At 64.2% G+C, this 113697-nt stretch carries 105 protein-coding genes and 1 tRNA gene (1 of these 106 only partly in view); 55 read left to right on the top strand and 51 right to left on the bottom strand.

Annotation, left to right across the window (positions count from 1 at the left end):
- Positions 1–1058, bottom strand: partial view of an Rne/Rng family ribonuclease gene (locus JQ587_RS30195; RefSeq protein WP_212427772.1) — the beginning only. Its footprint begins 2044 nt before the window's first position; 1058 of the gene's 3102 nt are visible here — the first part of the coding sequence; its start codon is at positions 1056–1058; the stop codon falls past the left edge of the window.
- Positions 1059–1763: 705 nt separating this feature from the next.
- Between JQ587_RS30195 and JQ587_RS30190 the strand changes: the two genes are divergently transcribed.
- The 6 genes from JQ587_RS30190 to JQ587_RS30165 all read left to right on the top strand — a co-directional run bounded on the left by JQ587_RS30190 (position 1764) and on the right by JQ587_RS30165 (position 9907).
- Entirely contained in the window at positions 1764–3062 is a 1299-nt protein-coding gene (locus JQ587_RS30190; protein ID WP_212427771.1) for an N-acetylmuramoyl-L-alanine amidase, read from the top strand.
- Positions 3063–3300: 238 nt separating this feature from the next.
- The gene (locus tag JQ587_RS30185) at positions 3301–5808 is read left to right on the top strand and encodes a penicillin-binding protein 1A (protein ID WP_212427770.1); all 2508 of its coding nucleotides are present in this window, start codon (positions 3301–3303) and stop codon (positions 5806–5808) included.
- Between the two features lie 113 nt (positions 5809–5921).
- Positions 5922–7053 (top strand): peptide chain release factor 2 gene (prfB, locus tag JQ587_RS30180; protein ID WP_212299637.1). Its coding sequence is split into 2 segments (ribosomal slippage): positions 5922–5990 and positions 5992–7053, totalling 1131 coding nucleotides; the frame shifts between segments, so codons are not numbered across the junction.
- 2 nt (positions 7054–7055) lie between these two features.
- The gene (locus JQ587_RS30175; RefSeq protein WP_212299638.1) at positions 7056–7937 is read left to right on the top strand and encodes an NAD(P)-dependent oxidoreductase; all 882 of its coding nucleotides are present in this window, start codon (positions 7056–7058) and stop codon (positions 7935–7937) included.
- 28 nt (positions 7938–7965) lie between these two features.
- Complete coding sequence (locus JQ587_RS30170) at positions 7966–8844, top strand: DMT family transporter (RefSeq protein WP_212427769.1); 879 nt, start codon at positions 7966–7968, stop codon at positions 8842–8844.
- A gap of 73 nt (positions 8845–8917) precedes the next feature.
- On the top strand, positions 8918–9907 hold the full coding sequence (locus tag JQ587_RS30165; RefSeq protein ID WP_212427768.1) for a DMT family transporter: 990 nt from the start codon (positions 8918–8920) through the stop codon (positions 9905–9907).
- Here JQ587_RS30165 and JQ587_RS30160 read toward each other — a convergent pair.
- From JQ587_RS30160 to JQ587_RS30140, 5 genes are read right to left on the bottom strand one after another with little or no spacing between them, the layout of a single operon-like run.
- A complete protein-coding gene (locus tag JQ587_RS30160) occupies positions 9853–11160 on the bottom strand; it encodes an O-antigen ligase family protein (protein WP_212427767.1) in 1308 nt (435 codons plus the stop codon). The genes JQ587_RS30165 and JQ587_RS30160 overlap by 55 nt on opposite strands.
- Positions 11161–11165: 5 nt before the next feature.
- Positions 11166–12545 (bottom strand): glycosyltransferase family 4 protein, encoded by a 1380-nt coding sequence (locus JQ587_RS30155; RefSeq protein ID WP_212427766.1) that lies wholly within the window; start codon positions 12543–12545, stop codon positions 11166–11168.
- Positions 12542–13282, bottom strand: a complete 741-nt coding sequence (locus JQ587_RS30150) for an ABC transporter ATP-binding protein (RefSeq protein WP_212299643.1) — start codon at positions 13280–13282, stop codon at positions 12542–12544. The genes JQ587_RS30155 and JQ587_RS30150 overlap by 4 nt, the downstream gene beginning before the upstream one ends.
- 3 nt (positions 13283–13285) lie before the next feature.
- Entirely contained in the window at positions 13286–15214 is a 1929-nt protein-coding gene (locus JQ587_RS30145) for a glycosyltransferase (protein WP_212427765.1), read from the bottom strand.
- Positions 15215–15221: 7 nt separating this feature from the next.
- The gene (locus tag JQ587_RS30140) at positions 15222–15386 is read right to left on the bottom strand and encodes a hypothetical protein (RefSeq protein WP_212299645.1); all 165 of its coding nucleotides are present in this window, start codon (positions 15384–15386) and stop codon (positions 15222–15224) included.
- A 127-nt stretch (positions 15387–15513) separates the two neighbouring features.
- Between JQ587_RS30140 and JQ587_RS30135 the strand changes: the two genes are divergently transcribed.
- Positions 15514–16401, top strand: coding sequence for a DUF6502 family protein (locus tag JQ587_RS30135; RefSeq protein WP_212299646.1), 888 nt, complete (start codon positions 15514–15516; stop codon positions 16399–16401).
- The gene (locus tag JQ587_RS30130) at positions 16398–17585 is read left to right on the top strand and encodes a DUF5666 domain-containing protein (protein WP_212427764.1); all 1188 of its coding nucleotides are present in this window, start codon (positions 16398–16400) and stop codon (positions 17583–17585) included. Before JQ587_RS30135 ends, JQ587_RS30130 begins: the two co-directional genes overlap by 4 nt.
- Positions 17586–17593: 8 nt before the next feature.
- Here JQ587_RS30130 and JQ587_RS30125 read toward each other — a convergent pair whose 3' ends face one another.
- From JQ587_RS30125 to JQ587_RS30100, 6 genes are read right to left on the bottom strand one after another with little or no spacing between them, the layout of a single operon-like run.
- Positions 17594–18316, bottom strand: a complete 723-nt coding sequence (locus JQ587_RS30125) for an amino acid ABC transporter ATP-binding protein (protein WP_212427763.1) — start codon at positions 18314–18316, stop codon at positions 17594–17596.
- 8 nt (positions 18317–18324) lie between these two features.
- A complete protein-coding gene (locus tag JQ587_RS30120; RefSeq protein WP_212427762.1) occupies positions 18325–19029 on the bottom strand; it encodes an amino acid ABC transporter permease in 705 nt (234 codons plus the stop codon).
- Positions 19029–19727 (bottom strand): amino acid ABC transporter permease, encoded by a 699-nt coding sequence (locus JQ587_RS30115; RefSeq protein ID WP_212299650.1) that lies wholly within the window; start codon positions 19725–19727, stop codon positions 19029–19031. The genes JQ587_RS30120 and JQ587_RS30115 overlap by 1 nt, the downstream gene beginning before the upstream one ends.
- A 48-nt stretch (positions 19728–19775) precedes the next feature.
- The gene (locus JQ587_RS30110; protein ID WP_212299651.1) at positions 19776–20591 is read right to left on the bottom strand and encodes an ABC transporter substrate-binding protein; all 816 of its coding nucleotides are present in this window, start codon (positions 20589–20591) and stop codon (positions 19776–19778) included.
- Positions 20592–20617: 26 nt separating this feature from the next.
- Positions 20618–21835, bottom strand: coding sequence for an aspartate transaminase (locus JQ587_RS30105; protein WP_212427761.1), 1218 nt, complete (start codon positions 21833–21835; stop codon positions 20618–20620).
- Positions 21832–22506: an RraA family protein gene (locus JQ587_RS30100; RefSeq protein WP_212427760.1), complete on the bottom strand. Its 675-nt coding sequence runs from the start codon at positions 22504–22506 to the stop codon at positions 21832–21834. The genes JQ587_RS30105 and JQ587_RS30100 overlap by 4 nt, the downstream gene beginning before the upstream one ends.
- Positions 22507–22635: 129 nt before the next feature.
- Here JQ587_RS30100 and JQ587_RS30095 point away from each other — a divergent pair, with 129 nt between their 5' ends.
- Entirely contained in the window at positions 22636–23562 is a 927-nt protein-coding gene (locus tag JQ587_RS30095; RefSeq protein ID WP_212427759.1) for a LysR family transcriptional regulator, read from the top strand.
- Here JQ587_RS30095 and JQ587_RS30090 read toward each other — a convergent pair whose 3' ends face one another.
- Complete coding sequence (locus JQ587_RS30090; protein ID WP_212427758.1) at positions 23563–24930, bottom strand: M23 family metallopeptidase; 1368 nt, start codon at positions 24928–24930, stop codon at positions 23563–23565.
- 111 nt (positions 24931–25041) lie between these two features.
- A complete protein-coding gene (locus tag JQ587_RS30085; protein WP_212427757.1) occupies positions 25042–25743 on the bottom strand; it encodes a peroxiredoxin in 702 nt (233 codons plus the stop codon).
- Positions 25744–25947: 204 nt separating this feature from the next.
- On the opposite strand from JQ587_RS30085, the gene JQ587_RS30080 reads away from it, so the two are divergent.
- Positions 25948–29754, top strand: a complete 3807-nt coding sequence (locus JQ587_RS30080) for a YhdP family protein (RefSeq protein WP_212427792.1) — start codon at positions 25948–25950, stop codon at positions 29752–29754.
- 230 nt (positions 29755–29984) lie between these two features.
- Here the strand turns inward: JQ587_RS30080 and JQ587_RS30075 are convergent, their stop codons facing one another.
- The 3 genes from JQ587_RS30075 to tyrS all read right to left on the bottom strand — a co-directional run bounded on the left by JQ587_RS30075 (position 29985) and on the right by tyrS (position 33209).
- Positions 29985–30422 carry a DoxX family protein gene (locus JQ587_RS30075; protein ID WP_212299657.1) on the bottom strand — a complete coding sequence of 146 codons (438 nt, stop codon included), beginning with the start codon at positions 30420–30422 and terminating at the stop codon, positions 29985–29987.
- Between the two features lie 220 nt (positions 30423–30642).
- On the bottom strand, positions 30643–31899 hold the full coding sequence (locus tag JQ587_RS30070) for an MFS transporter (protein WP_212427756.1): 1257 nt from the start codon (positions 31897–31899) through the stop codon (positions 30643–30645).
- A gap of 56 nt (positions 31900–31955) precedes the next feature.
- On the bottom strand, positions 31956–33209 hold the full coding sequence (gene tyrS, locus JQ587_RS30065) for a tyrosine--tRNA ligase (RefSeq protein ID WP_212427755.1): 1254 nt from the start codon (positions 33207–33209) through the stop codon (positions 31956–31958).
- A gap of 165 nt (positions 33210–33374) precedes the next feature.
- Between tyrS and JQ587_RS30060 the strand changes: the two genes are divergently transcribed.
- Together JQ587_RS30060 and JQ587_RS30055 are read left to right on the top strand one after the other, a co-directional pair.
- Positions 33375–34478, top strand: coding sequence for an anhydro-N-acetylmuramic acid kinase (locus JQ587_RS30060; protein ID WP_212427754.1), 1104 nt, complete (start codon positions 33375–33377; stop codon positions 34476–34478).
- A gap of 111 nt (positions 34479–34589) precedes the next feature.
- A complete protein-coding gene (locus JQ587_RS30055) occupies positions 34590–35285 on the top strand; it encodes a glutathione S-transferase family protein (RefSeq protein ID WP_212427753.1) in 696 nt (231 codons plus the stop codon).
- Between the two features lie 126 nt (positions 35286–35411).
- On the opposite strand, the gene JQ587_RS30050 is transcribed toward JQ587_RS30055, so the two are convergent.
- From JQ587_RS30050 to JQ587_RS30040, 3 genes are all read right to left on the bottom strand, one after another.
- Complete coding sequence (locus tag JQ587_RS30050) at positions 35412–35924, bottom strand: DUF1697 domain-containing protein (RefSeq protein ID WP_212427752.1); 513 nt, start codon at positions 35922–35924, stop codon at positions 35412–35414.
- Between the two features lie 7 nt (positions 35925–35931).
- Positions 35932–36579, bottom strand: coding sequence for an alpha/beta hydrolase (locus JQ587_RS30045; RefSeq protein WP_014495555.1), 648 nt, complete (start codon positions 36577–36579; stop codon positions 35932–35934).
- 350 nt (positions 36580–36929) lie between these two features.
- The gene (locus tag JQ587_RS30040) at positions 36930–37751 is read right to left on the bottom strand and encodes a LytTR family DNA-binding domain-containing protein (protein ID WP_249154598.1); all 822 of its coding nucleotides are present in this window, start codon (positions 37749–37751) and stop codon (positions 36930–36932) included.
- 173 nt (positions 37752–37924) lie between these two features.
- Here JQ587_RS30040 and JQ587_RS30035 point away from each other — a divergent pair, with 173 nt between their 5' ends.
- The 9 genes from JQ587_RS30035 to JQ587_RS29995 all read left to right on the top strand — a co-directional run bounded on the left by JQ587_RS30035 (position 37925) and on the right by JQ587_RS29995 (position 46684).
- Complete coding sequence (locus tag JQ587_RS30035; RefSeq protein ID WP_212427750.1) at positions 37925–39115, top strand: acyltransferase family protein; 1191 nt, start codon at positions 37925–37927, stop codon at positions 39113–39115.
- A 45-nt stretch (positions 39116–39160) separates the two neighbouring features.
- A complete protein-coding gene (locus JQ587_RS30030) occupies positions 39161–40300 on the top strand; it encodes a cysteine desulfurase family protein (RefSeq protein ID WP_212427749.1) in 1140 nt (379 codons plus the stop codon).
- 113 nt (positions 40301–40413) lie between these two features.
- A complete protein-coding gene (gene sufB / locus JQ587_RS30025; protein WP_212427748.1) occupies positions 40414–41910 on the top strand; it encodes a Fe-S cluster assembly protein SufB in 1497 nt (498 codons plus the stop codon).
- A 61-nt stretch (positions 41911–41971) separates the two neighbouring features.
- Positions 41972–42724 (top strand): Fe-S cluster assembly ATPase SufC, encoded by a 753-nt coding sequence (sufC, locus tag JQ587_RS30020; RefSeq protein WP_212299667.1) that lies wholly within the window; start codon positions 41972–41974, stop codon positions 42722–42724.
- 11 nt (positions 42725–42735) lie between these two features.
- Complete coding sequence (gene sufD / locus JQ587_RS30015; RefSeq protein ID WP_212427747.1) at positions 42736–44040, top strand: Fe-S cluster assembly protein SufD; 1305 nt, start codon at positions 42736–42738, stop codon at positions 44038–44040.
- Positions 44037–45284, top strand: coding sequence for a cysteine desulfurase (locus JQ587_RS30010; RefSeq protein WP_212427746.1), 1248 nt, complete (start codon positions 44037–44039; stop codon positions 45282–45284). Before sufD ends, JQ587_RS30010 begins: the two co-directional genes overlap by 4 nt.
- Positions 45281–45652, top strand: a complete 372-nt coding sequence (locus tag JQ587_RS30005; RefSeq protein WP_212427745.1) for an SUF system Fe-S cluster assembly protein — start codon at positions 45281–45283, stop codon at positions 45650–45652. The genes JQ587_RS30010 and JQ587_RS30005 overlap by 4 nt, the downstream gene beginning before the upstream one ends.
- 49 nt (positions 45653–45701) lie before the next feature.
- Complete coding sequence (locus JQ587_RS30000; RefSeq protein ID WP_212427744.1) at positions 45702–46100, top strand: HesB/IscA family protein; 399 nt, start codon at positions 45702–45704, stop codon at positions 46098–46100.
- Positions 46101–46267: 167 nt separating this feature from the next.
- Positions 46268–46684 (top strand): TfoX/Sxy family protein, encoded by a 417-nt coding sequence (locus JQ587_RS29995; protein ID WP_212299671.1) that lies wholly within the window; start codon positions 46268–46270, stop codon positions 46682–46684.
- Between the two features lie 86 nt (positions 46685–46770).
- Here the strand turns inward: JQ587_RS29995 and fabA are convergent, their stop codons facing one another.
- From fabA to JQ587_RS29975, 4 genes are all read right to left on the bottom strand, one after another.
- A complete protein-coding gene (gene fabA, locus JQ587_RS29990; protein ID WP_212427743.1) occupies positions 46771–47301 on the bottom strand; it encodes a bifunctional 3-hydroxydecanoyl-ACP dehydratase/trans-2-decenoyl-ACP isomerase in 531 nt (176 codons plus the stop codon).
- Between the two features lie 94 nt (positions 47302–47395).
- A complete protein-coding gene (locus JQ587_RS29985; protein ID WP_212427742.1) occupies positions 47396–48463 on the bottom strand; it encodes a GGDEF domain-containing protein in 1068 nt (355 codons plus the stop codon).
- Positions 48464–48591: 128 nt separating this feature from the next.
- On the bottom strand, positions 48592–50127 hold the full coding sequence (locus tag JQ587_RS29980) for a DEAD/DEAH box helicase (RefSeq protein ID WP_212299674.1): 1536 nt from the start codon (positions 50125–50127) through the stop codon (positions 48592–48594).
- Positions 50128–50408: 281 nt separating this feature from the next.
- The gene (locus JQ587_RS29975) at positions 50409–51371 is read right to left on the bottom strand and encodes a helix-turn-helix transcriptional regulator (protein WP_212427741.1); all 963 of its coding nucleotides are present in this window, start codon (positions 51369–51371) and stop codon (positions 50409–50411) included.
- Between the two features lie 192 nt (positions 51372–51563).
- Here JQ587_RS29975 and JQ587_RS29970 point away from each other — a divergent pair, with 192 nt between their 5' ends.
- The 3 genes from JQ587_RS29970 to JQ587_RS29960 all read left to right on the top strand — a co-directional run bounded on the left by JQ587_RS29970 (position 51564) and on the right by JQ587_RS29960 (position 55355).
- A complete protein-coding gene (locus tag JQ587_RS29970) occupies positions 51564–53087 on the top strand; it encodes a caspase family protein (protein WP_212427740.1) in 1524 nt (507 codons plus the stop codon).
- Positions 53088–53148: 61 nt separating this feature from the next.
- The gene (locus JQ587_RS29965; protein WP_212427739.1) at positions 53149–54405 is read left to right on the top strand and encodes an FAD-dependent oxidoreductase; all 1257 of its coding nucleotides are present in this window, start codon (positions 53149–53151) and stop codon (positions 54403–54405) included.
- Positions 54406–54584: 179 nt separating this feature from the next.
- Positions 54585–55355 carry an outer membrane protein gene (locus tag JQ587_RS29960; protein WP_212427738.1) on the top strand — a complete coding sequence of 257 codons (771 nt, stop codon included), beginning with the start codon at positions 54585–54587 and terminating at the stop codon, positions 55353–55355.
- Positions 55356–55449: 94 nt separating this feature from the next.
- Here the strand turns inward: JQ587_RS29960 and JQ587_RS29955 are convergent, their stop codons facing one another.
- The 4 genes from JQ587_RS29955 to parE form a co-directional block, all read right to left on the bottom strand.
- Positions 55450–56220 carry an SDR family NAD(P)-dependent oxidoreductase gene (locus tag JQ587_RS29955; protein WP_212427737.1) on the bottom strand — a complete coding sequence of 257 codons (771 nt, stop codon included), beginning with the start codon at positions 56218–56220 and terminating at the stop codon, positions 55450–55452.
- Positions 56221–56241: 21 nt separating this feature from the next.
- Positions 56242–56427, bottom strand: coding sequence for a hypothetical protein (locus JQ587_RS29950; protein ID WP_007591540.1), 186 nt, complete (start codon positions 56425–56427; stop codon positions 56242–56244).
- Between the two features lie 263 nt (positions 56428–56690).
- A complete protein-coding gene (locus JQ587_RS29945; protein ID WP_212299680.1) occupies positions 56691–57479 on the bottom strand; it encodes an outer membrane protein in 789 nt (262 codons plus the stop codon).
- Between the two features lie 422 nt (positions 57480–57901).
- Entirely contained in the window at positions 57902–59950 is a 2049-nt protein-coding gene (gene parE / locus JQ587_RS29940) for a DNA topoisomerase IV subunit B (RefSeq protein WP_212427736.1), read from the bottom strand.
- A 274-nt stretch (positions 59951–60224) separates the two neighbouring features.
- Here parE and JQ587_RS29935 point away from each other — a divergent pair, with 274 nt between their 5' ends.
- The 3 genes from JQ587_RS29935 (at position 60225) to argC (ending at position 62729) form a co-directional block, all read left to right on the top strand.
- Positions 60225–60755 (top strand): DedA family protein, encoded by a 531-nt coding sequence (locus JQ587_RS29935; RefSeq protein WP_212299682.1) that lies wholly within the window; start codon positions 60225–60227, stop codon positions 60753–60755.
- 325 nt (positions 60756–61080) lie between these two features.
- A complete protein-coding gene (locus JQ587_RS29930) occupies positions 61081–61749 on the top strand; it encodes an FMN-binding negative transcriptional regulator (RefSeq protein WP_212427735.1) in 669 nt (222 codons plus the stop codon).
- Positions 61746–62729, top strand: coding sequence for an N-acetyl-gamma-glutamyl-phosphate reductase (gene argC, locus JQ587_RS29925; RefSeq protein ID WP_212299684.1), 984 nt, complete (start codon positions 61746–61748; stop codon positions 62727–62729). Before JQ587_RS29930 ends, argC begins: the two co-directional genes overlap by 4 nt.
- Positions 62730–62822: 93 nt before the next feature.
- Here argC and JQ587_RS29920 read toward each other — a convergent pair whose 3' ends face one another.
- The 3 genes from JQ587_RS29920 to JQ587_RS29910 all read right to left on the bottom strand — a co-directional run bounded on the left by JQ587_RS29920 (position 62823) and on the right by JQ587_RS29910 (position 65628).
- The gene (locus tag JQ587_RS29920; protein ID WP_212299685.1) at positions 62823–63170 is read right to left on the bottom strand and encodes a hypothetical protein; all 348 of its coding nucleotides are present in this window, start codon (positions 63168–63170) and stop codon (positions 62823–62825) included.
- 83 nt (positions 63171–63253) lie between these two features.
- On the bottom strand, positions 63254–63652 hold the full coding sequence (locus JQ587_RS29915) for an MAPEG family protein (protein ID WP_212299686.1): 399 nt from the start codon (positions 63650–63652) through the stop codon (positions 63254–63256).
- A gap of 134 nt (positions 63653–63786) precedes the next feature.
- Positions 63787–65628, bottom strand: a complete 1842-nt coding sequence (locus JQ587_RS29910; RefSeq protein WP_433995252.1) for a PHA/PHB synthase family protein — start codon at positions 65626–65628, stop codon at positions 63787–63789.
- A 252-nt stretch (positions 65629–65880) separates the two neighbouring features.
- On the opposite strand from JQ587_RS29910, the gene JQ587_RS29905 reads away from it, so the two are divergent.
- The 5 genes from JQ587_RS29905 (at position 65881) to JQ587_RS29885 (ending at position 70994) form a co-directional block, all read left to right on the top strand.
- Entirely contained in the window at positions 65881–66156 is a 276-nt protein-coding gene (locus JQ587_RS29905) for a hypothetical protein (protein ID WP_212299687.1), read from the top strand.
- Positions 66157–66426: 270 nt separating this feature from the next.
- On the top strand, positions 66427–67647 hold the full coding sequence (locus JQ587_RS29900) for an LL-diaminopimelate aminotransferase (protein WP_212299688.1): 1221 nt from the start codon (positions 66427–66429) through the stop codon (positions 67645–67647).
- A gap of 29 nt (positions 67648–67676) precedes the next feature.
- Positions 67677–68993, top strand: coding sequence for a homoserine dehydrogenase (locus JQ587_RS29895; protein ID WP_212299689.1), 1317 nt, complete (start codon positions 67677–67679; stop codon positions 68991–68993).
- 137 nt (positions 68994–69130) lie between these two features.
- Complete coding sequence (gene glpX, locus JQ587_RS29890; protein WP_212299690.1) at positions 69131–70132, top strand: class II fructose-bisphosphatase; 1002 nt, start codon at positions 69131–69133, stop codon at positions 70130–70132.
- A gap of 142 nt (positions 70133–70274) precedes the next feature.
- On the top strand, positions 70275–70994 hold the full coding sequence (locus JQ587_RS29885; protein WP_212299691.1) for a haloacid dehalogenase type II: 720 nt from the start codon (positions 70275–70277) through the stop codon (positions 70992–70994).
- A gap of 10 nt (positions 70995–71004) precedes the next feature.
- Here the strand turns inward: JQ587_RS29885 and JQ587_RS29880 are convergent, their stop codons facing one another.
- Complete coding sequence (locus JQ587_RS29880) at positions 71005–71670, bottom strand: GntR family transcriptional regulator (RefSeq protein ID WP_212299692.1); 666 nt, start codon at positions 71668–71670, stop codon at positions 71005–71007.
- A gap of 117 nt (positions 71671–71787) precedes the next feature.
- Between JQ587_RS29880 and JQ587_RS29875 the strand changes: the two genes are divergently transcribed.
- The 7 genes from JQ587_RS29875 to JQ587_RS29845 all read left to right on the top strand — a co-directional run bounded on the left by JQ587_RS29875 (position 71788) and on the right by JQ587_RS29845 (position 79264).
- On the top strand, positions 71788–72582 hold the full coding sequence (locus tag JQ587_RS29875; protein ID WP_212427734.1) for an enoyl-CoA hydratase/isomerase family protein: 795 nt from the start codon (positions 71788–71790) through the stop codon (positions 72580–72582).
- Between the two features lie 9 nt (positions 72583–72591).
- Positions 72592–73851 (top strand): CaiB/BaiF CoA transferase family protein, encoded by a 1260-nt coding sequence (locus JQ587_RS29870; protein ID WP_212427733.1) that lies wholly within the window; start codon positions 72592–72594, stop codon positions 73849–73851.
- Between the two features lie 49 nt (positions 73852–73900).
- Positions 73901–74893: a Bug family tripartite tricarboxylate transporter substrate binding protein gene (locus tag JQ587_RS29865; protein WP_212427732.1), complete on the top strand. Its 993-nt coding sequence runs from the start codon at positions 73901–73903 to the stop codon at positions 74891–74893.
- Positions 74894–75119: 226 nt separating this feature from the next.
- Positions 75120–75602: a tripartite tricarboxylate transporter TctB family protein gene (locus JQ587_RS29860; protein WP_212427731.1), complete on the top strand. Its 483-nt coding sequence runs from the start codon at positions 75120–75122 to the stop codon at positions 75600–75602.
- 11 nt (positions 75603–75613) lie between these two features.
- Positions 75614–77152 carry a tripartite tricarboxylate transporter permease gene (locus tag JQ587_RS29855; protein ID WP_212427730.1) on the top strand — a complete coding sequence of 513 codons (1539 nt, stop codon included), beginning with the start codon at positions 75614–75616 and terminating at the stop codon, positions 77150–77152.
- Positions 77149–78156, top strand: a complete 1008-nt coding sequence (locus JQ587_RS29850; RefSeq protein WP_212427729.1) for a 4-hydroxythreonine-4-phosphate dehydrogenase PdxA — start codon at positions 77149–77151, stop codon at positions 78154–78156. Before JQ587_RS29855 ends, JQ587_RS29850 begins: the two co-directional genes overlap by 4 nt.
- A gap of 94 nt (positions 78157–78250) precedes the next feature.
- Positions 78251–79264 carry a L,D-transpeptidase family protein gene (locus JQ587_RS29845; RefSeq protein ID WP_212427728.1) on the top strand — a complete coding sequence of 338 codons (1014 nt, stop codon included), beginning with the start codon at positions 78251–78253 and terminating at the stop codon, positions 79262–79264.
- A 57-nt stretch (positions 79265–79321) separates the two neighbouring features.
- Here the strand turns inward: JQ587_RS29845 and JQ587_RS29840 are convergent, their stop codons facing one another.
- On the bottom strand, positions 79322–80296 hold the full coding sequence (locus JQ587_RS29840) for a formylglycine-generating enzyme family protein (RefSeq protein WP_212427727.1): 975 nt from the start codon (positions 80294–80296) through the stop codon (positions 79322–79324).
- A 449-nt stretch (positions 80297–80745) separates the two neighbouring features.
- On the opposite strand from JQ587_RS29840, the gene JQ587_RS29835 reads away from it, so the two are divergent.
- Positions 80746–81732: a helix-turn-helix domain-containing protein gene (locus JQ587_RS29835; RefSeq protein ID WP_212427726.1), complete on the top strand. Its 987-nt coding sequence runs from the start codon at positions 80746–80748 to the stop codon at positions 81730–81732.
- A 331-nt stretch (positions 81733–82063) separates the two neighbouring features.
- Positions 82064–86929: an autotransporter domain-containing protein gene (locus JQ587_RS29830; protein WP_212427725.1), complete on the top strand. Its 4866-nt coding sequence runs from the start codon at positions 82064–82066 to the stop codon at positions 86927–86929.
- Between the two features lie 31 nt (positions 86930–86960).
- Here the strand turns inward: JQ587_RS29830 and JQ587_RS29825 are convergent, their stop codons facing one another.
- The 3 genes from JQ587_RS29825 to JQ587_RS29815 all read right to left on the bottom strand — a co-directional run bounded on the left by JQ587_RS29825 (position 86961) and on the right by JQ587_RS29815 (position 89622).
- Positions 86961–87443 (bottom strand): bleomycin resistance protein, encoded by a 483-nt coding sequence (locus JQ587_RS29825; protein WP_212427724.1) that lies wholly within the window; start codon positions 87441–87443, stop codon positions 86961–86963.
- A 20-nt stretch (positions 87444–87463) separates the two neighbouring features.
- On the bottom strand, positions 87464–88180 hold the full coding sequence (locus tag JQ587_RS29820) for a hypothetical protein (RefSeq protein WP_212427723.1): 717 nt from the start codon (positions 88178–88180) through the stop codon (positions 87464–87466).
- 365 nt (positions 88181–88545) lie between these two features.
- Positions 88546–89622: a methyl-accepting chemotaxis protein gene (locus tag JQ587_RS29815; RefSeq protein WP_212427722.1), complete on the bottom strand. Its 1077-nt coding sequence runs from the start codon at positions 89620–89622 to the stop codon at positions 88546–88548.
- Positions 89623–89900: 278 nt separating this feature from the next.
- Here JQ587_RS29815 and recJ point away from each other — a divergent pair, with 278 nt between their 5' ends.
- The 3 genes from recJ (at position 89901) to JQ587_RS29800 (ending at position 93476) form a co-directional block, all read left to right on the top strand.
- Positions 89901–91742, top strand: coding sequence for a single-stranded-DNA-specific exonuclease RecJ (gene recJ / locus JQ587_RS29810; protein ID WP_212427721.1), 1842 nt, complete (start codon positions 89901–89903; stop codon positions 91740–91742).
- A gap of 36 nt (positions 91743–91778) precedes the next feature.
- Complete coding sequence (locus tag JQ587_RS29805; protein ID WP_212427720.1) at positions 91779–92588, top strand: SDR family NAD(P)-dependent oxidoreductase; 810 nt, start codon at positions 91779–91781, stop codon at positions 92586–92588.
- 96 nt (positions 92589–92684) lie between these two features.
- The gene (locus JQ587_RS29800) at positions 92685–93476 is read left to right on the top strand and encodes an aldolase (protein ID WP_212299708.1); all 792 of its coding nucleotides are present in this window, start codon (positions 92685–92687) and stop codon (positions 93474–93476) included.
- 9 nt (positions 93477–93485) lie between these two features.
- Here JQ587_RS29800 and JQ587_RS29795 read toward each other — a convergent pair whose 3' ends face one another.
- The gene (locus JQ587_RS29795; protein ID WP_212427719.1) at positions 93486–94718 is read right to left on the bottom strand and encodes a lytic murein transglycosylase; all 1233 of its coding nucleotides are present in this window, start codon (positions 94716–94718) and stop codon (positions 93486–93488) included.
- 126 nt (positions 94719–94844) lie between these two features.
- Here JQ587_RS29795 and JQ587_RS29790 point away from each other — a divergent pair, with 126 nt between their 5' ends.
- From JQ587_RS29790 to JQ587_RS29780, 3 genes are all read left to right on the top strand, one after another.
- Positions 94845–95099 (top strand): hypothetical protein, encoded by a 255-nt coding sequence (locus JQ587_RS29790; protein ID WP_212299710.1) that lies wholly within the window; start codon positions 94845–94847, stop codon positions 95097–95099.
- A gap of 60 nt (positions 95100–95159) precedes the next feature.
- Positions 95160–95411: a hypothetical protein gene (locus tag JQ587_RS29785; RefSeq protein WP_212299711.1), complete on the top strand. Its 252-nt coding sequence runs from the start codon at positions 95160–95162 to the stop codon at positions 95409–95411.
- 85 nt (positions 95412–95496) lie between these two features.
- Positions 95497–95682, top strand: coding sequence for a hypothetical protein (locus JQ587_RS29780; protein ID WP_212299712.1), 186 nt, complete (start codon positions 95497–95499; stop codon positions 95680–95682).
- A 6-nt stretch (positions 95683–95688) separates the two neighbouring features.
- Here the strand turns inward: JQ587_RS29780 and JQ587_RS29775 are convergent, their stop codons facing one another.
- On the bottom strand, positions 95689–96213 hold the full coding sequence (locus JQ587_RS29775) for a MarR family winged helix-turn-helix transcriptional regulator (protein ID WP_212427791.1): 525 nt from the start codon (positions 96211–96213) through the stop codon (positions 95689–95691).
- A gap of 54 nt (positions 96214–96267) precedes the next feature.
- Between JQ587_RS29775 and JQ587_RS29770 the strand changes: the two genes are divergently transcribed.
- Entirely contained in the window at positions 96268–96747 is a 480-nt protein-coding gene (locus JQ587_RS29770) for a carboxymuconolactone decarboxylase family protein (RefSeq protein ID WP_212427718.1), read from the top strand.
- Between the two features lie 22 nt (positions 96748–96769).
- The gene (locus JQ587_RS29765) at positions 96770–97267 is read left to right on the top strand and encodes a cupin domain-containing protein (protein ID WP_212427717.1); all 498 of its coding nucleotides are present in this window, start codon (positions 96770–96772) and stop codon (positions 97265–97267) included.
- A 12-nt stretch (positions 97268–97279) separates the two neighbouring features.
- Here JQ587_RS29765 and JQ587_RS29760 read toward each other — a convergent pair whose 3' ends face one another.
- Together JQ587_RS29760 and efp are read right to left on the bottom strand one after the other, a co-directional pair.
- On the bottom strand, positions 97280–98905 hold the full coding sequence (locus tag JQ587_RS29760; RefSeq protein WP_212427716.1) for a M23 family peptidase: 1626 nt from the start codon (positions 98903–98905) through the stop codon (positions 97280–97282).
- 17 nt (positions 98906–98922) lie between these two features.
- Complete coding sequence (gene efp, locus JQ587_RS29755; RefSeq protein WP_212299716.1) at positions 98923–99489, bottom strand: elongation factor P; 567 nt, start codon at positions 99487–99489, stop codon at positions 98923–98925.
- A 162-nt stretch (positions 99490–99651) separates the two neighbouring features.
- Here efp and epmA point away from each other — a divergent pair, with 162 nt between their 5' ends.
- The 3 genes from epmA to JQ587_RS29740 are packed head-to-tail and all read left to right on the top strand — an operon-like array spanning position 99652 to position 102088.
- On the top strand, positions 99652–100704 hold the full coding sequence (gene epmA / locus JQ587_RS29750) for an EF-P lysine aminoacylase EpmA (RefSeq protein ID WP_212427715.1): 1053 nt from the start codon (positions 99652–99654) through the stop codon (positions 100702–100704).
- Positions 100701–101795, top strand: a complete 1095-nt coding sequence (locus JQ587_RS29745; RefSeq protein WP_212427714.1) for a lysine-2,3-aminomutase-like protein — start codon at positions 100701–100703, stop codon at positions 101793–101795. The genes epmA and JQ587_RS29745 overlap by 4 nt, the downstream gene beginning before the upstream one ends.
- A gap of 41 nt (positions 101796–101836) precedes the next feature.
- Positions 101837–102088, top strand: coding sequence for a hypothetical protein (locus tag JQ587_RS29740; RefSeq protein WP_212427713.1), 252 nt, complete (start codon positions 101837–101839; stop codon positions 102086–102088).
- Between the two features lie 58 nt (positions 102089–102146).
- Here JQ587_RS29740 and JQ587_RS29735 read toward each other — a convergent pair whose 3' ends face one another.
- The 7 genes from JQ587_RS29735 to JQ587_RS29705 form a co-directional block, all read right to left on the bottom strand.
- Entirely contained in the window at positions 102147–103232 is a 1086-nt protein-coding gene (locus JQ587_RS29735) for a 3-deoxy-7-phosphoheptulonate synthase (protein WP_212427712.1), read from the bottom strand.
- Positions 103233–103467: 235 nt separating this feature from the next.
- A complete protein-coding gene (locus JQ587_RS29730; protein ID WP_212427711.1) occupies positions 103468–104046 on the bottom strand; it encodes an HdeD family acid-resistance protein in 579 nt (192 codons plus the stop codon).
- 69 nt (positions 104047–104115) lie between these two features.
- Complete coding sequence (locus tag JQ587_RS29725) at positions 104116–105156, bottom strand: PrsW family glutamic-type intramembrane protease (RefSeq protein ID WP_212427710.1); 1041 nt, start codon at positions 105154–105156, stop codon at positions 104116–104118.
- Positions 105157–105772: 616 nt separating this feature from the next.
- Positions 105773–106030, bottom strand: a complete 258-nt coding sequence (locus tag JQ587_RS29720) for a hypothetical protein (RefSeq protein WP_212299723.1) — start codon at positions 106028–106030, stop codon at positions 105773–105775.
- Positions 106031–106145: 115 nt separating this feature from the next.
- Positions 106146–106772 (bottom strand): PilZ domain-containing protein, encoded by a 627-nt coding sequence (locus JQ587_RS29715; protein WP_212427709.1) that lies wholly within the window; start codon positions 106770–106772, stop codon positions 106146–106148.
- Between the two features lie 272 nt (positions 106773–107044).
- Entirely contained in the window at positions 107045–107653 is a 609-nt protein-coding gene (locus JQ587_RS29710) for a hypothetical protein (RefSeq protein WP_249154593.1), read from the bottom strand.
- 148 nt (positions 107654–107801) lie between these two features.
- Positions 107802–107876, bottom strand: a tRNA-Glu gene (locus tag JQ587_RS29705).
- Positions 107877–108103: 227 nt separating this feature from the next.
- On the opposite strand from JQ587_RS29705, the gene JQ587_RS29700 reads away from it, so the two are divergent.
- Both JQ587_RS29700 and JQ587_RS29695 read left to right on the top strand, forming a co-directional pair.
- Positions 108104–108358, top strand: a complete 255-nt coding sequence (locus JQ587_RS29700; protein ID WP_212299801.1) for a PilZ domain-containing protein — start codon at positions 108104–108106, stop codon at positions 108356–108358.
- A 45-nt stretch (positions 108359–108403) separates the two neighbouring features.
- Positions 108404–108643 carry a hypothetical protein gene (locus JQ587_RS29695; RefSeq protein ID WP_212427708.1) on the top strand — a complete coding sequence of 80 codons (240 nt, stop codon included), beginning with the start codon at positions 108404–108406 and terminating at the stop codon, positions 108641–108643.
- Positions 108644–108769: 126 nt separating this feature from the next.
- Here the strand turns inward: JQ587_RS29695 and JQ587_RS29690 are convergent, their stop codons facing one another.
- The 4 genes from JQ587_RS29690 to JQ587_RS29675 all read right to left on the bottom strand — a co-directional run bounded on the left by JQ587_RS29690 (position 108770) and on the right by JQ587_RS29675 (position 112454).
- A complete protein-coding gene (locus JQ587_RS29690; protein WP_212427707.1) occupies positions 108770–109408 on the bottom strand; it encodes a glutathione S-transferase family protein in 639 nt (212 codons plus the stop codon).
- 350 nt (positions 109409–109758) lie between these two features.
- On the bottom strand, positions 109759–110211 hold the full coding sequence (locus JQ587_RS29685) for a VOC family protein (RefSeq protein WP_212299804.1): 453 nt from the start codon (positions 110209–110211) through the stop codon (positions 109759–109761).
- 308 nt (positions 110212–110519) lie between these two features.
- Positions 110520–111395: an MBL fold metallo-hydrolase gene (locus JQ587_RS29680; RefSeq protein WP_212427706.1), complete on the bottom strand. Its 876-nt coding sequence runs from the start codon at positions 111393–111395 to the stop codon at positions 110520–110522.
- 78 nt (positions 111396–111473) lie between these two features.
- Positions 111474–112454 (bottom strand): Bug family tripartite tricarboxylate transporter substrate binding protein, encoded by a 981-nt coding sequence (locus tag JQ587_RS29675; RefSeq protein ID WP_212427705.1) that lies wholly within the window; start codon positions 112452–112454, stop codon positions 111474–111476.
- Between the two features lie 105 nt (positions 112455–112559).
- On the opposite strand from JQ587_RS29675, the gene JQ587_RS29670 reads away from it, so the two are divergent.
- The gene (locus JQ587_RS29670; RefSeq protein ID WP_212427704.1) at positions 112560–113477 is read left to right on the top strand and encodes a LysR family transcriptional regulator; all 918 of its coding nucleotides are present in this window, start codon (positions 112560–112562) and stop codon (positions 113475–113477) included.
- Positions 113478–113697 lie beyond the last annotated feature (220 nt).

The raw sequence follows: 113697 nt of genomic DNA, 5'->3' as shown, positions 1-113697 counted from the left end.
TCCTTGACCACCTGCACCAGCATCACCTGGCGGCGCTTGATGACTTCCTGGATCTTGTACTGGCGGCGGGGGCGGAAGGTGCGCTCCGGCACTTCTTCTAGCACGTCGTCACCGCCGACGGATTCGACGACTTCCTCTTCGGCTTCCTCGCCGTCGTCCTCGTCCTCGTCGTCGTCACCGGCGGCGTCCGCAGCCTCGCCATGCGGCGCTTCGCTGATCTCGCCGGCGGCGTAAACGGCATCGGCCGGCTCGGTGACTGATGTCACGGCTTCGGCAAGGGCCTCGCTGTGCGTTTCGAAGGCGGGAGCTTCCTGCGGCTCGGCCACGGTCTCGGCGGCAACGACCGGCTCGGCGCCGATGGCTGCGACAGGCGCGGGCGTCTCGTCGGCATGATGATCATGGTCGTGATGATCGTGCTCACCATCGTGACCGTGGTCGTCATTGTCGTGGTGGTGATCGTCATCATGGGCATGATGATGGTCGTCATGGCCATGATCGTCGTGATCATGCTCGTGATGATCATGACCTTCGTGCTCGCCGTGATGCTCTGCGTCGGCGTGCAGGTGCTCGCCCTCATGCGAAGCGCCCTCGGCGTGCTCAGGCAGCGGCTGGCCCTCGACCGGCTGCGCCGCCGGATCGGCGCCGGCGTCCAGACCCTCGACGATGTCGCTGCGGACGCGCTCGCCGTGACCGCGACGGCGGGCGTTGCGGTGGCGCGAGCGGCGGCGGCCGTGGGAGCGATTCTCGCTCTCTTCCTCGGCTTCACGATGGGCCTGCTCCTCGGCCTCGATCAGCGCCTGCCGGTCGGCGACCGGGATCTGATAATAGTCGGGATGGATTTCGCTGAAGGCGAGGAAGCCGTGGCGGTTGCCGCCATATTCAACGAAGGCGGCCTGGAGCGAGGGTTCGACCCTGGTGACCTTGGCGAGATAGATGTTCCCGCGCAGTTGCTTGCGTTGCGCGGTCTCGAAGTCAAACTCTTCGACGCGATTGCCGCGGACCACGACGACCCGGGTCTCTTCCGGGTGGGTGGCATCGATCAACATCTTGTTGGGCATGTCTTAACTCTTGGCGGCGGCGGGCGCGATCGACCGTGGGCGCGAAGAGCGCTGCCGGGTGACGCGACGGTCCACCTGATTCGGGGGTGAGGGGAAGGCCGAAACGCCGTCTCTCGCGCCTTGCCGAACCGAAAGCTTCAGGACCCAAGCGGCGCGCGGGAGTGTCACTCCGCAGCGTCGCGAAAGGTCCTTCAGAATTCGTCGGCACAGTCTGGCGCATCAAGCGTCGGCCCGTATGAAACATTGGGCGGCGGGGCCGCCCCTCAATCAGTTGCTGCTGGCCAGGCATGGCGCGAGCGCGCTCGCCTTGGTGATTGCGAACCGCTCCCTTGGGATCAAGGGACCGGGTAACGGGTTAAGTCGCTGTCAGAACCGCCCCGGAAACGCAGTGGTAACCGGAAACCGTCCGCCGCCGGGGCTTGCCCCGTTCCGCCTCGCTGCCGCGCACCGCGCTGGTCTTAGAGGGGAACGAAAAACGCTGGAATTCCCAAACCTTGGGCGTTCCGGCGCTGCACCGGGAGGCTGAACGCGACACAACCGGAAATATCGGCCGTCAGCATTCCGTACATACGAGGAATGGGGCATCCGTGCAAGGGAGCGTCGCACGCCGGTCACAGTCGAAGAGTTTCGCGCTTCCGTCATTAAGGATCGATTAACCCTGTGGTTCTATTGCGTTAAAGAGGGCTGCTCGGAGGCACGGAGTCGGTGGCGAGCCGCACAAATCAACGGGTTTTGCTGGGGGTTGCGCTGCTATGCGCCGCAGCACTGCCGTGCGCCGATTCCTCGCGTCTGAATGCGGCTGAGAGCCCATCGCAACCCTCTGTTGCGACAGCGAATTTTCCCGTTGCCACGGCCGCGCGCCTGGCCGGTGACGGCAAGCAGACCCGCTTCATTCTCGACCTCGACCAGACCGTCAGCTTCCGCACCGCAACGCTCGCCGATCCCTATCGGGTCGTGATCGATGTTCCCCAGGTCAATTTTCAGCTGGCGCCGGGCACGGGGGCCGGGCGGGGGCTGGTCAAGGCCTTCCGCTATGGGCTCGTGATGCCGGGCGGCTCTCGAATCGTGTTCGACCTGACCGGGCCCGCCAAGATCACCAATTCCTACGTTCTCGATGCGGCCAACGGCCAGCCGGCCCGGCTGGTGCTCGAGTTGGAGGAGGTCGATCGCGCAGCCTTCGTGCAAACGCCGGCTCCGGAGAATCGCCCTGAGTTGCGCCCGACGGTTGCTGCCGCGCCGCCGGTAACTATTCCTGCCGGGCCCGAAGCGGCCCCGCAGAAGCCGGGGACGCCGTCCGACGGGCGGCCGGTCGTCGTGATCGATCCTGGCCATGGCGGCATCGATAACGGCACCCAGTCGAGCGGCGAGAGCGAGAAGAACCTGGTGCTGACGTTTGGCCTCGCGTTGCGCGACCGGCTCGAAAAGGCCGGCAAATATCGCGTGGTGATGACGCGGGACGACGACACTTTCATTCCGCTCAATGACCGTCCCAAGGTCGCCCGCAATCTGAACGCCGCGCTGTTCGTCTCGATCCACGCCGATGCGCTGCCGAAGGCCGAGGGCGATGCGCAGGGGGCCACGATCTACACGCTCTCGGACAAGGCGTCCGACGCTGAGGCCCAGCGCCTGGCCGACGCCGAAAACCGGGCGGACGCGATTGCCGGCTTCAATCTCGCGGAAGAGCCGACCGACGTCGCCGACATTCTGATCGACCTCACACAGCGGGAAACCCGCACCTTTTCAAACCGTTTCGCCCATTTGCTGATGGGCGAAATGAAGTCGACGGTGCGGATGCACAAGCACCCCCTTAAATCGGCCGGGTTCCGGGTGCTGAAGGCTCCCGACGTGCCTTCGGTGCTGGTCGAGATCGGCTATGTCTCCAACAAGGGCGACCTCGAGCACCTCGTATCGGAGGGCTGGCGCTCCAAGGCTGTCGGCTCGATGGCCCAGGCGATCGACACATTCCTGGCCAAGCGGATGGCGACGGCGGGGGCTGGCAATTGAGAAGGGAATGCCGGGTCAGCTGTTAAGCCCTAGTTTGGCCACAGCGGGCGCCCTATAAAAACGACGCAGGGGGTTCCGGAATCGACGAGAATCCCGTTCGGCAAGCGTCATTCGGTCCGGCATTGATGGTATTGAGTAGGCCGGCGAATTCGCGACGTGAGGACGGCGCCTCTTTTGTGGTTTGGGCGCCTTGAGGCTGATCTTGGGCTGATCCAGGGATTGAACGGATAAATATATAATGCGCTTGCTTGTGCGGTTCATGGGCTTCCTGTTCGCCGCGGGAACGGTGGTGTTCCTTGTCGGTGTCGGTGCCGTGGCAGGCCTGATCTGGCATTTCTCCAAGGACTTGCCCGATTACTCTCAGCTTCAGGATTACGAGCCGCCGGTGATGACCCGCGTGCACGCGGTCGACGGCTCGCTGCTCGGCGAATACGCCAAGGAGCGCCGGCTTTACTTGCCGATCCAGGCCGTGCCGAAGCTCGTGATCAACGCCTTCCTCGCCGCCGAAGACAAGAATTTCTATGAGCACGGCGGCATCGACTACACCGGCATGGCCCGTGCGGGTCTGCTGTACTTGCAGAACTACGGCTCCAACCGCCGTCCGCAGGGTGCGTCGACGATCACCCAGCAGGTCGCCAAGAACTTCCTTCTGACCAACGAAGTTTCGTTCGCGCGCAAGATCAAGGAAGCCTTGCTCGCGATGCGGATCGAGAAGACCTATTCGAAGGACAAGATCCTCGAGCTGTATCTGAACGAGATCTATCTCGGCCTCGGCGCCTACGGCATCGCTGCCGCCTCGCTGGTCTATTTCGACAAGTCGGTGAACGAGCTCACCGTGGCGGAAGCCGCCTACCTCGCGGCGCTGCCGAAAATGCCGGCGACGCTGCACCCGGTTCGCAACCGGGACCGCGCCATCGAGCGCCGTAACTACGTGATCGACCGTCTCCAGGAGAACGGCTGGATCAAGCAAGCCGACGCCGACAAGGCGCGCAAGGAGCCGCTGGCCGTCACCAACCGTTCCAACGGCGCCCACACCTTCGCCGGCGAATATTTCGCCGAGGAGGTCCGCCGCGACATCTTCGAGCGCTATGGCGAGAAGAAGCTGTACGAGGGCGGTCTGTCGGTCCGCACCACGCTCGATCCGAAGATCCAGGTCATGGCGCGCAAGACCATGGTATCCGGTCTCGTCAATTATGACGAGCAGCAGGGCTACCGCGGCGCCATTAGCAAGCTCGATATTTCAGGCGACTGGGGCGTGAAGCTCGCCGAGATCAAGTCGCTGTCCGACATTTCGCCGTGGCGCATGGCCGTGGTGCTGGAGACCAGCGACCAGTCGGCCCGCATCGGCTTCCAACCGAACCGCGAGCTCGGCGGGGCCGTCAGCAAGCAGCGCGAGACCGGCCTCATCACGGTCGACGGCGTGCGCTGGGCGAGGGCGGCGCAGGGGAACGCCAAAGGCAAGACGCCGAATTCGGTGGCGCAGGTGCTGCAGCCCGGTGACGTGATCTATGCCGATCCGCTCTACAGCAAGGAAGGACAACCGGTCGAAGGTCAGTACCGTCTGCGCCAGATCCCCGAAGTGTCGGGTGCGATGGTGGTGATGGACCCCTGGACCGGCCGCGTGCTCGCGATGGTCGGCGGCTTCTCGTTCGACCAGAGCCAGTTCAACCGCGCCACGCAGGCCTACCGGCAGCCGGGTTCGTCGTTCAAGCCGATCGTCTATTCGGCCGCGCTCGACAACGGTTATACGCCATCGACCGTCGTGCTCGACGCCCCGATCGAAATCGACCAGGGGCAGGGCGCCGGTGTCTGGCGGCCTGAAAACTTTTCGGCGAACAAATATCAGGGACCGGTGACGCTGCGGAACGCGCTGCGGCAGTCGCTGAACACCGTGACGGTGCGTCTTGCGCAGGACATCGGCATGCCCCTGATCGGCGAATATGCACGCCGCTTCGGCGTCTATGACGAACTGCCGAATTTTCTCTCCTACGCGCTCGGCGCCGGCGAGACCACGGCGATGCGCATGGTCACGGCCTATTCGATGCTCGCCAATGGCGGCCGCCGCGTGAAGCCGACCTTGATCGACCGAATCCAGGACCGCTACGGACACACCATCTTCAAGCACGACCAGCGCGAATGCCGCGGCTGCGACGCACCCGGCGGCTGGAAGAACCAGGCCGAGCCGCAACTGATCGACCGCCGCGAGCAGGTGCTGGATTCCATGACCGCCTATCAGATCACCGAGCTGATGGAAGGCGTGGTCCAGGCCGGTACCGCGACCGTGGTGAGGGAAGTCGGCAAGCCGATCGCCGGCAAGACCGGCACGACCAACGAGGCCAAGGACGCCTGGTTCGTCGGCTTCTCGCCCGACGTCGCGGTCGCCATCTACATGGGCTACGACAAGCCGCGTCCGCTCGGCAAAGGCAACGCGGCGACCGGCGGCCATCTGGCCGCGCCGATCGCGCGCGACTTCTTGAAGCTCGCGCTCGCCGACAAGCCCGCCGTTCCCTTCAAGGTGCCCGCCGGCATCAAGCTGATCCGCGTCGTTGCAAAGACCGGCATGCGCGCCGGTCCGGGCGAGACCGTTGGAACCATCCTCGAAGCCTTCAAGCCGGGTACGGCGCCGCCGGACAATTACTCGGTCATCGGCGTCGCCGACGCCGACGGACGCGGCGGGCCGGGAGCGCCGCAACAGCAGCCGGATTCCGGCTTCTTCATGCGGCCGGGCACCGGCGGACTGTACTAAGGCCTAGGACAAGACAGACGTTCTTTGCGGTGGCGGTTGCGCTTTGCAGCCGCCGCCGCTACATCCCGGTCTCACTTGTACGCGGAACGAATTCCGCGAGATCAGAGAACGACATGCGCGCCGAAATCGAACGGTTGGTAGAAGAGATCAAGCAGTCAGTCGGGCTGCTGAGGAGGCATCTTTGACGTCGAGAAATCGACGGCGCGCCTCGCTGAGCTGAACAAGCTCGCAGAAGATCCCAACCTCTGGAACGATCCCCAGAAAGCCCAGAAGCTGATGCAGGAGCGCACCTCGCTTGAGGACTCGCTCTCGGGCATCGGCAAGGTCGAGCAGGAGCTCGAAGACGATATCGGCATGATCGAGCTCGGCGAAGCCGAGGGCGACACCGGTGTCGTGGCCGAAGCTGAAGCTGCGCTCAAGAACCTCAAGAAGGAAGTGGCTCGGCGCGAACTCGAGGCGCTGTTGTCGGGCGAGGCCGACCGCTTCGACTCCTATCTCGAGGTCCATGCCGGCGCCGGCGGCACCGAGAGCCAGGACTGGGCGCAGATGCTCCTGCGCATGTACACACGCTGGGCCGAGACGCACGGCTTCAAGGTCGAGTTCCTCGAAGAGTCCGAGGGCGAAGAGGCCGGCATCAAGTCCGCAACCATCCAGGTTTCCGGCCACAACGCCTATGGCTGGCTCAAGACCGAAGCGGGCGTGCATCGCCTCGTGCGCATCTCGCCATTCGATTCCAACGCGCGGCGGCACACCTCGTTTTCGAGCGTGCAGGTGTTCCCGGTCATCGACGACAGCATCAAGATCGACATCAAGGAATCCGACGTCCGCACCGACACCATGCGTTCGGGCGGCGCCGGCGGCCAGCACGTCAACAAGACCGAATCCGCGGTGCGCCTGACACATATCCCGACCGGCGTCGCGGTGGTCTGTCAGGCCGGCCGTTCCCAGCACAAGAACCGGGCGCAGGCCTGGGACATGCTGCGCGCACGCCTGTACGAGATCGAGCTGAAGAAGCGCGAGGAGAAGGCCGCCGCCGACCAGGCCGCCAAGACCGATATCGGCTGGGGCCACCAGATCCGCTCCTACGTGCTGCAGCCCTATCAGATGGTGAAAGACCTGCGCACGGGCGTGCAGACCTCCGATACCTCGGGAGTGCTCAACGGCGAGCTTGATGACTTCATGGCCGCGACGCTGGCGCAGCGCGCCTTCGGCACCACTGGTGCCGACATCGAGGACGTAGACTAGCCATGACCCGCGTTGCCTTCATCGGGTTGGGACGGATGGGCCATGGCATGGCCGGCCGTTATCTCGATGCCGGTTTTACTGTGGCGCTGTGGAATCGCAGCAAGGCGAAAGCTGAAGACCTGATTGCGCGCGGCGCGAAATGGGCGACCTCGCCCGAGGACGCCGCGATCGATGCCGATGCGGTCGTGACCATGGTCGCCGACGACGAAGCTTCGCGCGCTGTCTGGCTCGGACCGAACGGCGCGGCCAAGACGATGAAGGCCGGCACCATCGCCATCGAGTGCTCCACCGTTTCCTACGACCATGCGCGCGAGATGGGCCGCGAGCTCAATGCGCGTGGCCTGATCTATATCGATTGCCCCGTGACGGGATTGCCGGATGCGGCTGCGGCGGGAAAGCTGACGCTGCTCGCCGGCGCCGACCCGGCCGATCTCGAACGCGCGCGCCCGTTCCTCGAGCCGATCGGCTCGACCATCCGCCATTTCGGCGCGGTCGGCTCCGGTACGGTCTACAAGCTCATCAACAACCTCCTGGGGGCGATCCAGATCGCGGGCCTCGCCGAGGGCCTTGCCATCGCCGAGCAGGCCGGGCTCGACATGAAGCTCGTGCTGGAGTCGATCCAGGCCGGTGTTGCCGCGAGCCCGCAGGTCACGCGCCACTCCAAGCGCATGGTCGCCCGCGATTTCAGCGGCGCGACCTTTACGGCCGCACTCCGGCACAAGGATGCCGCCTACGCCGTGAGGCTTGCGGAGAGCCTGCTCGCCGACAAGCCGCTGGTTGCGCGCGCCGCCGTCGAGTCCTATGCGCAGGCGAAGGCCGCGATGCCCGACGACGACGAAGGCAAGATGATCGAGCTGGTGTCGCGGCCGAAGAAGCCATCGTAACTGGAATTCGACTTAACTGGAATTCAACATGGGGCAGCCTCGATCGGACCGCGGTCTCGGCATTGCCCTCGTCACCGCTGCGGCGATTGCCTGGAGCACGGCGCCGTTCTTCACGCGGCTCCTGCCGTTTGATCCCTGGACCATTCTGTTCTGGCGCGGCCTGTTCGGCGGCAGCCTGATCTCAGGCCTTCTCGTCCTGATGCAGGGGCCGGGCGTGCTCAGGCAATTGGTGGTGCCGGGACGTGGCGGCTTACTGGTCGCGTCATTGTCCGCCATCGGCATGATCTCGTTCATTCCCGCGCTTCAGATGACTGATGTCATGAACGTCGCGGTGCTGATCGCGACCCAGCCGTTTGTCGCGGCGGTGCTGGCATGGCTGTGGCTCGGCGAAGCCGCGACATGGCGCACTCTGATCGCGAGCCTCGTCGCGCTTGCCGGCGTGGTCATCACCGTCGGCGGGATTAGAGCGGGCGCCGATATCGGCGGCGTGGCGCTGAGCTGCCTGATGGTGCTTGCCATCTCGGCGATGACGGTCGTCGTTCGACGCCATCGCGAGACGTCGATGGTGGCGGCAGCCGCACTGTCGAATTTCATCGGCAGCCTGGTCAGCCTGCCGCTCGCCCACGACATCACCCATGTCGGCGGCTACAATCTGGCAATCCTTGCGATGTTCGGCTGCCTCCAGGTCGCGCTCGGCCTGACCTTCTACATGCTCGGTTCGCGGCTGCTGCCGTCAGGGCAGGCGTCGCTCATCGCCACGCTGGAGACGCCGCTGATGGCGTTCTGGATCTGGGTCGGCTTTGGTGAGGTGCCGGCCGTGCATGCGCTGATTGGCGGGACGCTGGTGATCGGGGCGGTGATCGCGGATATCGCGGGGGATGCGCATTCGCGCCGATCGCCTGAGTGACTTTATCGGAAACCGGGTGGCAAGATCAGCCGCGCCGTCCTAGGCGACAGGCTAGGCCGCAGAGGCGAGACGCATGCCCCCGAACGACAACCGGATCGACGCGCGAGATTGGTCGCTGCTCGCATTGCTCTCGATGCTCTGGGGCGGCTCGTTCTTCTTCAACGGCGCCGCGCTGCGCGAGTTGCCGCCGCTGACGCTGGTGTTCCTGCGCGTTGTCCTTGGCGCGGCCATGCTGCTGCCGCTTCTGCGCATGCAGGGGATCAGCTTTCCCAGGGGTATGAGCGGCTGGAAGCCGTTCCTCGTGATCGGACTCCTCAACAACGTCATCCCGTTCTCGCTGATCGTAATCGGCCAGATTTTTATCCCGAGCGGCCTGGCGTCGGTCCTCAACGCGACCACGCCGCTGTTCACCGTGCTGGTGATGGCAGCGGCACGTGAAGAGGCGTTGCAGGCGCGGCGGGTGGCTGGCGTCGCGCTTGGCCTTGCCGGCGTGATCATCCTGCGCGGATGGGGCATCGAGACGCGGACCGGGCAGGGGCTCGGCATCCTGCTCTGTTTTGGCGGCGCGCTCAGCTATGGCTTTGCGGCGCTCGCCGCGCGGCGGCTCCTTAAAGACTCGCCGCCGCTTGGCACGGCGACATTTCAACTGATGGCCTCCACGTTGATGATGGCTCTCGTCGCCGGCGTAGTGGAGCAGCCGTGGCGGCTACCGATGCCGGGCCTGGCGACCTGGCTTGCGGTGCTCGGCCTCGCCGCGCTCTCGACGGCGCTCGCCTATTTCGTCTTCTTTCAGATTCTGCAGCGCTCGGGCGCGACCAACGTCATGCTGGTGACGCTGCTCATTCCCGTCACCGCTATCCTGCTCGGATGGCTGGTGCTGGGCGAGCCGATCTCCATGCGCGAGATCGCCGGCGCGATCGTCATCGGTAGCGCTTTGATTGTGATCGACGGACGTGCCCTGAGAATATTGCAGCGCGTCGGTAAAGTTCCGGTTCTCGCCCGACGATGTCACGAAGCAGGCGGCAAGCCTGAAGAATTTCCACACCACGAGCGCAGCCAGTAGTCGGGAGCGGCTTGCCCTTTCAGGACCATGCCGCCGGCCACGCCGACGCCGAGCACATAGATCCAGCCCTCGTGGAAATCGACAAGGTGCGAGTTCAGGAGTGAGCTCACGATGTTCTGCACGACCACGACGAGGCCGATCCAGGCGGCAAGACCATCGCCCGTGAACAGGCGAAGATGCGCGATCCATAGGGCGTAAAGCAGGACGACGCCCAGCAGTCCCCATTGCACGGCGACGTGCAGGGTCTGGTTGTGCGGATTGCTGATGATCTCGGCATCGAGGTCGCTCTCGGTCGAGGCGGCGCGCTCGAACTGCCGCTTGATCGAGCCCGTGCCGTGGCCGAACAGCGGGGCCTCTGCAAAGGCGGCTGCAGCCTTGCGCCAATAGGTCAGGCGCTGTGCGGTCGAGGCGTGGCTGATGTCCTCGCGTCCGTGCCGATATTCCACGGCGATGTCGGCAATGCGCTGGCGCAGATAGGGCGATGCGGTCCAGGCCAGTGCGCTTGCCGCGACAGCACTTGCGAACAACAGCAACGCCGCGCGCCGACTGAGGTGCCGCCAGGCAAACAGCATCAGCAGAACGCCGATGCAGAGCAGCGCCGTCCTGGCCGAGGCGACGAACACCATGTTGGTCACGAACAGCAGGATCAGCGCGAGGCAGGCCGCCGTCGCGATCATGCTACCGCCGCGCAAGAAGTTCAGCACCGGTAGCGCGAGCGCGATGGCGCACAGCGTGAACTCCTGGCTCTGGTCGATGTAGTTCTTGACGGGAACGCCGGCAGACGCCGTTGCGGTCAGCTTCAGGGCGGGATTGAGCAGCACGATCCAGGAGTACACCGCAAGCAGCGCACAGGAGACCAGAAAGGCTGCGCAAACCGTGAAGCCGCGCTCGGACCGGCTGAAGTGATAGAGTAGCGGCGGGATCAGCACGAGCTTTGCGACCGGCTTGATCGCATGCAGCCGGTCGGTCCAATCGCCGTCCGACCACAGCGTGCCCAGAAGCGCGAGCAGCAGGACGACGAAGGGCAGGGCGTAAGCGGGCTGTGCGAGGCGGCGTGTATAGTCTCGCCAGTCGATGATCGGCGTCATCACGAGCAGCCAGAGCCCGACGAAGATCGACGGGACCGTGGTCGACCACGGCAGCGACGCCGCGATCAGTGCGGCGAGCACATCAGCGGCGCGCATCAGCGTGGCCGAGCCCTGCCGGGCCGGCGCCGCGGCGAGGCTCGCGCACGGAGCGGATTCGGCGATCATGCTCACTATTGCGCCGCGACCAGGCGCTCCGGCGGCAGATACTGCCCGAGGAAATCGCGGGCCTGGGTCTGGTAGCCGAAACGCTCGGCAAGCTCGGGGCGCCGGGCCCGGATCTTGCCGCGGGACTCCTCTTGCCGCGCCAGCACGCGGGTGACTGAGGCGACGATCGACTCTGGCGCGAACGGATCGAAATAGTCTGCAAGCTCGCCCGCGACCTCACGGAACACGGCGATGTCCGAGCACAGCACCGGCGTATTGGCGGCGAGCGCTTCGATGATCGGGATGCCAAAGCCCTCGGCGAGGCTCGGCATGATCAGGCCGTGTGCCTCCGCGATCAGCGCGGCCTTCTCCTGCTCGTCGACATAGCCGGCGAAACGGACGTTCTTCGGAAGATTGCGCATCTGGCTGATCTGGCCAGCATATCCGATCACGACGAGATCGGCCTGAGGGATGTTGCGGAAGGCGCGGATGACGGTGGCGACGTTCTTGCGCGGCTCGTTCGACACGATGATGACGAAGTTCGGCCGCCCCGGACGCCCCGACGGGGCTGGGAGGTGCAGGACATCCGGGGCGTCGAACCGGGTGCGGGGATACACGACCCGCGCCGGTACGTGAGCAAATTGCGGCAACAGGTCCCTGAACCGCATCATGCTATAGTGTGAAACAAAGGCGAGCTCGTCAGCCTGGCGCAGACTGGTGCGGATTCGCGCCAGGAACTGCCGCGTGGCAATGTCGCTGAGCTTGAGGTCGGTGAGCGGCAGCAAATCGTGCACCACGCAGATCACCTTGGCGTCCGGCCTGCGCTTGATCGCAACCCGTGTCGGGGTATCCACCACGATGACGTCGTAGTCGCGTGCGTCGATCCGCGGCGGCGGCAGTAGAAAGAAGGCCGAGGAGTCCTGATAGTTGAAGAATCCAGGCTCGAGCTGAAAGGCGCGGAACAGTTCGAGATGGCTCAGGTCCGGCGGAATGTATTCGAGGGCGGCGGTCCGGTTCTCGATCAGCCGTGCGCCTGGGCTACGCAGGCCGATCGCGCCCAGGAGGCAGAGGAGGTTGTCCCGCGACAGCAACATGCCGCCCCTGTGACGGAGCCAATCGAACTTGCGGCTTGTGCCGCTGAGCGTCATCGGTCCACTCATATTGACTTCGTCCAGGAAGCGATAAAGCGCGAGCAACTCGATGTTGCGCGCCTGCGCCGGAAACAACCTCGTGCGCCGCTCGCGCCGGCACAGCTTGCGGTAACGCTTCGAGGTCTCCACGAGCAACGTGAGGTCGTGGCCTTCCGAGGCGAGCGAGCGCGTCAATTCCCGGGTGAAGTGGAAGATGCCGCGCTTGTGGTTGGGTTGTCCGAGTGACTCGGACACGACGAGGATGTTCTGCTTCATGCGCGTTTCTCGCGGAGCTCGAAGGAAAGAGCCGACGGTTGCTCGACGGTGACGGTCGAGGCGATGCGGCCGTGATCCAGATTGATGATGCTGGTGCAGGTGCGGCGCAGCAGTGGCTGGTCGTGCGAGGCGATGATCACGATCGCGGCCTGCGAGACCAGGTTCTGCAGCCGCTGCTCGGCCTTCGCGGCAAAGCGTTCGTCGACCACGCTCAGCCATTCGTCGAGCAGCAGGATGTCGGCGGGAAAGGCAGTTGCGGTGGCAAACAGCACGCGCATCAGCATACCCGAGGAGAACATCCGCAACGGCAGCCGCTGCATGCGCTCTTCGAGCTCGGTGAAGGCCCAGATCTCGTCGATCACGGCGCGCGTCGGCTTGCGGCCGCTGATCCGCAGCAGCAGGGCGATATTGTCGTCAGCGACGAAATCGAGGTTCACGCCGGCGTTGAGGCCGAGCAGGGGCACGACATTGCCCTTGATCGCGACGCGGCCGCTGCTCGGCGGATAGACGCCGGCGATCAGCCGCAGCAGCGTCGACTTGCCGGAGCCATTGGGGCCGGCAAGCCCGATGCGCGCACCGGCCTCGGCTTCGATCGTGACATGATCGACAGCGCGGACGATCCGCATCTCGCCCTTCTCGCGGATGAGGTGGCCGATCAGGCGCCGCTTCAGCGAGAAGTCGTAGGCGCCGTAGAGCGGATAGTCGAGACAGACATTGCGCAGGCTGATCGAGGCCATCGGTCAGATCCAGAAGGCGGCTTTACGCAAGTGGACCAGGGTCAGCACGCTCGCACAGAGCAACAGCGCCAGCGCGACCAGGACATAGATGATGCTGGTCGCATCGACATGGCCGCCGGCCAGCGGCTCGCGCCACACCGCGAACAGATGCGTCAGCGGATTGAGCCGCATCACGGTCGAGCGATGATTGACCATGTCGGCGGACCAGATCACGGGCGAGGCGAGGAAGGCGAGCATCAAGGTGGACTCGATGATCGGCTTGAGGTCGCGATACCGGGTTGCCAGCGCGCCGAGCACGAGGCTCAGTGCGAAGGTGCAGATGACGAAAAGCGACAGGCCAGGCAGCGCTGTGAGCGCGCCGGAGAGATCGTGCGGCGTGAGCAGCAGCCAGAGTGCGAGCGGGACGCAGGCATTATGCAGCGCGAACAGCCCCTGGCGGAACGTGCATTGCAGCAGGAAGATCACCGGCGGCAGCGCCCGGTCGCGGATCAGGCTCGCGGAGTTCTGGAGCGCGGTGGTTGCGTCGAGCACGACGCTGTTGAGGAAGGTCCATGCCGTCATCGAGAGCGCCAGCATCGGTAGCCGCGCCAGCATGTCGGCATTCGACATTTGCCCGATCACCGAGCCGAGCACCGCGACCACGATCGCCATCTGCAGCGACATCCAGAAGGGGCCCAAGAGCGAGCGCACATAGCGGTGGCGCATATCGGACCAGGCGAGCGCGGCGGCGATCCGGATGCTGTCGAACCAGCTGGTCTCCTCCGGTTGATCATCCGCGGGCGCCAGCTTGTCGCAAGGCGCCGCGACCGCCGAGCGATAGACCGATTCCATGCCTTCCCTGAAAGCCGTGGCGGAGTAGCGGCTCACAGCGCGGGTCCGGGCGGATAGCCCCATGCGGCGGCGGCGCTCGGGATCGCTGATCAGAGCGTCGATGGCCGCGCCAAGCGCTTCAGCGTCGCCCGGCGGCACGGTGATCGCCTCCATGCCATGTCGGGCGACACGGGGCACCGCCGTGTCGAGGGCGGTGTTCACCACGGGCCGGCCGGCGGCCATGGCCTCGAGCTGGGAGAGGCCGAAGGTCTCGGCATTGGTGACGGATGGCATCACGAAGACGTCGGCAAGGCACATCAGCTTGATGCGCTCGCAGTCATTGACGGAGCCGAGCAGGCGGACGCGCTCACCGAGGCCAAGCTCGGCGATCAGCTGCTCGAGCCGGGCCCGCTCGGCGCCCTCGCCGATGATCCAGACCTCGAACTTGCGATTGACCGCCGCGCGGATCAGCACGTCATACCCCTTGTAGGGCACCAGCCGGCCGCAGGCGAGCACGAGGCGGCCGCGATCGTTGACGTGGTGGGGTTCGATCTTCGGCCAGTCATAGACACTGGTGTCGATGCCGAACGGAACGACATGGCATTTGTCTTCGAATTCGCGCAGCAACGGCGTCGCCTCGATCAGCACGCGGTCGGAGACGATGATCGCCTTGGCCCGACGCAGCGTCTGGCGCATCAGCGGCTCGACGAACCAGCGCAGGCCCGCATGGGTGACGATGTCGGCATGCCAGTGCACCACCAGCGGCCGGTTGCGGCCGAAGCCGAGGGCGAAAACGAGGTCGGCGAGCGGGAAGGGCGCATGCAGCGCCAGCAGATCGTGCTCGGCGATCTTCTGCCATAGCCGCCAAGGGTAGGCGGGCGCCGCCGGCAGCGACAGCACATTGCCGAACGAGCGGACGCGCTCGACCGGCACGTCGTTGACGATGATCTCGCCTTTCTCGGCCGATTGCGAGCAGGTCAGCACGGCCGAGGCGAAGGCGTCCTTCAGGCTGGCGCAGATGTCACGGATCACCGTCAGCGTCCCGCCGAACAGGTCGGGATAGTAGATCTTGAAGATGTGCAGCACCGACGGGCGGCGCGGGGGAGAACTGGTGTGATGCATGGTGGCGTCAGCCCGCGAGCAGCGCTGCAACGAACGGTGCTGATAGCACCGAGATGAAGATCACGCCGCGCAGCAGCGCCGGCAGCATCGGCTCGATCGTGGTGGCCCGGCTCCGATCGGGAAACGGCACAGCACGCGGTGAACTGGAAATGCGGACCAGGCGGTCGGCCATGGGTGTCGTGTCCCTCTACGTCGTGCCCTCAGTGGCGTCTCGTGTACGTGGGAAAATTTACCACGTCAATCTCAAAATGGAAAAATGTGGGATTGTGTCCCACGTATGGCGCGGGTACAATTCAGACATGAATGCCAAGTCCGGGCCCAAAGCGGCGGCGCCAGAGCCGAATGCCGCAGCAAAGCTGCACGCGCCGCTGGCGCGGCTGCTGCGCCCGCTCGTGCGGCTCTGTATCCGCAGCGGCATGACGTTTCCGGCGCTGGCGCAATTGCTCCGCGAGCTTTTCGTCAACGTCGCCGAGCATGATTTCGCGCTGGAGGGCAAAGAGCAGACCGACAGCCGCGTCAGCCTGCTCACCGGCATCCACCGCAAGGAGGTGGCGCGGTTGCGCGGCGCCGGCGCGCCGGTCCACGAGACGCCGGCGGCGCTGTCGCTGACGAGCGCGGTGATCGCGCGCTGGCTCGCCGCGCCTGAATTCACCGATGCGAGGGGCGAGCCGCTGGCATTGCCGCGCACCGCCGAGGGCGATGCGCCGTCATTCGAGCAACTCGTTGCCTCCGTCACCAAGGATGTGCGCCCGCGTGCGGTGCTCGACGAATGGATCGACCGCAAGCTCGTCACCATCAACGCGGCCGACGAGATCGAATTGGTCGAGGCGGCCTTCGTTCCGAGCGGCGCGGACGACAGCAAATGGCACTATCTCGGCCGCAATCTGCACGACCACATCGCGGCTGCCGCCGAGAACGTGTCGGGGCCGGCACCGCGCTTCCTCGAACGCGCGGTCCATTACAACAACATCTCGCCGAAGCTGGCCAAACGCCTCGAGGCGCGTTCGCGCGAGCTCGCGATGGACGCGCTGAAGACCGCCAATCGCGAGGCCAATCGCGCGCTCGCCAAGGACAAAGGCGGCGACGCCCGCTGGAATTTCGGCATCTACATCTACAGCGAAGACGCCGATGAGCAGAGCGAGAAGGATGCGAGTAAGGACGGCGGCAAGGAGGGCAGCTCCTCATGAGCCGGCCGCCGCTGATCTCACGCCGTTTGCTGCTGACCGGGTTCTGGCTCGCCGGAACCGCGATCGCGCGTGCGCAGGTCAAGCGCGGCACGGATCAGGGCATTGGCGGCACCGGAATCACCCGCGGTGACGATCACGGCATCGGCGGCACCGGCATCGTCGGCGTAATCCAGCGTTTCGGCAGCATCTACGTCAACGGCGAGCGCGTCACCTATGCGAGCGATGTGCCGGTGCGTATCGACGGCGAGGCGGCGAGCCCGAAGGCGCTGCGCATCGGCCAGCTCGCGCGCGTGGTCGCGACGCGGCAGGCCGACGGCACGCTCGTGACCCGCAACATCGCGATTGCGAGCGAGGTCTCCGGCCCGATCGAGCAGGTGAAGGGCAACGAGCTGACGGTACTCGGCCAGAAGATCGTGGCCGGCAGCAAGGACAGCAAGCTTCGCGCGGGCGCGCAGGTGGCCGTCTATGGATTGCGCCGGACCGACGGTGTGATCGTCGCGAGCCTGATCGAGCCGCGCAAGGACACCGCTGAGCGCGTCACGGGTCTGGTCGAGCGCGGGCCTGACGGCCTGCATATCGGCGGACTGAAGCTGAACGGCGTCGATCCCTTGCTGGTCGGCCAGCGCGTCCAGATCGAGGGCAGCACGAGCCAGGGCAGGATGCAGGCTGCACACACGCGCATCGACGATTTCTCGGATCTCGTTGGCGCGAGCCGCCTCTCGATCGAGGCCTATGTGCAGCGTGCGGGCTCCAGCCTGCAGCTGGGCTCGGGGCTTGTCGCGCGCGACAGTTCGCGCTTTGGGCCGGCGGCGGGCGAAGCGCGCATGGTCGTCAACGGTGTGTTCGATCGCTCGCGTGGCTTGCAAGTCGAGTCGACGCAGGCGATCAGCCCAGCGCCGGGCGCTCCGCAGCCCGGCGGCGGCAATCCCGGCCGGTCGCCCGGTGGTTCGATCATGCATCCGGATCGCGGCACGCCAAGCCCGGGCAACAGTCAGCCCGGCGCGCCGGGAGCGCCCGGATCCGGTCCCGCTGGCAGTCCCGGTCCCGCGCCGTCGGGGCCAAGCGGCCCGTCAGGTCCGGGCGGTTTTGGCGCGCCCGGTGGAGGTCCGATGGGGCCGGGTGGCGGAATGGGTGGTGGCGGTTTCGGCGGTCCTGGAGGCGGGATGGGCGGCGGCCGGCGCTAAATGACGCCTTAGTGCACTTTCGCGAGAAAGGAGCGCAACCGCTCGTGACCGGGACGATCAAGGACCTCGGCCGGCGGACCGCTCTCGACGATTTGACCCTTGTCCAGAAACCAGACGGTGTCTGCGACCTCACGGGCGAATCCGACCTCGTGCGTGACGACAACCATCGTCATGCCGTTCTGCGCAAGCGTCCTCATCACCCGCAGCACCTCGCCCACCATCTCCGGATCGAGCGCGCTGGTCGGCTCGTCGAACAGCATGACGTCCGGATCCATCGCCAGCGCGCGTGCAATCGCAACGCGTTGCCGCTGGCCGCCGGACAGGCGCGACGGCAGGGCGTCGGCCTTGTCTGCCAGCCCGACGCGGTCGAGCTCGGTCATCGCGCGCTCTCTAGCCAAAGGCTTGGACATTTTCCGCAGGCGCTCCAGCCCCAGCGTAATGTTGCCGAGCGCGGTGAGATGCGGAAACAGGTTGAACGCCTGGAACACGAATCCGACGCGCTGGCGCAAACGGTTGATATCGACGCCACGCCCGGCGAGATCGACACCCTCGAATAGCACTTTCCCGCCTTGAATCGCTTCGAGGCGCGTCACCGTGCGGATGAGCGTGGATTTGCCGGAGCCGGATGAACCCAGCAGCGTGACGACCTCGCCGCGCTTCACGTCGCCGGTCACGCCAGCCAGCACCTGCTGCTGACCAAACCATTTCTCCACGGCCTCGAAGCGGATCATTTCTGCCCTCACGCCGTCTGGACGCCGAGCCCACCACGCTCAGCTGCCAGCCGTCGCTCCAGCCAGCGCGCCGCCGATGTCAGGGTGAAGCAAAGCGTGAAATAGGTCAGCGCCAGCAGGCCGTAGACCTCGAACGGTTGCGTCATGAGCTGGTTGTTGACCTGGCTCGCCGCAAAGGTCACCTCGTTGGCGCTGATGACATAGCCGAGCGAGGTCTCCTTGATGGTGGAGACGAACTGGCTGACCAGGCTCGGCATCATGTTGTGCAGGACTTGCGGCAGGATGACCTTGAAGGTGGTCGGAAAATAGCCGAGGCCAAGGGCCTTTGCCGCCTCAGTCTGGCCTTTTGGCAGGCCTTCGATTCCGGCACGGATGATCTCCGACAGATAGCTCGCTTCGTAGACGACAAGCGCGAAGAGCAGCGTTTCGACGCCTCCGACCGTACGTCCGGTCAACAGCGGCAGCGCGAAATAGGTCCAGAAGATGAACATGATCAGCGGCAAGCCGCGCACAATGTAGACCACGGCGGTTGCCGGTCCGCGGAGCCAGCCATGCGAGCTGAGACGCGCCAGCGCGAGCGCGACTGCGACCGGAAAGCTGAGAGATAGTCCGACAACCGCGAGGAACAGCGTCATGGCGAGGCCGCCAACGGGGCCATGCGGGTATTGCCCGATCAGGAACAGAAGCCAGTTGTTCTCGAGGATCTCCAGCATCAGCGCAACTCGAGCTTCAGCCGCCGGTTGGCGAAGGCGCCGAGCGCCATGATCCCAAAGGAGATCGCAAGATAAATGATGGTCGCGACCGCAAACGCTTCGAACGTCTTGAACGTGTAGCTGTCGACCTCGCGCGTGCGATAGGTAAGCTCACCGACGCCGATCGCCATGGCGAGGCTGGTGTTCTTGAACAGGAGCAGGGTCTGGTTGATCAGCGGCGGAATCACGATGCGCAGCGCCTGCGGCAGGATCACGTAGCTCATCGCTTGGAGATAGTTGAACCCGATCGAGCGCGCCGCCTCATATTGCGTCTTCGGGATCGAACGAATTCCGCTGCGCAGATCCTCGGTGATATAGGCCGCGCTGGCGAGGCCGAGCGCCACCATGGCGAGCAGAAACTCGCTGTGGTGGCTGTTGACCCACATGCGGATGGCGCGCGGCAGAAGTTGCGGGACGCCGAAATACCAGACCAGGATCTGGACCAGCAGCGGAACGTTGCGATGATATTCGACGTAAGCCGCGACCAGCCATTCGAGCGGCCTGAACGGAAGCATACGGACCAGCGTCAGGATGATCCCGATCGTCATCCCGAGCAGCCAGGCCGCGACCGTCAGCGCGATCGTCGTCGCCAGTCCCCAGATGAACCAGTCCAGATATTGGCCGGTCAGGACTGCGGCCGGGTCGAAGACATAGCCCATCGTTAAGTCATGCTCTCCCGATGCTCGGTTTCGCGCGGCGGCGAGGGATCAGCCCTTGATCTCCTCGATCTTGAAATCGAGCTTCATGCCATAGACGGTATCGGGGCCAAACCATTTGGCAAAAATCTTGCCGGCCTCTCCGGACGCATCCAGCCCGGTCAGCACCTTGTTGACGTGGTCCTTGAAGGCGGCCTCACCCTTGCGGACGCCGAGTCCCCACGGCTCGACAAAGACCGACTTTTCGACGATCGACATCGGCGCGGAGGCCTGGGCCTGCTTGCGCAGCTTCACCAGGATCAGCTCCGAAGCACAGAAGCCGTCGACCTTTCCCTGAACGACCGCAAGGAAGGCCGAGGACGAATCCTGAAACGTCACGGTTTCTGCCGTTGGTATGACGCGCCTGACGCCCTGTTCCGAAGACGATCCCTTGAGCGCGCTGACCCGCTTGCCCGATAGCTGCTCCAAGGTGGCGATACCGGAATCGGCGGATACAAGCACCTTCTGCTCGCTGACGAAGTACGAGTAGCTGTAGTCGATCTGCTGCGCGCGCTCCTTGGTCCAGCCGAGATTGGCGGCGAGGATGTCGACCCGACCCTGCAACAGCTCGGGGATGCGGGCCTCGACCGCCATCGGCTTGAGCTCGAGCGCGACGCCGAGGGACTCTGCGACCTTGCGGCACATGTCGACGTCGTATCCGACGATCTCCCGCGTCTTCGGGTCCTGGAAGCTGAACGGCTCGGCCGTGCCGAGCGTCCCGCAGACCAGCTTGCCGCGGGCCTTCACGTCAGCGAGCTCGTCGGCCTTGGCCACGTTGACAACGCCGGCAAGGATCAGGAGTCCGGCGGCGACCTCTAGTAATCTCATGGCTCTTCTCCTTTGTCCTTCAGCGGTTAGCGCAACGCCGCACAGCATCGCGCGAGCCGAGTGCAGGCTTCCTCGATCTTGGGCAACGAAGTTGCGATCGACATGCGCAGATAGGATGGCATGCCGTAGGCCGTTCCATCGATCACTGCAACGCCGGCGGCATCGAGAAAGTGCATCACGACATCCAGATCCGACTTCAGGACCTTGCCCTCGGGCGTGGTCTTCCCGATCAGGCCGGCGCAAGACGGAAACACGTAGAAGGCACCATCGGGCGCAAGGCAAGACAGGCCGGGAATGTCGTTGAGCATGGCGACGGCACGATCGCGGCGACGGCGATACATCTCGCGGGCCTCCGCGACGAAGCCCTGATCGCCTTCGAGCGCGGCGGTCGCTGCGGCCTGGCTGATGGCCGACGTGCAGGACGTCGACTGCGACTGGATCGTGTTCATGGCTGCGATGAGTTGCGCGGGCCCGGCGCCATAGCCGAGGCGGAAGCCGGTCATGGCGTAGGTCTTGGAGACGCCGTTGACCAGCAAGGTCCGCTCCGTCAAGCGCGGCTCGATGGCGACGATGCACGGCGTTGCGCCACCGTCGAAACGGATGTGCTCGTAGATGTCATCGGTCATGACAGCGACATGGGGGTGGCGCAGCAGCACTTCGCTCAGCGCAGCCAACTCGGCGGCGGAATAGAACGCACCGGTGGGATTGCACGGGGAGTTCAGGATGAGCCAGCGCGTCTTGGCGGTGATCGCTTGGGCGAGGGCCTCGGCTGACAGCTTGAATCCGGAGTTCTCGCCGCAGCTCACGATCACAGGCGTCCCGTCACAGGCTTCGACCATGTCGGGATAGGAGACCCAATAGGGCGCGGGGATGATCACCTCATCGCCGGCGCCGAGGGTGGCGGCGAGCGCGTTGTAGATGACCTGCTTGGCGCCGCCGCCGACGGAGATCTCGTTCATGGCGTAGCGAGCGCCGTTCTCGCGCGAGAGCTTTGCGATGATCGCCTTGCGCAGCGCTGGCGTTCCATTGACCGGCGTGTAGCGCGTCTCTCCCGCTTCGAGCGCGGCAGCGGCCGCTGCGCGGATGTGCTTCGGGGTGTCCAGATCCGGCTCGCCGGCGGTGAGATCGATGACGTCACGTCCCTCGGCCTGGAGCTGGCGGACCAGGTCCCGTGCGACCATGCTCGGCGACGGCTTGATCCGTTGAACCCTCGGGGCGAGGGCGATGGCAGCCGTGCGGCTCATGAGGCGGCTCCCTGGGCGGGCGCGGGTCCGGTGCCGATGTAGGAGTTGTCGAGACGGCCCTCGCGGATGGCGGCCAGCGCGCCGGCTTCGCGCGCCTCCTGCTGTTTGACCCGCGCGAGCAGCTCTGCTGCAACCGATCGGTCGAAGGCGACAACGCCGTCTTCGTCGCCGAGGATGACGTCGCCCGGCATCACCACCATGCCATCGATCGAAACGGGCACGTTGATCTCGCCGGGACCTGATTTGTAGGGACCGCGATGCGTGACACCGCGTGCGAAGCAGGGAAAGCCGGCTTCCGCGAATGCGCCGAGGTCGCGGACGGCGCCGTCGATGACGAAGCCGGCGACCCCCATCGCCTTGGCGCGCGTCATCATGATCTCGCCGACCAGGGCCTGGTTGAGATCACCGCCGCCATCGACCACGAGCACGTCGCCCGGTCGCAGCAGCTCATAGGCCTTGTGCAGCATGAAATTGTCGCCGGCGCGCGTCTTGACGGTGATCGCGGTGCCGATCAGGCGGGCGCTGCCATGGAGCGGCCGAAGCGCGCGCGTGCCGTGCAGCCGATTCATGTTGTCAGAGACAATCGCGACTTGCGCGGCGGCAAAGTCGGCGATGGTCGCGGGCGGGACGGAGGGCGGCGAGGGAAGCAGTCGATGGCCGGGCAGGAGCATGAGCAAAACCGAAGGGCTGTGCGCGGGAGCGCAGATGTTCCGCGAAGCCTGCCCCGCGGTAGACTTGAAGAAAAGTGAATATTTTTCTAGGTATATGATCGCTTTTTTCGATTTATGGGTGTCGCGACCATGGTGAGCCTGACGTTGAAGCAGGTCGAAGCCTTCTACTGGATTGCCGAATTGGGCGGCGTGGTTGACGCCGCGGAGCGGCTGAACCTGGCGCAATCGACCATCTCCAAGCGCATCGCCGAGTTGGAAGCCGCGGTCGGGAGCGCGCTGTTCGATCGCAACGGTCGAACGATCAGCCTGACGCGCAGCGGTGAAAACCTGATCGAACTCGCAGCAGAGCTGTTGGAGCTCGAGGCGCGCATGCGTCAGGTCGCAGCGGGACCATTGGCGTTCAGTGGCGCGTTCCGGTTCGGCGTCACCGAGCTGGTAGCGCTGACCTGGCTGCCGAGGCTAATCGTGGCCATGAAGGAGGCCTATCCGGCGGTCATTCCGGAGCCCGAAGTCGAATCCAGCGTCGTGCTGCTCGATAAGCTCGCCGATCGTCGGCTGGATCTCGTCATTGGTCTTGATCCGCCGGCCAGTGCCGATTTCAACGCGCTGCCGCTCGACAGCGTCACGCTGCAATGGATGTCGGCGCCCGGCGTCGGCCCCAAGGCTGACGCGGCCGCGCTCGACGAGATCGCGCGATACCCGATCCTCACTCAGGGCGAAGGATCGGGCTTACAGAAGCTTGTTCTGGATTGGCTGGGCGCGAGCGGTATCAAGCTCAACCGCGTCGTCAAGTGCAACAGTCTCAGCGTGCTCTCGGCGCTGGCCGTGGCCGGGCTCGGCATCACCTTCCTGACCGAGCAGTATTTCCGGCATGAGATCGAGATCGGTCTCTTGCGCACGATTAGGACTTCGCCACCCATCCCGCAGATCAGGTACTTTGCCGTGACGCGGACCGACATCGTCGATCCGCTGGCCGGGCAGATCGCGCGGATTGCGCGTGAATGCTGCGATTTCTCGCTTCGAGGCCTGTCGGCGCGTCGCGTCCGACAGCGCTAGCTAACCCGCGCTGAGGCGTACGCCGGCGCGCAAGAACTTCTGCGGGTCGACGGCTTCGCCATCGATGCGGGTCTCATAGTGCAGATGCGGGCCGGTCGAACGTCCCGTCGATCCGACGAGGCCGATGACCTGGCCGATCTTCACGATCTCGCCGACCTTGACGTTGATCTCGGAGAGATGGCCGTAGCGGGTCGACAGCCCATTGCCGTGATCGACCTCGACCATGCGGCCGTAACCACCGGACCAGCCGGCCGAGACCACTTTGCCGTTGGCCGTGACGCGCGCGGGATCGCCCGTCGCGGCGCGGAAGTCGAGACCGGTATGCATCGCCGGCCGGCCGAGGAAGGGATCGCTGCGCACGCCGAAGCCCGAGGTGAATTCGACCTCGCCGATGACGGGCTTGCGATAGGGCACCTGCGCCAGGGTGCGGTTGAGCCGGTCCATCTCGGCGCGGGTGATATTGATACGATAGAGCTGCTTCTCGAACGAGCCTGCATTGGCGGTGAGCTTCACCGGCACGAACGGGCCGCCCATCGCGGCACGCGGCACGGCGGCTTCGAGACTGGCGATGTTCAGGCCGAGGTCGCTGACCACGCCGCGCATCCGCCGCATCCGCGAATCCATGCCTTCCTCGACGGCGTTGAGCGCCGCGACCTGGCGGCGCTCAACCTGGTCGAGCGAGGTCGTGAGCCGAACCAGGACATTGTCAAACCCCTGGTTCTTGGCGAATTGGTTGGCTGGCGGCGCCATCACCGCCGGCGCGCGCGATTCGAGCCGCGCTTCGCGATCGGGCGGCGCCACGAAAATCACGGTGTCGCTGATCGGCGACGGTTTGGGTGTGCCTTGCGTCGTCGTCTGGCTGGCGTCGCCGCGTTGCGGAGTCGCGCGTGGAATCGATCCGGTGACATCAGGCATGGCGCCGAGCGCCGTGGCCCGGGACTCCAGCGCCGTCTGGCGCTTCATGATCTGATCGAGCTTCTGGTCGAACTGCTCCTGGTCGAGCAGTTGGCGGCTGGTGGTGCGGTCGACCTTGGCGCGCAGTTCGGCGATGCGATCTTCATAGGCGTATTGCATCTCGGCCTGGCGGGCGATCAGCCGGGTCAGGACGTCGTCGCGGAAGGCGAAATAGGTGGCGGTCGCCGCCGACCACAGCCCGAGCAAGACGACGGTGCCGACGACGATCCAGAACACCACCGGTCCCAAGCGAACCTGCTTGCCGTGATGCAGGATGGTGTAGGCGTCATCGGTGTCGGCGAGCGGGATGGCGACTGCCGCCGCAGCAGTGGCGGGACGGCGATGAAAGGCACGCCCGTGGTCGTGGGGATGATGTTGGGGGGACTGCGAATATTGGGCAGAACTTTTCGACATCGGCACTCCCGCGCCGGTCGGAACGGTTCCTTGCGGCCTAATTGCCGCGGCAATCTGGGCTGGTCATGGTTAATTTTCCGGAAACGGGAGCGCTCGATTTTAACGCGCTGGTTAAAGACCTCTTGCCGCTGTCAGCACCTCATCGGCATGTCCGTCGACCCGGACATTGCGCCAGACCTTGGCCACTTTGCCGTCGGCGCCGATTAATACGGTGGTGCGAAGAACCCCGAGGAAGCTCTTGCCATACATGGACTTTTCGCCCCAGGCCCCATAGGCCTCCAGCATCTCGTGCTGCTCATCCGAGATCAGGGGGATACCGAGGCTGTGCTTGTCACGAAACTTCTCCTGGGCCTTTAACGGATCGGCCGAGATGCCCAGCACGGCGGTGCCGGCAGAGGCGAAAGCGTCGTTGAGCCGGGTGAAGTCGATCGCCTCGCGGGTGCAGCCCGGCGTGCCGGCGCGGGGATAGAAGAACAGCACCAGCTTCCGGCCGGCGTAATCCGCGGAGGTGACGACATTGCCGCCGTCGCGGGGCAGGCGGAACGCTGGGGCCTTCTGGCCCTCGACCAGAGCGGATTTGGCGCCGGAGGCCGCAGCGGCGGGCTTAGATGCCTTTTCAGAAGATTTTAACCGTTTCGATGCGGCCTTATGCGATGCTGCCTTTGGGCCCGCTTTGCCTGATTTGCTTGCCGACGCCGGCTGTGTTTTGGCGCCACGTGTTTGAGTCGCGGCCCGTGTTTTGAGGGGCTTGCTTTTTGCTGTTGAACTGCCGGAGGGCGTTTTGGACGATTTCTTTCGGGATTTCTTGGACATACGCCTTCCTTTCGTCGCTTTCGGCGGGTCAACCGAAGCGGTATTGCAGCTCTCGTCCGGCAAGCCGGATTCGCGCCCTCGGCTGGGCAAGTTTGGCGGCGCCGGAGTATGGTTACAAGGAATTCCACGCACCACCCCACTGCTCGTTGAACGCGCTCCCGGGGCGAAATGACGAACAGCAGGAACATTCGAGGCATGGCGGCAATGCCGGCGCGGGGAGCATCGATTCCCGTCGACGGCTGCGGTCCCGGCGGCGCTTCATCCTACGATGGGCGCCTGTATCGAGAGGCAATGGCTAGGAATACGTCGCCCCAGGATCACAATCGGGACTTCGATCGGCACGGCGGTCATGACGCGCAGCCGGAATGGGACGAGGCCGACTGGGATCAAGACCAGGAAGAGGAGGCGGGGCATCGCGCACGCCGCCTGTTGTCGCGTTCCAACTCGCGCTTCCGTGTCGGTGACGGCATCTCGGCGTTTCGGCGGGTGCTTCCGAGCGGTCGCTGGCTTCGCCGGATGTCCGTCGTCATCGGTGCCCTGATCGTCATCTTCGTCGGCTGCTTTGGCGCGCTGTGGTGGCGGCTGGGCGCCGGCCCCATCAATCTCGACATGGCAACACCCTGGCTCGCCGCCGCGATCGAGGACAATATCGGCCACGGCAACACCGTGGAGGTCGGCGGCACCCAGATCGAGCGCGCCGGGCGTATCAGGATCGCTGTGCGCATCCGCGACATCATTGTTCGCGACCATGACCATGCCATTGTCGCCAGCGCACCGAAGGCCGAGGTGCGGCTGTCGGGGGTCGCACTTCTCACCGGGCATCTGCGTGCCGAAAGCCTCAACCTCGTCGATGCCGAGCTTGCCATCCGGATTGCACCTGACGGGACTGTCACGGTGTCCGCCGGCGATACGGCGAAACCGCTGGCAACCGGCGTCGCATCCAAGAAGGAAGCAGGCCTGCCGCCGACATTCCCGCGGAACGGCGTGCCGCCGCCGCCTTTCGGGATGGCGCCTGCGACCCCGGACGCGTCTCAGGCAGCACCCCAAGCCGTCGCGCAGAGTGGAATCCTTCAGGGCCTCGACTGGCTCGATAGCCTGAGCATGACCGGCCTCGACGGCCAGAACCTCAACGAGATCGGTCTCAAGAACGGCAATCTGATCGTTGACGACCAGCAGCGCGGCAGCAAATGGGCGTTTGAGAACATCACGCTCAGCCTGCGCCGGCCGAGCCAGGGTGGCGTCACGCTCAGCCTCGGCGAGGAGGGAGCGCATCCGTGGTCGTTGCGCGCCACGATCGGGCCAGCCGAGAATGGCGTGCGTTCGGTCGATATCCGTGCCGACAAGGTCTCCACTTCCAACATCCTGCTCGCACTGCGCGTGAAGGATCTCACCTATACGGCCGATCTGCCTCTGACCGGCGAGCTCAAGGGCGAGCTTGGCCGCGACGGTGTTCCGACGTTCTTCCGGGGCAAGATCGCGGTCGGCGCGGGCAACATCATCGACACCGACACGCCTGATTATCCAATGGCGATCGACCAGGCCGAGATCAATGTCGAGTGGGATGCGGGACGGCGGGTGCTGGTCGCGCCTTTCAAGATCCTCTCGGGCGCGAACCGTCTGACGCTGCTGGCGCATCTCGAGCCTCCCAACGGTACCATCAACGACTGGCAACTCGGCTTCAGCGGCGGTTCGATCCTGCTGGGCGGCATCGACAACGAGCCGCCGCTCGTCTTCAACCGCATTGCGATCGGCTTCCGCTTCGACACCGACCACAAGCGCATGCTGCTGACGCAGGCCGATATCAGCAATGGCGAGATCGGCGTCGCCGGCACCGGCGCGATCGACTATTCCGGCGAGCCGCGCCTGACGCTCGGCTTTGCGGGAACGCCGATGTCGGCCTCCGCGCTGAAGCGGATGTGGCCGACACTGGTGGTGCCGGAGTTGCGCCAATGGGTGATCGAGCGGATCGAGCGCGGCACGCTCCAGCGCATCGAGGTCGGGATCAACTCGCCGACCAAGAACCTTCCGCGCAAGGGGCCGCCGATCCCCGATGACGGCCTGTCGGTCAACATCGTCGCGAGCGGCGTCGCGGTTCGCCCCGTGGACGGCATGCCGGTGGTGCACGACGCCGACCTCAAGGCGCACGTGACCGGACGCACCGCCACCGTGACTATCGGGCAGGGCATTGCCGACACGCCCGCGGGCCGCAAGATCACGATCTCCGACTTCACCTTCGAGGTGCCGGACATGGCGCCGAAGCCGTCGCCGTCGCGGACCCGCTTCCGCGTCGAGGGCCCGGTGCCGGCGGCGGCCGAGATGCTCTCCAATGATCGGCTCAGCGATCTGTCGTCGACCGTCGTCGATCCCAACACCAGCAAGGGCACGTTCACGGCCAACATCCAGCTCGGCCTGCCGGTCAAAGGCGAACTGACCAAGTCGGATACGGTCTACGCCGTCACCGCCGATCTCAACGGCTTTGCCGCCGACAAGCTGGTGATGAACCAGAAGCTCGAGGCCAACAATCTCAAGATCGTCGCCAACAACCAGGGCTATCAGGTCAAGGGCGACGTCAAGATCAACGGGCAGGCGGCCTCGCTCGACTATCGCAAGGCGACCGATGGCGACGCGGACGTCAAGCTGCAGACGACGCTGGATGATGCCGGCCGTGCACGACTGGGCTTCGATCTCAGTCCGGCCGTGAGCGGGTCGGTGCCGGTCAAGGTGTCCGGCAAGATTGCCGGCGGCCCCGAGCAGACGACGAAGCTCGGCATCGAGGCGGACCTGACCTCGGTCAAGCTCGACAACATCCTTCCCGGCTGGGTCAAGCTGCCGGGCAAGTCGAGCAAAGCGACGTTCAAGGTGGTGCCGACGGCGCAATCGACGCGGCTGGAGGACATCGTCATCGAAGGCGGCGGTGCCTCGATCAAAGGCTCGCTGGAAGTCGATCCGAACGGCGACCTCATGAATGCGAACTTCCCGACCTATTCGCCGTCCGACGGTGACAAGACGTCGTTGAAGGTGGAGCGCGGCCAGGACGGCGTGGTCCGCGGCACGATGCGCGGCGACGTGTTCGACGGCCGCGGTTTCCTGAAGTCGGCGATCTCAGGGAATTCCAAGGACGACAGCAAGAGCAAGCTCAAGAACGTCGATTTCGACATCGACGTGAAGCTCGGCACGGTCGCCGGATTCAATGGCGAGACGATGCGCAGCGTCGACGCCAAGATGTCGAAGCGCAGCGGGGCCATCAAGGCATTCTCGCTCAGCGGCAGGATCGGCCAGAACACCCCGGTGGCGGCCGATCTGCGCGGCGGTCGGGCGCAGGGCAGCCGCGAGGTGATCTACCTCCAGACCAATGATGCTGGATCGCTGCTGAAGTTCACCGACACCTATACCAAGGCGGTCGGCGGCCAGATGGTGGTGGCGATGGAGCCGCCGACGTCGGAGCCGAACACGGCGCGCGAAGGTCTCATCAACGTGCGCGACTTCACGGTGAAGGGCGAAGCGCAACTCGAGCGCGTTGCGGCCGGCGCGCCGAACGGCACGCCAGGCGGAACCGGTGTCTCCTTCAGCGCGTTGCGCGCGGAGTTCACCCGGCAGAACGGCGCGCTGACGATCCGCGACGGCGTAGTCAAGGGACCGATGATCGGCGCCACCATCGAGGGCTCGATCGACTATCCCGGCAATCAGGTGTGCATGAGCGGCACCTTCGTGCCGATGTACGGCGTCAACAACATCTTTGGCCAGATTCCGTTGTTCGGCATCTTTCTCGGCGGTGGCGACAAGGAAGGATTGATCGGCGTCACCTACGAGGTCGTCGGCACGCCGGCGGCGCCGGTGATGCGCGTCAATCCGATCTCGGCGATGGCGCCGGGCCTGTTCCGCAAGATCTTCGAGTTCAATACCGGCAAGCAGAACACGCCGATCGACGAGCTGCCGTCGTCGCAGTCCAGCGACAGCTCGACGGGATCGGCAAGGCCGCTTTCGAGCGGCTGCGGCCTCGCACGGCGTTAGCCGCGAAGCTACGATTGCACCGTGTTGGCGTGCGCCGGAAAATCGATCTTGGAATTTGTTGGGTGAGGGAGGCTGACGGGACCCGCAATGAACCGATTCGTTCACCGTCTCGTCATGTCCTTACTGCTCGTAGCGGCCCTCGTCCTGATCTGGAACGTGCTGGGCTCGCGCTAAATCGGCGCCGGCAAATCGCCGGCGCCGTCTCACGAAGGGTTGGTCCGTTGAGCGCGTCAGCGCCGTGCGAAGGCGCCGCCCGACGCCTCGCTTTCCTTGCCCAGCAGGGCGTCGACGCTGACCGAGCCGCCGCCTGCTGCCGAGATGTAGAGGCAGGCGAAGCAGAACAGGATCGCGGCGGTGCCGCCATTGAGCAGCGGCAGGAACACCGGCGTGCCGGTCTTGAGCATGTGGCCCATGAAGTAGGCGAAGGCCATCTCACCCGACAGGATGAAGGCCGTGAGGCGGGTGAACAGGCCGAGCATCAGCGCCGCACCGAGCACCAGCTCAAGCGTGCCGGCCGCATAGATCAGCGGCGGGATGTCCGCGAAGTAGGGGAGCACCGGGAACTTGAACAGCTTGGCTACGCCATACTGGAACAGCAGCAGGCCGGTGATGAAGCGAAACAGGCTCAAGAGAACCGGCTGAAAGCGAGTGAGATAAGGAAAGTTCATTGGTTTGTGCCCTCCATCCAATGCTGCGACTAGGACCGCATTCGGTTCCGCCCTGCAAGCTGCGCCAGGTCAATTTGCGCTGACATTTTTGTCATGTCGGACAAAACACCGCAGGCTGTGATTTCAGCCGCGTACCATTCGCATTTTCTGAGCGTATACGCGTCACGGCCGCCCGTAGTTCCCCGGTGACACGAATGAGATCAGGTTACCCCTGGGATACCTAGCGCCGTAAGGCGGGCACGATCAGGAACGGAATCATCCCGAGCACCACGCTCGCAAGCGCGAAAACGAGCAGTGCGTTGTAGCCGTGGGTCGCGTCATGGATCAGGCCGCCGCTCCAGGACCCGAACGCAGAGCCGAGGCCACTGCCGATCGAGATGGTGCCGTAGATGGTGCCGACCCGCTTGCCCCGAAAGATCTTCATGGCGGTTGCCGTGATCAGCGGCCCGCGCGAGCCCATCATGCTGCCGAAGCAGACGACGAAGCCGGTGAGCAGGATGAGGTTCGGGGAGTACTGCAACAGCCAGAGCAGGGCGATGCCGAGGATCGAGATCGCGTAGCTCAGCAGCACCGATGGCCTGCGTCCGATCAGCCCGTCGAGCGCCGAGACCCCTAACATGCCGAACACCAGAACCACGCCGGAAAAGCCCCAGGCGGTTGCGGCCTGGAGAGGCGGAAAGCCTGCATCGATCAGATAGGCGACGATCTGGGCCGCGATCGCATACATGCCGACGGCGGTGAAGAAGAAGGTCGAGAACAGCGCCCAGAAGGCGTGGTGGCGCATCGCGCTGAGAAGTGTCCAGCCGTCATCGATGAAATCCGGATCGGTCTTCTTCACCACGTGTGGCGAGCCTGCTGCAAAGAGCCGCCACGGCAGCAGCATGAGCGGCACCAGCAGGCCCAAAGCGGCGAAGCCGAACATCTGATAGGTCTGGCGCCAGCCGAGATGATCGATCAGAAGCTGCGAAGCCGGCAGCAGCGCCAGCACGCCGCCGCCCATCGCCGAGTAAACCACCGCCATTGCGGTCGGCAGCTTTGGGCCGAACCAGCGGCCGAGCAGGATCGAGTTCGGCACGTTGCCGATGAAGGCCACGCCGATGCCGACGCACAGCCCGATCGAAAGTTGAAATTGCCAGAGTGCTTTCGCATGGCCTGCGATCAGAAACGCCGAGCCGAGCAGCAACAGGCCGAGCGCATAGACGATGCGCGGTCCGGAATGATCGAACAGCCGTCCGACCAGCGGTGCGGTCAGCCCGCTGATCAACCACGTCAGCGAATAGATCGAGACGACTTGCGCGCGGTCCCAACCGAAGGTCTCAGCGATGGGCTTGAGGAAAACGGTGAAGCTTTCACTCAGGCCGCGGCCGAGCACTGCCAGCGTGAAGCACAGCGCGAGCACGACGAGCGCGGTGCGCACCGCGCCTTGCTGCGGGCTTTCGCGTTCCGTAGCCGTTTCCTTGGGCGTCTTCTGATCCATTGCCTGTCAGGGAGCGCGCTTCGGCACGCCCTGACAAGCATCAAAAGCTCATACGCCTATGCAGGCCGGATGAGGACGTGCTTCTTCTTGCCGAAGGACAGCTTGATCACACCTTCCGGCGTCAGATTGGCCGCCGACAGTGCCATCTTCTCGTCGGCAACCGGCTCGTCGTTGATGCGCAGGCCGCCGCCCTTGATCTGGCGGCGCGCCTCGCCATTGGAGGCGACGAGGCCCGCCTTGACGAAGGCGTTGAGCACGCCGAGCCCGGCCTCCAGCTCGCCGCGCGGAATTTCCACCGTCGGCAGGCTTTCGGCGAGCGCGCCTTCCTCGAAGGTGCGGCGCGCGGTTTCGGCCGCTTCGTTGGCTGCGTCGCGGCCATGCAGCAGCGCGGTCGCTTCCGTTGCGAGCACCTTCTTGGCCTCGTTGATCTCCGAGCCGCCGAGCGCCTCGAGCTTCTTGATCTCGTTCAGCGGCAGGGTCGTGAACAGCTTCAGGAATTTGCCGACGTCGGCGTCCTCGGTGTTGCGCCAGTACTGCCAGAAATCATAGGGCGAGAACTGGTCGGCATTGAGCCACACCGCGCCTTGCGCCGTCTTGCCCATCTTGGCGCCCGAGGCGGTCGTCAGCAGCGGCGTCGTCAGCGCGAACAGCTGATGCGTGCCCATGCGGCGGCCGAGATCGACACCCATGATGATGTTGCCCCACTGGTCCGAGCCGCCCATCTGCAAATGGCAGCCGGTCCGCTTGGCCAGTTCGACGAAGTCGTAGGCCTGGCAGATCATGTAGTTGAACTCGATGAAGCTCATCTCCTGCTCGCGCTCGAGGCGCAGGCGCACGGAGTCCATGGTCAGCATGCGGTTGACCGAGAAATGCCGGCCGACGTCGCGCAGCATCTCGATCCAGTTGAGCTTGGTCAGCCACTCCGCATTGTCCAGCATGACGGCGTCGCTCTTGCCGTCGCCATAGCGCAGCACTTTTGCGAACACGCCGCGGATCGAGGCCTTGTTTGCCTCGATCTCGGCGACGGTGCGGATCGCGCGCGTCTCGTCCTTGCCGGAGGGATCGCCGACCATGGTGGTGCCGCCGCCCATCAGCGTGATCGGCTTGTTGCCGGACTGCTGAAACCAGTGCAGCAGCATCATGGTCAGGTAGTTGCCGATGTGCAGCGAGGGAGCGGTACAGTCGTAGCCGACATAGGCGATCGCCTCGCCCTTGGCGGCGAGGGCGTCCAGCCCCTCGAAATCGGAGCATTGGTGGATGAATCCACGTTCCTGCAGGGTGTTGAGGAAATCCGATTTAAATGCAGTCATCTGTCGGCGTGCCTGACAATTCTTGGTTTACTGTTTTGGGAGCAATTTAAGGGTCTTTCGTGGGAACTCGATTGCTGCCCGCCACTTGGCGCTGTGGCATTATAAGATGTGCCCCTCTGGCACAAGATCGGCATGCCGGAGGTAGGGTTTTGAGGACGCTGATCCATGATGTTGACGGCACTCGGTTTGATGAGCGGCACCTCGCTGGACGGGGTGGACGTCGCGCTCATCGAAACCGACGGAAAGCAGGTGAAAGCGTTCGGACCGTCCGGTTACCGGCCCTACAGCCCGGCGGAGCGCAGTCTGCTGCGCCAGGCGTTGTCCGAGGCTGTGCATCTGTCGCAACGCGACGCCCGGCCGGGGATTTTGGCCGCGGCCGAGCGCGCGGTGACACTGGCGCATGCCGAGGCGGTCGCCGCTTTCGTCGCCCAGAACCGGATGAAGCCTGAGGAGATCGACATCGTCGGCTTTCACGGCCAGACCGTGCTGCACCGGCCTGAGCGGCGGCTGACGGTGCAGATCGGCGATGCGCCGGCGCTGGCCCGGGCCATCCATATCCCTGTCATGCACGATTTCCGCGCCGCCGACGTCGAGGCCGGCGGGCAGGGCGCGCCCCTCGTGCCGGTCTACCACCGCGCGCTCGCCAATTCGCTGGCGCGCGAAGGACCGATCGTCGTGGTCAACATCGGCGGCGTCTCCAACATCACCTATATCGACGGCAACGATACGCTGATCGCCTGCGATACCGGTCCGGGCAACGCGCTGCTCGACGATTTCATGTACCGCACCATGAACCAGGCGTTCGATACCGAAGGGAAATTCGCAGCCCTCGGCAAGGCCGACGAGGCCTGGATCGCAAAGGCGCTTGAGCTGCCGTTCTTCGCTCTTCCGCCGCCGAAATCGCTCGACCGCAACGACTTTGCGGCCTTGAGGCTTGGCGACGTCGCGCCGGCCGATGGCGCTGCGACGCTCACCGCCTTCACTGCGGCTGCGATCGCGCGCATCGTCCCCTTGCTGCCGCGACGGCCGCGAAGCTGGATCGTCTGCGGCGGCGGCGCGCGCAACCTCACCATGATGCGGATGCTGCGGGAGCGCGTCGGCTCGGCCACGGTCGAGGCCGCGGAAACGCTGGGTTGGGCCTCCGATGCGATCGAGGCGCAGGCCTTCGGCTTCCTTGCCGCCCGCGGCCTGAAGGGCCTGCCGCTGTCCTATCCGGCCACCACAGGCGTGCCGATGCCGATGACGGGCGGGGTGATCGCGAGGCCCTAAGAAGGACTGCCCAAAGGTCACGGTCGATTAATGCAACTGCATGGATCTTGACGGATGTATGCATGTGCATCTATGTTGGATGCAGCTGCATCAACCGCCGGGATCATGGCCATGACTGCTTCACTCGGAACGCCCGCTTCATTGAAACTGATCAGCCACAAGCTTTGCCCCTACGTGCAGCGCGCGGTGATCGCGCTGAAGGAGAAGGGCGTGCCGTTCGAGCGGATCGATATCGATCTCGCGAGCAAGCCCGATTGGTTCCTGAAACTGTCGCCGCTCGGCAAGGTGCCGGTGCTGGTGGTGACGACGGAGCAGGGCGAGGTCGCGTTGTTCGAGAGCAATGTGATCTGCGAGTACATCGAGGAGACGCAAGGCGGCGCGAAGCTGCATCCGGCGGATGCGTTGAAGCGCGCCGAGCACCGTGCCTGGATGGAGTTCGGCTCGGCGATCCTCGGCGATCTCTGGGGCTTGGAGACGACGACGGATCCGGTGACGTTCGAGAGCAAGCGCCAGGCGCTTGCGGCAAAATTCGCGCGCGTGGAAGCGGCGCTCGGCGCCAGGCCTTATTTCGCAGGCGAGACGTTCAGCCTGGTCGATGCGGTGTTTGCACCGGTCTTCCGCTATTTCGATCTGTTCGACGAGCTGACCGATCACGGCATTTTCCGCGATGTGCCGAAGGTCCGTGCCTGGCGCGCGGAGCTCGCGAAACGTCCGAGCGTCCGCACCGCGGTCGGCGCAGACTATGTGCAATTGCTGCGCGCCTTCCTCGTGCGGCACGACGCGCATTTGCTCAAGCTCGCGGCCTGACGGAATTCTTTTAGGGGGGAAAGCTTCCGGCGTCGCTCGAAGAGCGATGCGGAAGCGTGCCCACCGCGTCTGCTGCAATGGTGGAGAGATGGTGGGCACGCTGCGCTTTGCCCATCCTGCCAGCCACTAGAGTTCCGCGGCCATTTTCGCCAGCGTCGCGATCGTGTTTATGTTGCGCGCCGTGCCAAGCTTGGCAGCGGGAATCGCGAGTTTTGACGTTCCCATACCGTCGCCGTAATGCACGTAGATCTCGCGGCGGCCGAGTTTGACCTCTTCGTTCTTCTGACCGCGAATTCCGGCGAGCGTATCCGCAGGCGGCGCCTTGTCGAGGAAGATCGCGACCGTGCGGTTGGGCGCCATCTTGGGAAATGGATTGTCGGCGAAAACCCGCGCCATCTCCGCAGCGCTGCGCACGAGCACACCGACCGGCGCGCCGGCATAGGTGTGCAAACGCTTTTCCAGCGCGGCCTTGACTGCGGATTCCGATTTGCGGCTGGTGAAGACCACATTGCCGCTGGCGATGTAGGTGCGCACGGCGCCAAAGCCGAGCTCTTCGCACATCGCCTTGAGCTCGGTCATCGGCAGCTTGCCGGTGCCTCCGACATTGACCGCGCGCAGCAGGGCTACAAACGCGGCCATGTCATTCTTACCGCACGTTGGCCAGACGCATGTCGAGATAGGCCGTGATGGTCTCCATCAACGGCTCGAGCTTGGCGTCGAAGAAGTGGTTGGCGCCTGGAATGACCTGCTGGTCGATCACGATGCCCTTCTGCGTCTTCAGCTTCTCGACCAGCGTGTTGACGTCCTTCGGCGGCACCACCGCGTCCTTCTCGCCATGCACGATCAGGCCCGACGACGGGCAGGGCGCAAGGAACGAGAAGTCGTAGAGATTGGCCGGCGGCGCAATCGAGATGAAGCCTTCGACCTCGGGACGGCGCATCAAGAGCTGCATGCCGATCCAGGCACCGAAGGAGAAGCCGGCGACCCAGCAGGCGCGCGCTTCGGGATTGATGGTCTGTGCCCAGTCGAGGGCTGCCGCCGCGTCCGACAGTTCGCCGGTGCCGTGGTCGAATGAGCCCTGGCTGCGGCCGACGCCGCGGAAGTTGAAGCGCAGCACCGAGAAGCCGCGATGCGCAAAGGCGTAGTAGCACTGGTACACGATCTGATGGTTCATCGTGCCGTGAAACTGCGGATGCGGATGCAGGATCATCGCGATCGGCGCGTTCTTCTGCTTGGCCGGGTGATAGCGGCCTTCGAGACGGCCGGCGGGGCCGGTGAAAATGACTTCAGGCATCGATGATCTCTTGATTGATGTGCTGGAGAGCTGGTCCTTGGCAATCAATCGATTGTGGCCTCATCGGCAGGTGCCGACGAAAGCGCGAATGGAAGGATGAGAAGGCGTGCGCCTCGCGGTGATGCGCGATCGGCGCGCGGTGACTTGACGGCCGCGTTCTAACATAGGCTGCGGGGCAAAAAGCAAGCATCTTCGGCATCTATCAATGAGCTCAAGTGCTTAGCCGGCCATCCCGGTGTCACGCCAAGTGCGGCTGGAATTGAACGAGGTGTTGGCCAGCCTCGCATTTGAGGCGGCAACTGATTGGAATCACGGCCGTTTATCGACCGTCGGGCGCTCCCGCGAGCGATTCACGCCGGTGCTGTGCGGCCTCCGAGCGCGGCGACAGCGGGCCGATAGCGGCGGCTGCCGCCCAGCGTCTTGCCATTGTCGAATGTGAGCTCGAAATCCCCCGACGGCTTGAAGTCCACGCCGCTGACCCGGTCGAGATTGGCAAGTCTCGTCCGGTGAACGCGCACGATGGCGAAGCGGCCGAGCTCGCTTTCAGTCGCAGCGAGCGTCCCCCGGATCAGGTGCTGGGTGCCGTTGGCGAGGCTGTATTCGATGTAGTTGCCGGCAGAGGCGACCCACAGGATGTCGCGCGGCGCGACGCGAATGCGGCTGGTGCCATCCCGGAGCCAGATCAAATCGGGAGACGGTTGCTCCCGCAGGGCGGCTGGCATGGACAGGGCTTGTTGTGCGGCCCTGCGCAGCTCGCGACGGCTTTCGAGCAGCCAGAGCGTGGCCCCGATCAGCAATGCGGTCACCACATCCTTGCGGAACTCATAAAGGACTGACGCCAGCGAGAAATGGAAGTCGTAGGCACTGCCCGCGAGCCAGAGCATGAGTTTCCGCAAGCCCACCATGCCGGCAATGTGAAGGGCCGAGAAGCCGAGCAGGGCGGCCACACCCATCCCGGTCCGCGCCGCCAGGCCCGTCGTCTGGCGCATGTGCCGGACCGCCAGCATCAGGATCGGCACCAACGCCAGGATAACGATGATGCTCGTCATCTCCCAGAAGAGGCGTCGGCCGATATCGGCACTGTCGCCGCGCCAGGCAGCGTCCTGCGCGCCGGAGAGCGCGTTGACGATGCCGATGGCGAGCGCAATGGCGGCCATCGCCGCGAACATCATCCAATCGCCACTGATCCCGCGGGACCAACCGCTCGTCCCTGATGGCGACACCTCATCCCCTGGCGCTCGGTTCTGATCCCAAACCGTCTCGACGGGCTCCGTTTCGGGGGCATTTTGGCCGTCAGCCATGGCTCGAAAACCGCATTTGCCGAGCCGTCAAGGAGCAGAGAACCATGTCAACACCGCAGCAAGCATCAAACCCGGAACGACGCGTCGATTTGGACTGGGTGCGGATTTTAGCCTTTGGGCTCCTGATCTTCTACCACGTCGGCATGCTCTACGTGTCCTGGGGATTTCACATCAAGAGCGAGCACCGGCTCACCTGGCTCGAGCCCGTGATGCTGGTCCTCAATCCCTGGCGGCTGTCGCTGCTGTTCCTGGTCTCCGGGGTTGCCAGCCGTTTCATGCTGAGGAAGGTCCGCCTCGCCGCGTTCGTCCGCGCGCGGTCGATGCGGCTGCTGATCCCGCTGATCTTCGGCATGCTCGTGATCGTGCCGCCGCAATCCTATCTCCAGATCGTCGAGAGCCTCGGCTATCCGGCAGGTTTCGCCGACTACTATCTCCACCATTATCTGGCGTTCAGCGCGCAGTTTTGTCCGAACCCCTGCATCGTGCAGCCGACCTGGAACCATCTCTGGTTCGTGGTCTATCTCTGGGTCTATACGATGGCCCTGGCTGGCGTGCTGTCCCTGTGGCCGACGGCCGCAGATCGGATTGGTGACAAGTTGGCGGCCGCGCTTACAGGCCCGTGGCTGCTGCTTCCGTGCCTGCTGTTTGCCGCCTGGCGGCTGTTTCTGTCACCGATCTTTCCATCGACGCATGCGCTGTTCGGCGACTGGTACAACCACGCGGACTACGCGACCGCATTCCTGATCGGTTTCCTGCTCGCGCGCCAAGATCGTGTCTGGCATGACATCGAGCGGCAACGGTGGGTGGCGCTGGCGCTTGGTGCCGCTTGCTTCACCGCCTTCATCCTCATTTTTGCCGGCTGGTTCCCGCGGTCGCTGATGCTGCGATGGTTCGCCGGCTCGGTCTATGGCTGCTATCAGTGGATCGCGATGGTGGCCGTTCTCGGCTTTGCACGACGCCATTTGACGGCCGATGGTCCGGTGCGCCGCTATCTGACCGATGCGATCTTCCCCTATTACATCGTGCATCAGACCGCGATCATCGTGATCGCGCACGCGCTGCGGGACAGCGGACTGTCTGCTGGAAGCGAGGCCGCCATCGTGATCGCGGGCACCGCGCTCACCTGTCTGGTCAGTTACGAAGTCGCGCGGCGCATTGGCTGGCTGCGTCCGCTGTTCGGGCTGCGGATGGAACCCCGTTCAACCGCCGGAATCGCGCGGCAACAGCCAGCCTGATGCGCTTCCAATTGGCTTGATGGCAAAAGGTGCTAAGAGGGCGCCATGCCAAACCGCGTCTATCTCGACTGGAATGCGACCACGCCGCTGCGCCCCGAGGCGCGGGCGGCGATGGTCGCCGCCTATGAGCGGATTGGCAATCCGTCCTCGGTCCATGCCGAGGGGCGGGAAGCACGGCGGCTGGTCGAGGAGGCCCGTGCCACGCTGGCGGCCGCGGTGGGCGCGCTGCCCCGGAACGTCGTGTTCACGTCCGCCGGAACCGAAGCCAATGCGCTGGCGCTGTCACCCGGCCTGCGCGGGGGGGCGGGCGAGCCGGTGCAGCGGCTTCTGGTCTCCGCGATCGAACATGCCTCGGTGCTGGCGGGGGGCCGGTTGCCGGCAGAGCGCATCAGCCAGATCCGGGTCACGCGCTCCGGGATCGTCGATCTCGATCATCTCCGCGCTCTGCTCGCCGACGGCCCGCCGGCGCTGGTCTCGGTCATGGCGGCCAATAACGAGACCGGCACGCTCCAGCCGGTCGCGGAGGCGGCGCGGATCGTCCGCGAGGCCGGCGGCCTTCTGCACGTCGATGCGATCCAGGCGCTCGGCAAAATTGCGTTCAATATTAATGCGATAGGCGCGGACCTTGCGACCTTTTCTGCGCACAAGATCGGTGGTCCGAAGGGCGTCGGTGCGCTGATCGTGGCGGAGGGGCTTGCTGGGTTGGAACCGGTCCTGCGCGGTGGCGGGCAGGAGCTCGGCCGGCGGGCGGGAACCGAGAATGTCGCCGGTATCGCGGCCTTCGGCGCGGCGGTGAAAGCTGCGCTTCAGGCTCTGCCGGAGGATGCGAAGCGGATGACAACCCTTAGAGATCGCTTGGAAAACGGCCTTCGGGCGGTCGCCGGCGCGACGATCTTCGCGGATCAGGTTGCGCGGTTGCCAAATACCGTTCTCTTCACTGCGCCGGGTCTGAAGGCCGAGACCGCCGTGATCGGCTTCGACCTCGAAGGCATCGCGGTCTCCTCCGGTTCCGCCTGCTCCTCCGGGAAGGTTCAGCCCTCCCACGTGCTCTCGGCCATGGGATTCGATGGCACCGTTGCCCAGGGAGCGGTGCGTCTCAGTCTGGGCTGGTCCACGGAACCGGCGGACATCAATAGGGCGTTAGAGGCTTGGCGAAAGCTCGGTAATACCCTACTTAGAGCCTAAGCGACGAAACACGGCTTGAACTGTTCTAAGCCCGTGCTTTCCGCACAGAAACATCGTAATAGTCGTTCGAGTTTGATCCACCGCGGTCCTTGAAACCGCGAGCGGAGGATGGAATGCCAGCCGTACAAGAGACGGTCGAGCGCGTGAAGCGCATCGACGTCGACCAGTATCGTTATGGGTTTGAGACCCTGATCGACTCCGAGAAGGCTCCCAAGGGGCTGTCGGAAGAGATCGTAAAGTTCATCTCGCAGAAAAAGAACGAACCCGACTGGATGCTCCAGTGGCGGCTCGATGCCTATCGGCGCTGGCTGACCATGACCGAGCCGACCTGGGCGCGTGTCGACTATCCCAAGATCGACTTCCAGGATCTCTATTACTACGCCGCGCCGAAGCCGAAGAAGACGGTCACCTCGCTCGACGAGATCGATCCGGAGATCCTGAAGACCTACGAGAAGCTCGGCATTCCCTTGCGGGAAGTCGCCATGCTCGAAGGCGTCGAGCCCAAGCCGGGCGAGCAAGATCCCGCGCGTCGCAAGATCGCGGTCGATGCTGTCTTCGATTCGGTCTCCGTTGCGACCACTTTCAAGGCGGAGCTGAAGAAGGCCGGCGTGATCTTCATGCCGATCTCGGAAGCCATCCGCGAGCACCCTGAACTGGTGCAGAAATATCTTGGCTCGGTGGTTCCGACCTCGGACAATTTCTACGCCACGCTGAACTCGGCGGTGTTCTCCGACGGCTCGTTCGTCTACGTGCCGCCGGGCGTGCGCTGCCCGATGGAGCTGTCGACCTATTTCCGCATCAACGAGCGCAACACCGGCCAGTTCGAGCGCACGCTGATCATCGCGGACAAGGGTTCCTATGTCTCCTATCTCGAAGGCTGCACCGCTCCGCAGCGCGACGAGAACCAGCTGCATGCCGCCGTGGTCGAGCTCGTCGCGCATGACGACGCCGAGATTAAATATTCGACTGTGCAGAACTGGTACCCCGGCAATTCGGAAGGCAAGGGCGGCATCTACAATTTCGTCACCAAGCGTGGCGACTGCCGCGGCAACCATTCCAAGATCTCCTGGACCCAGGTCGAAACGGGTTCAGCGATCACCTGGAAGTATCCGAGCTGCATTCTCCGCGGCGACAATTCGCGCGGCGAGTTCTACTCGATCGCGATCTCGAACGGCTTCCAGCAGGTCGATTCCGGCACCAAGATGATCCATCTCGGCAAGAACACGTCGAGCCGAATCATCTCGAAGGGTATCGCCGCCGGCAAATCGCAGAACACCTATCGCGGTCTCGTCACCGCGCACCGGAAAGCGACCGGCGCGCGCAATTTCACCGCATGTGACTCGCTGTTGATCGGCGACAAATGCGGCGCGCACACCGTGCCGTACATCGAGGCCAAGAATTCGTCGGCGACGTTCGAGCACGAGGCGACGACGTCGAAGATCTCCGAGGACGTGCTGTTCTACTGCATCCAGCGCGGCCTCAGCCAGGAAGAGGCTGTCGGCCTCGTCGTCAACGGCTTCGTCAAGGATGTGCTGCAGCAACTGCCGATGGAATTCGCGGTGGAAGCGCAGAAGCTGATCTCGATCTCGCTTGAAGGGTCGGTTGGCTGATCGCCGACCCCAGCGGTGCGCCACGGCGCTCAAACATCAATTGAATAAACTGGATACCAAGATGGCTTTGCTTGAAGTGAAAGACCTCAAGGTTCGTGTCGAGGAGCGTGAGATCCTCCACGGGCTGACGCTGACCGTGAACGAGGGCGAGGTGCACGCGATCATGGGGCCGAACGGCTCCGGCAAATCGACGCTCTCCCATGTCATCGCCGGCAAGCCCGGTTATGAGGTCACCGACGGCCAGATCCTGTTCAAGGGCGAGGACCTTCTGGAAATGGATCCCAACGAGCGCGCCGCGAAGGGCGTGTTCCTGGCGTTCCAGTACCCGGTCGAGATTCCCGGCGTCGCCACCATGACCTTCCTGCGCACGGCGCTGAACGCACAGCGCAAGGCGCGCGGTGAGAGCGAATATTCGACGCCGGACTTTCTGAAGAAGGTCCGCGAGGTCTCGAAGTCGCTGAACATTCCGCAGGACATGCTCAAGCGCGGCGTCAATGTCGGCTTCTCCGGCGGCGAGAAGAAGCGCAACGAGGTGCTGCAGATGGCTCTGTTCGAGCCGAGCCTGTGCATCCTCGACGAGATGGATTCGGGCCTCGACATCGACGCGCTGCGCATCGCGGCCGACGGCGTCAACGCGCTTCGCTCGCCGGGCCGCGCGATGGTCGTGATCACCCATTATCAGCGGCTGCTGAACTACATCGTGCCCGACGTCGTGCACGTGATGTCGAAGGGCCGTGTGGTGAAGAGCGGCGGCAAGGAATTGGCGCTGGAGCTGGAAGCGTCCGGCTACGCCCAGTTCGAGGACGCCGCGTAAGGAATTTTGCGATGAACGTTGCTGTGGCTAAGACCGGGAACGGCCGCGCGGTGAGCGATCTGTTCGCCAGCGCCGAAGGCCGCCTGGCGGGTTCGCCGTCCGTAATCGCGGTCCGCCGCGAGGCGTTCGAGACCTATGAGCGTCTCGGCCTGCCGCACCGCCGGATCGAGGAATGGAAATACACCGACCTGCGCGCGCTGGTCGGCGAGGTGCCGCCGCTGGCAGCCGCGCCCGATGCGGCCGCGCTGAAGCGCGCTGCGGACGCCGTGAAGACACACGCGATCGTGGGCGCCCGCAAGCTGGTGCTGGTTGACGGTGTGTTCGCGGCTGATCTGTCCGATGTCAAGGCGCTTGCCTCCGAGGTGAGCTTCAAGACGTTGCGGGAAGCGCTGGAGAAAGATTCGGGTCTGCTGACGACCGCCGCCACCGACGCCGTGATCGCGCTGAACGCTGCCATGGCGACCGACGGTGTGGTGCTGTCGATTGCCGACGGCACGCAGCTGTCCGCGCCGATCCAGATCATCCACATTGCGACGGCGGCTTCCGCATCTGGCTTCACCCGCTCGCAAGTCGCGATCGGGAAGGGCGCGCGTGCCACCATCGTCGAGAGCTTCGTTGCGGCTGGCGCCAAGGCCTACCAGGTCAACGACGCCTTGACCGTCACGGTCGGCGACGATGCCGATGTCGCACATATCCGCCTGATGGACGACGCGCCTGACGCCGTGAACGTCTCGTCGCATTTCGTCACCATCGGCGCCAATGTGAAGTTCAACTTTTTCAACATGACCACGGGGGCCGCGGTCAGCCGCCTGCAGGGTTTCATCACGCTGGCGGGTGAGGGCAGTGAGCTCTCGGCCAATGGCGTCAACCTGCTGCAGAAGACCGAGCATGGCGACACCACGCTGGTGGTCGACCATGCCGTGCCGAACTGCGTCAGCCGCGAAGTCTTCCGTGCCGTGATCGACGATCGCGCCCACTCGGTGTTTCAGGGCCGCATCATCGTTCGTCCCGACGCGCAGAAAACCGACGGCAAGATGATGACCCGTGCGTTGCTGCTCTCGGACGAAGCCGAGGCCGACAACAAGCCGGAGCTCGAGATCTTCGCCGATGACGTCTCCTGCGGCCACGGCGCCACCGCCGGCGCCTTGGACGACAGCCTCTTGTTCTACCTGAAGGCCCGCGGCCTGCCGGAGAAGCAGGCCCAGGCGCTGCTGATCCAGGCGTTCGTTGGCGAGGCGATCGAGCAGATCGCCGATGATGGCCTTCGCGAGCACGTGATCGGCATTGCCGAGCGCTGGCTGGAGCGGCGGTCATGAGCACGCATCCCGCAGTCAAGAACGGCGTCTATGACGTCGCGCGCGTGCGCCAGGACTTTCCGGCGCTCGCCATGCAGGTCTATGGCAAGCCGCTGGTCTATCTCGACAACGCCGCCTCGGCGCAGAAGCCGAGCGCCGTGCTCGACCGCATGACGCAGGCCTATACGAGCGAATACGCCAACGTGCATCGCGGGCTGCACTACCTCGCCAATGCGGCGACGGAGGCTTACGAGGGCGGCCGCACCAAGGTGGCGCAGTTCATCAATGCTGCTCGAACCGAGGAAGTGATCTTCACCCGCAACGCCACGGAGGCGATCAACCTCGTCGCGTCGTCCTGGGGCGGGCCGAACATCAAAGAGGGCGACGAGATCGTCATCTCGATCATGGAGCACCACTCCAACATCGTGCCGTGGCATTTCCTCAGGGAACGCCAGGGTGCCGTGATCAAGTGGGCGCCGGTCGACGATGAGGGTAACTTCCTCATCGACGAGTTCGAGAAGCTGCTGACGCCGAAGACCAAGCTGGTCGCGATCACGCAGATGTCGAACGCGCTCGGCACCATCGTCCCAGTCAAGGACGTCGTGAAGATCGCCCACGCCCGCGGCATTCCCGTGCTGGTCGACGGCAGCCAGGGCGCGGTGCATCTGCCGGTCGACGTCCAGGACATCGGCTGCGACTTTTACGTCTTCACCGGCCACAAGGTATACGGTCCGACCGGCATCGGCGTGCTTTGGGCCAAGTACGACCACCTCGTCGCGATGCGCCCCTTTAACGGCGGCGGCGAGATGATCCGCGAGGTCTCGCGTGATGTCGTCACCTATGGCGATCCGCCGCACAAGTTCGAAGCGGGCACGCCCGCGATCGTCGAGGCCGTCGGTCTTGGCGCCGCCATCGATTACGTCAATTCGATCGGCAAGGAGCGCATCGCCGCGCACGAGAACGACCTCACCACCTATGCCCAGGAGAAGCTGCGCGAGATCAACTCGGTCAGGCTGATCGGCACCGCCCGCGGCAAGGGACCGGTGATCTCCTTCGAGCTCAAGGGCGCACACGCTCATGACGTCGCCACCGTGATCGACCGCCAGGGCATCGCAGTGCGCGCCGGCACCCATTGCGTGATGCCGCTTTTAGAGCGGTTCAACGTGACCGCCACCTGCCGCGCCTCGTTCGGCATGTATAATACGCGGGAAGAAGTCGATCATCTGGCACAGGCGCTGCTCAAGGCGCGGGATTTGTTCGCATGAGTGACACGGCCGAAATCAAAGCCAATCCGATGGAGACTCATTCGGCGCTGCCGCCGGAGGAGACCGAGCGTCTCACCGCCGAGATCATCGCCGGCCTCAAGACCGTTTTCGACCCGGAAATCCCCGCCGACATTTACGAGCTCGGCCTGATCTACAAAGTCGAGATCAAGGACGATCGTTCCGTCGACGTTCAGATGACGCTGACGACGCCGAACTGCCCGGCCGCCGGCGAGCTGCCGACCATGGTCGAGAACGCGGTCGCAAGCGTTCCCGGCGTCGGCGTGGTCGACGTCAAGGTCGTCTGGGAGCCGGCCTGGACGCCGGAGCGCATGAGCGACGAGGCTCGCCTCGTGCTCAACATGTGGTGACGCGTACCCCCGATATTGAATTCGCTTCGCAACGGACCACATCACTGACATGACACAGGCAACACCAGCATCCACTCCGAAGCCCCGGCGGCCCCGCCCGCAGGTGATGCGGCTGACGGATGCAGCGGCCCAGCGCATCAGCGAACTGACGAGCCGCGCCGATTCCGAGATCGTCGGCCTGCGCGTCGGCGTCAAGAACGGTGGCTGCGCCGGCCAGTCCTACACGGTCGAATACGCTCACGAGATCCGCCCGACCGACGAGATCGTCGAGGACAAGGGCGTCAAGATCCTGGTCGATCCCAAGGCCGTCCTGTTCCTGCTCGGCACCGAGATGGACTACAAGACCGACAAGATGCAGGCCCAATTCGTCTTCAACAATCCCAACCAGATCTCGGCCTGCGGCTGCGGCGAGTCGGTCGAGCTGCGTCCGGCCAAGATCGACGGGTAAGCCCGGCTCCGTCGTTTCACTCCGCTGTCGTCCTGGAGAATGCCAGGACCCATACCGCGTGATCTCTCGGCGATCCGAGATGTCAGTACCGACAGTCTTCGCTAAACTTCTCCCTGTGGTAATGGGTCCTGGCATTCGCCAGGACGACGTTGCGGAGAAAGTTGGCCATGGACCGCGAATTCCTGATCGACCTGTTCGCCGATTTCGGCCCCGTCGCCATTCGCAAGATGTTTTCCGGCTATGGCGTCTCCGCCGACGGCATCAACTTCGCGCTCGCCTTGCGCGCCGGCCTGTTCTTTCGCGCCGACGAGGTGACCATCCCGGACTTTGAAGCGGAAGGCTCAAAACCGTTCCAGTATTCGACCCGCGCCAAGACCGTGCTGGTGAACTCGTACTGGGAGCTGCCCGCACGCCTGTTCGACGATTCCGAGGAGCTGGCGCAATGGGCGAGGGCGGCACTCGCCGCTGCCCAGCGCGCCAAGGTGAAGAAGCGGCCGAAGGGGAAGAAGGCGAGCAAGCCTACGAAAAAGGCCGTACCGAAGAAGCGGTCGGCCAAGAAGGCAGCCAAGAAGATGGTGCTGTAGGGTGGGCAAAGCGGAGCGTGCCCACGATTAGGATTGTCATCGCGAGAGCGCGTGGGCACGGCGCGATGCGCCCACCCTACGAGTCCTTAATCTGCGGCCTTGGTCAGGCCAACGCGCATATCCTTCGCCACAAAGACAGACACGCCGTCGGCAACCACGCGCCCATCCGCGATCCCGAGCACGAGCTTGCCGCGGCGGACCATCCGCATCGCAACCTCGTAGCGCACGGATCGCGTCTCGGGCGTGATCGTCCCCGTGACCTCGACCTCGCCGACGCCGATGGCGCGGCCCTTGCCGGGCGAGCCTGACCAGCCGAGCCAGTAGCCGACCATCTGCCACATCGCATCCAGGCCGAGGCTTCCCGGCATCATCGCATAGCCGCGATAGTGGCAGTCGAAGAACCAGTGATCCGGCACAATGTCGAGCTCGCCGACGATATGGCCCTTGCCGAACTCGCCGCCGTCCAGGCTGATCTCGGTGATGCGGTCCATCATCAGCATCGGCGGCGCCGGCAATTGCGCGTTGCCCGGACCGAAATAGCCACCTTCGCTCGATCTCAGCAGCTCGTCCTTGGTGTAGGACGGTTGCGGCGTGTGAAAATCATGAGGATTGGGCACGATGACGAGTCCTCGCTGCGAATTGGCGAGGAAGATGTCGTTCGTCAGCTTGGAATGTCAAGCAGGGCCGGATCCCGCAGGCCCCTTACTCGCCTCAAGCCACCCGATTGTGTGTCTCGACCGCGTATTCCGGGTCGGCTTCGCAGATCACGCGGTTGCGGCCGTTGCGCTTGGCGGCGTAGAGGCAGGCATCCGCGCGCTCGATCAGTGCGTCGGTGTCGTCGCCTTGTTTCAGCAAGGAGACGCCAACGGAGATGGTGACGCGACCGAGGATCTCGCCGGTGGACTTCTTCTTCAATTCCTTCGCCATCACGGCGCGGCGGATATGGTCGGCGACGGTGAGGGCCTGGCGCAGCGCGGTGTTGGGCAGCACCACCGCGAATTCCTCGCCGCCATAGCGTGCCGTGATGTCCTGGCCCTTGATGGTCTGCTTCAGCGACAGGCCAACGAGCCGGAGCACCTGGTCGCCGGTGAGATGGCCGTAGGAATCGTTGAACGACTTGAAGTGGTCGATGTCGAGCAGCAACAGCGACAGCGGCTCACCACCGGCAAGTGCGCTCTGTACGGCCATGCCGATCATGCGGTCGAAATATTTGCGGTTGCCGAGACCAGTCAAAGGATCTGTCAGGCTCTCGGCACGGATTGCCTCGAGGCTCTGCTGGAGATTGCTGATCTCGTTCTTCGACAGTGTCAGCCGGTCTTCCAGCGTCTTGTTGATCTCGCGCATCTCACTGGTCGAGCGCAGCAGGGCTTCGACGATCGTCCTGACCTGCTCGGGGCTCTTGGCCGAGGTCAATTGCTCGCTCGCACCCGACAGACTGGCATCGTAGGCGCCGGTCATGCCGAGCGCATCGCTCAGCACAGTCATCACGTCGTCGATCTCGCCGATGACGCGTGCGCCGACCTTGTCGATGCGGTCGGTGGTTTTGATGTGAGACAGATAGGTATCGTAGATCTGTTCGAGATCGGCTTCGGTCAGCTTGCCGTTGCGCGCGAGCGTCTCGTTGATGATCTTGTTGAGCGGGGCGTTGTAGCCGGTCGCGTAGACGTACCAGATCTCGTAATTGCGGGGAATTGCGGTTTGCTTCAACGACCGGATCTGACCGAGCGCCACCTCGGCGAACGCCATCGTGCGTTCGTGTTCGTCGAGAACCTTGACCACAGAACATACCCCACAGCGGTCGGTGCGCGCGCGACCGCAGCAATGCTTAAATTATGTTCGTAGGCTAACGGACGATCATGAACGGTCGGTAAACGGCCGGCAGCTCAACTCAGGCGTGTATCGTGATGTCAGGCCCCGGCGGGGGAGCGGACCGGCCGCAACAAGAAGGCGGGGAGATGCGAGTGATCGCCGGGCTCGGTGTCGACCTCGCGCTGGCGGCGCGGTTCGGGGCGGCCAATCGACGGCACGTGCGAATTGTTGGCCTGCTGGCGCGCACCATGACGCGCCTCGGATTGCCTGGCTTCGCGCGGCGGCCTCGCCTCGCGCGCCGGCCGAGCTTCGCCGGTGGGCCGTGCCTCGGCTGCAGGCCTTGCGTCGGCCGAGAGGCTCGCTTCGGCGCGCGGCTCGTGGCTGCGCTCACGATCACGACCGCGCGGGCCGCGCTCGCGCTGTGGCTTGCCGCGTCCGCCGCGAGAACGCTCACGGCCGCGCGATTCGCGCGAACGGTCGCTCTGCTCACCCGAATCCGCATGCACTTCGTAGTCGCCTTCGGCGCGGGGGATGCTCTGGCCGATCAGCTTCTCGATCGCCACCATCGACTTCTGGTCGAGCGGCGTCACGATCGAGATCGCGGTGCCGGTGCGGCCGGCACGGCCGGTGCGGCCGACGCGATGGACGTAATCGTCGGGATGATGGGGGACGTCGAAATTGAAGACGTGGCTGACCTCGGGAATGTCGAGGCCGCGGGCGGCGACGTCGGAGGCGACGAGGAGGGGAAGCTCGCCCTTGCGGAATTGCTCGAGTGCGGCCATGCGGGCCGGCTGGTCCATGTCGCCATGCAGCGCGCCGACGCTGAAGCCGTGCTTCTGAAGCGATTTGTGAACGATCGCCACCTCGCGCTTGCGATTGCAGAAGATGATCGCGTTCTTGAGATCCTTGGCCTCGCGCAGCAGGCGGCGAAGCAGCTCGCGCTTTTCATGCGCCTCGCGTCCGGCGGGGACCTGCGACTGCGTGACGGTGACGGCGGTGGTGGCGGGCTTGGAGACTTCGACCTTCTGCGGATTGTGCAGGAAAGCTTCGGTGATGCGCCGGATTTCCGGCGGCATGGTCGCGGTGAAGAACAGGGTCTGCCGCGTGAAAGGAACGAGCTTGCAGATGCGCTCGATGTCGGGAATGAAGCCCATGTCCAGCATGCGGTCGGCTTCGTCGATGACGAGCAGTTCGACGCCGGTGAGCAGCAGGCCGCCGCGCTCGGTATGGTCGAGCAGACGGCCCGGGGTGGCGATCAGCACGTCGACGCCGCGCGTCAGCTTGGCATCCTGGTCGCCGAAGGAGACGCCGCCGATCAGGAGGGCGACGTTGAGCTTCTGGCCGGCGCCGTAGCGGTCGAAGTTTTCTTTCACCTGGGCTGCGAGCTCGCGGGTCGGCTCCAGGATCAGCGTGCGCGGCATTCGCGCGCGCGCTCTGCCCTTTTCGAGAATGGTGAGCATCGGCAGCACGAAAGCCGCGGTCTTGCCGGTGCCGGTCTGGGCGATGCCGAGCACGTCCTTGCGTGCGAGGACGTGGGGGATCGCCTGTTCCTGAATGGGGGTGGGATTGGTGTAACCGGTGGCCGCCACTGCGGCGAGGACTTTTTCGGACAGTCCGAGATTGGAAAAGGACATTGAGCCTCTGGTCGAAACCGCCGTTCGGAATCGAGAGTAAAAAGGCTGTCGCGTTCCACCCCGAAACGGCGCGCTCTCAAAGAAGCTGGGGGTGCTGACTCACGCGAACAAAGCGCCAAGCTCAGGAATCGCTCTTCGATACCGAGCCGCGTCGACCCGGAACATAGGGCGGAATCGGCCAAAGTCAATGCAGCAGGCACGGGAAGGTCCTTAAAACCCTAAGGTTTTTGCCCAAATAGCGGGCGTAGCTCGGCTTTTTGCCGCGGCAGCCGGCCCGAGGGTTAACGCCTCCCTGCTGCCTGGGCGCGGAAATCGCCGGGCGCCATGCCGTAGGCGGCGTTGAAGACCCGGTAGTAGGTCGCCAGGCTCTCGAAACCGCAGGCGGCGGCGATATCTGCGATCAGCCGCTCCGGCGCTTCACGCATCAAGCGGCGGCTTCTCTTCAACCGCTCTTCGGTCACGGTCTGGGAGAAGCTGCGGTCGGCGACCTCAAACAGCATGTGCAGGTGCCGCACGGAGACGCCGAGCAGGTCGGCCACCCGTGTCGGCGCCAGATCCGGATCCTCGAGATGTCGTGCGATCAGGCGCCGCGCCAGCGACAGGCGGGCGGTTCGCAGCGCGGCCTGTCCGCGCCGGCTGCCCGGCCTGACGATGCCACGTTCGATCAGCGCCAGATGTCCCAGCGCCTGCACCAGCGGCAGGGCGCCAGGCGACCCATCATTCGCGGCCGTCTCGCCGAGATCGGTAAAGCAAGCGTCGAGCAGCGGCGCCAGAGCAGGATCGATGAAGGGTTTGGGCGCCAGCTCGCGCATGCGCTTGTCCTGTGTCGCGAGGCCGCTGACGGGGATCTTCAGAATACGCAGGTGGAAGCCGGAGGCGCCCAGCGGCTTGGTGCGGTAGGGCAGGTCGGTGTGGCTGGTGGCGAAGCTGCCATTGGCAATCGCAAAATCGCTGGAGCGCATGCCGCCGAACCAGCCGCCGCCACCGAGTTGCTGGTAGACGCAGATGCTGTCACCGGGGGCGTCGCTGATGTCGGCCTGGCTGCGTTCGACGGCATAGGGCGAAGCCTTCAGCTCGACCAGGGCGCCATTGCCGACCTGGCTCAGCGAGAATTCACCGTGGAAGTCGCCGCGCCGTTCGCGCTCCAGTTCTGCGGTGACCCCGAACAGCCCCTTGGCGCGCACCTCGCGCCAAAAGTCGAAGCGGTCGTGCGGCTCGACCTCGTCGGTGCACCAGCGAACCACGGCAGCCCCTCGTCTCGAACGGAATTCCGCCAAAGAAAAAGCAGATTCCGGCGGAATCTGCCATAGGTCAGGTGATGGAACTGCTCGGGCGCGCCGGTTGAACCGCCGTTGCGGCTGGACCGACTATCACATCAACGGCGTAAGGTCCCGCATGGAGCCTGCGGGGAGCCGTTCAGAAGCGGGAACACTGAGATGACGCGTCGGGTTTTCAGAATTTTGGCGGCGCTTGGCCTGGCGGCGAGCCTCAGCGGCTTCGCAGGCCTTGCGCACGCCGAAAAGCGCGTCGCGCTCGTCGTCGGCAACAACGACTACAAGAACGTTCCAAAACTCCTCAAGGCCGTCAACGACGCCCGCACCATGGGAGACACGCTGAAGCAGCTCGGCTTCCAGGTGATGGTCGCCGAAAACCAGAACCGTCAGCAATTCGCCGAAACGCTGCTCGCCTTCGACCGGGCGATCGAGCCCGGCGATACCGCGTTCTTCTTCTACGCCGGCCACGGTTTTGAGATCGCGGGCCAGAACTATCTGCTGCCGACCGACGTGCCGGCCGCGACCGAAGGCCAGGAAGAGCTGGTGCGCGACGCCTCCATTCTCGCCGATCGCGTCGTCGAGCGTCTGCAGAACAAGAAGGCGCGCACCTCGATCCTGGTGTTCGACGCCTGCCGCAACAATCCGTTCGAACGATCAGGCACGCGCGCAGTCGCCGGTGGCGGCGGCCTTGCGCCGATGACGCAATTGCCCGAGGGCGTGTTCTCGGTGTTCTCGGCGGGGCCGCGCCAGACCGCGCTCGATCGCCTCTCCAATGACGATGCCAACCCGAACTCGGTGTTCACGCGCACCTTCGCCAGGGAGCTGCTCCAGCCCGGCGAGAACCTGGTTCAGGTCGCGCAGCACACGCGCCGTCTCGTCAGCGAGATGGCCGACACCGTCAGGCACAAGCAGGTGCCGGTATATTTCGACCAGATGGTCGACGACGTCTTCCTCAGTGGCGCTGCGAAGGACGCGGCAGCCGCCGCCGCGCGTCCGGCCGATCCTCCGCCGCAAAAGGTTGCGGCTTTGCCGCCGGTGTCGGTGCCGCGCGTACCGAAGGAGGAGACCACCAACGCGCCGATCGCGAGTTTCTCGCGCCACAATGGCGGCTGGAGCGTGACGTTCTCCTTCGCCGATCCCACGCTCGGCGTGTCCTGGCGCATGGCCGGCAGCGGCGATTTCCGCGAGACCGGCTTCATCGACACGCTCGACCCGCGCACGCGCAAGCGGATGCCGAACCCGTCGATCGAGCTGCCTCCGGATGCGCAGGCCGGCACCATCGAGGTGCGTTACGTCGATGCGTCCGGCGACATGCAGGGCCCGTTCCCGATCAAGTTCGATCCCGAAGCGGCGCTGATCCGCGATCAGCGCAAGATCCTTGATATGACCGCCACGAGCTGGCTGTCGTTCCGCCAGTTCAACGGGCTGCTGGTCTATTACTCGCATCTGGTGTCGTATCGTTGCGCGATCCGCGAGGTCAGGATCGGCATCGACACGGCGGTGCCGGACAAGGTGCTGAAGCTGCCGCCCTGCGATCTCCGCGATCCCTCTGCCATCACGGCCGGCATGCTGCTCTACGAGAAGCTGCCGCCGGCGACCCAGTTCATGTCCGTCGAATTGACCTATCGCGACGGCAGTGTGTCCGAGGTCAAGAGCTTCCGCACGGCCAACCGCAGCAACAATTGAACATGGTCCCGGCGCCCGCCGGCGCTACAATCGCCTGAGCGATGGCAGCGAAAGTCGGGTCATGGACACAGTCACCTCGGAACAGCCCGCATCGCGCGGCCGAAGAGTCCGCTGCTGTATCGTCGGCGGCGGGCCTGCGGGCATGATGCTCGGCTATCTCCTGGGACGCGCCGGCATCGATGTCGTGGTGCTGGAGAAGCACGCCGATTTCTTCCGCGATTTTCGCGGCGATACCGTGCATCCCTCGACGCTTCAGGTGATGGACGAGCTCGGCCTGATCGATGGTTTCCTCAAGCTCCCGCATCAGCGCCTGCAGACGATGGACGGCCTGATCGGTGGCTCCAAGGTGCGGATCGCCGATCTGCGCCGGTTGAACACGAAGTACCCGTTCATCGCCTTCATGCCGCAATGGGATTTTCTCAATTTCCTGCGCGAGTCCGGCAAGCGCTTCGCCTCGCTCGGGGTGCTGATGAATACGGAGGCGGTCGACCTGATCCACCACGGCGAAACGGTTGCCGGCGTGCGCGCGAGGACGCCAGACGGCATCGTCGACATCGAGGCCGATCTCACCATCGCCTGCGATGGCCGGCATTCGACCGTGCGCGAGCGCGCAGGCCTCAGCGTGGAGGAAATCGGCGCGCCGATGGACGTCCTGTGGTTCCGCGCCGGGCGAACTCCCGACGAGACCGAAAATTTGTTCGCCCGTGTCGAGCCCGGCAAGATGATGGTTACCTTCGATCGCGGCGACTATTGGCAATGCGCCTATGTCATCGCCAAGGGACAATACGAAGCGGTGAAGGCGAGGGGATTGCCGGCGCTGCTCGAGGATGTCGTGCGTATGGCGCCGGAGCTCAAGCGTGGCGTTGCCGATGTGAAGAGCTTCGACGACGTCAAATTGCTGACCGTCGCGATCAACCGTCTGGGCCGCTGGACGCGGCCCGGGCTGCTGTGCATCGGCGATGCCGCGCATGCGATGTCGCCGGTCGGTGGCGTCGGCGTCAATCTGGCCGTTCAGGATGCGGTCGCCGCAGCCAATCTGCTTGCGGACGCGCTGACGCGCGGCTGTCCGTCCGAGCATGAGCTCGATGCCGTACGCCGCCGCCGCGAGTTTCCGGTGAAGATGACGCAGGCGATGCAGGTGATCGTCCAGAACAACATCATCAGCGGCGCGCTGAAGGGCGGCGACCGGCCGCTCAAGGTGCCGCTGATCGTGCGTCTGATTACCGCACTGCCGTGGCTTCAGGGCATCCCGGCGCGCTTCATTGCGCTCGGCGTGCGACCCGAGCACGTGCATTCGAGAGCTGCGGCGGTCTCCTGATGCAGGGATTTGGTAGGGATAATGTCGCGTTAAATTGCAGCTTTCGCGTTGCGCGCGTGCAACAGCGCCGAGGGATTCAAAGCCGGCCAGACGGCAATCCGGCGCCTTAACTTTCTTGATTCAAATTTGAGTAAGAACTGCGTGTGAGCGTGCGCCCATCAAAGGACACGGGGTGTACCATGCTTAACAAATTGATTGCTGCCTTCGCCTGCACGACTGCTCTGGTTTCGACCGGCGCTGCTTCCGCCGCCGATCTCGCCGCGCGTCCGTACACCAAGGCGCCTGCTTATATCGAGCCGCTGTTCAACTGGACCGGTTTCTATGTCGGTGGCCACATCGGTGGCGCCTGGACCAACGAGCAGTTCATCAACAATGGCGTCGGCGCGCCGTTCGGCGATCTGACGCCGGGCCAGGGCTATCGTCAGCGCGGTGCCGGCATCATGGGCGGCGCCCAGATCGGCTACAACTGGCAGGCCAACAACTACGTGTTCGGCATGGAAGGCACGATCTCGGGCCTCGACAACAAGGGCTCGTTCACCAATACCGCCTTCGGTGCCGGTGACGACGTGTTCTCCTGGCGCGCCAACGTTCTGGCGACTGTCGTCGGTCGCGCCGGCTTCGCGGTTCAGAACAACCTGTTCTACGTCAAGGGTGGCTACGCCGGCGTCAACAACCGTCTCAGCGTCAGCGACACGGTCGCTCCGGCGACGGGGTCGGGCGGTCAGACCCACTGGGCCAACGGCTGGACCGTCGGCGCCGGCTGGGAATACGGCGTCACCCGCAACTGGATCGTCGGCCTCGAATACAATTACGCCGCCTTCGGCAGCCAGACCTACCAGCTCGGCGGCACCTCGGGCAATTACACGTTCGATGCCAAGCCGCGTGACATCCAGTGGGCTGTCGTCCGCGCCAGCTACAAGTTCGACGCGCCTGTGATCGCGCGCTACTGAGCAACAAACGACCAATCAAAGAAAAGATCACGATCAAATTAAAAGCCCCGGCTTCCACCGGGGCTTCTTTTTTGCGTGCAGCCGCGGCGACGGCCTACGCCATCACCGAGAACCCGCCGTCGACGGGGATCGCGGTGCCCGTGACGAAGTTCGAAGCGGGCGAGGCGAGGAATACGGCGATGCCGGCGAAGTCGTCGATGTCGCCCCAGCGCCCCGCAGGCGTACGCGCCAGCACGCGCTCGTGCAGGCCCGACACCTGCTTCCGCGCGCCGCGGGTGAGATCGGTGTCGATCCAGCCCGGCAGGATCGCATTGACCTGGATGTTGTCGGGCGCCCAGGCATTGGCGCATGCGCGCGTGTACTGCACGATGCCGCCCTTGCTCGCCGCATAGGCGGTCGCGAAGCTCGCGCCGAAGATCGACATCATCGAGCCGATATTGATCACCTTGCCGTTGCCTGACGCCTTCAGTGCCGGATAGGCGAGCTTCGAGCAGACAAAGGCGCTGGTCAGGTTGGTGTCGATGACCTTGTTCCACTCGTCGAGCTCGAGCTCGTGCGGCGGCTTGCGGATGCTCATGCCGGCATTGTTGATCAGGATGTCGATGCGGCCGAGCTCCTTCACCACGCGGTCGATCATGGCCCCGACCGCCGCCTTGTCGGTGACGTCGGTGGTGACGGCGATCGCCTTCACGCCGCGTGCTCTGAGATCGGCGACGGCTGCGGCCGACTTGGTTTCGTTGCGTCCGATCACGGCGATATCGGCGCCGGCGTCGGCAAGACCGTGCGCCAGCCCGAGGCCAATGCCGCCATTGCCTCCCGTGACGATCGCGACCTTGCCGCGGAGATCGAACCGGTTGGATGTCATGCTCTTACTTCCTGGTTTCTTCTATTGGTTGCTTTGCCAGATCAGCACCAGCCCGAAGCCTGCCATGGCGGCACCATAGCCGGCCCATTGCAACTGGTTGACCATGAAGCTCGATCGCGGCCAGGCGACGGTACCGGTGCCTTGTCCGATCCAGAGCAGCCCGACGGCGAGGGCAAACAGGCCTGCTACAAGCAGAAATCTGCGCATCCATTCCTCCCCATCGGTCTGATTCTGTCGCGACCCACGGCAGAACGATCGCCGCGGATCACGAAAACTTCCCGCCAGACTAGCCGTAGCTTCGGTTCAGACACAATGGCTGCGGACGCAGGGCGGTGGCGGGAGCCAACAACAGAGAGCTGAACAGATCTCGCCCGCTCGCCGCTGGATGCTAAGGCAAGCGTCAAGCTCACCCACGCAACAAAAAAAGCCCCGGCGACGCCGGGGCTTTGATGTCTCAGATCGAGATCAGCTCAGTACTTGGCGACGACCGGGCCGGTCCAGTTGAAGCGGTAGACCAGCGAGGTGCTGATGGTCTGGACGAACGGCTTGAAGGTGATGTCGCGGCCGTTCGAAACATTCGTGCCGTCGACCAGCTCCGAGATGTTCTTGTTGTTGTAGTAGGCTGCCCGATACTCGGTCTTCATGAACCAGCCGGGAGCGCTGATCCCGAAGATGTTCAGGTTGTTCTCAACGCCGCCACCGACGAACCAGCCACCACGATTAAAGGCGTCGGTATGCGCTCCGCCCGGCAGGGTCGTGATCGTGTTGAAGAGGGTGGTGCCCTTCCAATGAGAGTCGGAGTAGCCGGCGTTCACGTAGGAGAGGACGTTGGGGGCAACCAGATAACCCAAGCGCGCACCCGCGGCCCAGGAGTAGTCATTCTTGATGTTGCCCGCGAAGAACGGACCCTGATCCTGGATGGTGCCCTTCAGGCTGCCGAACTGGCCGTCGGCGAACACGCCGGCCACCCAAGTACCAGCGAACTGCCAGTCGTAGCCGGCACCGACGGTGCCGAACCAACCATCACCGCCCTGCTTCTGATTGAACGGGAGGAGGGGAGCACCGGTACCCGTCACCTGCACGCCGGTATTCGCGTCCCAGACACCACCGCCGCCGCCGCCGAAGATGTAGAAGCCGGTCCAGTTGGCAACCGGAGCAGCCATCGGGGCCTTGACGTAGGGACGGGCCGCAAGATCAGCGGCCGAAGCCGAGCCGGTCATCGCCGCAATCGCGGTCAGTGCGAGTGCAATCTTCTTCATAATAAAATCCCCAACCTTGGTCCGCGCGAGCGCACTGAAGTCCGTGTGATCTGATGTCCCGACTATAGACGGTTCTCGCCGAAATGCTGTTGCAGGGCAGGCACAGTCGCCGGAAAACGCCCGTCAGTCGGGTTTTGAGGGAGCGTCACCGAGATTCCGAAAAATTCCGTGATTTCAATGCACTAAGCCGGCTTGAGCGTGACCCGTCCGGGTTGGATTTCGTCAGTAAGTCGCCTGTGTCCGAAACGGAGGCAATCCTGCCTCAGCCCCTCGCTTGCCGCTCGGCCGCTCTGAGTCGTTGGCCGAGTCGCATGTTCGAGAGGTAAAATGATGGGATGAAGTGTCCGTAAGACGCTCAATCGTCCGTTTCAAACGAAAAAGCCCCGGCCTCGGCCGGGGCTCGTCGCCGGGAATCGCCAAGTTTAGACGTCGAGCAGCTCGTCGCTGGCAAATTCCGCCTTGTCCGAGATGAAAGCAAAGCGCGCCTCGGCCTTGGTGCCCATCAGGCGCTCCACCGAATCCGCGGTGGTGTCGCGATCGTCGGCGAGCAGCACCACCTTGAGCAGCGTCCGCTTGCTCGGATCCATGGTGGTTTCCTTGAGCTGCGCCGGCATCATCTCGCCGAGGCCTTTGAAGCGGTTCACCTCGACCTTGGCGTTGGCGTTGAACGCGCTCTTGATCAACTCTTCCTTGTGCTTGTCGTCGCGGGCGTAGACCGACTTCTGCCCGTGGGTCAGCTTGTAGAGCGGGGGCACCGCCAGGAAGAGATGCCCTTCGTCGATCAGCTTCGGCATCTGCCGGTAGAAGAAGGTGATCAGAAGCGAAGCGATGTGGGCGCCGTCGACGTCGGCGTCGGTCATGATGATGATGCGCTGATAGCGCAGGTCCTCTTCGCGATATTGCAGCAGCTGGCCACAGCCGATCGCCTGCACGAGGTCGGAGAGCTGGGCGTTCGCCGTCAGCTTGTCCTTGCCGGCGGAGGCGACGTTGAGGATTTTTCCGCGCAGCGGCAGCACGGCCTGGGTCTTGCGGTCGCGCGCCTGCTTGGCGCTGCCGCCGGCCGAGTCACCCTCGACGATGAAGAGCTCGGAGCCTTCGGTGCCGGCGTCGGTGCAATCGGCGAGCTTGCCGGGCAGGCGGAGCTTCTTGCCGGCCGTCTTGCGGGCCGTCTCCTTTTCCTGGCGGCGGCGCAGCCGTTCCTCGGCGCGGTCGATCACGAAATCGAGCAGCCGGTTGGCCATATTCGGATTGCCCGACAGCCAATGGTCGAACGGATCCTTCATCGCCTGCTCGACGATCCGCTGCGCCTCTGCGGTGGCGAGACGATCCTTGGTCTGGCCCTGGAATTCAGGCTCGCGCACGAACACCGAAAGCATCACCGCTGCGCCCACCATGACGTCTTCCGAGGTGATGGACGCGGCGCGCTTGCCCTGGCCGACGCGCTCGGCGTGATCCTTCAGGCCGCGCAACAGCGCGCTGCGCAGGCCGGATTCGTGCGTGCCGCCGTCGGGCGTCGGCACCGTGTTGGTGTAGGAGGAGAGGAAGCCGTCGGCATCCGCGGTCCAGGCCACCGCCCATTCGCAGGCGCCGTGAGCGCCGTTGCGGCCCGATTTGCCGGAGAAGATGTCGGGATGCACCAGCGTGTCGGCGTGGATCGCCGCCGCCAAATAATCCTTGAGGCCGCCCGGGAAGTGGAACGTCGCTTCCGCCGGCACGTCCTCGACGCCCTTGAGCAATTCGGGCGCGCAGTTCCAGCGGATCTCGACGCCGCCGAACAGATAGGCTTTCGAGCGCGTCATCTTGAACAGGCGCTGGGGCTTGAACGCGGCCTTGGCGCCGAAGATGTCGGTGTCCGGCTTGAAGCGCACGCGCGTGCCGCGGCGGTTGTTGACCTTGCCGAGGTCCTCGAGCTTGCCCTTGGGATGGCCGCGCTCGAACGTCATGCGATGCAGCTTCTGGCCGCGCGCGACCTCGACCTCGAGGCACGAGGAGAGGGCGTTCACCACGGAGATGCCGACGCCGTGCAGACCGCCCGAAGTCTCGTAGACCTTGCTGTCGAACTTGCCGCCCGAATGCAGCGTGCACATGATGACTTCGAGCGCCGACTTCTTCGGGAATTTCGGATGTGGATCGATGGGGATGCCGCGGCCGTTGTCGGTGACGGTGAGGAAGCCGTCGGCGGAGAGCTCGACGCCGATGAAAGTCGCATGCCCGGCCAGCGCTTCGTCCATCGAGTTGTCGATGACTTCGGCGAACAGGTGATGCAGCGCCTTCTCGTCGGTGCCGCCGATATACATGCCGGGCCGGCGCCGCACCGGTTCCAGACCTTCGAGCACCTCGATGTCAGCCGCGGTGTAATCGGCTTCGCCTCCGCTTGCGCGCGGCGCAGCCTTCGCGGCACTGGCCCGCCCCTTCGGCTCGTTGCCGTCGAACAAGTCGTCTTTGGCTTTAGTTTTCAACTGCTTGGACATATATCTTGATGCGTTTTGAGGGCCGCGCAAGCGGCGAATCGGTTGAGGTGACTATGCCACGGCCGGCCTGGAAAGGTCACCGCCGGGCCGAACCTGGGGCGTCGTTGTGGGCCAATCCCGGCGAATTTACGCCGCAGGCCCATCCATTCCCGGCAATTTGACGTCGCGGTCCGGTCTGGGCCGGATTTTGTGACTTGATGTCACACAAGTGCTTGGCTTACCAGTCCTTTTCATCGAGCAGCACCTTGAGGCAGGGCGGGAAGGCTAATCTGGAATGGAGCAATTTGCGCACGCCCTGGCCGACTTCGTGCGGGCTCATCAGGCATGGGCGGCTCCGATCGTATTCCTGCTCGCCTTCGGCGAGTCGCTCGCTTTCATCTCGCTGCTGATCCCGGCCTGGGGCGCGCTGGTGGCGATCGGTGCGCTGATCGGGGCAAGCGGCATCAGCTTTTATCCCGTCTGGATTGCCGGCGGGCTCGGAGCTGCGCTCGGCGACTGGGTCTCGTACTGGTTCGGCTATCGTTACAAGGAGCGGGTCGCCCAGATGTGGCCGCTCTCGCGCTACCCGGAACTGTTGCCCAAGGGCGAGGCCTTCGTGCGGAGCTGGGGCGTTCCCAGCATCTTCATCGGCCGCTTCTTCGGCCCCTTGCGCGCCTCGGTGCCGCTGGCGGCCGGCATCTTCGAGATGCCTTACTGGAGTTTCCAGGCAGCCAATTTCGTCTCGGCCCTGATCTGGTCGGCAGCGCTGCTGCTGTTCGGCGACGTGATCGCGAAGGTCACGGAATGGATTTGGCGGGTGATTTAATTTCCGTCATTCCGGGTTCGCTCGCAAAGCGAGCGAACCCGGAATCTCGAAATTGTGGCGCGAGATTCCGGGTTCGATGCTCCGCATCGCCCCGGAATGACGTGGTCACCTTGACGGGAACTGCAGTTGGCCTTATAGCCGCGCGCCATGATCAACGCCGCGACCATCCTGTTCGCCCGTCGCCGCCGCCGCTCTTTAGCGGTTTGGGCGGTCGATCGCGTTTGAGATCATCGTCTTTGCCGCTGGATCCGATCCGCGGCATTCTCTCTCCTGTCAGCGCGATCTGATCCGGCGGCCCCCTTAGGAGGCCCAGCAGGAGACCACGATGTACACGCCACCCTTTTTCAAGCCGGACCGCACCGCGTGCCTGAAATTCGCAGGCGACCGCGGTTTCGGCACCATGTGCGCCTTCGACGGCCACAAGCCCGTCGCCTCGCCGCTGCCGTTCTATCTGGCCTACGCCGCTGACGGCACGCCGCAGGCGGCCTTTCATGTCGCCCGTCACAATCCGCTGATAAAGCTTGCGGACGGCGCGACGTCCTGGCTGCTCGCGATCAACGGCCCGGATGCCTATGTATCGCCCGACTGGTACGTCTCGCCGGATCAGGTGCCGACCTGGCTCTATCAGTCGGTCCATCTGACCGGGCCGGTGAAGTTGTTGTCGGACGACGAGCTTGCGGTGCAGATCGAGACGCTCAGCGACAAGTTCGAGAGCTGGCTGCTGCCGAAGAAGCCGTGGACGTCGGCGAAGATGACCGCGGGCCGGCTCGAGGCGCTCAAGAAGGGGATCGTGGGTCTGGTCATGACGGTTGAAGAGGTCGAAGGCAGCTTCAAGCTCAACCAGCACAAGTCCGACGCCGACTATACGGCGATTGCCAATGCGCTCGGCGCGCAAGCAGACGCCGACGCCAGACAGATCGCACAACTGATGCAGGACGTGAGGCCCGACGCCTTCGCGGCCGAAACCAACAAGCTCGAAGGGAGCGTATCATGAGCCTCACGGAAACCACGAAAGCCCCGACCTCCGGCGCGCCGAAGAAGCCCGCCACCGTCTTCGTCGACGGCGGCTCCGGGACCACCGGGCTCGGCATCAACGAGCGGCTGAAGCTCCAGAGCGACGTCGTGGTGAAAACCATCGCCGACGACAAGCGCAAGGATCCCGCGGCCAAGAAGGCGCTGATGGAGGAGGTGGATCTCGTCATCCTCTGCCTGCCCGACGAGGCGGCGAAGGAAACCGTCGCGCTGATCGACAGCATGGGCGCTTCAGGGCCGAAGGTGCTGGACGCCTCGACCGCCTACCGGGTTGCACCGGACTGGGCCTACGGCTTTCCGGAACTGGCGCCTGACCAGGCCGCCAAGATCAAGGCCGCGAAAAAGGTCTCCAATCCCGGCTGCTATCCGACCGGCGGCATCGCGTTGCTGCGGCCGATCGTCGACGCCGGCCTGCTGCCGCCCGACTATCCCATCAGCGTCAATGCGGTGAGCGGCTATTCCGGCGGCGGCAAGTCGATGATCGCGAGCTTTGAAGACGGCAGCGCGCCGTCCTTCGAGCTCTATGGCCTCGGCTTCGAGCACAAGCATCTGCCGGAGCTGCAGCTCTATTCGAACCTGACGCGGCGGCCGATCTTCATTCCCTCGGTCGGCAATTACCGGCAGGGCATGCTGGTCTCGGTGCCGCTCCAGCTCGACACGCTGCCGGGCAAGCCGAGCGGTGCGGATCTGCAGGCTGCGATGGCCAAGCGCTACGCCGGCTCGAAATATGTCTCGGTGATGCCGCTTCAGAACGAGGCGACCAAGGGCGGCCGGCTGGAGCCGGAAGCGCTCAACGAGACCAACATGCTCGAGCTCTATGTCTTCGCCAGCGACAAATATCACCAGGCCGTCCTGGTCGCCCGGCTCGACAACCTCGGCAAGGGCGCCTCAGGTGCCGCCGTGCAGAACATGCGGCTGATGCTGGGCCTGCCGGAACAGTAGAGCGCGTTGACGTTCTGGATGCTGCGCATCGCTAGCGCTGGCGATGCGAAGCATCGCCCATGGCTGTGCGCTGCAGAGTCGGAGTCTTGACGCCTATTGCAAGACGATGTCGGCCGGAAACGGCCGAGCGGGGCGACCCGAGCAGACGTTGTTGCGGGCCGTCACCGCTTCTCGGCGATATGTCGCGAAATCGCCGAGCAAGCGGTCGGAAATGCCGCACACGTCCTGATGCTCGCTGGCGTAGTCGACCACCGCGCTCCAGGCCCGCGAAGCCCGGATATAGCCGTCGCAGCCAGGCATCAATGAGCGTGCGCGAGGCTTTGCAGCTTCCACAGCCTCGTTGCGCAGCCGCGTCAGTTCAGGGCATTGCGCCTGGGCGACGGCACCGTGGCATAATCCGGCGAACGAAATCATTGCGACGACTGGCAAAAGCATCCGCATCGGGATTTCCTCGCTTCGCTTGCTAGCCGTGCGAGATTATCTTTGCCCTGCAGCAGCGTCCAGAGAACCCCGGCGCTGCGCGCTCAAAACACCTTGAAGATCGCCAGTGCCAGCACGGCCTGCGCGAGGAAACCGACACTGAAGGCGAGGGTGCGGAATACGGGGATGCCGAGCGCATAGACGATCAGATGCGCGACGCGCGACCAGAAATAGACCACGCAGGCGAGCACCGTCCATTTCGAGGAATAGTCGATCGCGTTCAGGATCAGCACCAGCGGCGCGAACAGCACGAGGTTCTCGACCGCGTTGTCATGCGCGAACATCAGGCGGTTCGCCCATTCGGCCTGCGGCTTGTCGCCGCGCGAGGGGTTAGCCATGGCGCCGCTGAGCCCGCGAACCTGGCAGCGGTTGATGGTGTAGGGAATCCAGAGGATTCCGGTCAGGATCACCGTGCAGGTCAGCCAGAACAATTCACGCGTCATAACCCGGTCCCCTCTGTCGTCGCTGTCTTGGGAGTTAGCTTATACAAGCGCCCACGATTGCACCATGCGCACGGAAGCTTTGGTTTGCGCATGATCGTTTCGGAAAACCGCTTCGCACTTTTCCGGATCATGCGCTACGCGCGAACCCTGACATAGCTGCCGGGTGCGTCCTCGATCGGGGGCAGCGCCTCGGTGCCGACGCTGCGCGCCGGCACTTCCTCCGGATCGAGGCTGCCCAGCCATTCGCGCCAGTCCGGCCACCACGAGCCCTTGTGCTCCACTGCGCCCTTCATCCACTGGGCGACGTTGACGTCATTGATGTTGTCGTTGGTCCAGTACTGGTACTTGTTCGAGGCGGGCGGATTGACGACGCCGGCGATATGGCCGGAGCCGGACAGCACGTATTTCACGGGGCCGCCGAAGAATTGCGAGCCGTACAGCACCGATTCCGCCGGCGCGATGTGGTCCTCGCGGGTGGCGAGGTTGTAGACGGGCACCTTGACCTTGGAGAGATCGAGCAGGGTGTTGTCGAGCACCATGGTGCCCGTCGACAGCCGGTTCTCCAGGTAGCAGTTGCGCAAATAGTAGGAATGGTTCGCCTGCGTCATCCGCGTCGCGTCGGAATTCCAGTGCAGCAGGTCGAACGCGCTCGGCTGCTGCCCCTTGAGATAATTGCTGACCACGTAGGACCAGATCAGATCGTTGGAGCGCAGCATGTTGAAGGCCATCGCCATCTTGGAGCCTTCGAGCACGCCGGACGCCTTCATGTCCTGCTCGAGCGCCGCGATCTGGTCTTCGTCGACGAACACGAGCAGATCGCCGGCATGGGTGAAGTCGACCTGGGCGGCAAAGAACGTCGCCGAGCTCACCCGCTGGCGACGCTTCTCGGCGAGCCAGGCCAGCGTGGTCGCGAGCATGGTGCCGCCGACGCAATAGCCTGCGGTGTGCACCTTCATCTCGCCGGTGACCTTTTCGATCACGTCCATCGCCGTGAGCGGGCCCTCCTTCATGTAGTCTTCCCAGCTCTTGGCGCCCAACCGCCTGTCGGGATTGACCCATGAGATCACGAACACCGTGATGCCCTGGTCGACGCACCACTTGATGTAGGATTTCTCCGGCTTGAGATCGAGAATGTAGAACTTGTTGATCCAGGGCGGCACGATCAGCAACGGCGTGCGCAGCACCTTCTCCGTGGTCGGAGAATACTGGATCAGCTGCATCATCTCGTTCTGGTAGATCACCTTGCCCGGCGTCGTCGCCATGTTGACGCCGACGACGAGGTTGTCCGGATTGGACTGGCGGATCTTCAGCATGCCCTTGCCGGCGGCGATGTCCTCGGCCAGCATCGTCAGGCCGCGCGCGAGGTTCTCGCCGCTGCTTGCAACCGTCTCGCGCAGCACCTCCGGATTGGTCAGCACGAAGTTCGATGGTGAGATCGCGTTGGTGATCTGCTGGACGTAGAACTCGGCCTTGCGGCGGGTCTGCGGATCAAGCTCGGCGTCGTGCACCAGCTCCTGCGCCCATTTGGTCGTGAGCAAATAGAGCTGCATCATGAAGTCGAAGAACTGGTTCGACTTCCATTCCGGATCGGCAAAGCGCTTGTCGCGCGGCGAGGGCGCGATCGCGGGCTGGGCGTCCTGCCCGGCCATGCGCCGCGCCGCCGAGCCCCAGAGGTCGAGATAGTCCTTGGCGAGCTTGGTCTGGAGGTCGGACGACCGCGACTGGTCGGACAGCCAGTATTCGGCGACCGAGGTGAAGGTCTTGACGACCTCGGCCAGCTCGGCCGGCGGGCGGTCCTGCACCTCGCCGGTCTCGCGCGGCTTCAGATACGCGGCGAGCGCCTTGCCGCCGCTCTCCATCGCCCGCGCGACATTCATCGCGAAGGCCTCCGCATCGAATTTCGTTTCAGACTTTGTCTCGGGCTTGGTCCCGGACTTGATCTCGGATTTGGGCGTGTCGGTCGTGGCGATGCTCATGGGGCCGACAGTAACGATTCAATCCGTATTCGTCACCGCGAAGCTCGCTGGTTTCGCATTAAACACGCGCGAAGATGTGCTGCACTGCGACAAGGCTTCTTGCTTTTGTCACAATCAAAGTGCACTTCTCCGGACGTGGGCCTTGGATGATTTCTCGCTCGTACCATTTGTGGGCAGCAATGGTTTGAGCTTGGGCAGGTTGTCGGGTTAAGCTCCGGCGGCCTCGCATGGGACGAGTAGGGGAATTCCCAGGTGTTTGCGTTGTGGGACCTGCAAAAGTCGCGGCTTGCATGCTGCGCGCTGCTGACGGCGGCGTTCGCGCTTGGCGGCTGTTCGAGCCAGATCGCGGATATGTCGGCTGCCGACACGCCGGCTCATCCCAGGGAGCCCGGTGCTTATCTGCCGGTGCACGACCTGCCGCCGGATCGTGATCAGGCGATCATCCCACCCGACCAGCGCGCCAAGATCGAGGCCGAGCTTGCCGCCGCTCGCGACCGCCAGGCCGTCGCCGCCAAGGACGCCAAGTAAGAACGCGGAGTAGGACCACCCAGTCGGGCTGCCGATGCAAGGATGGGGCGCTCAGCGGGCGATGCAAGGTAATCGCTGGCGCCCCCGTCACTCCGTGCTAAAAGACGTTCATTCAGCCGAGAGTCAGGGCGAGGAACTTCAGCTCCTGTCGCCGAAAATTGCTCCAAGTATTTGTTTTTGAGCGATTTTCGCGAAAGAGTTGATGCCCTTCGGAGAGGCGGCATGGCCTCTTGATTCTTCCCTGACCGGTTGCCCGGAGCCCAGAGAGCCATGGACGATTTTTACCGCATCCGCCGCCTTCCGCCTTACGTGTTCGAGCAAGTCAACCGGGCCAAGGCGGCCGCGCGGAATGCCGGCGCCGACATCATCGATCTCGGCATGGGCAATCCGGATCTGCCGGCCCCGCCGCATGTGCTGGAGAAGCTGAAGGAGACGCTGGGCAAGCCGCGCACCGACCGCTACTCGGCATCGCGCGGCATCCCCGGCCTGCGCCGGGCCCAGGCTGCCTATTACGCCCGCCGCTTCGGCGTGAAGCTCAATCCCGACACCCAGGTGGTGGCGACGCTCGGCTCGAAGGAGGGTTTTGCCAACGTGGCCCAGGCGATCACCGCGCCGGGCGACGTCATCCTCTGCCCGAACCCGAGCTACCCGATTCACGCCTTCGGCTTTTTGATGGCGGGCGGCGTGATCCGCTCGGTGCCCTCGGAGCCGACGCCGCAATTCTTCGAGGCGGTGGAGCGGGCGATCGTGCATTCGATCCCGAAGCCGCTCGCGCTGGTGGTCTGCTATCCCTCGAACCCGACCGCCTATGTCGCGAGCCTCGATTTCTACAAGGATCTCGTCGCGTTCGCGAAGAAGCACGAGATTCTGATCCTGTCCGACCTGGCTTATGCCGAGGTCTATTTCGACGAGAACAACCCGCCGCCCTCGGTGCTCCAGGTGCCCGGCGCGATGGACGTCACCGTCGAGTTCACCTCGATGTCGAAGACCTATTCGATGGCCGGCTGGCGCATGGGCTTTGCGGTCGGCAATGAGCGCGTGATCGCAGCGCTCGCCCGCGTCAAATCCTATCTCGACTACGGTGCCTTCACGCCGGTGCAGGTCGCTGCGACCGCGGCGCTGAACGGTCCCGACGACTGCATCAAGGAGATGCGCGACACCTATCGCAAGCGCCGCGACGCGCTGGTGGAATCGTTCGGCCGGGCGGGGTGGGAGATTCCGCCGCCGGAAGCTTCGATGTTCGCCTGGGTGCCGCTGCCGGAAGCCTTCCGCAGCGTCGGCAGCATGCAGTTTGCGACCCTGATGGTGGAGAAGTCCGGTGTCGCGGTCTCGCCCGGCGTCGGCTTCGGCGAGCATGGTGAAGGATATGTCCGCATCGCCATGGTGGAAAACGAGCAACGGATCAGGCAAGCCGCGCGCGGCGTGCGCCGCTTCCTTGAAAGCGGCATCGAAACGTTGCACAACGTCGTTCCACTCGCCAACCGGCGTTAAGTTCTCTTCTGCAGGTTTTCTAAAGCATCATGGTTGCACCCCTGAAAGTGGGCATAGCGGGGCTCGGCACCGTGGGCGCCGAAGTTGTCCGTTTGATTGAAACGCAGGCCCGCGTGCTCGCGGGCCGCAGCGGCCGCGGCATCCGCGTCGTCGCTGTCACCGCACGCTCCAAGGCCAAGAAGCGCAGCATCGACCTGCGCGGCGTCGAATGGGCGAAGGATCCGATGGCGCTCGCCACGCATCCCGGCATCGATTGCTTCGTCGAACTGATGGGCGGCGCCGGCGATCCTGCGCTCTCCGCGGTCGAAGCGGCGCTCAACGCCGGCAAGTCGGTCGTCACCGCCAACAAGGCGTTGCTCGCCAAGCACGGCATCAAGCTCGCCAAGGCCGCCGAAAAGCATGGCGGTGCGCTGAATTTCGAGGCAGCCGTTGGCGCAGCGATCCCCGTCATCAAAACGCTACGCGAAGGTCTTGCGGGAACCGGCATCAATCGCGTCTACGGCATTCTCAACGGCACCTGCAATTACATCCTGACGCGGATGGAGCAGGAGGGGCTGTCGTTTGCCGAGTGTCTCAAGGATGCGCAGCGGCTCGGCTATGCCGAGGCCAATCCGTCCTTCGACGTCGATGGTCACGACACCGCACAAAAGCTCGCCATTCTCGCCAGCCTCGCTTTCGGCACGAAAGTTGCTCAAAGCGCGGTGTATGTCGAAGGTATCTCCTCCATCGCGCCGGAAGACTTACGCGCCGCCGCTGATCTCGGCTATCGCGTCAAGCTGCTCGGCGTTGCCGTTCGCACCGCCAAGGGCATCGAGCAGCGCGTGCATCCGACCATGGTTCCCAAATCCTCCTCGATCGCGCAGGTGATGGGTGTCACCAATGCGGTCACGATCGATGGCGAGGGCATTCCGCCGATCACGCTGGTCGGCCCCGGCGCAGGCGGCGCCGCAACCGCGTCCGCCGTCGTTGCTGATATCGCCGACGTCGCGCGCGGCATCCGCGCCAATCCATTCGGCCGGCCGATCGCGCAGCTGCGCGACACCAAGAAGGCGCCGATGGAGCGGCACGAGGGCGGCTACTACATCCGCCTGCTGGCGCGTGATTTCCCGGGCACCGCGGCTGCAATCGCGACCCGGCTCGCAGAGCAGAAGATTTCGATCGAGTCCATCGTGCAGCGCCATCCCAATGGCGGCGTCGCACCGGCAAATGGCAAGGCCGTGCCCGTGCCCGTCATCCTGATCACCTATGCCACGCATGAGGACGCCGTGCGCCGCGCGCTCGCGGCCGTGCAGAAGGACAAGGTCATCAGCGGACGGCCGCAGGTCATACGGATTGAGAAGAACTAGAGCATGATCCGGAAAAGTGTGACGCGGTTTTCCGGACAGGTCATGCTCAAACCATAAAGCGGTTCGAACGAACTGTGGGTGTTACGAGTTGATGCGGACGGAGATGTCCGTCCCAAACGTTTCGAAGGAGTTAGCCGATGTCGACCCATATTTCAGTGCCGCCGCAGGCGTTGCTCGAGCGCATTCTCACGTTGGAGATCGTGCGCGTGACGGAGCGGGCGGCAGTGTCGTCGGCGCGGCTGCGCGGGCACGGGCAGGAAAAGGCGGCTGACCAGGCCGCCGTCGACGCCATGCGCCGAGAGCTCAACAAGCTGCCGATCCAGGGCACCATCGTGATCGGCGAGGGTGAGCGCGACGAAGCGCCGATGCTCTACATCGGCGAGAAGGTCGGCGTGAATGCCGGTCCGGAAGTCGATATCGCGGTCGACCCGCTCGAGGGCACCACACTGTGCGCCAAGAACATGCCGGGCTCGATCGCCACGATGGCGATGGCCGACGGCGGCACGCTGCTGCACGCGCCCGACGTCTACATGCAGAAGCTCGCAATCGGCCCCGGCTACGACAAGGGCGTCGTCGAGCTCGACGCTTCGCCCGCTGACAACGTCCGCCGTCTCGCCAAGGCCAAGGGCGTCAAGCCCGAGGGCATCACCGTTCTCGTGCTCGACCGTCCACGTCATGCCAGCATCATCGAGAGCGTGCGTTCGACGGGGGCGGCGGTGCGTCTCATCACCGACGGCGACGTCGCCGGCGTGATCCACTGCGCCGACCCCGACAACACCGGCGTCGACATGTATCTCGGCACCGGCGGCGCGCCGGAAGGCGTGCTCGCGGCGGTGGCGCTGCGCTGCATCGGCGGCCAGATGCAGTGCCGCCTGATCCTCGATTCCGACGAGAAGCGCGAACGCGCGGCCAAGATGGGCGTCAACGATCCCAAGATGATCTACGGCATCGAGGACATGGCGCGCGGCGACTGCCTGTTTGCTGCCACCGGCGTCACCACGGGCTCGCTGCTCTCGGGCGTCAAATTCCGCAAGGACGGCGTGATCGAGACCGAGACGGTGGTGATGCGCTCCGTCACCGGCACAGTGCGCTACATCAAGGCCGAGCACCGCGAACTCGCGAAGTTCCACCTGGACTGATGGTCTCCGTCATTCCGGGGCGATGGGACCGCGCAAAGCGCGGCCCGGAGAACCCGGAATCTCGCGCCGACAACCTCTGGATTCCGGGTTCGCGCTGATGCGCGCCCCGGAATGACCAACAACACCAAAGAGGAAGCGCCCAATGTCCGATCTCTCCGCGGTCAAAGCCCTCGTCTTCGACGTGTTCGGCACCGTCGTCGACTGGCGCACCAGCCTGATCACCGACTTCATGTGGTGGAGCAAGCAGCGCGGCATCAGCGCCGACTGGACGGCTCTGGTCGACGGTTGGCGCGGCATGTATGTCGCGTCCATGGACGACGTGCGCAAGCATCCCGAGCGCGGCTACGTCATGCTGGATGATCTGCATCGCCGCTCGCTGGAAAAGCTCGTCGAGAAGTTCGAGATCAAGGGGCTCACGGACGCCGATCTCGATCACCTCACCAAGGGCTGGCATCGTCTCAATCCCTGGCCCGACAGTGTCGCCGGCCTGACGCGGCTGAAGACGAAGTTCGTGATCTCGCCGCTGTCAAACGGCAACGTCGCGCTGCTCACCAACATGGCGAAGCACGCGGGGCTCCCGTGGGACCTCGTGATGTCGGCCGAACTTTTCGCGCACTACAAGCCGGATCCCGAAACCTATCTCGGCGCAGCAAAGCTGCTTGGCCTCAAGCCCGAGCAGGTAATGATGGTCGCTGCCCACAATGGCGATCTCGCCGCCGCGCAGAAGTACGGCCTGAAGACCGCGTTCGTGGCGCGGCCGACCGAGTATGGTCCGTTGCAGAAGGTCGACTTCGAGGCCACCGGCACTTGGGACATCGTCGCCAAGGATTTTGGCGGGATCGCCGACCGGCTGGGCTGCTAGCAGGGGCTTATCACGCGATCTTCAGCGTGAGCTCGCTTGCTTCCGTTTCGGCAAAACCCGCCTGCAAAACCTCTTCGCGCTTGTGGCGCAGATGCGCGCGCAAGATGTGGGAGAGGCCGGCGCCGTCGCGGCGCTGGAGTGCGTTCAGGATGGCCTCGTGCTCGCTGACGGCGAATGCCCAGCGCTGCGGCGTCATCGGCGTGACGTAGCGCGCTCGGCGGATGCGTGCGGTCACCGATGCATAGAGCCCTGAGAGCACGGGATTGCCGGCCGCGTTGACGATCCCCTCGTGAATGGCGCGGTTGCCGCGATAATATTGCAGCAGGTCGCCTTCGCGATAATGCTGCACCATCGCCGCGTGGGCCGCGGCAATCTCCGCGATCTCGTGATCGGTGATGCGTTCGCAGGCGAGCTCGCCCGCCAGCGCTTCGAGACCCTGACACACTTCGAAGAGGTCGCGCATGTCCTTGTCGGTCAGTTTGGCCGCGCGCGAGCCGCGATGGGGCAGGAGCTGCACGAGACCCTCGGCCGCGAGCACCTTGAGCGCTTCACGCAGCGGCGTGCGCGAGATGTCGAGCCGCTCGCACAGCTCGCGCTCGGGAATCCGTGCGCCCGGCGGGATCTCGCCGTCGAGCAGAATGTCGCGGATGCGGCCGACGACTTCCTCATGCAACATGGGCTATCTCTATTTTTGAATGCAAAAAGGATCCAATAGACGAAAGTTTGGTAATTATATCTTGAAATTCCCAAATTTTGCATTCAAAACTGCAAAAAAACAGCAGGGATCGAGGAAATGGACCAGGCCGTAAAGGCGGACGACCTCGTTTTTGAATGCAAGGACGGGATCGGGCGGATCACCTTCAACCGCCCGCAGGCGCGCAACGCCTTCACTTTCGCGATGTACGAGCGGCTCGCCGCCATTTGCGACCAGGCCAACGACGACCGCGCCATCAAGGTGCTGGTGCTGCGCGGGGCCGGCGACAAGGCCTTTGCCTCCGGCACCGACATCAACCAGTTCCGCGAATTCAAAACGCCGCAGGACTCCATCGACTACGAGAACCGGATCGACCGGGTGCTGACCACGCTCGAGCAGTGCCGTGTGCCGACGATCGCCGCCATCAACGGCTTCTGCACCGGCGGCGGGGCGGGCATCGCTGCGGCCTGCGACCTGCGGATCGGCACCCGGAGCGCGAAGATCGGCTTTCCCATCGCCCGCACGCTCGGCAATTGCCTGTCGATGTCCAATGTCAGTCGCCTGACGGCATTGATCGGAGCTGCGCGCGTCAAGGATCTGATCTTCACCGCGCGGCTCGTCGATGCCGCGGAGGCCGCCAGCGTGGGGCTACTCGGCGAGGTCGTCGACGATCTCACAGCGCTCGACAAACGCACTGATGAGGTTGCACGCCTCGTGGCCAGCCACGCGCCACTGACGCTGAATGCGACCAAGCAGGCGGTGGCCCGGCTGCAGCGGCGGCTGACGCGGGACGAGGGCGAAGACCTCATCCTGATGTGCTACACGAGCCAGGATTTTCGCGAAGGGCTCGATGCTTTCCTCAACAAGCGCGCCCCGCAGTGGCGCGGTCAATAGGACGCTCCGATGCAAAGCGATCGATCGCAATCCACTTCACGCCGCTCGGGGCCGCTCGCGGGTCTCAGGGTCATCGATCTTACCCACGTGATGGCGGGGCCGACCTGCACCTTGATGCTCGCCGACATGGGCGCGGACGTCATCAAGATCGAGAAATGGCCGAACGGCGACGACACCCGCCATTCGGTGCCGCCCAAGATCGGCGACGAGGCCGCTTCGTTCCTGATGATGAACCGCAACAAGCGCGGCATCGTGCTGGATCTCAAGACCAACGGCGGCAAGGAGGTCTTGCGGCGGCTGATCGCCGACGCCGACGTGCTGGTCGAGAATTTCGCACCGGGCGCGATGGAGCGCCTCGGTTTTGGCTATGACGAGCTGCACGAAAAATTCCCGGCGCTGATCTATTGCTCGCTGTCGGGCTTCGGCCGCACCGGTCCGTACAAGCACCGCAGGGGTTTTGACCTCGTCGCGCAGGCCATGAGCGGCATCATGAGCTTTACCGGCGAGCGGCCCGATGGCCCGCCGGTGAAATGCGGACCCCCGCTGTCCGACATCACCGCGGGCCTGCTCGCGAGCATGGGCATCCTTGCGGCCTATACGCACCGTCTCAAGACCGGTGAGGGGCAGTGGGTCGAGACCTCGCTTTACGAGGCAGCGCTGGTGCAGACCTATTGGCAGTCGACCATTGCGCTCGCCGCCGGCACCGCACCGCGCGCGATGGGCTCGGCGCATCCGCTCAACGCGCCGTATCAGGCCTTCGAAGCTTCGGACGGCTGGCTCGTGGTCGGCGGCGCCAACAAGAAGCACTGGCTGCTGATGCTGGAGGCGCTCGGCGCGAGCGAGCTCGCGGCCGATCCGCGCTTCGTCAGCGGTGCCGACCGCGTGGCGAATTTAAAGGAGCTCGAAGCGGTCCTGAGCGAACACTTCCGCACCCAGACGCGCGCGCACTGGCTCGCCGCGCTGGATGAGAAGGGCGTGCCCTGCGGCCCCGTGCACGACATGCTGGAGGCGCTCGGCGATCCACAGACGCTGGCGCGCGAAATGGTCGTCGAGGTCGAGCATTCCACGCTGGGCCCCGTCAAGACGATCGGGCTGCCGGTCAAATTCTCGGAGACGCCGGGCAAGGTCGTCTCGGGTGCACCCGTCTATGGTGAGCATACGCGCGAGGTGCTGGCCGAGCACGGCTTCGACCAGAAGCAAATCGAAGCGCTCGAGCAAGAAGGCGCGATCGTTTCGGCATCGAGGGAGCGCGAAGAACGCGTCGCCTGAGCCGAAACGACTGATCAAGCAAAACAGAAAAAGTCAGTTGGAGGAAATCATGCGTGGGACGTCTCTCTTCCTGTTGTCGGTCAGTGCGGCCGTGCTCGCGGGCAGCGCGCCGGCGTTTGCGGCCTGGCAGCCGCAAAAGCCGATCGAGTTCGTCGCGACCGCGGGGCCCGGTGGCGGCACCGACAATCTCGCCCGCGCGGTGCAAAACATCATCACCAAGTACAAGCTGACGGAGCAGCCGATCGTCGTCGTCAACAAGGGTGGCGGCAGCGGCGCCGAGGGTTATGTCTACGGCAAGGCCTCCGCCGGCGATCCCTACAAGGTTATCTTCGGCACCTCGAACGCCTGGCAGCAGCCGCTCGTCTCAAAGGTTGCCTTCAACTACACCGATCTCACTCCGATTGCGGCAATGGCGCAGGACGAGTTCCTGCTCTGGGTCAAGCAGGACGCGCCCTACAAGACCGCAGGCGACTATCTGAAGGCGGCCGCATCGGGCGAGTTCAAGATGGGCGGCGCGCAGTCCAAGGACACCGACGAGGTCTTGACGCGCATGATCGAGAAGGTCGGTCACGTCAAGCTGACCTACATCCCGTTCAAGAGCGGCGCCGAGACTGCCGTGCAGCTCGCCGGCGGGCACCTCGACTCCCACGTCAACAATCCCAGCGAAAGCATCGGGCAATGGCGCGGCGGCACGCAGCGTCCGCTCTGCGTCTTCAGCCCGAAGCACCTGCCGCAGGGTCCCAAGGTCACCGCGACCGAGGGGTGGAGCGACGTGCCGACCTGCGCCGAGCAGGGGCTCGACATCAAGCAATATGAGCAGCCGCGCACGGTGTGGCTGCCCGGCAAGGTCACGCCGGAGCAGGCCGCGTACTACGTCGACCTCATGAAGAAGGTGCAGGCGACGCCGGAATGGAAGGACTACATCGAGAAGACCTCCCAGGTCGACACGTTCCTGACCGGCGCCGAGTTTGACAAGTTCATCAAGGAGGACCTCGAGCACGTCAAGCAGGTTGCGGGCGAGCAGGGCTGGCTGATCAAGTGAGACGGGGCTCGCCTCAAATGCTGCCGTCGTCCCGGCGAACGCCGGGACCCATACCGCGTGAACTCTCGATGAGCGGCAGTCGTCGTACCGGGGCGCGTTGCACGCCGAGTCATCGTCAAACTTCTCCTTGGGGTTATGGGTCCCGGCCTTCGCCGGGACGACACCGAATGCTGGGAAATGCCAACGCTATAATCAGTCACAGCACGTGGTTTGCGCGGAGCTTCCGATGATCTCGCGCCGCGCGCTTGAACTTGCGACCGCCGTCCTTACGGGAAGCTTTGGTGTCGCCGTGGTGGTCCAGAGCCTGGACAACGGCATCGGCTGGTCGAGTGCGGGCGTGGATGCCGGCACCTTTCCGTTCCTGACCGGCATCATCATCGTCGCTGGAAGTCTCTACAATCTGGCGCGCGGCGTGATGCCGGCCGCGTCGCTGGCGAGCGTTCCCATCGCGATCACGCCGATCGAGCTGCGACGGCTGGCAGGGCTGTTCGTGCCAGCCGCGATCTTCGTCGCAGCAATTCCGCTGCTCGGGATGTATCTGGCGTCGGCGGGTTACGTGTTTGCGGTGCTGGCGGTCCCCCGGCATCAATCCGTGCCTCGGGCGCTGGCGATGGCAGCGGCAACGGCGCTCGCGCTCTATGTCGTGTTCGAGCGCATGTTCCAGGTGTCCTTGCCGCACGGCGCGCTCGCCGCGGCCCTCGGGTTCTGAGGGAGAGGGCGATGGATAATCTCTCAGAGCTTCTTCACGGCTTCACCATCGCGGTCACCGTGCCGCATCTCGCCCTGATGGCCGTCGGCGTGCTGCTCGGCATTCTCGTCGGCGTGCTGCCGGGGCTGGGCGCGCCGAACGGCGTTTCGCTCTTGCTGCCGTTGACCTTCGGCATGCAGCCGGTCTCGGCGATCATCCTGCTCTCCAGCATGTATTGGGGCGCGCTGTTCGGCGGCTCGGTCACGTCGATCCTGTTCAACATTCCGGGCGAACCGTCCTCGGTCGCGACCACCTTCGACGGCTATCCGATGGCCCGCGATGGCCGGCCGACCACCGCGCTTGCCACGGCGTTCGGGTCGGCGGCGTTCGGCGCACTGATTGGCGTGATCCTGATCACCTTCCTTGCGTCCTGGGTGGCGCAGGTGGCGCTCGCCTTCGGCCCACCGGAATATTTTGCGGTCTATTTCCTCGCCTTCGCGAGCTTCGTCGGCATGGGCGGGGCGGCGCCGATCAAGACCGTGGTGGCGCTCGCAATCGGCTTTGCCATCGCCGCGATCGGCATCGACACCGTGTCCGGCAGCGTGCGCCTCACCATGGGCGTGGACGAGCTGGTCAAGGGCGTGAACTTCGTCGTCGCGGTGATGGGGCTGTTCGGCATCGGCGAGCTGCTGGTCGCGGTCGAAGAAGAATTTCATGCCCGCGCCGTCTCCTCCAAGATCGACTGGCGCGAGGTGCTTCGCGCGGTCGGCCGCCTGCCGCGGCACAGTGTTGCGCTGCTGCGGAGCGCCGCGATCGGCTGCTGGATGGGGATCACGCCGGGCGGCCCGACTGCAGCGTCCTTCATGAGCTACGGCATCGCCCGTCGCTTCTCGCGCCGCGGCCGCTATTTCGGCACCGGCGAGGTCGAGGGCATCATCTCGCCGGAAACCGCCGACCATGCTGCCGGCACCAGCGCGCTGCTGCCGATGCTCTCGCTCGGCATTCCCGGCTCCGCGACGGCCGCCGTCATGATGGGCGGGCTGATGATCTGGGGCCTCAATCCCGGGCCGATGCTGTTCGTGGACCAGAAGGACTTCGTCTGGGGCCTGATCGCCTCGATGTATGTCGGCAACATCGTCGCGGTCGCGCTGGTGCTGCTGACCGTGCCGGTCTTCGCCGCCCTGATGCGGATTCCCTTCGTGGTCATCGCACCGCTGATCGTGATCATCTGCGTCGTCGGCGCCTATTCGGTGTCGAACTCCTATCTCGACGTGGTGATGATGCTCGGCTTCGGCATCGTCGGTTATCTCTTCAAGAAGCTGTTCTATCCCCTGGCGCCGCTGGTGCTCGCGATCGTCATCGGCGACAAGGCCGAGGATGCGTTCCGTCAATCGATGCTGATGTCGAAGGGATCGCTGGGCATCTTCTTTGCAAACAAGCTGGTGACGTGCCTGGTGGTAGGTGGAATTGCGCTGCTGCTGCTTCCGTTGGTGTTGCAGCTTGCGCGCCTGTTTCGCAAGCCGGCGTCTTCCGGCACCGAGACGACAAGTCGGGAGAAGGTGATCATATGACCGCAAAGCCGTTCATTGCGCTCGCAATGGGAGACCCCGCCGGCATCAGCCCGGAGTTGACCGCGAAGCTTGTGGCGCTGGACGAGATCCGCGCTCGGGGCCGCCTCGTCGTGATCGGCGACCGCCGCATCTTCGACGAGGGTGCGCGCGTCGCCGGCGTCGTGCCGGAGCTGAGCATGGTGGAGCAGGGCGCGGACTTTCGCACAGCCAAGGGCGATGCGCTGTTCGTCGATCTCGGCCATCTCGATCCCCGCGAGGTCGAGCCGAAGACTGCGACCCTTGCCGGCGGCAAATTCGCGCTGGCGAATTACCGCAACGCACTCGAGCTGGCCCGTGACGGCCGCGTCGATGCCGTCTGCTTCACCCCCTTCAACAAGCAGGCGATGCGGTATGCCCGCGCCGACTACGACGACGAGATCGCATTCTCCGCAGAAGTTGCCGGCCTGAAGACGCCGGCGAGCGAATTCAACGTGCTGGGCGAGCTCTGGAATGCGCGGGTCACCTCGCACATCCCGCTGAAGGACGTCGCGGCCAAATTGTCCAGCGAGCGCATCCGGCGCGCGCTCACGCTGACCGATGCCTGCATGCGAAAGGCCGGCTTTGCGCGGCCTCGCATTGCAGTGGCGGGTCTCAACCCCCATGCCGGCGACGGCGGCAATTTTGGCCGCGAGGAGATCGATGTCATCGCGCCCGTGGTTGAAGGCGGCAAGCGCGACGGCATCGCCGTGGACGGCCCGTTTCCAGCCGATACCGTGTTCCTGCGCGCCAAGGCCGGCGCGTTCGACGCGGTGCTGACGATGTATCATGACCAGGGCCAGATCGCGATGAAGCTGATGGGGTTCGATCGGGGCGTGACCCTGCTCGGCGGCTTCCCGTTCCCGATCTGCACGCCCGCGCACGGCACAGCCTACGACATTGCCGGCCAGGGGGTCGCGTCGATCGGTGCCAGTCGCGCGGCGGTGCTCCTCGCGGCCGAGATGGCAGCGCGTCGCGCCGTCTGGTAGGTCGCCCGGATTCCGCCGTTCAGGAAAGACTGGAAACTTCCGTCGCCGAGCCGAGTTGCCAACCCGATGAACGTCTCCACGTCGGAGTTGGAACATGGCTGCGGACGTCGTGCGGCGCGCGGCGGTGAAAGTTGCGTTTGCTGTCACGCTGATCGCCTTAACGGGCGTCCCGGCGCTCGGCGCCGGGATAGACGCGGCCGCCATCGCGTCCGCCGAGCCATCGAAGAAGACGCTCTCGCGCGAGAAGCCAACCCCGGCGGGCGTCCGCTTACAGGTCCTGCTGGACCGGGCGCACTTCTCGCCCGGCGAGATCGACGGCAAATTCGGAGAGAATGCCAGGAAGGCGCTTCGCGCCTTTGCGGAAGCGCGGCAATTGCCGAGCTCGGATGAGGTGACCGATGACGTCTGGAAGGCGCTGCAGGCGGAGGGCCGGCCGCCGACGATGACCTACACCATCACCGACAAGGACGTCGCAGGCCCGTTCCTGCGCAAGCTCCCATCGAAGATGGAGGACATGAAGGACATTCCGAAGCTCGGCTACACCAGTCCGCGCGAGGGGCTGGCTGAGAGGTTTCACATGAGCGAGCAACTGCTGGCGTCGCTCAACCCCGGCCGTCACTTCGACCGCGCCGGCGAGATCATCGCCGTCGTCGACGCCAGCGGCGGTGGCAGTGCGGCGCCGGCCAAGGCCGACAGGGTCGAGATCGACAAAAAGCGGCAAACGGTCAAACTGTTCGACAAGTCGAATGCGTTGATCGGCTTCTATCCGGCCAGCGTCGGCAGCGAGGAGAAACCATCACCATCAGGCACGCTGAAGGTCACCGAGATCGATCCAAATCCGACCTACCGCTATAATCCCGCCTATCATTTCAAGGGCGTTCATTCGCGGAAACCGTTCAAGATCATGCCCGGCCCGAACAATCCGGTCGGCACGGTGTGGGTCAACCTGTCCGCCGACGGCTACGGCATCCATGGCACGCCGTCCCCGCAAAACATCTCCAAGGGACAATCGCATGGCTGCGTGCGTCTCACCAATTGGGACGCCGAACGGGTCGCGGCGAGCGTCGCGAAGGGGACACCGGTCGCGTTTGTGGAAGGCGGCGGATGATGCGGGATCCGGAGCCCTGATGGCACAAGCGTCGAACGTGCAACCCAGCCGATGCGCCTATGCTGCACGCGCCACGCAGCGGAAGCCGATATGGCTGGTCGACGTGTCGATCGGCTCGGCATGGCGCGCGGCCGGGCGGTAGCGGCGGCAGTAATTGGGCGCGCAGAGATGCGAGCCACCCTTCAGGACTTTGCGGGGAATCCTGAGATCGGGGAGGCGAGGGTCGTGGCTTGCGTCTTCACGGCCGCCGTGCGGATTGTGCGGAATGCAGCCGGGCTTCGCAGTGTCGGCCTCATGCCTGGCCGACCACCAATCGGAGGTCCACTCCCAGACATTGCCGATCATGTCGTGGAGGCCGTAGCCGTTCGGCGGGAAGGCCATGACCGGCGAGGTACGCTCGAACCCATCCTCGCCCAGATTCTGGACCGGGAAGTTGCCCTGCCAGAGGTTGGCCATGTGCTTGCCTTCAGGCATCAACGCATCGCCCCAGGCGAACTCCTCGCCGTCGAGGCCGCCGCGCGCGGCGAATTCCCATTCCGCTTCAGTCGGCAACTCCTTGCCGGCCCAGCGCGCATAGGCCGCCGCATCGCTGTAGGAGACGTGCACGACCGGATGGTCGTCGAGCCCCCTGATGTTGCTGCCGGGGCCATAAGGATGGCGCCAATCGGCGCCGCGCGCGAACGACCACCATTGGCTCCAGTCGGAGAGATCGGTGATGTGCGGCAGCGGAGAGAACACCAGTGATCCCGCGTAGAGCATCTCCCGCATCGTGCCGGGATAATCTTCTGGCTCCGGAACGATCTGCGCCTCAGTGAGATGGCCGGTCGCGTTGACGAATTGCGCGAACTGCCGGTTGGTGATCGGCGTCCGATCGATCCAGAAGCCGTCGACCGAGACGCGATGGCTCGGCGCTTCCTCGGGATAATGACGGTCGGATCCCATGCGAAAGGTTCCACCGGGAATGAAGACCATCTCGCCGGTCTTCACATCATCCGGCAACCACTCACAGTGATCCAGATCTGCCCGCAACATTGTGGCAATCCCGATACGCGTAACCCGATCTGATGATGCTACAGCGTGGACTCTGGCAGATGTCGATGACGACACATTGCCGGGCCTATCGGACGCATTGTCTGGTCCTCTCCTTTTTGGCGCTCAGAGACCAGGACGCGGCATTGCGTCAACATCTCTTTCCTTTGGGCGCGCGCAGTTGGGCACACGACACGTGCCTGCCGTGTGCGCCCGGCCGTCCGCAGAGCGCTTCCGATCGATATTGCAGAGATCGCAAAACGTATCCGAAGATTGGCTGACTGTGATGTGCAGTTTGTGCCAATACGCGCGGGCCTGTGAGGCCCAACGACCCATGTCGCAAATTCCTGACTCAAAACGCGACGTCGACTTGTCGCGCCCACCTCGCGTGATGGTAGTATTGTGCTGCCATATGCCCCAGAATTGTCGCCCTTCAGTAACAGGATAGGGCCATGGGGCAATTCCTTCTGGTTGATTCGAAAAAGCTGGATGGTTTTGAAGGCCTCCGCCAGGCCGTTCACGGCTCGCATGTCGACGTGATGCAGCTCGGCCGCGGAAGGTTGCGCGGAACGTTGTCCCATGTCGGCATCGGCGAATTCTCGCTCAGTATTGGCGCCTTCAACGTCGGCATGCGCACGCAGCGCGTCTCCAGCGACGACAAGCTGATCATCGGGATGTTGCTCACGGCCCAGGAGCGCGTCGCCCATTGGGCGTTCGACATGCAGCTCAACGACGTGCTCGTCATTCCGCCGCGGCTCGAGCATGACGGCGTCTTTCACGGCGCGTCCGCTTACGCCGCGATGCGCTTCGACCTCAGCGAGGTCGCATCGCTATTTGGTGGCGAGGCGCGGCTGAGCGATCCCGACACCTGGCGCAGCCGCGGTCATTTCCGCGCGGACCTCGAGACAGGCGGGATCGCCAGCCGCCGCCTGGTTCGGATCATGTCACATCTGCGCAGCCGTACCGGCAGCCTGACGCCCTCGACCGCCGATTTCTGGAAGCGATCGATCGTCGAATGCATGGCGGCCAACGTGATGTCGTCGCTGCCGCCGGACGACAGCGGCTGGCTGCCTTCGGCGCGTCGGCTGATCCGCAGGGTCGAGGACCATCTCGACGAGGCCGGCACGCGCCCGGTGCATGTGTCGGAGATCTGCGCCGCACTGAGCGTATCCCGGCGCACCCTGCACCGTGCCTTTCAGGAGGTATTCGGTCTCGGTCCGGTCAGCTTCCTCAGGCACAAGCGGCTCTGCGCTGTTTATTCGATCCTGCGCCGGAGCGCGCCCGGCTCGACCACCGTGGCAGCCGTCGCGATGCAACAGGGCTTTTACGAGCTCGGCCGGTTCGCGCAGTACTACCTCGCCATGTTCGGGGAGCATCCGTCGCAGACCCTCGGAATTGCACCATTGCCGACCGGCGGGGACAGCATCGCCAGAGCCTAGCGGTCAGGCGACGAGCCTTGGGGGCCGTGCGGGCTGCTCAGTTTCGCGACACCTGCGGGCCCTGTCTCCTCACGGCAACATTCGGAAATATTGCGATCGCATCTGACGTATGTCGGACGCGCTTCCCGGAGCCGCGGGCTATCGCGGCGAAGGGCGACCGCATCTGGGTCGTGCAGAGCTTTGATCGATGCATTTTTCGGGCAAGAACGATTTTTGGAAAGAGGCCATCCGGGCCTTCCGATGGCTTGGTGCTGGCGCGGCCGGCTGCCAGCTCTTGTTATGGTCCTCCGGGGGCGCGTCCGCCCAGTGCGCCACATCAGGCACGGATCCTGTGACGCTGAATTGTGTAGCGAACACCACGACCACGGCCACGACAAACACGACCAGCCCGAATCCGGCGACCGCTGATCGCACGCAGCAATTCAATGCCGATCTGATCGGGCAGGTCGGGTCCGGCGTCACCGTTAGTGGCGTTGGGCTGCAACTGGTCACGACCAAGGCCGGCGGCGGAATCAGTTTCACCAACAGCGGCGCCGTGAGCACGATCGCGGCACCAAATGCGTTCGAACTGGACGGCAACGGCGGGACGGTCAGCTACTCAGGCGCCGGGACCATGGGCAGCGCGGCGGCCGGTGCGAACGGCCTGGTGCTCAACAACACCGGTTCCGGCAATATCGTCGTCAACAGCGCGGGCGTTATCGGCACCAGCGCGGCCCGATTCGCAACTGGCGTGTCGGCGATCGCGGCGAGCGGCGGCATCGACATCACAACAGGCACGATCTGGGCGGTGGTCGACGGCATCAATGCCCAAGTGACGGGCGGTGGCAGCGGTGGAGTCGCGGTGGTTGCCAATGGTGGCATCAACGTGCTCGGCCAGCACGATATCGTGACGAACATTGCCGGCGGCACCGGCAACACCTCGATCACCTATAACGGCACGCTGGTCTCGACGGGCTTTGGCGGTATCGTGGCCACGTCATCCTCGACCGGGACGATGAGCGTGGGTGGCAGCGGCAGCATCAATTCGACTGCGGCCGGCAACGCGATCACGGTGACCAACAGTGCCACGTCGACCAGCGGCGACATCACGATCAACCCCACCGGCAACCTTTCGGCTGGTGGCAACACCGCAGTTCTCGCAAAGGTGACGGGCGCGGCCAACAACGCCAACATCATCGTCGCGCCGACGGGCGTGATTTTCGCCGGTATCGGCGTCGATGCCAGCACCACCGGTGGCGGCAACGTCACTGTCACCGAGGCGAACAACATCACGGCGAATGTCGGAGCAGGCATCGCGACGACCACGACCGGCGGCGCCAATATTGTGAGCATCACCGGCGGGACCAATGCGGCGGCCGGCGCCAACGTCAACGCCACGTCCGGCAACGGCAATGTCACGATCAACGTGAGCAACGGTGCGCTGCTCCAGGGCTCCGGAGGCGCCCAGGGCGGCATCACGGCGACCACCGGCAGCGGCAATATCCGGATCGACACCAGCGGGGGAACGCTCGGCACGCTCGTGAACAAGATCGAGAGCGTCACTGCCACCACGATCAGCGGCGGCATCAACATCTCGACCGGTGCAATCACGGCCATCGCGTACGGCATCAACGCCCAGGTGACGGGCGGGGGCAGTGGCGGGATCACCGTCCTTGCCAACGGCGGTATCAGCGTTCTCGGCGCCTACGACATCGCCACCAGCATCACCGGCGGCACCGGCAATACGTCGATCACCTATAACGGCGCGCTGAGCTCGGGCGGATTCGGCGGCATCGTGGCCACTTCCTCCTCGACCGGAGCGATGAATGTAGGTGGCATCGGCAGCATCGTCTCGTCCCTGGGTGGAGCTGGCATTTTGGTGACCAACAGCGCCACGACCACCAGCGGCGACATCACCGTCAACCCGACCGGCTCCATCAACGCCGGCGCGTTCAAGAGCATCAGCGCCTCGATCACGAAGGCGGCCAACAACGCCAACATCCTCGTCGCACCGACCGGTGCGCTGACAGGCGGCATCTCGGCAACCACGGTCGGCGGTGGCAACGTCTCCGTCACCGCGGCGAACAACATCACGGCGAATGTCGGCGCCGGCATCGCGACGACCACGACCAGCGGCGCCAATACGGTGAACATCACTGGCGGGACCCATGCGGCGGCCGGCGCCAACGTCAACGCCACGGCCGGCAGCGGCAACGTCGTCGTCAGCGTAACGAACGGTGCCTTGCTGCAGGGCACTGGCGGTGCCAGCGGCGGGATCACCGCGACCACCGGCAGCGGCAACATCCAGATCGACACCAGTGGCGGAACGCTCGGCACGATCGCGAACAAGATCGAGACCGTCAGTGCCACCACGACCAGCGGCAGCATCAACATCTCGACCGGTGCAATCGCGGCCATCGCATCCGGCATCAACGCCCAGGTGACGGGCGGGGGCAGCGGCGGGATCACGGTCGTTGCCAACGGCAGCATCAGCACTCTTGCCATCTACGACATCGCCACCAACATCACCGGGGGCACCGGCAACACGTCGATTACCTATAACGGTGCGCTGAGCTCGAGCGGCTTTGGCGGCATTGCGGCCACCTCGTCCTCGACCGGCACGATGAGCGTGGGCGGCAGCGGCAGCATCAGCTCGATCCTCGCGGGCCCCGGGATCTCGGTGGTCAACAGCGCCGCAGCGACCAGTGGCGACATCACCATCAACCCGACCGGCTCCATCAATGCCGGCGGCTTCAACAGTATTCGCGCCGCGATCACCAACGCGGCCAACAATGCCAACATCGTCGTCGCGCCGACGGGCGTGTTGACGGGCGGCATCGCGGCGAGCACGGCTGGCGGCGGCAACGTCACCGTCACCGCTGTGAACAACATCAACGCCGTCACCGGCGCCGGCATCGCGACGGCGACGACCAACGGCACCAACATGGTGAACATCACCGGCAGCACCGTGCAGGCCCTCACGAACGGCATCGATGCGAGCGCCGGCGCAGGCAAGACGATCGTCAGCAATGCCGGCATCATCACCGCGACCCAGATCGGCGTGAAGCTCACCGGCGGCAACGGCAATTCCTTGACCAACTCCGGAACGATTTCGGGCGTCACCGGGCTGACGACATCGGCCGGCTCGACCAGCGTGTTCAATGCCGGTACGATCACCGGTACCGGCGGCACGGCCATCCAGTTTGCCGGCAGCGGCAACACGCTGACCATCGCGCCGACCAGCGTCATCACCGGTCACGCCCTCGGCATCGGCAATGACACCTTTCAGCTCGGTGGCTCCGGTACCGGCAGCTTTGCCGCGAGCCTGATTGGTCCGGCAGCGCAATATCTTGGTTTTGCCGCCTACAACAAGGTCGACGATTCCACCTGGACGTTGACCGGCACCAACGCGCTTGCGTTGCCATGGACGGTGGAGCAGGGCACGCTCAATGTCTCCGGCTCGCTTCCGAACTCGCCCTTTACCGTGCAGGGGGGCGTGCTCGCGGTGACCGGCACCATTGGCACCGCGACCATCAATGGCGGTTCGTTCTCCGTGCTCGGCGGAGGCCTGTCGGGGGCGGTGACCGAAAATGCCGGAACGGCCTCGGTCGACGGCACGACCGGCGTGTTTGCGCTCAACGGCGGTACGCTGTTCGGCAACGGCACCGTCGCAGGCCTCAACGTCACCGGCGGCATCGTGGCGCCTGGTCATTCCATAGGCACGCTCAATGTCGCCGGCAACATCGGCTTCTCCGGTGGCGTCTACCAGGTCGAGACCAATCTCGCAGGGGCGTCGGACAAGATCCTCGCCACGGGGACCGCGTCCCTGACCGGCGGCACTGTGCAGGCGATCGTGCAAGCCGGTAGCTACGCCAGCCCGATTACCTACACGATCCTCGCCGCTGCCGGCGGCGTGAGCGGGGCCTTCAGCGGAGCGACCAGTAGCTTGCCATTCCTGACGTCGACCCTGTCCTACGACGCCGACGATGTGTTCCTAACGCTGATGCGCAACCCGACCTTCTTCCGCGACCAGGCGCTGACGCCGAACCAGCGTGCCGTTGCCGGCGCGCTTGATCAATTCCCGACCACCAATTCGATGTTCCTGGCCGCCTCGGCCCTGACGGGAGCGACAACCCGCCAGGCACTCGATGGCCTGTCGGGGGAGATTCACGCCAGCGTGCAATCCTCGCTGATTGGAGACAGCCTATATCTGCGCGAGGCGGTGCTCGGTCGGATTCGGCAGGGCACGTTTGGTTCTTCATCCGGCGCCATCGCGGCGCTTGGCATTGGCGGTCCGACCCTGGCCTATGCGGCGTCGTCCAATGCGTACGCCAGTGCGTTCCCCGTGAAGTCCGCGGTGCTGGCGCGCCCGGCCGCGACGTACGACTACACATGGTGGGCGCAAGGTATCGGCGGCAGCGGCAGCTTCGACGGAGATGGTAACGCAGCCGATCTTAAGCGAAGCTTCGGCGGTTTCATGACCGGTATCGATCGGCGGTTCGGAGCGAACTGGATCGCCGGCTTTGCTGCCGGATATAGCAATTCAAGCCTGACCGTGGATGCCCGCGCCAGCTCCGCCAACGTCGATACCGCGATGGCTTCGGCCTATGCGGGGGCCAGCTACGGTCCATGGAATCTGCGCTCTGGCCTGGGCTTTGCCTGGAACAGTGTTGGCAGCAGCCGTACGATTGCCTTCCCCGGCTTCATCGACAGTGCGATCACCCGCTACGGCGCGCTCACCAGCCAGGCATTCGGTGAAATAGGCTATGCTAGGGCGTTTGGCGGTCTTGCAATCGAACCATTCGCAGGGCTTGCTTACGTGCATCTCGACACCGAGGGCTTCACGGAGAACGGGCCCGGACTCGGCGCCGCACTCTCCGGGCAAAGTTCAAATGCCAATGTCGGCTATTCCTCGCTTGGCGTTCGTTTCGCGGAGACCTTTGCGTTGGCCAATGGCATGTCGTTGGTGCCGCATCTGAGCGCATCGTGGCAGCACGCTTATGGAGACGTGACGCCAGGCAGGACGCTTGCCTTCGTCAACCCCGCCATCACATTTTCCATTGCGGGCGTTCCACTGGCGCGTGATGCCGCCGTCCTCAACGCTGGACTTGACCTCCAGCTGAGCGTCCGCGCCAAATTTGGCATTTCTTATCTCGGTAATATCGGCGCCAATGCGCGCGACCATGCCGCCAAAGGCACATTCGCATGGTCGTTCTAAGCATCCATTGCGGATCGTACGATCCCTGACGTTACGGTGGCGCGCGGACGCCCAGCCGTTCGACGAGGCGCAAGAGATAGCCGTCGGGATCCTGGACTAGGAATTCAAGCTGCCCGACGTCCTGGCCGCCGACCCGATACCAGGCTTCGTTCGGGGGGGCGTAGATCGGCCATTTCGCGTCGTCGAGCGCCCTCAGCACCGGATCGATACGTTCGACGACCATTTGGAAATTGACGCCGCGCCCGAACGGCCGCTGCATCTCCGCCGTCTCCCAGCGTCCATTCAATTCACACAGCATCACCTGCAAGCGTCCCCGCACGAGATAGGCAAATCGGGGGGCAGGACGATCATAGGCGATCTCGAAACCCAGCAGGTCCCGCCAGAACGACAGGCTGGCCTGAATGTTCGAAACGCTGAGCTCAGGCACCAGATCGGCAAAGCCACCCTGCGGCGCACGTCCCGTGCTGTCGGAGGCGGCGCGGGCGACAGGGTCTGTCAGCTTCGGTTTGTCCATTGCGGTCTAGCCTTGAGCGCCTACCGCTTGGCGATCAGCTTCGCGGTCAACTGGTCGAATTCAATTAGTGCTTCGTCGCTGATCGGGCGCCGCATGACCTTGCGTCGCTCCTCGCGCAGCGATTGAGCGGAGGACGGGCTGGGAGAGCCGAGACGCGTGGTCCTGTCCAGCAGCGATTTTGCGTAGGCCGTGGCTTCCGCAGGCTTGCCCTGATTGTCTGCAAAGGCTTTCACTGCGGAGTTCGCAGCAGGCGTCACCGCGTACCAGAGCGCCAGCAGGAGACTCTTCTGCGTTCGGACCTCGGGTTCTGTCGCAAGCCTAGTGGCGAGGTCAGCAACGAACAGCGTCTCGTCCATTGGAAACAGCATGCAGATGAGGGAGTAGTCCTGGCCAAGCGTGAGTGAATGCTGAGGGATGAATGCTTTGAAATCGGGGAATGCCAAAATGCGGAAGGCGGCTTCGCGCGTGTCTAGTCCCTTGCTGCCGAGCGCCTGGACGGTCCGGACGTAATCGGCGGATTGAATCCCGTGCAGGTCTGCTTTTGCGATCGCGTGGAGTGCCAGGGTCTGGTCGGACCGGTCCGTCGAAAGGGCGAGAAGGAGCTTGCTCCCGTCATAGAAGAAGAACGCCGAATTCGCAGGATTTTCCAGCTCTTTTCGGAGCAAAGGCAAATTGCGCGAAGGATCGGCTTTGACCGCAGTCCAGAACTGATCCAGCTGGCTCGACTTCGCCTGCATCTCGGCGCGCGGCAGCTTGTGCGGCTCGAAGCCGTATAGCGCGGCGACTTCTGCGTGGAAGTCGGCCGCCGCAGTCGATTGCGCGTGAGCGAGACTGGATCCTGTCAGGAGAACAACGAGCGAGGCGAGGACGCGGACCGCGAGCATGGGTATCAGATGCCGGATGAAGCTGAAACGATCAGGCGCATGCGAGCGTCCCGTCTACCGGGAGGCACACACCTTGCGATCATCACAGGTTGCCAGTGTTTTGCCCGACGTGTCAAACGGGACGACCGGCTGAGACATCCGGCGTCGTCGCCCCGCGCTACTGTGCATGGGGTTGTTTTGCAGATTTCGTTTGATGGGCCGGCGTCGTCGACGCGGCCTTACGCCGCGCAGACGATCACGCCGTACCAGCCGAGCCCGCGATAGGTCTCGTAGCCCGGTGTCGCATGGAAGGCGATCATCGCGCCGGAGCGGTCCTGGTAGACGCCGGAGCGCTGGCCGCCCAGCGACAGTGAGATGCGCTCGCTCAAGATGCCCTGTCCGTCGGAGGCGGCGATCACGCGAAAATGCGAGTCGACCAGCAGCACGCGCGCCTTGTCGTTGTCGCCGACACGTACGCCCTGCACGATCGCACGCGCCTGCGGCTCCCAGTCGAAATGGATCGCGAGGACGCCGATCGGCGCGCCGTTGGCCTGGCCGCCGGCGCGGACGCTGGCGCAGTAGGTCGCGACCTGGGCGTTGCCGAGCAGGGGCTGGTTCTCGACGTCGCCGGCGACATAATCGTCACCGGAGCGCAGGGTCTTTGCCTCGCGAAACCATTTGGTGTGGGCGACGTTCTGGCCGACCACACGAAAGCGGTCGGCGCGGCCGTTGGCGATGACGTTGCCGTCGAGGTCGCAGAGCCAGAGATCGAGATAGACCGTGTAGGCGCCGAGGATGACGCCGAGCCGCTGCGAGGCATAGGAGACCGCCGCCGGAGCAGGCGAGGCCGCGCAATCGACCACGGCGGAATCGGTCGCCCACCAGCGCACATCGCAGGTGCGCTCATAGAGATTGCGGTCGATCAGCTCGACCGCGTTGAGCGACAGATCCATCATGCGCTCTCCGCGCGAACGCTGGCTCATGCGCTCGATCGAGGCGACCAGATCGCCGGTGCGTTTCGTCAGCTGCGTCTCGAGCTCGCGCGCGATGGTCTCGACCTGCTGGCCGACGCCGCGCACCTCCTGCGCCACCACCGCAAAGCCCGCGCCTTGCGCGCCGGCGCGGGAGCTTTCGATCAGCGCGTTCAACGCCAGCATCTTCATTTGGTTGGTGATCTGCTGGATCGACTTGGTCTTGTCGACCGCGATCTGGTTGACCTCCGCGGTCAGGCGGTTGATCAGCGCAGAGATGTCCGAATCGTCGTCAGCGGGCTCGGTGGTGGTCGGCTTGGTTTTCAGACCCAGCGCAGCAGACATCGGGAGCTTCCCTTGGCAATGAGGTCTGATCTGCAATGAACTGGGAACAACGGCTTACAGATCGAATAAGAATCATTTTCGAAGATTCTGGCTAACGCCCACTTAATTTGCTGTCCGCCCGGCTGCTCAAATGGTAGTCAGCTCGCTCAGCATTTCAGCAATCCACCGCTTTGTGGGCCGCTGACATTGCAAATGGCCGCGGATTCCCGACGAATCCTGCGATCGGACTCGGCCATCGCGCCGCTGCTTATGCCCGGACCATTTGAACCCCGCGAATCATGACGCCGCCCGCCACCGCCTTACCCGTCGAAATGCCTCAGGCCTTCCTGGGCGTGGCGCGCTCGCTTACCGACAAGCTCTGGCGCACCCGGCTCGATGCGCGCGGGGCCGCCACGGCCCTCGCCATCGTGCAACGCCACCAGCTGCCCGAATTGCTGGCGCGAGTGCTGGCCGGCCGTGGCGTCGATATCGACGCCGTGCCTGATTTCCTCGATCCGACCATCCGCAAGCTGATGCCCGATCCCTTCACGGTCACGGAGATGGAGGCCGCGGCGAAACGGATCGCGGATGCGGCCGCGAAGAGCGAGACCGTCGCAATCTTCGGCGACTACGACGTCGACGGCGCGACCTCGGCGGCGCTGCTCGCCTGGCATCTGCGCCATTGCGGGCTCGATCCGCTGATCCACATTCCCGACCGCATCTTTGAGGGCTACGGCCCGAACGTCGAAGCTGTGCGCGGGCTGGCGGCCAAGGGCGCCACGCTGCTCGTCACCGTCGATTGCGGCACCACCAGCATCGAGCCGCTCGCCGAAGCGAAGCGCCTCGGCATGTCCGTCGTCGTGATTGATCACCATCAGGCCGGCACCGAGCTGCCGGAGGTCGACGCACTGGTCAATCCGAACCGGCTCGACGATCTCTCCGGCCTCGGCCATCTTGCGGCCGTTGGCCTCGTGCTGGTGACGCTGGTCGCCGTCAATCGCGAGCTGCGCCAGCGCGGGTTCTGGAATGCGGAGATGCCGGAGCCTGATCTGTTGGGCATGCTGCATCACGTCGCGCTCGGCACCGTCGCTGACGTCGCGCCGTTGATCGGCCTCAACCGCGCCTTCGTCGCCAAAGGGCTGATCGCGATGCGGCGGCGCGACCATGTCGGCCACACCGCGCTGATGGATGTGGCGCGGCTCAATGGCCCCCCCGAAGCCTGGCATCTCGGCTTCATGCTCGGTCCGCGCGTCAATGCGGGCGGCCGGATCGGCCGCGCCGATCTCGGCGTGCGGTTGCTGCTGGAAGGTGACAGCGTCGAAGCCGCGCGGATCGCGGCCGAACTCGACCGCCTCAACAGCGAGCGCCGCGTGATCGAGCAGGCTGCCGAAGCGCAGGCCGAAGCCGAGGCGCTGGCCTCGATCGGTCTGGAAGACAAGCTCGGCGTGATCGTCACCGCGTCCGAAGGCTGGCATCCCGGCGTGGTCGGCCTCGTCGCCTCGCGCCTGAAGGAGAAGTTCTCGCGGCCGGCCTTTGCGATTGCACTCGAGCCCGGCGGCATCGGCACTGGATCGGGCCGCTCGATCGCCGGCGTCGATCTCGGCAAGGCGGTGCGGCAGGCTGTGACTGACGGCATTTTGCTTAAGGGCGGTGGCCACGCCATGGCCGCGGGCGTCACGCTGCGGAAGGAAAAGCTCGCCGAATTTCGCGCCTATCTGGAGCACGCCCTGGCGCAGGACGTCGCCGAGGCGCGCCACGTCAACGAGCTCTACATCGACGGCGCGATCTCGGCGCGCGCGGTGACGACGGAGCTTGCGACCACGCTCAATCGCGCGGGTCCCTTCGGCAGCGGCAATCCGGAGCCGGTGCTGGCGCTGCCGGGGCATCAACTCGTTTTTGCTGACGAAGTCGGGCAGGCGCACTTGAGGCTGCGCTTCAAATCGGGGGACGGCGCCATCGTCAATGGCATCGCATTTCGTTCGGTCGGGCAAAAGCTCGGCAATGCGCTTCTCGCCAATCGCGGCCAGCAACTGCATGTCGCCGGCTCCTTGTCTGTCGATCGTTATCAGGGCGCCGAGCGCGTGCAGTTTCGCGTCATCGACGTCGCACTACCGGACCAGGGGCCATCCGTCATTAGGTAGCGGCCTCAAACAACAAAAAAAGAAAAGGAGAGAAACATGGCAGGGCAGGTTGAGGGCAAGGTCGCGCTGGTCACGGGGGGCGCGTCCGGCATTGGCGAAGCCATCGTCGAGCTGTTCGCGCGCGAGGGCGCGACCGTTGTCGCAACTGACATCGACGAGCTGCGCGGCCCCGAGCTTGCCAAGCGAGTGACGAAAGCCGGCGGCAACGCGATCTTCCTGGAGCAGGACGTCACCAGCGAGGAGCGCTGGGTTGAGATCGTCGCCGAGATCGCGAAGCGCTATGGCCGGCTCGACGTCATGGTCTCCAATGCCGGCATCGGCATTGCCGTGCCCTCGATCACCGACATGACACTGTCTGACTGGCGCAAGCAGAACGCGATCAATCTCGACGGTGTGTTCCTCTCCGTGAAGCATTGCCTGCCCTTGATGCGCAAGACCGGCGGCGGCTCGATCGTCATGATGTCCTCGCTCGCGGGCCTGCGCGGCGCGCCCGGCCTGTCAGCTTATTCGCTGACCAAGGGCGGCGTGCGGCTGTTCGCCAAATCGATCGCGATGGAGTGCGCGGCCGCCGGTGACGGTATCCGCGTCAACTCCGTGCATCCCGGCATTATCGATACCCCGATCTGGGGCAAGATCCCGACGGGGGCGGCGGGCGCAGGCCAGAACGCACCGATCGATCCCGAGGAGCGGGCCAAGGTCGCGACGCCGCTTGGCCGCGCAGGTCAGGCTGCAGAGATTGCTTCCGGCGTGTTGTATCTGGCGTCGGATGCCTCGCGCTACGTCACCGGCAGTGAGCTCGTCATCGATGGCGGCATGAATGCCGGCGGCGTACCGCGGCGGGCGTGAGACGCGCAGGGCAGGGTGGCGGCCGGAGGGGCTGACGCGCAGGCGTAGCCCCTGTAAAACACTGGCATCTCCTGCCCGAAAGAGGTTTCAGTCGCCATGGCGCACAGTCTTCACGCCTCCACACCCGCGCCCGTCCGTTCGAACCGGCCGGACCTTGCGACCGATGCGATCCGCACCGCGCGCGAGGATCTCGCCGCCTGTTTCCGAATGGCTGCGCGCAACGGTTTCGAGGAGGGCATCTGCAACCACTTCTCGGCCGTGGTGCCAGGCCATGACGATCTCTTCCTGGTCAACCCTTATGGTTACGCCTTCCGCGAGCTGACGGCGTCAAAGCTGCTGATCTGTGATTTCCACGGCCACGTCCTCGACGGCGAAGGTGAGCCCGAGGCGACCGCGTTCTACATCCATGCCGAAATGCACAAGCGCCTGCCGCGCGCCAAGGTCGCCTTTCACACCCACATGCCCTACGCGACGGCGCTGTCGATGACCGAGGGTGATCCCCTGATCTGGGCCGGCCAGACAGCGCTGAAATTCTATGGCCGTACCGCGGTCGATCGCGATTACAACGGTCTCGCGCTCGACAATCGCGAAGGCGCGCGCATCGCCTCGGCCGTGGGCGATGCCGACATCGTCTTCATGAAGCATCACGGCGTGATGGTGCTGGCGCCGACCATCGCGGAAGCCTGGGACGATCTCTACTACCTCGAACGCGCCGCCGAGGTGCAAGTGCTGGCGATGTCGACGGGTCGAAAGGTTCTGCCGGTCGATCCGTCGGTTGCGGCAGAGACCTACAGGCAGATGCGCGAAGGCGATTCCGAATCCGCGCGATTGCATCTAGCCGCGATCCGCCGTCAGCTCGATGCGGAAGAGCCGCAATACCGGCATTGAGGCTGCGGGCTACGATCCCTGCCGCAGCTTTGCCAAAACCTTCAGCCCGCCATAGCCATCCGCGGGCGCGATCCCGGCACGCTGCTGAAAATCCTTGATCGCCTTCATGGTGTCGTTGCCGACGCGGCCGTCGGTGCCGCCGGTATCGAAGCCGGCTTTGGTCAGCCGCGTCTGCATCTCCTGCACCTCGGCAAGCGTAAGCACGCGCTCGGAGCCGGGGAACGGTTGAATGAAGGGCGGCGCGCCCAGGCAGCGGTCGCCGAGATGGCAGATCGCGAGCGCATAGTTCATCGAGGGATTGTAGCTCTTCACCGAATAGAAGTTCGGTCCGAGCAGGAAGGTCGGCCCGCCCGCGACCGGCGTCCACATTTGCGCCGATCCGTTCGGCTGTGGAAACGCCTGGCCGTCGGCGCGTGTGACGCCGGCTGCCTGCCACGCCGCATAGGTGCGGCTGCCGCTCATTTCACTGGGCGCGCGCACCTCGTAGCCCCAATGCTCGCCGCGATGCCATTTGCCGCGATTGACCAGATATTTTGCGGTGGAGCCCAGCGCGTCGTCGGGCTTGCCAAACGGCGAGACCTTGCCGTCGCCGTCATAGTCGATGCCGACATTGAGCCAGACTTCCGGCATCCATTGCGAATGCCCCATCGCGCCGGCCCATGATCCCTGCATTTCCTCGGGCGTGCTCCAGCCCTTGTCGACGATGCGCAGCGCGTTGATCAGCTCGGTCTCCCAATAGGCTTTACGGCGCGGCTCGTTCCAGGCGAGCGCGGCGAGGGAGGGAAACACCGGCGTCATGTGATTTTGCTGCACCAGCGGATCGCCATAGGCCGACTCCACGCCCCACAGCGCCAGCAGTGTGCCGCGCTCGACGCCGAAATCCCGCTCGATGCGCGCCAGCAGCGCCTCGTTGTTCTTCAGCGCGATCTTGCCGTTGATGATGCGCCAGTCAGAGACACGTCGATTGATGTACTGCCAGACCTGCTCATGGAATTCGGGTTGGTTGCGCATCTGCTTGAACACGCTCATGTCTGGCTCGACCCGCGCCATCGCGCGCTGCCACGTCGCGGCCGAAATGCCCTTCGCCATGGCGCGTGCGCGAAAGCTTTCGCGCCATTCGTCGAACCCGGGCGGCGATGCAAGAACATGCGTTGGGGATGCCAGCAGCGCGGCTGAGCCGAGCGTGGATTGCAGCAGGGCGCGGCGGGTGATGCGACTAGTCGAGGAATCAGCGTGTTTCATACGGTCATTCTAGCGGAAAAAAAAGGCCCCTGTGAGCCGGTTCCTGGAACGCGAGGAACAGGCAGTTCCCCGGAACAAAGCGTCGCACTGCTGCATTCCCTCCGCACGACATTAGAGGAGGACAAAATGCGGAAATATCTGTTTGCCGCTGCCATGATCACAGCCTTCGCAGCCCCTGCGTTCGCGGATGAGGTCGGCGTTCACGTCGGTCCGGTCGGCGCCGGCGTGACGGTCGGCGAGTCTCACGAATATCGTGACCGCGATCGCGACCGCACTACTGTTATCAAGGAGCGCGCGCCCGCTGAGCGCAAAACCGTGATCAAGAAGGAAGATGAATTCGGCAACCGCAGCAAGACCGTGATTCATCACGACAACGATTGACGGAGCAAGGCCCCGGCCGATCGCCGGGGCCCGTCTTCCTCAACGCGACTTTGGGGTGGAATGAAGATACGCACGCATGCAGAAAGCCATGTCGTCGAGCTCGACGACGGATCGTGTTGGCAGATTTTTCCCGGCGATCTTGCGGCGACGCTGAGCTGGAAGCCTGAAACGGATCTGCATCTGGAGCCGAGCGCCGACCGAATGGGTTCGCACGTGCTGGTGAACACCACGGACCGAAGTCGCGTCCGGGTCATCGCGGCGGGCGAAGTCTGGCCGGATGGCGAGGTTAAGAAAGTGTTGAAGGGCGGATAAGGCGCCCTTGGTCAAGACCCAAATCCCCCAAGTTTAGGCCTGTTCCTTTACGGTCGGTTCGTTTCCGTCTGCGCATCATGCGCACATGCGAGAGCTGTTCGACATCATCCGTGCCAATCCCTGGCCCTTCGGTGCGGGACTCTTGGTCGTGGTCATGATGATCCTTGCAGAGAATTTCGGCCGCGGCATCCAGGGTGATGGTGGCGCGGGCGGCGATTTCGCTGATTTCGGCGGGTGCGATGGTGGCGGGGATGCAGGAGGCGGCGACTAGGCTCGCCTAATCCTCCTGCAGCTCCGTCGCGACGTTGGCGAGCCAGCGGCGAATGCTTGCCTCCGCCTTGGCATCGAGGTTGCTGGCGAGACGCTTTTCCAGTTCAATCACGCGATCCCTGCAAACCTTCAGCAAGGTCGTTCCGCGCGATGTCAGTGTCCATTGCTGGATGCGGCCGTGGACAGGATGCGGCGTCATCACAATCGCGCCGTCGCGTTCGAGATTACGGATGATCACTCCGACCGTTTGCGGCGTCAGGAAGGTGAGGCGGGCGACGTCGGCCCCCGATAACCCCGGATACGCGTTCAGCATGGTCAGGACGGCGAATTGCGGCGAGGTCACGCCGAGATCGGCCAGCGTACGTTCCATTTTCAGCCTCACCGCGGCGTGGGCCTGACGCAGGAGATAGCCGAGATAGCCTTGCTCGCCGCGCTTGCCTTCGCCGGGGGCGGGCACATGCACCGCTGCCGGCTCGCTGGATGCCCGCTGCTTCGGTTTCGATTTCGTGATGCTGGCTGGCTTGCGCATAATATAAGAGCCCTGATAATATGTAAGCGGTCTTATACTATCACGAGGTGAACGGCAATGTCACACGCCCGCAGCGAATACGAGGATTTCAAGAGGATTGCGCCGGACGCGTATGATCTGGTGCTTGCGCTGGGCCAGGTTGCGGCCAAGGCCGGCCTCGACAAGCAGCTCCTTGAGCTCGTCAAGTTGCGCGCCTCGCAGATCAATGGCTGCGCCTTCTGTGTTCAGCATCATGTTCTTCTCTCGGAGCGGCTCGGGGTGTCCGCTGACAAGCTTCATCTCGTCGCGGTCTGGCGCGAGGCACCGATCTACTCGGCGCGCGAGCGTGCAGCGCTAGCCTGGGCCGAGGCTCTGACCCTGTTGCCCGAGGGCTTCGGCGACGAGATCTATGCCGAGGCGCAGCGCGAATTTTCTGCGGCCGAGCTGATGTACCTGACCTCGGCAATTGCCTCGATCAACGTCTGGAACCGCTTTGGCGCGGCCTTCCGCTGGACGCCGCCAAAGCGGCACATGGCGGCGAATGTCGCGGCGTCCTGATTGAAACGAGGGGGAGATGACAATGACCGCCATGGGTTTAGCAGCCGTTCCGCGTCAATCGCGGTCGATGGCCTGGGCCGTCGTAGCCGGCCTTGCGTGCGCATTTGCGATCGGCAAGGCGCTGCCGGTGACGATGGATACCGTCTCAGGGGCGCTTTCGCCACTCTGCGCTACCGCCGCCGAAAGTTCGCCACTCGACAAGGTCGAACCGGTCGGCTCCTACGCACTGCCCAACGTGCCGGGCAAGCGCGTCACCATCGTGCGGGTGTTCTACGGTCCAGGCGGGTTTTCGCGTCCGCACCGCCATGCGGGCTCGGTGACAGCTTACATTACCAAGGGCGAGATCCGCTCCCAGCTCGGCGGCGGCCCGGTCGAGACGTTTGGCGTCGGCCAGTCCTTCTTCGAGCCGCCCGGCGCGACGCACCTGGTCTCGGCCAATGCCAGCACCACGGAACCGGCCGAATTGATCGCCGTGTTCGTGGCCGATGAAGGCGCGCAGCTCACGACGTTTTTGGAGTGATCCGGAGCCTGCTCAGTTCTCTTCGCTGCTCGATCCCTCGCGCAGATCAGGCTTGACCACGTCCTCGGGCAGCGCATGCGCGACCGGCTGCGGGGTGCCTGCGATCTCCGGACCGATCTCGCGGCCACGGGCGCGGATGAGGCGCTCATAGGCCGAGACCAGCGTGACGTAAGGGCTGACCCAGATCCAGCCATCGCGGGTGAACACCTGGACGTCGAAGTGCAAGTGCATCGACGTCCCCGCGGGATGATCGAGATAGTTCGAGATCACGCCGATCTTCTCACTTTCGGTGACGATACGGCCATTGAGCACCCCGTCGGCGTTCAACGCCTGCGGGTTCATGTGCATGTAGCGGAAGCGGATGTGCTCGGTGCGGCTGTTGACCTCGAGTGTCGCGGCCTGGTCCTTGGAGGCGCGGATCACCACGGCGTCGCGCACGGCAACGACGCCGCGTTGCTTGGGATCGCAGGCGTCGCGGCCGTCACCGGGCGAGGGGCAGTCGGCGGCGCGGATGTCCTCGCCCTGGTGGCCGTAGCCGCCGCCGCACTGCCAGACCTCGAAGCTGCGTGACTCGCAGAAATTATCGCGCCAGGGATAGGCTGTCGGGCCATCGTCCTTGTCGCGCTTGGCGTAGGATTGCGAATGCACGAAGGCCGGCGCTTTCTCGAGCGGAAAGCGGATCTGCGCATAGGCCATCGCATCGGGATGGCCGCCCTGCTTGCGATAACCGGTGTTCGGAATGATGTCGCCGCTCGGCCGGTAGCTGAAATCCGCCGGTCGTCCCGCGGGACGATCGATCACGACGGAGGCAACGTCCATCAGCGGCCGCATGCGCTGGCCGCCGGCGACGTGCAGCGCCTTGAGAAAGCGTTCGGCGACGGGGTAGGCCTCCTTGCAGGCAAGTCGCCGCGGTTTCGCGACGCTGTCGAGGCACTGGACCGACACCACATAAGCGGCGCCGAAGCGCGTGAAGGCGTAGCGCACATAGCCTTCACGGATGAACCTGCGCAGATCCGGATAGATGGTCGCAAGTGGTTTGACCGGCTCGCCCTTACCGCCGGCGGGATCGGCGATGTCGTAGACGAGCGCCGATCCCGTGATCTGTACCTCGACCGGCCTTGCGAAGGTGCGCGACGGCATGCCGTCGCCGGCGCCGGGCTCGAGCGAGAACGTCGCGCTGTAGCCGGCGGGGCCCGCGTCGAACATGTCAACGGGATTGAAATCGGCCTGGTAACGCGATAGCGCGAGCGCCGCGCCCGGTGCGCCGTTGTGTTGTGCCTCGATATAGGCGGCAGCATCGAACGGCAGCAGCACTGGAACCGAACTGCGCGCAATGCCGGTGAAGAATTGCGAGGAAAGCGCGTTGAGCTGCATCAGCGCCGGCATTGCGCGCGGATCGACGCGCGGTACCGAACGGCGCGGCACGAAGACGAAATCGCCGGCGATCTGCGAGCGACTATTGATCTCGGTGCGGAGCTGGTCGAGCGCTGCGCGCCAATCGACGCGCAGGGCCGTGAGGGATGGGCTGCGGATCTCGTCCGCAGCGACCGGCGTGGCGGTGAGGAGCGAGAGCGACGCCAGAAAAAGCGAGACGAAGCGGAAACTCTTCCCAACCACTGTCTCGCCCCCCGGCGGCACCTGTCCTGAACCCTCGTTTAGTCCTTGGCGCGCTCGGAGTAGGAGCCGTCTTCGGTCATCACCACGATGCGGGTGCCGACCGAGATGTGCGGCGGCACGGTGGTGCGGATGCCGTTAGACAGCACCGCGGGCTTGTAGGACGACGAAGCGGTCTGGCCCTTGGTCACCGGCTCGGTCTCGACCACTTCCAGCGTGACGCGCTGCGGCAGCGCGAGCGAGACCACGTTGACGTCGTGGGTCGACAGCTTGACCATCATCTCCGGTTGAAGATACGCGGCTGCGTCGCCGACGACGTCCTTGGGCACCTGGACCTGATCGTAGGTCTCGGGGTTCATGAAGTGGAAGCCGTCGCCATCTTCATACAGGAAGGTGTAGTTGCGCTCTTCGATCGTGGCCTTTTCGACCTGGTCGGTGGTCTTGTAGCGCTCGGAGATCTTTACCCCGTCCGAGATTCGGCGCATTTCGATCTGGCTGACCGGCGTGCCCTTGCCGGGATGGATGTTCTCGGCACTAACGACAACATAGAGCTTGCCGTCTTGCTCGATCACGTTGCCCTTGCGAATAGAACTGGCGATGACTCTCAAAGCTATATTTCCTGCTTGCTTGGCCCGGCTCAGGCCAGGACGTGGTCAAATCGATGGGGGACTTGGGGCCTCAAATCAGACCTCGGCGCCCGTTTCGGGCCGCAACATACTGATTTTGCCGTTGAATGCCAGCGTTTTGCTGGCCCAAGGGGTGGTCGGTTAATGGCTGGGGACAAGCCGATTTCGCCGTTCTGGATGCCCAACCGGCACCTCGACCGGCGGCCGTTCCTCCAGGCCAGGGGAGCCGTTACCGGGGCTCTGCGGGGCTTTTTTGCCGAGCAGGGCTTTGTCGAGGTCGAAACCTCCGTTCTCCAGGTCTCGCCGGGTAACGAGACCCATTTGCACGCCCCGCGGACCGAAATCATGCGGCCGGATGGCAGTCGAGCCAGCCGATACCTGCGGACTTCGCCCGAATTCGCCTGCAAGAAGCTGCTGGCGGCCGGCGAAGAGCGGATTTTCGAGTTCGCGCGGGTGTTCCGCGACCGCGAGCGCGGCGACCTGCATCTGCCCGAATTCACCATGCTGGAATGGTACCGGGCGGGCGCCCCCTACGACGCCATCATGGCCGATACCGTGGTGGTCATCGCCATGGCTGCGCAGGCAACCGGGATCGGGACTTTCTCGTTCCGGGGCCGGGCCGCTGACCCCTTCGCCGAACCGGAGCTTTTGACGGTCGCGGGCGCCTTCGAGCGCTTCGCGGGCATTGATCTGCTGTCGACAATCTTGGGCGCCGAGGGTAACCGTGCTGCGCTTGCCGAGGCGGCCGGCGGCAAGGTCCGCGTGGCCGACGACGACAATTGGTCGGACATCTTCAGCAAGGTCCTGGTCGAGCATGTCGAGCCGCATCTGGGGCAGGGGCGTTTGACCATCCTGTTCGAATACCCATCTCCGGAGGCGGCGCTGGCACGGGTGAAGGCTGGCGACAAGCGGGTCGCGGAGCGGTTCGAGGTCTATGCCTGTGGCGTCGAACTCGCCAACGGCTTTGGCGAGCTCACCGACGCCGAGGAGCAGCGCAAGCGCTTCACGGAGTCCATGGCGGAGAAGCAGCGCCGCTACGGCGAGGCCTATCCGCTGGATGAGGACTTTCTGGCCGCGGTGGCCGTCATGCCGGAGGCGAGCGGTGTCGCGCTCGGGTTCGACCGGCTGGTGATGCTGGCAAGCGGCGCGACACGGATTGATCAGGTGGTGTGGACGCCGCCTGCGGATGAGAGATGACGAAGACCAATCTTGCGAGAACATTGCGCGAGCCGGCCGAGCTCGTAGCCGCGGACCTGGCGCCGGCCACGGCGCTCCCCGCGCTCGAGCGTGTCGCCGCGCGATATGCCGTTGCGATCACGCCGCCGCTGGTCGAGCTGATCGATAGCTCCGATCCCGACGATCCCATCGCGCGCCAGTTCGTTCCGTCCGCCGCAGAGCTGGAGATGCACCCCGGCGAAAATGCCGATCCGATCGGCGATCACCCGCATTCGCCGGTCCCGGGAATCGTGCATCGCTATCCCGATCGCGTGCTGTTCAAGCTCGTTCACGTCTGCGCGGTCTATTGCCGTTTCTGCTTCCGCCGCGAGATGGTCGGTCCCGGCAAGGAGAACGCACTGTCGGACGGCGCCTATCGTGCCGCGATCGACTACATCCGCTCGCATCGCGAGATTTGGGAGGTGATCCTGACCGGCGGCGATCCGCTGATGCTGTCGCCGCGCCGGATGAGCGAGATCATGGCCGATCTCGCTGCGATCGATCACGTCAAGATCATCCGCCTTCATACGCGCGTGCCCGTGGCCGATCCTGCGCGTATCAGTGACGAGATGGTCGCGGCGCTTAAAGTTGATGGTGCGACCACTTGGGTCGCAGTGCACGCCAACCATGCGCGCGAGCTCACGGACACGGCCCGCGCCGCCTGCGCACGGCTGGTCGACGCCGGCATCCCCATGGTGAGCCAGTCCGTGCTTTTGCGCGGCGTCAATGACAATGTCGCTGCTTTGTCGGATCTGATGCGGGCTTTCGTCGAGTGCCGGATCAAGCCGTACTACCTGCATCATGGCGATCTCGCGCCCGGCACTGCGCATCTGAGAACGACGCTGGCGCATGGGCAGGAATTGATGCGGGAGCTGCGCGGACGGGTGTCAGGGCTGTGTCAGCCTGATTATGTCATCGACATTCCCGGCGGCGCCGGCAAATCCCCGGTCGGGCCGAATTATGTGTTGGCGGAGCAAAATACCGCAGGCATTGCACGTGATGCAGCCACGGAAACGCGCTATCGTATCATCGACTATTGCGGCGACGTTCATCTCTATCCGCCCGAGGCGTGAGTGGTCAGAGAACGCCGGTTTGAGGAATGGGAGAATCGGACATGAAGAAGATCATGGTGGCAGCATCGCTCGTGGTCTTGCTCGGCGGCGCGGCGATTGCGCAAACCGGCACCAAGGGATCGACGTCCGGCGGTGCCGCGTCGGGATCGGTGCCGCAGGCGCCCGTCGGTCACCGCCAGCCGCGCGCCGGCGACGTGCCGAGCGAGAAGAATCTGAACGATCCGAATAATCCCGTGAACAAGGAAGACGCTCTGCTCGACAAGAAGATCAAGAGCATCTGCCGCGGCTGCTAAGCCTTAATCGCGGCGGGCAGGGCGCGAACAGCGTCGCCCCGCCCGCCCGTTGCTCTGCTTAAGCGGAGCGCTCATGCAAGCCGGCGCGCGCGGTGTTGCGCCGGATTTCGACCGCATCGGCGAGCTGCTCGAGCACATTTGCCGTCGTGGCCCAGTCGATGCATCCGTCGGTGATGCTCTGGCCGTAGGTCAGCGGCTTGCCCGGCACCACGTCCTGGCGGCCGGCGACGAGGTTGCTCTCGATCATCACGCCCATGATGCGGTTCTCGCCGCCCGAGATCTGGCCGGCGATATCAGCCATGACCAGCGGCTGGTTCTCCGGCTTCTTGCTCGAATTGGCGTGGCTCGCATCCACCATCACCAGCGGGGCGACGCCAGATTTCGCCAGATCGTTGCAGGCTGCCGTGATGCTTGCCGCATCGTAGTTCGGCTTGCTGCCGCCGCGCAGGATGATGTGGCAATCCTCGTTGCCCGAGGTCGAGGCGATTGCGGAACGGCCGAGTTTCGTCACCGCCATGAAGTGATGCGGATGCGAAGCCGATTTAACCGCGTCGGCTGCGATGCGCACATTGCCGTCGGTGCCGTTCTTGAACCCGACCGGGCAGGACAGTCCCGAGGCCAGCTCGCGATGGATCTGGCTCTCAGTGGTGCGCGCGCCGATCGCGGCCCAGGAGACGAGATCCGCAATGTATTGCGGCGTCGTCATGTCGAGGAATTCGGTGCCGGCGGGCAGGCCCAGATTGTTGATGGCCGAGAGCACGTTGCGGGCGAGCCGCAGGCCCTTGTTGATGTCGAAGCTGCCGTCGAGATCGGGATCGTTGATCAGGCCCTTCCAGCCGACGGTGGTGCGCGGCTTCTCGAAATAGACCCGCATCACGATCTCGAGCTGATCTGCGAGGTCTCCACGCAGCTTGGCGAGACGCTCGGCGTAGTCCAGAGCGGCCTTGGGATCATGCACGGAGCAGGGGCCGACGACGACCAGAAGCCGGTCGTCCTGGCCGTTGAGGATGGCGTGGACGGCGTTACGGGCCGCCATCACCACGCGGGTGGCCGTGAGGGTGCGCGGGACCTCCCGCATCACGTCCTCAGGCGTGCTCAGCTCTTTCAGTTCGCGGATACGAAGATCGTCGGTCGTGCTCAGCACGGCGGGCTCCTGTCTGTTTCTCGAACCTGCCGGCAATAAAAAAAGCCGCCAGGTCTGGCGGCTGTTCGGACGTTTGCATCAATATTTTAGATTGAGCGCGATCCTCCTGCCGCCAGCGAGCTGTCGTAGCTAAAGTACCAAAAATAGCTGGTGGCGACGGTGATCATGGCCGGTCATATAGCGCGCCATTGGCGGGTTGTCACCCCCCAATCGGCGCCCGAGGCTTCGAGCCCCCTCAACTGTTGCTTTTGCGTGCCGCCAGGGCCATGCCGATCAAGGTGGCGCCGCCGAACAAAAGGTTGATGCCGACGAGCACGCCGAGCGCCCATTCCGCCGAGCTCGGCAATCCCGTGATCACCATGAACGCGATCGCGATGTCGACGAGGCCCGAGATCAGGAGCCACGACCAGCGGCCGCTCAGCTCGCGGCGGTGCTCCAGCGCATACATGATGGTGGTGACGCCCTCGGCGAGGAAGTAGGCGCCAAGCACGATTGTCAGAGTCAGCACGGCTTGCATCGGGCGGGCCAGCAACAGCATGCCGGCGAGCACGGCCAGGGCAGCCGAGACCAGCGACCACCAGAACCCCGGCGTAGCACGTGCCCAATAGGTCGCGATCAATCCGCCGATGCCGCTGATCAGGAACATCCAGCCCAGGAAGATCGTGATGGCGAGGCTTGCGAGCGGCGGCAGGATCAGCGCGGCCACGCCGAGGACGGCGAGCAAAATACCTTCGAACAGAAAGGCCTTCCAATGCGCCTTCACCGCCTGGCTCATTGCTGATTGCAGCCGTGAAAAATCCTCAGGCGATGTCATCGGCAGGCTCCCGATCGAAATGCGTGCGCTCAGTCTAGCGTGCGCGCGCCGCGCTTGCCATCCCGAGGCTCAACCGCCGCCGTGCGCAGACGAAAAGCCCTCGCCGGTGGTGCGGATGCGGTTACGGCCAAGAATGTAGATCGCGGTCGTGACGATCAGAAGCGCAAGACCGAGCAGGATCGAGACGAATCCGATCGGGATCAGCGCTAGCGTCAGATTGCGCTCGGGGTTGATGAGCCAGTGGTGGATCGAGGTCAGCACGAAGGCGAGACCAAGGAAGCCGACGCCGCCGCCGGCGAGCAACAGCGCCCACATCCGCCGCAACTGACTGAGCCTTTCCCGCGCGATATCGGTCCGGGGCGCATGGTGACGCGCGACGCGTCGAACCAGTCGGATGGCGAAGGCGATCGAGCTGAAGCCAATCAGCAGGCTCGCACCGCCCAGCCACATCCGCAGGGTCGGGTCGAGATCCGGCATGCGCTGGAGCGTGAGCAGCGGGAAGTCGAAGGCCGAATGCAGCGCCAGTGGGCCCGCGAAGATCAGCAGCCGGCTGGAGAGGCGGGCCCAGTCGCGGTGATGGCGGTTCGCACCCAGCGCCGTGCCGGCTCGGGCGATCGTCAAATAGGCTCCGGCGATGATGCCGAGCGCGCCGTGGAACGGGACGGTGAGCACGCTGCGCAACGCTGCCAGCGACCGCCACATCTCGGCATGCTGCACCAGATAAGCGAGGTTCTCGTAAGCCGCAAAGCCGAGGCCGACGGCGGCGCCATAGACCACGGTGTCCATGGGATTGGAGAAGGTCCGCCGCTTGGTCGAGGAGACCAGCACGATCGCGATCACTTTCACCGCCTCCTCGGGCAGCGCGACGCCGAAGACAGAATGCATGGCGAGCGCTGCCCAAGGATCGTCAGGCGCTGCAACCATCTTGGCGAAGGGGGCGCGGGCGAGACCCAGCAGCGAGATGCTGGCCGCGCCGAGCAGGAAGGCGGTCCAGACCTGGGCGGGTGGTCCGGGGCGTTCTTCGGCGGCAATGACGAGCCAGAGCATCAGCAGCGCCGGGGCGATGGCGGCCGTTCCGATGACGGTGGGTAACGCTTCAATCAGGTACATCGGCGCCGAAAATAGGTTCCCTTGGTCCGCTTATCTACGTGTCCCGATGCGACCATCTGTCATGCACTCGCTGTCCCGTTGCTCAACACGCGCGACAGCCGGCGTTCATCAGGGTCGCAAAGTGTAGAATGCCGAGCGCAATCAATTGCATGACAGCATCACTGCGTTATCGGCAGTAATGGCCGTGCGCTATCGCCGGATCGCGATTGATAAGTTAGATCAAGGTAATGTGCAGGTTTCTTCGATTCACGATGCACGTGTGCCAGCGGGGAGTCCAGAGGCGGAATTGCCTCCGACCGGACAACAGGCCGGCGGGCGGAGCGACCTAGTCACGTTTCGGCGTGCGGCCGCGCGGAGGTGTCTCGATTCGGCGCGCTCGCATCTGCTCCAGCTCCCAAAGGGCACGCACGAGGCATGTGCCAAGGCAGAAAACGATGAGCAGCAGCAGGAAGGCCTGGTCGGCGGGAGGGATGTGCATCATGGCATTGGTTAAGCAACGTGCATGCCATGTGTTCCCGAACTGGCGCGCGCATGTTGCGTCGGCCTCCAATTTCGGCGACTGCTTCCCCAGCTCAATCGTGGGCTCCGGCGATGCAGCGCGTATCCGCGCCCGCCGTCAGTGGGTCATGAACGGCGCAGGGGCGTCGGGCGCGATGTCGAAGGCTCCAAGGTGGAATTCCTCGCCGACGGCCTCGTCCCGTTCGGCATGGTGCGCGAGCAGCGTGAACGCGGCTTGCGGATATTGCTTCCAGATATCGAGATCGCCGGCCGTAATGGTGAGCCAGCCGAAAGTGTACATGTAGCGCCCGGGCTCGGTGACCCGGCCGACTCTGTCCCAAGTGATTTTATCAACCGTGATCTTGTCGACTGCCATTCGGTCCCCCGATCGCAAGTCTGCAAACGACGTCCGGCCCCGAGGCGCAGACCGTCAGAAGCTGATCCCGCATTGGGGCCGCGATAGGGCAGCGATACGGATTGGTTTGGTCGGGTCAGGCCGGCAGCGGCACGGTCTGGCGCACGACCAGGCGCACGAGGTCGTCCCGCTGCTGCTTTTCCGCGAACTTGATCGCAAAGCCATTGTCGAATTTGCGGATGACTCGCCCGACGCAGGCACCGACGGCAAGCGCTGTTCCGACCGGCGGATCGTATTCGCAGGAGATCGCGACGCCGGCCGTGGAGACGTCGATGATGAAGCAGGGATAGGTGCTGCCGTCTGCGAGCGTGAGGACGGTGTGCGAGGCCTGCGGCACGAAGCGCGCGTCGCGCCGCAGCTCCTGAATGCTGTCGTCCTTCTGCTTCTTTTCGAGCCAGGTCAGCTTTTCCGACATCCAGGCGCGGCGCGCCCGTGTCATGTCGAGCTCCATCAGGAAGCCCGACTTCAGCGTTGCGCTGATGGTGCACTGGAATTCGCCGAAGTCTTCGAAATAGGAGGTCACACGTTCGCCGATCTTGCCGACGACCGGCACGTCCACAATCATGCGAAACGGCGAAACGCGCTTGGTGCGGCAGGCGAAGTTTCGCAGCTTGCCCTCACAATCGTACCAGCGATGCAGCGAATAGCTGCCGCTCACGCTCACTTCCACTGCTCGCTGCCTGAGAAACTCCGCGACAGACATGGGCGCCAAATCGTGCTTTTGATTGTTTCCGTAATTCCACGGTAGCGATCAAAATCTAAGCAAATGATACCGGCACTCAGGAGCAGGGGTAAATTTCCGGTAAATGAACTGGACGGTAGAGTGCCGGGGCCGGCGGCAAATCGTCCCTGTTATCGGGCGCCGACGGTCACAACCGCGTCATTGTGACCGCTTCGAGGGACGGCGCCGTGAGGCCAGCCGGGGCCGCCTTCAAACGCTGCCGAGCAGCACCAGCGCCAGCGCGGCGATCGCAATCACGAATTTGATCGTGTAAGGGGCAGGTCGGGCTTGATCGCCCACCCGAACCTCGCCCTTTCGTGCCGCATCGCGAGTGATCCGATCGCTTCGATGATGGCGAACGCGAGGGCGACGCCGGCGATGAAAGCCCACGACTGCGACGGAGGCAGAACTGGCGCGAGCCAGACGGGCGCGGAGGCGCGCAGCGACGCGAGCAAGGCAATCCATCCGAACCATGATGCGAAGCCTTTGATGATGTCGGGTCCGACCGTATCCGGCTCGAACCGGACGCCGAGTATCGCGAAGGCGGTTTCGACACGCTCGTGGTCGGCCAGGAACAGGTACGCGCCGAGATAGAGTGGAATTGGCGACATGCAGAGTATGGCGATCGCGCCAAACAGGACGGTGTGGCCGACGAGGTCAGCGAGGATGTCCGTGCCGCTCTTGCGCAATGGCGCGGCTGCGACTTGGCGCTGCGGCGTCGATCTCGCGCGCGCCATGTGCTCCAGCATCTTGGCGCGACGATCCGGCGGATACGGCACCGCGCGGCGCATCCAGGCCGGAGGCGTGGTCATCACCGAGAAGGTGCCGGATTGGCCTTCCGAAGTCGACTTGCGCTGCTCCATGGGGCTGTCCTTCAATCCGTGACGCCCTAGCCGGGGGCTGGGCGGTTTGCTTCGGACATTGGTCGAGGGTAAGGGCCAGGGAGGTTCATGCGGGAGGCAACGTCGATCGTCGACGTCGTGGGGCCGGCCTCTTGGGGATGGCGACTGCTGGCGCTCCCTAGCGGAATCGAACCGCTCTCTCCACCGTGAAAGGGTGGCGTCCTAACCGATAGACGAAGGGAGCAAACGCAAGGCCTGATCGCATCTGGCGACAGGCCCGCTGGCCGGCCGAGTCGTGCCCGGCGGCTTGCAGCGGGCGAACGTATAGTGGCCTTTGGGCCCGTGGGCAAGCCGTTCCGGAACGCTGTTTTGGCGGCGGTGGATAGCCTGCCCCGGGACCGTTCGGACGGTCATTTCAACCGTTTCTTAGGGTTCCCGGGCTAGCGCTGGAGCGGGAGAGATCTTTAGCCGATGCCACCACCCAAGAAGCGCGCAGCCCGCAAATTGCTGTCGCAGCATGCCTGGATCACGCTCGACGGCGGATTCGCGGCGCGGCATTGCCTTGTCCAGGACATCTCGGCCTCGGGCGCCAGGATCACCATGGACGAGGACGCAAGCCAGCTCCCGGGCGTGATCCGGATGGCATTCGCGCGGGACGCGCGGACCGGGCGGAGCTGCCAGGTGGTCTGGCGCCGCGGCAAGTCGGCCGGCATCAAGTTCCTCTGACGGCCGCCGGATAGCGCCGGGCCCGGGTCCCGGGTACAAGGCGGGATGCGCCCCACGGTCCTCGTCCTGATCTCCTTCGCACTGACCTCCACGGCCACCGCCGAGCCCTTGCGTCTGCCGCTGGCCGGAGGGCCGCAGTCCGGCAAGACCCTGCCGCTGAAGGGCACCGCGGGGGCGGCGAAGGGCAATGGCTGCGCCGCCTTCGGCCGCGGCTTCACCATGGTCGAGGGGACCTGCGTCAAGATCGGCGGCTCCGTCAGGGTCGACGCCGTGACCGGGCGCTGAGGGCGGATGTCGCCACAACTAAAACCGCGAAAACAACCCCATGCACAGTAGCCGTCAAGTGCGGGCTGTCTGCGCGGCCGGCGCGATTCACCGCGCTCTCGCCAGAGCTTAAACTCGGTCAGCGGCTCACGACATCGGCGGCGCCACGTGCTCTGCAAATCCGGGCCGCTTGCCGAGCTCGGCGAGCCACCGCGTCAGGTTCGGCTGCGCCGGCCGGCTGATCCCCTCGACGCCGAGCCAGCGCCGCGCATAGGCACCCACGGCGATGTCGGCGAGCGTGAACGCATCGCCTTCCATGAAAGGCCGCGTCGCGAGCAGGCGGTCGGCGATCGTCCAGACCTCGGCGGCGGCATCGGCATCCTGCTGAACCTTGATCATGTCGCGCTCGGCGGGCGCGGTGCGCACGATGCCCCAGAACACCGGGCGGTCGACCGGCTGCACCGTCGACAGCGTCCAGTCGAGCCAGCGGTCGATGCCGGCGCGCAGCTTCGGCGCCTCCGGATAGATCGGCGTGCCGCGCCCGTGCGCGAGGCAGAGATAACGCATGATCGAATTGGATTCCCACAGCACGAAATCGCCCTCGACCAGCGTCGGGATCCGCGCATTCGGGTTCATCGCGAGATAGTCGGCCTCGCGGGTCTTGCCATATTGCATGCCGGCGTCGATGCGCTGACAGGGCAGGTTGAGCTCGGTCAGGCACCACAGCACCTTCTGCACGTTGACCGAATTGGCGCGTCCCCAGATCGTCAGCTGCGTGTCAGGCATCAAGCATCTCCCGCGGCGTTTTGACTTGGTCGTTTTGACTTGGCCGTTTTGACTTGCCGCGGTTGATAGCGGAATTCACGGCACGGAGCGACGCGCAATGCCGTGAGCCCCTCATGCAAAAAGCTCCGCCCGGGGCGAAGCTTTCATTGCACGTGTCAGCTCGGTGTAAGCCGTTGCACTGGTCGTTGAATCAGGATCAGTGGCCGAAGAACAGCCACAGCAGAATGATCACCGGGATCGGCACGCCCAGCAGCCACAACAAAATTCCGCGTCCCATCGCGTCCTCCTCCAATTTGCATTTGTCGGAGGGACAACACCAGTGGATGGGGCTGGTTCCTATGGCGCGGACTTTACCAGTGGCCGGTGTTGGGCATCGACGTCCACGGTTCCTGCGGCGCCTTCGGCTCGCCCTTCTGCAACAGCTCGATCGAGTGCAGATCCGGCGAGCGCACGAACGCCATGTTGCCGTCGCGCGGCGGCCGGTTGATGGTGACGCCGGCCTTCATCAGCTTCTCGCAGGTGGCGTAGATGTCGTCGACCTCATAGGCGAGATGGCCGAAGAAGCGGTCCTCGCCATATTTCTCCTCGTCCCAATTGTAGGTGAGCTCGACCAGCGGTGCGCCGCGAGATTGCGGCTGCTTCTTCAGCGCCTCGAGATCGTCCGCCGAGCACAGGAACACGAGCGTGAAGCGCCCCTTGTCGTTCTCGATCCGCCGCACCTCCTTCAGCCCCAGCGCATCCTGGTAAAACTTCAGCGCGACATCGAGATTGCGCACGCGCAGCATGGTGTGGAGATAACGCATGTTTCTTGCTCCCTTGGATGATCAGAGGGTTTTGCTTTGGGCCGGAACGGCGGGGAAGAGATAGCAGGAAAGTGGGGGAAGGGGCAGGGGGCAGGGGGAACGTGTGCGTGAGGGGGAAACGGTTGTGCAAATCGGCCGAGTGCGGGGCAATGGGTCGGCGCCGCAGACTGAGTTTGGTGCACTGTCACCGCAATCTCGACGTAAACTTGTTTCGGCTGACATTTTTGAACTGTGTCAACGCCCTTGCGGATGACTAGTGAGATCAGGCTGTAAGAGCATGATGACGTGGCTGCTTTCGTCACGGTCGCCTAATCGCGTTTAAACCGATAACTAAAGCTGTCTTTGCTCGTCATCACTCGACCCGCCGTCGGGGCAGGAAAATGGATCGGCAGAAGCAGAACGTCTGCGTCCGCAACAAGCGACAGAAAGCTTCGACGAGATTTTATCGCCTTCGTTGCATTCCAGTCGACTATTGAGGACCAACCAGGTTCGCAGCACTGGATCGCGTGGTGCATCATATCGCCGGTTATCACCGCGCGTTGCCCTTGCGACGCAATGTTGACGCAGCAATGATGAGGCGAATGCCCCGGAGTTGGCGTTAGCGTAATAGCATCGTCCAGCGCATAGTCGTCGTCGATCAGGAGCGCCTGTCCTGCGTGAACGATCGGCAAACAATTGTCGCGGAACATCGGGCCGTGTCGACCGGTTCCCCGGGCGAATTCCGCTTCCAAAGCTGCATATTCTCTGCGGTGAAAGATGTATTTTGCATTCGGGAATGTCGGCACCCATCTTCCGTCGCGCAAGGTCGTGTTCCAGCCTGTGTGATCGATATGAAGATGCGTACAGAAGACGTAATCGATCTTGTCAAAGGCAACTCCCAGCTCGAACAATTCCGTTCGCCAACGCGCCTTGCCTGGAAAGTCGAAGGGGGGCGGGTGCCCCTTATCCTCGCCGGTGCACGTGTCCACCAGGATCGTGTGATGAGGCGTCCTCACAAGAAAGGTCTGGTAGGTTATGACCAGCATTCCGAGCGTCGCGTCGAAAACTTCCGGCTCCATCGCACGCAAGTGACGCTTGAAGGTGGCCTCGTCATAGGCTGGGAAGAAGTCTTGTGGCCGTCGCCACGGCCCTTCTCGCTCAATCACCGCATCGATGGTGATATTGCCGACCCTGATTTGTCTCATTTTTGTCTCTGAATGACATAGGGTAGCGCGCCGCCAACAAGTCTGTAGCCTCGCCGGACAAGGCCTCCCGACGCTGCATCATTTGGCCTTGATATTTGCCGCCCGAATGACCTTGGCCCATTTCGCGCTTTCGGATCTGAACAGGGCGGCCGCCTCGTCAGGCGTGTCACCGACGGCTTCGAACCCGAGCTCCGCCATTTTCTCCGTAATGTCAGGTAGCGAGACAATGGCAACGATCTCGCGCTGAAGCAGCGCGATAATATCCTTCGGCGTTCGAGCCGGAACGATGAACGCGAACCATCCCTCGCCGATCACTTCAGGATAACCAGCCTCCGCCATGCTGGGAACGTCGGGCAAAGCCTGCGACCGTATCTTGCTCGTCACGGCCAGCGCGTGGAGCTTGCCGTCCCTGATCTGCGGTACGGCCGGAGGCAGCGAAGTGAATGCAACCGGCGTATGTCCGGCCAGCGTTGCGCCGATCGCAAGCCCGGCGCTGTTGAAGGGTACATGCACGAGATCCAGGTCCAGTGACAGACGGAATTGCTCCCCGATCAGGTGTGGCGGTGTCCCGGTTCCGGGAGAGGCGAAACTGAACCGGCCGGGACTGGACTTGATCAGATCAACCATTTCCTTGACCGTCTGAACGGGTAGTGACGGATGAACCGTAAGCACCGTCGGCGAACTGACGGCAACGGTTACTGGGTCAAAGTCTCTGTAGGGGTCATACGGCACGCTGTCGTACATGGCCGGGTTGACGACAATATTTGGCGGGACAACGAGGACCGTGTAGCCATCCGGTGTTGCTCTTGCTCCCTGGCCCATGCCTATATTCCCGCCGGCGCCTCCGACATTCTCGACGTAAAACTGCTTCCCCAGACGTTCGGACAGTTTCTGGGAAACGATGCGCGCCAAAATGTCCGACGGACCGGCGGGCGCATAGGGAACAAGCACGCGCACCGGCCGTACGGGATATGCTTGCGACGCCGCGATCGTCGAGAGAGCGGGCATGACAGCAGTGCCCGCCGCAAGTTGCAGAAATTGTCGTCTCAAAAGGCTCATGCGGCCTCGCTGTGGTAACGGCATTCGGAAAGGCACCGATACCATTTGGCCTCGAAGCGAGGTATTATATGAATAGAGCGAAATTCATACTTTTTGGATATGGCAATGGATCTGAGGCAGCTTCGCTATTTTGTCGCGGTCGCTGAAGAGCGGCACATCACCCGAGCCGCCGAGCGACTGGGTATGCAACAGCCGCCGCTTAGCCTCCAGATCAAGGCAATGGAACGAGAGCTTGCCGTCCAGCTATTTCTCCGCAAGCCGCGTGGTGTCGAACTGACCGAAGCCGGTCGCGCGCTTCTGGAAGATGCGCGAGCAGTTCTCGACCATGTCCAACGCGCCTTGGACACAACCCGTCGTACAGGGCGAGGCGAGCAAGGTCGATTGCACGTAGGTATTGCTCCTTCGGCTTCATTTCATCCGTTCGTGCCGCGGGTCATTCGTGCTTTTAGAGAAGCTTTTCCGATGGTGTCACTAACCCTCGAGGAGGGCCTCAGCCACGATGTGCGCGAGCGGTTCTCGCACGATCAGATGGATGTGGCGTTCGTCCGCGCTGTTTCAATGCACGACGATAAGCTCATCATCAGCCCGTTGCTGGAGGAGCCCATGATTGTGGCGTTGCCGAGCGTTCACGCGATGGCCAGCGGGCGCCAGACAGCGATTGCCCTAAAGCGCCTTGCCAGCGACTCGTTTGTTCTCTACGGGCCGCCGGGGACGGCCCTCTACGATGAAACCGTGGTGGCGTGTCGGGCCGCCGGCTTTAGTCCTCGCATCGGTCAACAGGCACCCCGCATCACGTCCACACTAGGACTGGTAGCCGCAGGACTGGGCTTAACGCTCGTGCCCGAGTCGGTGCAAAACGTGAGTATCGACGGTGTGGTCTATCGTCGCCTCAAGGGCGCGCCTCAACCGAAAGCGGTGCTAGGCCTGGCATCCCGGCGCGGCGATCCGTCCGCGGTCGTCCGGCAGTTTTTAAATCACGTCAAGCATGCTGCGAGACTTTATCAAAACTCACTCCGAGCATAATGGGTCGCTTTCGCGTGCGGGGCGACCAGTTGAGACAGGGCGCCGAACCATGATTCAAGCCCCCGCGTCGTCAGAGGGGGATCATGCGCTACGAACTCACGCGAATTACGGTGACAGTGAATTACGGAATTACGGTGACAGTGCTGGACTGCACCCCTGAAGTGAGACACGATAATTTCAGTGACAGTGGGGTTGTCACGATGCGCTACCGCGCTTTGTT

Origin of the sequence: Bradyrhizobium manausense, assembly GCF_018130615.1 — a bacterium.
GTDB lineage: Bacteria > Pseudomonadota > Alphaproteobacteria > Rhizobiales > Xanthobacteraceae > Bradyrhizobium > Bradyrhizobium manausense_A.
Note: the sequence above shows the minus strand (reverse complement) of the source record. Positions and strands in the feature narration are given on the sequence as shown.

Coding starts and splice junctions, on each gene's coding strand:
- JQ587_RS30185 (WP_212427770.1), top strand. CDS start 3,301: ATGCGCTTGCTTGTGCGGTTCATGGGCTTCCTGTTCGCCGCGGGAACG.
- JQ587_RS30175 (WP_212299638.1), top strand. CDS start 7,056: ATGACCCGCGTTGCCTTCATCGGGTTGGGACGGATGGGCCATGGCATG.
- JQ587_RS30170 (WP_212427769.1), top strand. CDS start 7,966: ATGGGGCAGCCTCGATCGGACCGCGGTCTCGGCATTGCCCTCGTCACC.
- JQ587_RS30165 (WP_212427768.1), top strand. CDS start 8,918: ATGCCCCCGAACGACAACCGGATCGACGCGCGAGATTGGTCGCTGCTC.
- JQ587_RS30160 (WP_212427767.1), bottom strand. CDS start 11,160: ATGATCGCCGAATCCGCTCCGTGCGCGAGCCTCGCCGCGGCGCCGGCC.
- JQ587_RS30155 (WP_212427766.1), bottom strand. CDS start 12,545: ATGAAGCAGAACATCCTCGTCGTGTCCGAGTCACTCGGACAACCCAAC.
- JQ587_RS30150 (WP_212299643.1), bottom strand. CDS start 13,282: ATGGCCTCGATCAGCCTGCGCAATGTCTGTCTCGACTATCCGCTCTAC.
- JQ587_RS30145 (WP_212427765.1), bottom strand. CDS start 15,214: ATGCATCACACCAGTTCTCCCCCGCGCCGCCCGTCGGTGCTGCACATC.
- JQ587_RS30140 (WP_212299645.1), bottom strand. CDS start 15,386: ATGGCCGACCGCCTGGTCCGCATTTCCAGTTCACCGCGTGCTGTGCCG.
- JQ587_RS30135 (WP_212299646.1), top strand. CDS start 15,514: ATGAATGCCAAGTCCGGGCCCAAAGCGGCGGCGCCAGAGCCGAATGCC.
- JQ587_RS30130 (WP_212427764.1), top strand. CDS start 16,398: ATGAGCCGGCCGCCGCTGATCTCACGCCGTTTGCTGCTGACCGGGTTC.
- JQ587_RS30125 (WP_212427763.1), bottom strand. CDS start 18,316: ATGATCCGCTTCGAGGCCGTGGAGAAATGGTTTGGTCAGCAGCAGGTG.
- JQ587_RS30120 (WP_212427762.1), bottom strand. CDS start 19,029: ATGCTGGAGATCCTCGAGAACAACTGGCTTCTGTTCCTGATCGGGCAA.
- JQ587_RS30115 (WP_212299650.1), bottom strand. CDS start 19,727: ATGGGCTATGTCTTCGACCCGGCCGCAGTCCTGACCGGCCAATATCTG.
- JQ587_RS30110 (WP_212299651.1), bottom strand. CDS start 20,591: ATGAGATTACTAGAGGTCGCCGCCGGACTCCTGATCCTTGCCGGCGTT.
- JQ587_RS30105 (WP_212427761.1), bottom strand. CDS start 21,835: ATGAGCCGCACGGCTGCCATCGCCCTCGCCCCGAGGGTTCAACGGATC.
- JQ587_RS30100 (WP_212427760.1), bottom strand. CDS start 22,506: ATGCTCCTGCCCGGCCATCGACTGCTTCCCTCGCCGCCCTCCGTCCCG.
- JQ587_RS30095 (WP_212427759.1), top strand. CDS start 22,636: ATGGTGAGCCTGACGTTGAAGCAGGTCGAAGCCTTCTACTGGATTGCC.
- JQ587_RS30090 (WP_212427758.1), bottom strand. CDS start 24,930: ATGTCGAAAAGTTCTGCCCAATATTCGCAGTCCCCCCAACATCATCCC.
- JQ587_RS30085 (WP_212427757.1), bottom strand. CDS start 25,743: ATGTCCAAGAAATCCCGAAAGAAATCGTCCAAAACGCCCTCCGGCAGT.
- JQ587_RS30080 (WP_212427792.1), top strand. CDS start 25,948: ATGCCGGCGCGGGGAGCATCGATTCCCGTCGACGGCTGCGGTCCCGGC.
- JQ587_RS30075 (WP_212299657.1), bottom strand. CDS start 30,422: ATGAACTTTCCTTATCTCACTCGCTTTCAGCCGGTTCTCTTGAGCCTG.
- JQ587_RS30070 (WP_212427756.1), bottom strand. CDS start 31,899: ATGGATCAGAAGACGCCCAAGGAAACGGCTACGGAACGCGAAAGCCCG.
- tyrS (WP_212427755.1), bottom strand. CDS start 33,209: ATGACTGCATTTAAATCGGATTTCCTCAACACCCTGCAGGAACGTGGA.
- JQ587_RS30060 (WP_212427754.1), top strand. CDS start 33,375: ATGATGTTGACGGCACTCGGTTTGATGAGCGGCACCTCGCTGGACGGG.
- JQ587_RS30055 (WP_212427753.1), top strand. CDS start 34,590: ATGACTGCTTCACTCGGAACGCCCGCTTCATTGAAACTGATCAGCCAC.
- JQ587_RS30050 (WP_212427752.1), bottom strand. CDS start 35,924: ATGGCCGCGTTTGTAGCCCTGCTGCGCGCGGTCAATGTCGGAGGCACC.
- JQ587_RS30045 (WP_014495555.1), bottom strand. CDS start 36,579: ATGCCTGAAGTCATTTTCACCGGCCCCGCCGGCCGTCTCGAAGGCCGC.
- JQ587_RS30040 (WP_249154598.1), bottom strand. CDS start 37,751: ATGATGTTCGCGGCGATGGCCGCCATTGCGCTCGCCATCGGCATCGTC.
- JQ587_RS30035 (WP_212427750.1), top strand. CDS start 37,925: ATGTCAACACCGCAGCAAGCATCAAACCCGGAACGACGCGTCGATTTG.
- JQ587_RS30030 (WP_212427749.1), top strand. CDS start 39,161: ATGCCAAACCGCGTCTATCTCGACTGGAATGCGACCACGCCGCTGCGC.
- sufB (WP_212427748.1), top strand. CDS start 40,414: ATGCCAGCCGTACAAGAGACGGTCGAGCGCGTGAAGCGCATCGACGTC.
- sufC (WP_212299667.1), top strand. CDS start 41,972: ATGGCTTTGCTTGAAGTGAAAGACCTCAAGGTTCGTGTCGAGGAGCGT.
- sufD (WP_212427747.1), top strand. CDS start 42,736: ATGAACGTTGCTGTGGCTAAGACCGGGAACGGCCGCGCGGTGAGCGAT.
- JQ587_RS30010 (WP_212427746.1), top strand. CDS start 44,037: ATGAGCACGCATCCCGCAGTCAAGAACGGCGTCTATGACGTCGCGCGC.
- JQ587_RS30005 (WP_212427745.1), top strand. CDS start 45,281: ATGAGTGACACGGCCGAAATCAAAGCCAATCCGATGGAGACTCATTCG.
- JQ587_RS30000 (WP_212427744.1), top strand. CDS start 45,702: ATGACACAGGCAACACCAGCATCCACTCCGAAGCCCCGGCGGCCCCGC.
- JQ587_RS29995 (WP_212299671.1), top strand. CDS start 46,268: ATGGACCGCGAATTCCTGATCGACCTGTTCGCCGATTTCGGCCCCGTC.
- JQ587_RS29980 (WP_212299674.1), bottom strand. CDS start 50,127: ATGTCCTTTTCCAATCTCGGACTGTCCGAAAAAGTCCTCGCCGCAGTG.
- JQ587_RS29970 (WP_212427740.1), top strand. CDS start 51,564: ATGACGCGTCGGGTTTTCAGAATTTTGGCGGCGCTTGGCCTGGCGGCG.
- JQ587_RS29965 (WP_212427739.1), top strand. CDS start 53,149: ATGGACACAGTCACCTCGGAACAGCCCGCATCGCGCGGCCGAAGAGTC.
- JQ587_RS29960 (WP_212427738.1), top strand. CDS start 54,585: ATGCTTAACAAATTGATTGCTGCCTTCGCCTGCACGACTGCTCTGGTT.
- JQ587_RS29955 (WP_212427737.1), bottom strand. CDS start 56,220: ATGACATCCAACCGGTTCGATCTCCGCGGCAAGGTCGCGATCGTCACG.
- JQ587_RS29950 (WP_007591540.1), bottom strand. CDS start 56,427: ATGCGCAGATTTCTGCTTGTAGCAGGCCTGTTTGCCCTCGCCGTCGGG.
- JQ587_RS29945 (WP_212299680.1), bottom strand. CDS start 57,479: ATGAAGAAGATTGCACTCGCACTGACCGCGATTGCGGCGATGACCGGC.
- parE (WP_212427736.1), bottom strand. CDS start 59,950: ATGTCCAAGCAGTTGAAAACTAAAGCCAAAGACGACTTGTTCGACGGC.
- JQ587_RS29935 (WP_212299682.1), top strand. CDS start 60,225: ATGGAGCAATTTGCGCACGCCCTGGCCGACTTCGTGCGGGCTCATCAG.
- JQ587_RS29930 (WP_212427735.1), top strand. CDS start 61,081: ATGTACACGCCACCCTTTTTCAAGCCGGACCGCACCGCGTGCCTGAAA.
- argC (WP_212299684.1), top strand. CDS start 61,746: ATGAGCCTCACGGAAACCACGAAAGCCCCGACCTCCGGCGCGCCGAAG.
- JQ587_RS29920 (WP_212299685.1), bottom strand. CDS start 63,170: ATGCGGATGCTTTTGCCAGTCGTCGCAATGATTTCGTTCGCCGGATTA.
- JQ587_RS29915 (WP_212299686.1), bottom strand. CDS start 63,652: ATGACGCGTGAATTGTTCTGGCTGACCTGCACGGTGATCCTGACCGGA.
- JQ587_RS29910 (WP_433995252.1), bottom strand. CDS start 65,628: ATGAGCATCGCCACGACCGACACGCCCAAATCCGAGATCAAGTCCGGG.
- JQ587_RS29900 (WP_212299688.1), top strand. CDS start 66,427: ATGGACGATTTTTACCGCATCCGCCGCCTTCCGCCTTACGTGTTCGAG.
- JQ587_RS29895 (WP_212299689.1), top strand. CDS start 67,677: ATGGTTGCACCCCTGAAAGTGGGCATAGCGGGGCTCGGCACCGTGGGC.
- glpX (WP_212299690.1), top strand. CDS start 69,131: ATGTCGACCCATATTTCAGTGCCGCCGCAGGCGTTGCTCGAGCGCATT.
- JQ587_RS29885 (WP_212299691.1), top strand. CDS start 70,275: ATGTCCGATCTCTCCGCGGTCAAAGCCCTCGTCTTCGACGTGTTCGGC.
- JQ587_RS29880 (WP_212299692.1), bottom strand. CDS start 71,670: ATGTTGCATGAGGAAGTCGTCGGCCGCATCCGCGACATTCTGCTCGAC.
- JQ587_RS29875 (WP_212427734.1), top strand. CDS start 71,788: ATGGACCAGGCCGTAAAGGCGGACGACCTCGTTTTTGAATGCAAGGAC.
- JQ587_RS29870 (WP_212427733.1), top strand. CDS start 72,592: ATGCAAAGCGATCGATCGCAATCCACTTCACGCCGCTCGGGGCCGCTC.
- JQ587_RS29865 (WP_212427732.1), top strand. CDS start 73,901: ATGCGTGGGACGTCTCTCTTCCTGTTGTCGGTCAGTGCGGCCGTGCTC.
- JQ587_RS29860 (WP_212427731.1), top strand. CDS start 75,120: ATGATCTCGCGCCGCGCGCTTGAACTTGCGACCGCCGTCCTTACGGGA.
- JQ587_RS29855 (WP_212427730.1), top strand. CDS start 75,614: ATGGATAATCTCTCAGAGCTTCTTCACGGCTTCACCATCGCGGTCACC.
- JQ587_RS29850 (WP_212427729.1), top strand. CDS start 77,149: ATGACCGCAAAGCCGTTCATTGCGCTCGCAATGGGAGACCCCGCCGGC.
- JQ587_RS29845 (WP_212427728.1), top strand. CDS start 78,251: ATGGCTGCGGACGTCGTGCGGCGCGCGGCGGTGAAAGTTGCGTTTGCT.
- JQ587_RS29840 (WP_212427727.1), bottom strand. CDS start 80,296: ATGTTGCGGGCAGATCTGGATCACTGTGAGTGGTTGCCGGATGATGTG.
- JQ587_RS29835 (WP_212427726.1), top strand. CDS start 80,746: ATGGGGCAATTCCTTCTGGTTGATTCGAAAAAGCTGGATGGTTTTGAA.
- JQ587_RS29825 (WP_212427724.1), bottom strand. CDS start 87,443: ATGGACAAACCGAAGCTGACAGACCCTGTCGCCCGCGCCGCCTCCGAC.
- JQ587_RS29820 (WP_212427723.1), bottom strand. CDS start 88,180: ATGCAGGCGAAGTCGAGCCAGCTGGATCAGTTCTGGACTGCGGTCAAA.
- JQ587_RS29815 (WP_212427722.1), bottom strand. CDS start 89,622: ATGTCTGCTGCGCTGGGTCTGAAAACCAAGCCGACCACCACCGAGCCC.
- recJ (WP_212427721.1), top strand. CDS start 89,901: ATGACGCCGCCCGCCACCGCCTTACCCGTCGAAATGCCTCAGGCCTTC.
- JQ587_RS29805 (WP_212427720.1), top strand. CDS start 91,779: ATGGCAGGGCAGGTTGAGGGCAAGGTCGCGCTGGTCACGGGGGGCGCG.
- JQ587_RS29800 (WP_212299708.1), top strand. CDS start 92,685: ATGGCGCACAGTCTTCACGCCTCCACACCCGCGCCCGTCCGTTCGAAC.
- JQ587_RS29795 (WP_212427719.1), bottom strand. CDS start 94,718: ATGAAACACGCTGATTCCTCGACTAGTCGCATCACCCGCCGCGCCCTG.
- JQ587_RS29790 (WP_212299710.1), top strand. CDS start 94,845: ATGCGGAAATATCTGTTTGCCGCTGCCATGATCACAGCCTTCGCAGCC.
- JQ587_RS29785 (WP_212299711.1), top strand. CDS start 95,160: ATGAAGATACGCACGCATGCAGAAAGCCATGTCGTCGAGCTCGACGAC.
- JQ587_RS29780 (WP_212299712.1), top strand. CDS start 95,497: ATGCGAGAGCTGTTCGACATCATCCGTGCCAATCCCTGGCCCTTCGGT.
- JQ587_RS29770 (WP_212427718.1), top strand. CDS start 96,268: ATGTCACACGCCCGCAGCGAATACGAGGATTTCAAGAGGATTGCGCCG.
- JQ587_RS29765 (WP_212427717.1), top strand. CDS start 96,770: ATGACCGCCATGGGTTTAGCAGCCGTTCCGCGTCAATCGCGGTCGATG.
- epmA (WP_212427715.1), top strand. CDS start 99,652: ATGGCTGGGGACAAGCCGATTTCGCCGTTCTGGATGCCCAACCGGCAC.
- JQ587_RS29745 (WP_212427714.1), top strand. CDS start 100,701: ATGACGAAGACCAATCTTGCGAGAACATTGCGCGAGCCGGCCGAGCTC.
- JQ587_RS29740 (WP_212427713.1), top strand. CDS start 101,837: ATGAAGAAGATCATGGTGGCAGCATCGCTCGTGGTCTTGCTCGGCGGC.
- JQ587_RS29730 (WP_212427711.1), bottom strand. CDS start 104,046: ATGACATCGCCTGAGGATTTTTCACGGCTGCAATCAGCAATGAGCCAG.
- JQ587_RS29725 (WP_212427710.1), bottom strand. CDS start 105,156: ATGTACCTGATTGAAGCGTTACCCACCGTCATCGGAACGGCCGCCATC.
- JQ587_RS29720 (WP_212299723.1), bottom strand. CDS start 106,030: ATGGCAGTCGACAAGATCACGGTTGATAAAATCACTTGGGACAGAGTC.
- JQ587_RS29715 (WP_212427709.1), bottom strand. CDS start 106,772: ATGTCTGTCGCGGAGTTTCTCAGGCAGCGAGCAGTGGAAGTGAGCGTG.
- JQ587_RS29710 (WP_249154593.1), bottom strand. CDS start 107,653: ATGGAGCAGCGCAAGTCGACTTCGGAAGGCCAATCCGGCACCTTCTCG.
- JQ587_RS29700 (WP_212299801.1), top strand. CDS start 108,104: ATGCCACCACCCAAGAAGCGCGCAGCCCGCAAATTGCTGTCGCAGCAT.
- JQ587_RS29695 (WP_212427708.1), top strand. CDS start 108,404: ATGCGCCCCACGGTCCTCGTCCTGATCTCCTTCGCACTGACCTCCACG.
- JQ587_RS29690 (WP_212427707.1), bottom strand. CDS start 109,408: ATGCCTGACACGCAGCTGACGATCTGGGGACGCGCCAATTCGGTCAAC.
- JQ587_RS29685 (WP_212299804.1), bottom strand. CDS start 110,211: ATGCGTTATCTCCACACCATGCTGCGCGTGCGCAATCTCGATGTCGCG.
- JQ587_RS29680 (WP_212427706.1), bottom strand. CDS start 111,395: ATGAGACAAATCAGGGTCGGCAATATCACCATCGATGCGGTGATTGAG.
- JQ587_RS29675 (WP_212427705.1), bottom strand. CDS start 112,454: ATGAGCCTTTTGAGACGACAATTTCTGCAACTTGCGGCGGGCACTGCT.
- JQ587_RS29670 (WP_212427704.1), top strand. CDS start 112,560: ATGGATCTGAGGCAGCTTCGCTATTTTGTCGCGGTCGCTGAAGAGCGG.